The following is a 115,343-nucleotide window of genomic DNA, read 5'->3' as shown; positions in this document are numbered from 1 at the left end:
ATCTCGGTGAGGATATCGGGCATACCGCCATCGGGGATATCCAACTTCAGATTGTCAAAAACATCGGGGAAAAGCTTATAAGCATAAAGCAGATGTGCCGCCGCCACTGCCCCCGCAGTAACGTATCTGCCATAATCTCCCGCATCATGCCAGCCGCCCGAAACATCAAGCGAGATACTGCTATCTTCATACAAAGATGCTGCCGAACAATGGCATGGCTTGTGATGGTATGCGCCCGCATATTCTGGTTCAAGTTCGCATCCGCATCGCAGATAATAATAGGCTTTGGATGTATCATATAACAGCTTGTCATAAACATCGCCGCCTATGCGGAAAAGCGCAGAAGTCCTGCCACCCGCGTGTACACGGTAGCTGCCCTCGGCTTTAAGTTCGGAAAAATCAGCAGTACGCACAGTATCCCCCGAATCCTCATCATAGCCGAAATATGCGGTCTTGCCTGAGAATACGGTATCGCCATTCGCGTCACACACCGTAAAATCCTCGGTTTCAAAGGGCATCACAGCTATCTTTCTGCGTTCGGGAGTATATCCCGCCTGATCTACAAATATGCCAAAAGGCGTATATTTTATCTTAGCGGCAGAGCTGTCAAAATATTCCTTATCCATAGCATCTCTCCTTTCAATAAAAGTTACTTTTTTCCATTATATCATCTTATTTGAAAATGTCAATCGAATAAAACATAAAAAAATAGTACAAAGCTATAATTTTACACGAAAGTCCACAGTAACGGAATTAAAATATCACCATTCTGCACCATTTTGCATTATTAATGTGATTCCTCTCGAAAATTTTTCCTATCTATATTGATTTTTTGGATAATATATGATATAATAAAGTATACACAACAAATTATTGGCATATTCTTCCTGTTTATATTTTCTTTAGTAACGCTGTACAAATGTAAGAAGGTGATCTGCTATGAGAAATACCGAAACTACCTCATCAAAACTTACTAAAACACGTCTTTCGGTTTCTATCCGATTACCATTCCTGATCATCACCAGCTTTCTTCTGATAATCATTACAGTCATAGTACTTGTCTACTTCAGGTTTGAAAGACGAACAGTCGAAGAATATACTGCCATGGGAAAAAGCGCCACACAGCTTATGGCGAATACCTTTGATGCGGATAAGATACCTCTGTACCTTGAAAAGAATTTTGAGCTTGAAGAATACAACGATATACGCGAAGACCTCATACGGCTGAAAGAGAACTACCCCGATGTGATGTATATGTATGTATATCACTTCATACCCGAGGGCGGCGAGGTAATATTCGATCTCGACAGCGATTACAGCCTTGATGCCGACCCGCCGGGAACGCTGTACGATCCTGACCCCGCTGTGATGGAGTACATGGACGACCTCTGTGCAGGCAGGGAGATACCCGTACTGACAGGTGATACCGAAGACGGATATATGCTTACCTATATGCGCCCAGTTTTCAACAGCAAAGGCGAGTACTGCTGCCATGTATGCGTGGATTTTTCAATGGAAGATCTTCACAAGCAGGATATACTCTTTGTGCTGGGTCTGTTTATTGCCCTTGTTGTCATCATGATACTCATCGCCATACTTGATATATGGTATATGCGTAAGAATATCACAGGTCCCATAGACCGTATGAAGACTGCTACTGATAAGTTCTCCTACGAAAAAGAATCCGATCATCAGGAAAACATCAAGATCATGGAAAATCTCAATATCCATACCGGCGATGAAATTGAGGTAATATATCAGCTGTTCATAGCATTCATGAAGAACAACCTGAAATATATGCACAATCTCAGCCAGGCCGAAGACGATATCAGGACAAAGGATGCCCAGATAGGTCAGATAAGCGAGGAAGCTTACCGTGATACTCTCACAGGTGTAGGCAGCAAGGCCGCTTACAACAAGAAAGTCAAAGAGATCAACGAGGCTATACTTGACGGTCAGTGTGATTTTGCCATCGTTATGGTGGATATGAACGACCTGAAGAGGATAAACGATGTATACGGTCACAAGGCGGGAGATATGTACATCAAAGGCTGCTGCCACCTGATATGCGAGACTTTCAAGCACTCCCCTGTTTACCGCATTGGCGGCGATGAATTCGTGGCGATACTGCAGGGACAAGACCTTGAAAACAGGCAAAGCCTTGTGGAAGGACTTAAAGCCTCCCTGAACAAATCCTATGAAAATGAAGACCCGGACCCCTGGCTGCGCTATTCTGCCGCTGTCGGCATAGCGGATTACGCCTCTGACGACAACACATTTGAGCTTGTGTTCAAACGCGCCGATCAGGCGATGTACGAGGATAAAAAGAGATTCAAAGAACAGCACGGCAGCTACCGCTGATACAAATAAGAAAAGGCAAAGCACTTCTGTCACCACATTGACAGAAGTGCATTTTTATGCATAAAAAAGAGACTGCCGAAGCAGTCTCTCTTAATTTATATAGAACAGGAAATTTATACCTAATTATATCTTATATAGAATAGAAATGGTTCATGCTGCCGTCGCCCCAGAAACCGAGATAACCGTGGTTGAAATCCTCGGGGTGTTCAAGGTACATATCAACAGCTGCCATAACGCTGGGTGTTACCTGATAGGAATAAGTACCAAGGTAAAGTGTCCACTCAAGACCAGAGAACTGGTAGGGCTGAGTAAGTACGCCCCATATTGTGTTAGGGAATCTGGGGTCGTTAACGCGGTTCATAACTACCTCAACGACCTTAGCCTTTTCGTACTCGCTTATCCAGTTAGCACCGTACTCATGACCAACAACATTGCACAGCCAGATGTATTCTTCATCTGTTACCTGTATCTTTCTGCCGTTGTCCTGCTGCTCCTCTTCCTGAGTTTCCTCAGCGGGTGCAGGCTCTTCAGAAGAAGTCTCTTCAGCGGGCAGTTCCTCATAAACAGGCTCGCTCTCAACGTACTCGGGCTCCTCATATACGGGAGTTTCCTCGTAAACGGGCTCTTCGTAATACTGCTCAGTAACTGTCTCGGGAACTTCCTCAACAACGGGAACTGTAGTAACTGCGGGTGCAGATGCTGCCTTCTTTTCTACCTTCTTCTCTTCAGCAGAGGTCTTGGTAGTTTTCTTGGAAGTCTTCTCGGTCTTCTTTTCAGCCTTCTTAGTGGTAACTGCTGTTGTCACAACAGTGATATCTTCCTCAGCTGTTGTTTCATCAGAAGTAGTCTCTTCATCGGTCACAGTCTCATCGGAGGTAGTCTCGCCGTCGGTGGTATCCTCGTCATCTGTGGTCAGCTCGGAGAATGTCTTAACAGTTACATTTTCATCTGCGCTGCCATTATTGTTTGCCGCCTGATATGTAAATCCTGCGAAAGCTCCTGTGGCTACCATACAAACGATAACAGCTGCGATCTTCAGTTTAGTCATATTATAATCCTTTCTCATTTATCTGTGGTTATTAATCTCTCTCTTTTGTTCACGATGACTATAATAACACATTTCACCAAAGATTACAATAAGGTTACATCGGTTTTCCATTTTGTAAACACTTCAAAGCTATGATTAACCTGAAATTTTGTAGGCTATGCACAACAAAATCGCCGTATTTTCGGATATTTCTTGTACTTGATTATATATTTTAACTATTATTTAAAAGAAAAAATGCCCGAAAAATCAGCATTTTCGACCTTTTACGAGCCGATTTTTTACCATCTTTTCCGCGGTAAAAAGGCGGCATTTTGACACCCCTTTTGTAATAATATACAACCGCACTTCAATGACATTTCAGTAACCCGATAGCCCTCTTAACAAAGCCTGATAAGGCTCTGCCACCATGCAAGGAAGAGAAATTCTCCCGCGTGACTTTACTTTTGTTCTCGGATATGCTATAATATTTATATATATGTCTTTTCAAAGGAATGGCGGTGAGCTTATGGTCAACAAAAAGATATGGTTCAAGACCCCCGCAGAGGACTGGAATGTTGCTCTGCCTGTGGGCAACGGCAGGATAGGCGGTATGTGCTTCGGCAAGCCTGTTTGCGAGACTATACAGCTCAACGAGGACTCAATATGGTCGGGAGGATACCGCAAGCGCGATAACGCCTCCGCTCTCCCGAATCTCGAAAAGGTGAGACAGCTTCTCCGTGAAGACAGGATAGCAGAAGCCGAAAAGATAGTTGACGAAGCTTTCTGCGGCACACCCGAAAGCCAGCGGCACTATATGCCCCTTGGCGACCTCACTATATACCATTATAAAGAGGGCACCTGTGAATACATCAGCCGCTCCCTCGACCTCGAAAATGCTGTCTGCGAGACACGCTATTCCCTAAACGGCACGAATTTCACAAGGCGCGTTATATGCTCAGAACCTGCGCAGGTCATGGCGGTGTGCATCGAAGCCGACAAGCCTGCCTCTGTATCGGTAAAAGTCGGCATAGACGGGCGGGATGACTATTTCGATGACAACACCCCTGTGAACGACACGGATATCCTCTATTACGGCGGAAGTGGTTCTGAGGACGGCATACGTTTTGCCGCTTATGTACGTGTTAAAGGCGATGGCGGCACAGTCCGCAGATGGGGCAACAGTATCGTCACCGAGGATTGCGACCGCGTGACAATACTACTCGGCGCACAGACCAATTTCCGTGTGACCGACTACAAAAAGGCAGCCGAGCTTGATGTTATCACCGCTGCAGAAAAGACATTCGATGAACTTCTGAAAGAACACACCGAGGATTACCGAAGTTTCTTTGACAGAGCTTCAGTGTCCTTTGAAGATACTGCCGACAGCACTCTGCCTACCGATGAAAGGCTTGCCGCTGTAAAGGCAGGCAAGGTGGATAACGGTCTAATTACGCTGTATTTCGATTTCGGCAGATACCTGATGATATCGGGCAGCCGCGAGGGCACGCTCCCACTGAACCTGCAAGGTATATGGAACAAGGATATGTGGCCTGCATGGGGCAGCAAGTTCACGGTGAATATCAACACCGAAATGAATTACTGGTGCGCTGAACCCTGCGGTCTCGGGGAACTTCATATGCCCCTGTTCGACCATATCGAGCGTATGCGGCCCCATGGCAGGGAAACCGCCCGCGAGATGTACGGCTGCGACGGATTCGTCTGCCACCACAACACCGATATCTGGGGCGATACTGCACCACAAGACCGCTGGATACCAGGTACTCAGTGGGTGACAGGAGCCGCATGGCTGTGTACACATATATGGGAGCACTGGCTTTTCACGCGGGATAAGGACTTCCTTGCACAGAAATACGATACCATGAAAGAAGCCGCAAAGTTCTTTGTGGATTTCCTGATAGACGACGGCAGCGGCAGACTTGTCACCGCGCCCTCGGTATCTCCCGAAAACACCTATATCACCGCAAGCGGCGCTAAAGGCTCGGTATGTATAGGTCCATCAATGGACAGCCAGATAATCTGTCAGCTTTTCACCGCAGTTATCGAAGCGGGTAAAATTCTTGATACAGACAAAGATTTCGGTGAAATGCTGTGCAAAATGCGGGATAAACTTCCCAAGCCCGAGATAGGCAAGTACGGGCAGATAATGGAATGGGCGGTAGACTACGATGAAGCCGAGCCGGGGCATAGGCATATCAGCCAGCTTTACGCCCTGTATCCTGCGGATATCATATCCGTAAGACATACCCCCGAACTTGCAAAAGCCGCAAGGGCGACCATCGTGCGCAGGCTTTCCCACGGCGGCGGACACACAGGCTGGTCAAGGGCATGGATAATCAACCACTGGGCCAGACTCCGCGACGGCGAAAAGGTCAAGAAGAATATCGCGGCTCTGCTGGCGAATTCAACTTCGGACAACCTGTTCGATATGCACCCGCCTTTCCAGATAGACGGAAATTTCGGTGCGGCGGCTGGTATTACCGAAGCGCTTCTGCAAAGCCATAACGGCGAGATACAGCTTCTTCCCGCACTCAGCCCCGACTGGAAAAACGGCTGTTTCAGGGGACTTCGCGCAAGGGGCGGATATACGGTGGACTGCGAATGGCAGAACTCCCGTCCCACCAGATGCACCGTGACCCCGATACAGGACGGCAAATGCACCATAGTCCTCCCCGAGGGCTGCAAACCTTTGTCCGTCAGCGCAGACTTTGAATACTGCGATGACTGCATTGTTGTAAGTACAAAGGCGGACAGAAGTTTTGAGATAGTGTTCGGATAAAAATATAAAAGAGGTGAATGACGATGTCGGTGTCGATATATTACGAGGCCAGAAGAGACCACGGGCTGAACGATGAAGAAAAGGCAGAGGTCAGTGCGATAGTTGACAGATACTGCACACAGTATCCCTTTGAGGAAAAGTACGAGGATTTTTGCCTGTATGAAGGAAATTTCAGCTCAGAGGATACAGTGCTGCAAGGCTCAACAGCCCTGCCCGCAGGCAGCGACATCGTTTATGATATACTATGTTACTGGCTCGAATGTCTGACAGAGCTGACAAGATATCTTCAGGGCTGCCGATGGCACGTAAACCTTGATGATATGGACCTGACCTGGGATGAGGACAGCGGATGGCTGCCCGATATCTGAATGTAGCAAGAGAGGAAAGTAAACAGTAAAATGAAGATGAGATTTTTATCAGCCGTTATCGCGGCAGTGCTGATGTCAGGCTGCTTAGCGGCGTGCGGCAACGAGATTCAGGATAACAAGGACGTCACCGCGGACCTTGACCTGCTGACGGCGGACGAGGATATCACAGATGAGGAGACCACCGAGGAAGAGGTAGTCACCCCAGTGCCTGAAGAGGAAGAGACCAAAGATGAAGTCAAAAGCTTCAAGGAAGTCAAGATAAAGGCGGCGGAGCTTAAATACAAGAAGTCCGAAAAGACCTATCAGGCGGAAAAAGGCAAACTGAGCGGTACTGCCGCAGAAGCTTCAAAGCGCAAGGGCTATGAGGGCAGCGGCTATGTTTCGGGCATTTCTCAGGAAGGCGACTGGGAGCTTGAATTTGATGTCCCCACAGACCAGTTCTATAATATAGTACTGACAGTGGGCTCCGACGAAGCTGCAAGCGGCGGATTCAGCCTTGACGGCAGCAAGTACAGCGAATTCACCGTTGTAAACGAGGACAACGAGGGCAGATTCGAGAACATCTCCTTCAAGAACGTCAAGCTGAAAAAAGGCAAGCACAAGGTGGCGTTCATACCCGAGACAGGTTTAGTCGATATCGACCAAGTAAAGGTCATCGCCAGCGACGAGATAAGCAAACTGAGCCTAAATGCCACAGGGGCTGTGCTTTCAGATAAGGAAGCCGAGTACAACGCAAAGGCTCTGTACAGACTTATCTGCAATAACTACGGCACAAGAGTGCTCCTCGCCCAGAATGATACCGCAGGCACAAATTACGAAAGCGAACTGATACATAGCGTTACAGGCAAATACCCCGCTATCCGCCTTGGTGACATGATGTACGTCACCAGCACCAAGTACGCCGATCAGTCCGCCGCAGAGATATCAGAAGCCCTCACATGGCACAAGGACGGCGGTCTTGTGGGATATATGTGGAACTGGACTTCCCCTAACAAGCCCGATGACAGCGAAAGCGTATATGCCGAGAATGCAAAATTCGATATAACCAAGGCAGTCACTGACGAAAGCATAGCCCTGCTTGACCCCGATACCCTGGCAGAAATGGCTGAGGAAGGCACTATCTCAGATGAATGTCTCAAAATAATCAACGATATAGATAAGGTATCCGAACAGCTGATAAAACTCCGTGACGACGGCGTGCCAGTGCTGTGGCGACCCTTGCAGGAAGCTTCAAACGGTATGTACTGGTGGGGCAAGGATGCAGATTCCTATATATGGCTCTGGCAGACGATGTACGCCCGCATGACAGGCTACCACGGTCTGCATAATCTGGTATGGGTATGGTCGGCGCAGAACGTCAACTGGTACGTTGGCGGAGATTACTGCGATGTCCTCTCAGCGGACGTATACGGCAGCGATAAGAGCGGTCAGGTGAATGCACTGCTATATCTTCAGAACGTAGCCGGCGGCAAGCCAATAGCTATGAGCGAATGCGATCGTATGCCACTTATACAAAATCTTGCCGATGAACACGCTATGTGGGCGTATATCGGACAATGGGGCGGAAGCTGTATGGTAAACGAGGAAGGCGGACTTTCGGAAGAATTCAACACCGAAAAAGACCTTATCACCATGTATAACAACGATCTCACCATAACCCGTGAAAAACTCCCCGACCTTATGACAATGGCGACGGAGATCAAGAAAGAGGAAGAAAAAGCCGCAAAGAATAAGTCAAAGAAAGCTAAGGAAAAAGAAAAGTCTGAGGACTAAACACGATCTTGCGCAAACTGCCAAGGAGGGGAGCTTTGGATCAAGCCTTTCGCGAAAGGCTTGCGGAGAGCTCGAGAGGCAGAGCCTCTCGGTCAAGGCGCCAAAGCGATGCGGCAACAACGCAATAAATAGCACAACAAACTCACGCCCCAAATAAGGCGCGGCAATAACAACAATATGAGCGTGGACAATCAAACGTCCACGCTCTTTCTATTAGCGTAAATTATTGCCGCGCCCGAAATCAACGGCGATAGCTCGTTGATTTCTCGCCCCGAGGAACGAGGGGCGAAAACTCGCAAACAAGCGAATACCCAAAGTATGCGCTGACATTCCAAACGATGCGACCGTATGCATACGTACAAACTATCCACCCACAGCAATCATCCATCCCAACAATACCCGATGTAAATTAACAACGCCCCGAAGCGACCAGCAATCCACTTCGGGGCTAAAATTATTCAATACTATCCGGACAAAATAAAAAAGCCCGCATATGCGGACTTTTAAAATTCCGGAAATTACTCCTCGGTCTTAGCCTCGATGAACTTAACGATGTCGCCAACAGTCTTGATGTTCTCAACTTCCTCATCGGGGATCTCAAGATCAAAGCTCTCTTCAATATTCATGACCAGATCAACAACGTCCAGAGAGTCAGCACCCAGATCTTCAGTGATAGAAGCGTCTGTTGTTACCTTATCCTCGTCAACGTCGAGCTGCTCAACAATGATCTCACGAATCTTGTCAAATACCATGTTCATTTCCCTCCATTCTATACATTACTGGAATTCTCAGCAAAGCATTCGCCCTGCGTCGTATCAGAATGCGGAAACTCTTCAAAGTCTCCGACAACCCTAAACTTATTATAGCGACTATTTATCATTTCGTCAAGCCCTTTTTGAAATTTTCTTTGTAAATTTTGAAGACTTTCTGAAATAAAAGCCGAAATGTTTTCCGCGGTCTGAGTAGGGTCATTGTGAGCCCCTCCGTCAGCCTCGGGAATGATGTGATCGCACACCTTTAATCTTACTAGATCCTCTGCAGTTATCTTCATGATATCGCAGGCTTCACGCTCGCGGGAAGCGTCTTTCCAGAGGATACTTGCAAAGCCCTTGGGGGATATTACAGAGTACAAAGCGTTCTCCAGCATAGCCAGTTCATCGCATACTGCCAGCGCCAATGCACCGCCCGAACCGCCTTCACCCAGTATTATGGATATAACAGGGGTCTTCAGGGTCATGAACTCCATTATGTTGCGGGCTATAGCCTCGCCCTGACCTCTCTTTTCAGCCTCAACACCGGGGTAAGCACCGGGAGTGTCAACAAGGCATATAACAGGTCTGTGGAATTTTTCAGCCTGACGTGCCAGCCTTAAAGCCTTGCGGTATCCCTCGGGATGGGGCATACCGAAGTTGCACTCCTGATTTTCTTCAAGGTCGCGACCCTTGACCTCGGCTATGACAGTTACAGGTGTGCCCCCGAAAGAAGCTACACCGCCGATTATAGCCCTGTCATCGCCGCACAGCCTGTCGCCGTGCATCTCAAAGAACTCGTCGAATATCATAGGTATGTAATCGAGGGCGGTAGGTCTGCCCTTGTGCCTGATTATATCAAGCCTGCGGCTTGCCGAAAGCTGTTCATTCATTTTCAGCGACCTCCTTTACCTCGGGAGTTTTGTGAAGCTTTATCAGATGAGCGAGAACTCTCCTCATCTTGGTGCGTTCAACTATCATATCAACAAAGCCGTTATCCAGCATGAATTCCGCCGACTGGAAATCATCGGGGAGCTTCTGCTTGATAGTGCCCTCAATGACACGTCTGCCCGCAAAGCCGATAAGCACCTTGGGCTCAGCGATTATGATATCGCCCAGCGAAGCAAAGCTTGCGGTAACACCGCCTGTGGTGGGGTCGGTCATAACGGAGATATACAGCCCGCCTGCCTCATTGTGCCTTGCCACAGCGCCGGATGTCTTAGCCATCTGCATAAGGGATACTATACCCTCCTGCATTCTTGCACCGCCGGAAGCCGTAAAAGCTATTACAGGCAGCTTGTGAGCAGTAGCGTACTCAATGGCGCGGGTTATCCTCTCGCCGACAACACTGCCCATGGAAGCCATCATGTAGTTTGAATCCATAACAATGATGACTATGTCCTCACCGCGTATCTTAGCCCTGCCCGTAAGCACAGCATCGGTAAGCCCTGTCTTTTCGCGGAGCTCCTTCTGCTTGTTGTCATACCCAGGGAAGTTTATCGGGTTTTTCGATATCATCTTTCTGTCAAACTCACGGAAGCTTCCGTCGTCAACAGTTATTTTCAGCCTTTCCTTGGCTGTCAGCCTAGAATGATAATTGCAGTTGGGGCATACCTTGCCGTTCTGATTGAATTCCTCAATAAACGTCACGTTCCTGCATCTGGGACACTTAAAAAGCAGTCCTGTGGGGATATCGGTCTTTTTCCTTGAAGAACTGTCCTCGCCCTTGTCACTGCCGAGACGTTCTCTTACAACTGCGAAAAAGTCCTCAAACTGCATCAGCCTTCACCTCTTTCATCGGCTAAGATGTCTGTGCGGTTAAGAAAACCGTTGTCATAATCGCCCGCGATGAATTCGGGGCGGCGTATAAGTTTCAGCTGGAAATCCACGTTGGTGGAAACACCGTCAACTATGAACTCTGCAAGAGCCCAGTTCATCTTTGCGATAGCTTCTTCTCTGTCCTTGCCGTGGACTATCAGCTTGCCTATCATAGAATCGTAATAAGGCGGTATCTCGTAGCCCACATATGCCGCTGTATCCACTCTCACACCAAATCCGCCGGGGATGAACATGGAGTTTATCTTTCCGGGGGAAGGTCTGAAATCCTTGGTGGGGTCTTCGGCATTTATACGGCACTCGATAGCGTGACCTGTGAGCTTTACGTCCTCCTGCTTGATGGAAAGTCTTTCGCCCGAAGCAATCAGCAGCTGCTGCTTAACAAGGTCGATGCCTGTAACAGCCTCAGTGATGGGGTGCTCCACCTGTATACGGGTATTCATCTCCATAAAGTAGAAATTGCCGTCCTTGTCCACCAGAAATTCGATAGTACCCGCATTTCTGTAACCGCATACTCTAGCCGCGGTAACAGCCGCCTTGCCCATCTTCTCGCGGAGCTCCTGTGTCATGAAAGGCGCAGGTGAGGGCGCTTCTTCCAGCACTTTCTGGTTTCTTCTCTGCATCGAGCAGTCTCTCTCGCCGAGATATATCACATCGCCGTAATCGTCAGCCAGTATCTGTATCTCGATATGCTTGGGGTTCTCGATGAACTTCTCTATGTATACCTCGTCATTTCCGAAGCAGGCAAGAGCTTCCTGCCTTGCGGCTTTCATCTGAGGTTCAAGTTCTTCCTCACTGCGGACTATTCTTATTCCGCGTCCGCCGCCGCCAGCCGATGCTTTTACAAGCACGGGGTAGCCCAAATCGCGTGAAAGGGTCTTTGCAGCATGGATATTTGATATCGCGCCGTCACTGCCCATTATTACGGGAACGTCGTTCTCTTTCATCGTTTCCTTAGCCTGAGCCTTGTCGCCCAGCATCTCGATGGAAGTGGCACGAGGTCCGATGAATACTATGCCGCACTTTTCACACATACGTGCAAATGCCGCATTTTCGGACAAAAATCCGAAGCCGGGGTGTATAGCCTCAGCCCCTGTTATCTCGCAGGCGGAGATTATAGCCCGTACATTAAGATAGCTGTCCTTGCTCTGGGGACCGCCTATACATACAGCCTCGTCAGCCAGCATAGCGTGCAGAGCATTTTTATCCGCGGTAGAATAGACTGCAACAGTCTTTATGCCCAGTTCGCGGGCAGCACGAATAACGCGCACCGCAATCTCGCCGCGGTTGGCAATTAGGATCTTTTTAAACATAGCTTGCTCCTGATCTACTTTATTGCAAAGGTTATCTCACATGAAACAGCCTTCTTGCCACCCACGGTAGCCAGCGCCTTGCCCACGCCGATAGGTCCCTTGACCTTGATTATCTCAACTTCGATCTCCAGCGTATCTCCGGGTACTACCTGCTGACGGAACTTGCAGTCATTGATACCGCCGAAGAATCCGATCTTGCCCTTGTTCTCGGGAAGTGCCAGCAGAGCCACCGCACCCGCCTGAGCGCACATCTCTACCATCAGCACGCCGGGAGTTACAGGGTACTCGGGGAAATGACCCTTGAACCAGAAATCATCTGCCTTTATGTACTTTGTAGCCTTTACCCTCTTGCCGATCTCCAGCTCATTTATCTCATCGATGAGCAGGAAAGGATCGCGGTGAGGGATAATTTCCATTATCTGTTCTTTGTTCATAAGAACTGCCATATCTATTCCTCCGTTGTATTATGTTTTACAGCACTGCTGTCGAAAAGAGTATTCAGATCTATGATCTCCATATTCTGTTTGAAGGGCTGTAGTGTTCTATTGCCGCGGTGCGCCTCATCTTGGAAAACAGACGGTATACTGCCGAGAGAATCGTAAGGCTGTTTTACCACGTCCTTTTTTATCGTGCCGTGAGGCATAGAGAGCTTTCCTTTACTTGCCTTTTTAAGGTCGTCAGTAAAATTTCTTACTTCTTTTTTGTTTCTGATCTCTGCTTCTTTTTCGCGGTCCGATTCAAGGTTTTTGATCAGTCTTTCCAGCAGAAAGACAGCTATGCCCAAATATCCTATATGAAATACATATGGTATCATCCATGCGTACGCTTCGTCAATAAGCATATCGATCAAGGCAAAAAACCACTCATACTCAAAATAATGGTGATCACTGCTGAATAAATTCATCTTAAAGTTTTCGCTTATAGTCCGCGCTGCAAAGCTACCTATCAAGAGACCGCCGATATACGAGCCATATATCTCTTTGGCGTTGTGTTTCTTATAATCCATACGCTTTATGATCGGTGAAAAGATACTGTACATCATAAATCCTGCTATCACGCCGAACAGACAATGTACAAACAGCCCGTTTATAGAAGCGTGCATCTGTATAACAAAACAATATAGTATCAGTTCACCCAACGTATTTGCCAGCGCAGAGAAAAGAAGAAGTATCGCAAATTTTTTCATTCCCTGTCACCACTTACATCAGTTCTTTGCTCATAAGAACTGCCATTCAATTATCCTCCGTTATATGTGTTCCTGTTTTCAGTGTAATAATCGTACATATCTTTCATACTTGCCTTTTTGACCGATATTGCTATCATTCGTCCGAGCTTGAAAAGTGGTGTCACGAAAATAAAACTCAGTGAGCATACTATGATATATATCACATATGGTTCTTCAACAGAAGTATGATCCGTAAGCTCGTATACATAAACAGAGTCAAGAATGTTATAAATTATATAGCTTACGGGGAAAACAAATGCCAGCCATATGCCTATCTCCTTGAAATGCTTGCCCACCGCTCTGTCGTTTCCGCACGTGAAACTATCATAGAGTATCAGATAGCTTACAGGCATCAGCATCAGTGGCACCCCGAGTATATAAATGATCAGCGGCAGATCCCCGGGCAGCTCAGTATCAAGTTTGCCGAATAATATGGGGATCATAGCTCCCACGATATGTACGCTGAAACAGAAAAACATGAAATTGCGCCTTGGGTGAAGTTCATTCTGATGCATAACGTCACCTCCGACTATCACAAAGCCTGTCCCTTTCAGGAAACCTGCATTACTCCAGTATCATCACAGTCTGGCCGAATTCCACAGCATCGCCGTTGTTTACGCAGATCTCTTTTACTACGCCGTCGAATTCGCTGGGCACTTCGCTCATGACCTTCATAGATTCGATAATGAATATCACATCACCCTTCTTTATCCTGTCGCCAACCTTTACGAAAGGCTTGCTGTCCGGTGAAGGTGCAGCATAGAATGTACCAACGATAGGTGCAGTTACCTTTGTACCGCTTACTGCCGCAGCAGGAGCGGGAGCTTCACCGCCCATCGGTGCAGGCGCACCCACAGGAGGCATACCCATGGGGGGCATCATCGGCATGGGGGCAGGTGCAGGGATATTCCTCTTGCCCTTGATCGTTATAGTCTTGTCGCCGTCGGTTATAGTCAGCTCGGAAAGCTCCTTGGCATTTATTATATCAGCGAGTTTTTCAATAGTTTCAAGGTCAAACTGACCGTATATCTTTTCACTCATAGGTGAATTCTCCTCCTGTAATCAATCGCATTTCTTTATGCAGATGGTAGCGTTGTGTCCGCCGAAGCCCAGCGAGTTTGAAAGCGCTGCTTTCACGGTCATCTCGCGGTTGCCCTCTGTAACATAATCAAGGTCGCACTCGGGGTCTGGTGTGGTGTAGCCAACTGTCTTGTGAACGAAGTCGTTCTTTACCGACAGCGCTGTGATTATAGCCTCAACGCCGCCTGCCGCACCCAGCAGATGTCCTATCATGGACTTTGTAGAGTTTATAACAGTCTTTCTTGCAGCATCCTCACCCAGCGCCAGCTTTACTGCCTTGGTCTCGTACTTGTCGTTAAGACCTGTGGAAGTGCCGTGAGCGTTGATGTAAGAAACGTCCTCGGGAGCAAGACCTGCTTCTGTGTATGCCATCTTCATTGCGTGAGCCGCCGCATCACCCTCGGGAGAGGGGCTTGTCATGTGGTAAGCATCGCCCGAAGCGCCGTAGCCAGCTATCTCCGCGATTATATTGGCACCTCTTGCCTTTGCGTGCTCATATTCCTCCAGCACCAGCATACCTGCGCCCTCGCCGAGAACGAAGCCCTGTCTGTTGGCATCAAAAGGTGTTGAAGCCTTATCAAGCTCGGTAGCCTGAGAAAGCGCCTTCATGTTGTTGAAACCGCTCAGTGCGAAACGTGAGATACAAGCCTCGGAACCGCCGCAGATGCAAGCATCCAGATAGCCGTCCTTTATCTTGCGGAAAGCTTCACCGATAGCGTGTGTAGCAGATGCACAGGCTGTGGTGGTGCAGTAGTTGTCACCCTTGAAGCCTGTCTTCATAGCAACAGTACCTGCCGCCATATTGCCTATCATCATAGGTATGAAGAATACCGATACCTTGTCGGGCTTCTCGTTGAACTTTGTTACCTCAGCCTCGGTCATGTTAAGTCCGCCGATGCCTACGCCGATGATAACGCCCACACGGTAAGGATCAATATCCTTCAGGTCGGAACCCGCATTTTCCAGCGCCTGCTTTGAAGCATACAGCGCGAACTGTGTGAATCTGTCCATTCTGCGTGCTTCTTTCTTGTCTATGTAAGCCGATGGGTCAAAATCCTTTACCGCACCAACTATCTTAACGGGAAAATCACTAGCGTCGAACTGGTCTACATAGCTGAGACCTACCTTGTTCGCCTTAATATTCTCCCAGAATTCATCTACATTCTTGCCGAGAGGGTTTACAGTACCCATACCCGTTATAACTACTCTTCTGCTCAATTGAAACACTCCTCGCTATATGTCCTTACATCATTATGCCGCCGCTTATCTCGATGACCTGACCCGTAACATAAGCCGCATCCTTGGAAGCCAGGAAAGATACCACGCCTGCGATATCCTCAACCTCGCCGAAACGCTTCATAGCTATCTGTCCGAGCATAGCATTCTTCTGGTCATCAGTCAGCTTGTCTGTCATAGGTGTCTTTATAAATCCGGGAGCTACCGCATTGCAGGTTATGCCGCGGGAACCAAGCTCCTTGGCAACAGTCTTAGTCATGCCGATGATAGCCGCCTTTGTAGCCGAATAGTTTATCTGTCCGGGATTTCCGTAAACGCCTGCCACGGAAGCCAGATTGATTATCCTGCCCGACTTCTGTCTCATCATCACGTTACCCACGAACTTAGACATATTGAATACGCTCTTCTGGTTTACAGCAACGACCATATCGTACTGCTCCTCGCTCATTCTTGCCATCAGACCATCACGGGTTATACCTGCGTTGTTTACCAGAACATCTATGGTCCCGAATTCAGCCTTGATAGCCTTTACAGTCTCCTCAGCCTGAGCGTAGTTTGATACATCGCATATGAACTTCTGTACCTTAACGCCCTCAGCCGCTATCTTTTCCATTATGTCGTTGTCCTCAAACATAGCCTCGCTGATATCATTGAGAGCTATATCAAATCCGTCCTTTGCAAGTCTCAGCGCGATAGCCGCACCGATACCTCTTGCCGAACCGGTTATAAATGCTGTTGCCATTTTATTTTCCTCCGTTTTTATAGTTTCAAGATCGGGTCATCTTATAGTAAACGACATTAGAAATTGCACTTTGAGAACGAGTAAAAGTACGGTTTATGCTTTTGCGAAGTTCGCAATGTAGCAATTTCAATGTCATATACTATAATACATCAAACTCTGCAAATATCTTATTGCAGTTTTTGCAGTATTTTGCGGGTGCAGGGTATTTATCTCCGGCATCGAGATAACAATATTTGTCTGCACGCGCAGGTATCAGTCTTGATAAAAATTTCTTATTGCGGTGACTCATGATAGTCTTTTTGGAATACCACCGTATTTCCGCAGTTTCCCGAAGCAATAATTTCGTTGGTCCGAAATTCGCGTACTTTTTGTCTGTCGGAACAGATATGCGCCCGCTTATGAGTTTCCCTCCGCACCGCGGACATATCGTAAAAGAACGCTTTTCTATGTATTCTTTATCTGCCATATTATTTGCTCAGTATTTCTTCTGCCTGTGCAAACATTTCCTCGATTATATCCTTTGCAGGCTTGACTTCATTTACCATGCCCGCAATAGCGCCGCACAGGAACGAACCCTCATCCAGATTGCCGTCCTGAACTGCCTTTCTCAGCGCACCGAGGGTTATCTTCTCGAACTCGTCGGGGTCGATACCGCCCTCCATCTCGCGCTTAGCCAGCTGCTTTAAGAACTTGGTCTTTACGTTTCTGCATGGGTGACCCGTAGTACGTCCTGTAACTACGCTGTCAGTGTCCTTTGCCTTGATGACCAGTTCCTTGTAAGTCGGGTGTATCTGACACTCCTCAGCCGCCAGAAAACGTGTGCCGACCTGTACGCCCTCAGCACCCAGCATAAAGCCTGCGCAGATTCCTCTGCCGTCAGCTATGCCGCCTGCCGCGATAACAGGTATCTCAACCGCATCGACTACCTGAGGCACCAGGCACATGGTGGTGTTCTCGCCAATGTGTCCGCCTGATTCGGTACCCTCAGCGATAACTGCGTCCGCACCGCTTCTCTCCATTCTCTTTGCAAGGGCAACGCTGGGTACAACAGGTATTACCTTTATGCCTGCGTTTTTCCAGCCCTCCATGAACTTTCCGGGATTGCCCGCACCTGTTGTAACAAAGGGCACGCCCTCTTCGATGACAAGCTTTGCAAGGTCTTCCGCGTTAGGGCTCATCAGCATGATGTTCACACCGAAGGGCTTGTCGCCGACAGCTTCCTTTGTAAGCCTGATCTGCTCACGCAGATAGTCTATCGGTGCAGAACCGCCCGCGATTATTCCCGCGCCGCCTGCGTTTGTCACAGCACTGGCAAGAGTATGCTCAGCTATCCATGCCATGCCGCCCTGAAGTATGGGGTACTTTACACCGAGAAGCTCGGTTATCCTTGTTTTTGTGGTAGTCATTGTGCTTACCTCTCTTTTTATTTGATTTCGGGTCAGTTCGCGCTGCCCGACTGATATTCAAAAAATTCCTTTGCCTTGTCCCTCACGGCGATTTCGGCATTTTCGTTATTGATAACGCTTTCGAGTACGGAGAGCAGCTCGCTTTTGTCCTTTGCCCCGTTTATGCACCTGTTGAGCATCCAAACCGTATGCAAAGACGGCGCACGCTTTACCGAAGCTATCAGCAGCGGAAGAAATTCGGGATAAAAACGCTCTATAAAATGAACCATAGCCCCCGGCATACCAAAATCATCCAGCGGATGCCGTTCCATGATACCCAGCAGAGCATCTATTGTCTCAAAGCCCGCTCCCTCTGCTTCCATCTCGGATATTATATCTTCCGATTCATACTCAAAATCGTCCGAACCCACAAGGCTCTCAAGTTTTTCAAGCAAAGTATCCATAATATCTTTCCCTGCTTTATAGTAAAGTCTTAACGACCTCGGGGAGCTTTCTTATATCATCAAGCACCGCGGCACAGCTGTCAGCTTTGCCGAAGCCGTAAGCCGCGTGTATAAAGGGGATACCCGCTTCCTTTGCGGCATTTGCGTCACCCTGAGTATCGCCTACATACACACATTCGTCTATGCCCTGTCTTTCCATCACAAGGCGGATATTCCTGCCCTTTGAAAGACCTGTGTTGCCCTCGCATTCGATATCCGCAAAACATTCCGCAAAACCTATCTGCGAAAGGTATACCTCGATATACCCTGACTGACAGTTGCTTACTATGCCAAGGGTATAATCCTTTGCAAGTTCCTTGATTATCTCACATTCATCGGGATAAAGGGTTGGCAGACCATCTGTAAGACTGTTCAGATAATCAAGTTCGTCTTCGGAACACATCTTCAGTATCCGCAATCTTTCGGCTTCCTCCACATCGGGGAATATGAGCGCCGCTATCTCGGGCAGTGTCTTTCCCATGCACTGCGACCGCATGAACTCGGATGTTATCTGTTCGCTTCTGCCTGCCTTTTCGCGTATGCACTTGTTCCATGAACGCACTACCTGCTCGGAAGAATCCCACAGTGTACCGTCAAGGTCAAAGAGTATGCCTTTCTTCATTAAGCCGCTCTCCTTATTTTTTATCCGAATAATGGTTCTCTATCGCCATTTCGTATTTGTCATATACGTGACCTCTGCCATTCAGTATGGCTTCAAGCTCTTTAATACAGAGTTCAGCGCTTTTATCAACAAAACCTCGTACTATATCCATGCTGAAATGTCGAAGCGTACCCTCGATATGCATATCCATATCCGCATACAGATCGTTTATCAGGTTTTCGGGTTCAAAGCCGTAATCCTTGTAAAGCCTTGTTTCCCTGAGCCTTTCGGGTACCACGATATCTTTCTTCAATCCGAAACCCGCTGTTATCTGCGGATTCAGCAGATTGTAGTCATTGTAAAACTCCTCAAACAGACTTTTCTCGCCGCGGCGCGTTATCAGCCCCATATCGATGTAAAATATCTGCCTGAAAATATTGTCCGATATCAGATGAAAGTAGTAACCCAGATAAACTGCATCGTTCAGCACTTCATCAGCATACTTTTCATAAAAAGCCAGGCTGTCGAACCACTTGTACTTTCCATCATCAAATATCGTTATAAAATGGGAATTCCTTTCCTGCTTCACCTTTGCAGGCAAAGCGTCGGGAAGTATGCTCCCTATTATAAGACCGTCTCTGTCTTTGATATCCAGCCTGTCAGCAAGAGTTTTGCCTAAGGCTAAATGCATAAGTCTTGAACCCATCAGTACTCAAATATTATACCTGCGTAGGTCAGACCTCCGCCGAAGCCCACAAAGCATATCTTATCGCCGCGCTTGATGCGTCCCTCGGCTACCGCATCGCAGAAAGCTATCGGTATAGATGCCGAAGATGTGTTGCCATAGCGGTCTATGTATACCACCATCTTGTCCATAGATACACCGAGATTCTTAGCGGCAGTCTCTATTATGCGCACATTTGCCTGATGAGGTACTATCGCGTCAAGCTCTTCCGGAGTGATGCCCGCCTTTTCGCAAGCCTTGGATACTGCCATCGGCAGAGCCTTTGTTGCAAACTTGTATACTTCCTTGCCATCCTGGGTAAAGTAGTGAAGCTTTGTCTCAGGCATACCCATATCGAACTCTTCCTTGTTCTTGCGGAATACGTTCTCGGACTTCATAGCCCTTGATACCAGGAACTTAGCACCGTTACCGTCAGCACCGAGGAAAGAAGACCACAGAGTATCGGGCTTTCTCTCCAGCACGAAAGCCGCAGCGCCGTCACCGAAGAGTATGCAGCTGGACCTGTCGGTATAATCGGTAAACTTTGAAAGTTCCTCAGCCGATACAAGAAGGACTCTGTTCACATCGTCCTCAGCCACAAGATATCTTCTCGCCATATCCAGACCGTAGTCAAAGCCTGTGCAGGCACAGTTGATATCCATTGCCATACAGCCGATAGCACCAAGCTCGCGCTGTATAAGGCAGGCGGTAGAGGGAGTATAATAATCGGGAGTAACAGTACAGCAGATTATAAGATCAATGTCCTCCGCTTTAAGACCTGCGTCCTCCAGAGCCTTTTCTGCCGCTCTTGCGCCTATCCAGTAGGTAGGCTCACCGTTTGTGATGTGGCGTGTCTTTATGCCCGTGCGCTGAGTTATCCACTCATCGCTGGTGTCCACTATCTTAGCGAAATCCTCATTATCTGCTATCATCTCGGGCACATACTTGCCTATGCCCAGTACCTTTACTCCCGTTACCTTTTTCATTTGTGACAATGTAATATCCTCCTTGAAAAAACTATATCTGTCTGTATCATGTATGATCCCGCATCGGCACCACGGACATATTTACCCAAAAGCCCGTAGATACGCCATATGCGGATATCTGTATCTTATTTTACGTTATGTACGTTACGGATAATATCCACTCTTCGCTATGTCTGAAACAACTCATCCCGAAGCATCATTTTGAATATTCCGTTACCGTACTGAAAAAACATACAAAAGCCTTGCAATATCGCTGAAACTGTGTTATAATTATATTTCAGTACTGCCGTGAGGGCATGATGCCCCTATAACGCAGCTTACCTATCAATTATAAACCTTTTTTGCTGCCAATTCAATTAACAAACAATGAACAACTGTGTTGTTTTCTGAAAATTCAAGGAATTTTTCATAGAATCTCGGGGGTTAGTTAATATTTTGTGACCGTTTTTGAAATTTATTTGCAAAAATTATTTCATTTAATCAAAGTCACTTCATACAAGTTAACCTTACGTAAATTATACGCAGTGAACATATACCAAAATGAATGACAGTACATCATACAAACATATAATATACAGGAGGAACATTATGGCAAAGAACGTATTTTTATTCTCGGGACAGGGCTCCCAGTACACAGGCATGGCTAAGGAGCTTTGCGAGAAGTATCCCGCTGCAAAGGCAGTATTCGATAAGGCGAATGAAGTCCTCGGCTACGATATAGCTGATATCGCATTCAACGGTCCCGACGAGGAACTCAACAAGACTATCAATTCCCAGCCCGCAATAATGGCTTGCTCTCTTGCAGCCTTTGAAGCCGCAAAAGCCGAAGGTATCACCTTTGACGGTGTTGCAGGCCACTCTCTGGGTGAGTATGCAGCAATGGTAGCAGCAGGTGTTGTTTCCATCGAGGACGGCTTCAAGCTCATAAAGGCTAGAGCTTCCGCTATGCAGAAAGCAGCCGAGAGCGCAAGCGGCGCAATGTACGCTATAATCGGTCTTGAAGCTGCCGAAGTAGAGAAGATATGCGAGGAGACCGAGGGCTATGTAGTACCCGTAAACTATAACTCCTCGGTACAGACAGTTATCGCTGGCGATACCGCAGCCTGCGAAGCCGCAGCAGCAAAGTTCGCCGAGATGAAGAAAAAAGCCATCAAGCTGAACGTTGCCAGCGCATTCCACTCCAAGCTGATGCAGCCCGCAGCCGATGAATTCATCACCGCCGCTAAGGAGATAACTTTCAAGCCCGCCGAAAAGGAATTCTATTCCAACGTCCTGGGCACCAAGCTCACCGATTTCTCAAATATGCCCGAACTGCTTGCAAAGCACATAGTTTCCCCCGTTAAGTTCACATCTGAGCTTGCTGAGATGGAAAATGCAGGCTACGAGAATTTCATCGAGCTGGGACCCAACAAGGTTCTTACAGGTCTTGTTAAGAAGACACTCAAAGGTAAAAACGCTGTAAATATCGAGAACGAAGCTACTCTTGCCAAGGCACTTGAAAGCCTGAACGGTTAAGATGTTAATTCCCCTCGTTTACGGCGAGGGGATTTTTATACACCAACTAATGACCAACGGTCATAATATTTAAGATAAGATAGGGGAATAATATGGAAAAGTTCAACGCGATAATAAGCGATATAGACGGCTACGTCTGGGGTATACCGCTTATCGTCATGATAATGTTCTGCGGACTTCTGCTGACTGTCCGCATAGGTCTGCTGCAAATACGTAAACTGGGTCTTGCACTGAAATATATGTTCAAGGACGAAGAAAACGGCAGCGGTGAAGTTTCGGGATTTCAGGCGCTGTGTACCGCGCTTTCCGCAACGGTGGGCACAGGAAATATCGTAGGTGTGGCAACAGCCCTGTGCGCAGGCGGTCCGGGTGCGCTGTTATGGATGGAGATAGCCGCATTCCTCGGCATGGCTACAAAGTACGCTGAGGGTCTGCTTGCCATAAAGTACCGCCGCAAGGATAAAAACGGCAGTATGCTTGGCGGACCTTTCTACTACATAGAAAGCGGCATGGGCACAAAATGGAAATGGCTTGCGAAACTCTTCGCCCTGTTCGGTGTCCTCGCAGGACTTATGGGCATAGGCACCATAACCCAGATAAACGGCATAACCTCTGCCGCCAACGGTTTCTTCGATCCCAATAGCAATCATACCGTAAATATCTTCGGCACCGATTACACATATACCACCATCATCGCGGGTATAATAATAACAGTATTCGCCGCCCTGATAATCATCGGCGGCATCAAGAGGATAGCCACCGTTTCCGAAGTCGTAGTTCCCGCAATGATACTGATATACGTGGGCAGCTGCCTGCTGATAATCTTCACTCATCTGTCTGATATCCCCGATGCAGTATCCCAGATAGTCAAGGGCGCATTCGGCTTACGACCCCTTGCAGGAGGACTTTCTGGCTTTGCACTCATGAAAGCTTCCATGCGCAGCGGTGTTTCAAGAGGTATATTCTCCAACGAAGCAGGACTGGGTTCAGCACCTATCGCCGCAGCCGCCGCAAGAACCAGCGAACCCGTCCGTCAGGGACTTGTGACCATGACAGGCACATTCATCGATACTATCCTCGTCTGCACCATGACAGGACTTTCCATCGTTATAGCAGGCAGCCATGAAAAAGATCTTAAAGGCGTAGCCGTAACCACAGATGCTTTCCGCCACGGTCTGCCTTTTCCCGAAAAAGTCTCCTCATTCATGCTGATGTGCTGTCTGGCAGTTTTCGCATTCACAACCATACTCGGCTGGAATTACTATTCCGAGCGCTGTCTTTCCTACCTCACAGGTTCAAAAAAATCCGTAACAGCTATCTATAAATGGGTGTACATAGCTTTCGTTTTCATAGGACCCTACCTCACAGTTGAAGCCGTATGGAATCTGGCAGATATCTTCAACGGACTAATGGCACTCCCGAATATAATAGCCATTGTATTCCTATCAGGCACAGTAAGCAGAGAAACCAAAGACTACTTCAAACGCCTGAAACAAAACCACTCCGCCTGACGTTCTGTCCTACGAACTGCGGGAATTACTGGGGAAAACCTTTCTGAAGAAAGGTTATTCCCCAGACCCCTTTCCAAAGACTTCTATTTCTTTTTGGCAGGGGGCAGCTATTTCTATAAAGTGCAGTTAGTGACCGTACTAGGTGCGCTTTATAAAGATGCCTGCCCCCTGCCAAAAAGAGTTAAAAGTTTTCGGGGAGGAGTTTGAGGAGGACCCTTTTTCAAAAGGGTCTTCCTCAATAAGCCCCGCAGTCCGTAAGATAAAACGACAACCGCCGCGGTCGAAGATTACCCGACAGCGGCGATCACGATATTATGAAAGGATAGAGTAAAGGCGACCAGATCAATAGATTTCTTATTAGTATATTAACATACGTTTAATATTTTCGCATCATCATAAAGTGTAAGAAAAATCACACAAAAACCAGCATATTACTTTGTCAGGTTCTCACAATTTCCGATTTATATTACATACATCGGCTTAAAACAGCGGAATTTTCGCGATTAATCCGCAGTACAGACTTGATCTTGTGACCTTAATTTGATGACTTTCACGAAAAACTGTTCTTATTTTTGTTGAAATATCATCTTGAAAATAATTTCTTAATAATTTATAATTAGTATATAAACAATTGACAATTAATTATACAAATATTACGAAAGGGGTGCAGCTATTTGAGAAAAAGCAAGAGATCAGGCATAAACATCATGCGCTTCGATAATCTGAACGAACACACTGTCTACGCCATTGGCGGGGTATCACTGCTTGTGTCACACATAGCGTACCTGGCTATTTTCTCGATATTGTCCGTAAAGCCGATGATATACTATAATATATTCAGCGTGACTTTTTATATAGGAATGCTCGTACTGCTTTACAAAAGGCCATACCGCAAGCGCCTTGTGCTGGCGACGCTGGTGGAAGTAATGATACATTCCTGCCTGGGCTGTTATACTATGGGCTGGGATATGGGCTTTGGTACTATGCTGCTTTTCCTGATACCGATACCATTTTATCTGCCGCTGAGAAGACTGATGACCCCGTATCTGTTCTCACTGGTGCCATTTGCGCTGTATGTCGCCATAGCCGCGCGGGTGAAGTTCAGAGCCACCTCGGCTGAACTCTACACTTTCAGAGACCCGACGATAAACAATATCGTATACTTTATAAACATCTCCTTTGCAGCGCTGATACTGCTTTATATTTCATCGATATATATGTTCAGCCGTGAACTCATGCAGTTCAAGCTTTCCAACAAAAACGAAAGCCTGAAAAAGCTGGCAACCATCGACCCCCTGACACAGCTTTTCAACCGCCGTGCCATGAACGAGTACCTCAAACTCGTTCAGCATAACTGCGAACGTTCGGGCAAAGGCTATGCAGTCTGTATCGGTGATATCGACGATTTCAAAAAGGTCAACGATAAACACGGTCATTCTGTGGGCGATGATGTCCTGAAGCAGGTCGCTTCTGTCATAGCTCATACCGTTCCCGCCGAAGGCTACGCCGCAAGATGGGGCGGAGAAGAGTTCCTGTTCATTATCCCAAACGCCGACGCTTCATGCGGCGCTGAACTTTCCGAAAAGATTCGGGAAGATATCTACAAAAAGAATTTTAAATCCGATAACGGAAACTTCCGCGTTACAATGACAGTAGGCATCTGCCGCGGCAACCCCGGGGATGATATCGAAAAAATCATATCCCTAGCCGATCAGCGCCTCTACCAGGGCAAACAAACAGGCAAAAACAAAACCGTGGTCTGACCCCGCTAACGTCAGGCTATTCAGAGGAAAATATCATATCGCACGAACTACGGGATTCACTGAGGGAAACCTTTCTGAAGAAAGGTTGTCCCTAAGCATCACGAAGTCATGCTGGACTCCTTTCCAAAAACTTTTAACTCTTTTTGGCAGGGGGCAGACATTCTTATAAAGTATTGCATAGCACGTTCATTTAGCGTATTATATAAGGATAGCTGCCCCCTGCCAAAAAGAAATAGAAGTTTTAGGAAAGGGGGTTTTCCCCCAATAAGCCCCGCAGTCCGTGCGATAATATTTTTCCCTGCACAGCCTGACGTCAGTGTGATGATGAAAAGTATGTGAAAATTAGCACTCTCCTATTGACAGTGCTAAAATTAGTGGTATAATATAGTCAGAACAAAGGAACAGAACAGACCGCCATGGAGGTCTGAACTATCCGTCCCGTTGCTCATGGTATAAACATTCGGCAAAAGGTCATAATATGTTTGTATGATGAAAAGGAGGACTGACCTATGTTACTGCCTAGTATTTTTGGAAATGACGTGTTCGATGATATGATGAGTTTTCCGAGGTTTGACGACTTCGGAGATATTGACCGCAAGCTTTACGGCAAGCACGCCGACAGAGTTATGAAGACTGATGTCCGCGAGCACGATGACAGCTTTGAGGTAGATATTGATCTGCCGGGCTTCACCAAGGATGAGATCGAGATCGGTCTGCGTTCGGGATATTTGTCCGTAAGTGCCGCAAAGGGGCTCGATAAGGACAACAAAGATCCGCAGGGCAAGCTGATAAGGCAGGAGCGCTACGCGGGCGCAATGCAAAGGAGCTACTACGTAGGCAAGGAGCTCACCGAGAATGATATAAAGGCGAAATTCGAGAACGGTGTCCTCAGCCTGTATGTTCCCAAGAAAGAGCCGCAGAAAGCTATCCCCGAGACCAAGCGCATAGCTATCGAATAAATAATTCAGGCACTTCTGTCACGATGACAGGAGTGCCTTTTTGCAGATCAAAACAGCAGTACCCCAAGCGGATACTGCTGTTTGTCTTTAGTATTCAAACTTCTGGAAGCTTACTTCAAAAGTGCCCTTGTCGGTATACATAACGTCAATATCCTCAACATCGAAAATATCATTAAAATAGATGTGGAAAACAATACTGCCGTCACGCATTATCGTAATGCAGATGATAGGCATCGACTCAAGGAAAAGCTCTTTCGACATAGGCATCCTCTGTTTTTCGCTCATCACCAAGCCCGAGTCGTCCGCGAATTTCTCCAGTGCCACCATCTTGACCTGATAGTCGATATCAGCCTTGTGCTCCATGATATACATAAACTTTTCAAGCCCGCGTGTGATATCGTCAACGCCGTCCACATCACATTCTATCGTTATGTCGCAGGGGTCATCGATGTCATCATACCAGTCTACCATTCCCTCGTATTCAAACTTATTGTACTTTATGCCGTTAAAGTACAAAGGTCCCCACGGAGTATCTACATGAGGGTCAACAGGTTTTTCGGGCTTTTCTTTATTGCCGAACAGTTTTCCAAATAATGACATATTTCCTCGCTCCTATCGTTCAGATATCACTTGCAGAAACACTCGATATATCTTTCGATACAGCTGTCTATGGTCTTTACAGCCTCATCCACGTTCTTGACATCATCGATAACGGTATCCTTGTTTTCAAGGGCTTTGTACACGGTGAAGAAATGCTTCATCTCGTCAAAAATGTGGTTGGGAAGTTCGCTGATATCCTTGTATACGTTGTAGGTCGGGTCATTGAAAGGTATGCAGATTATCTTTTCATCAGCCGCACCGTTATCCATCATCATTATCATGCCGATGGGATAGCAGTCCACCAGTGAAAGTGGCTGAAGCGTTTCGGAACACAGCACCAGAACGTCCAGCGGGTCGCCGTCTTCGGCGTAGGTGCGGGGGATAAAACCGTAATTTGCGGGATAGTGGGTAGATGTATACAGTATCCTGTCCATCTTCAGCAGTCCCGTAGCCTTGTCCAGCTCGTACTTTACCTTTGAACCCTTAGGTATCTCCACAACGGCTGTGAATTTGGTCTTTGATATCGCCTTGGGTGATATGTCGTGCCAGATATTCATATCTTTACCTCCCTGTTATTATTTCTATGATCTTACAGGATCTTTCCGCCTTACATCATTGTTCTGCCAGATACATTCCGACTTCTTCCAGTGCTTCGGGTATATCGAATACTGTTTCGCCTTCCAGTTCAACAGCTGAAAGACTTCCCTGCTGTTCATCTGTGAAAGTATTCCACATTGAGCATGGGTCATCTGTCTTCGCTATGCCAAGCTTTTCAAGAAGCTTTTCAGCCTTCGCCTTTTTCGGGGTATACAGCATGAACTCCTGATAGTCCATGAAGTACAGTTCTTCCTCGGTCTTGTTCGACCCGAAGCCGAATCGGCTGAGACCGTCCTGCACCAGAAGTTCGCCGTAGCGTTTCATTATTGCTCTTGCCACGGCTTTTGTGCAGTTATCGAGATAGTAAACATCGTACTCCTCGCTGTCCTCGCGGGGCAGTTCAAGCAGGAAGAATACAGGCTCGTCCGCCACCAGTTCGATGAAGCCCTCGGCAAGCTCTGCCATAAGCTCCGCGCTGATTATACCCGTAAAGCTCCCGTCTTTAAATGTGTATCCGCTTTCAAGATCCTTAGCGGCGGGTGCGCTTACTCCCTGACAAAATTGAAAAGCCATTGGTATCCCTCCTTTTGGGGTTATTGGTATGCGGTCGGATACGGTGGTATGCGGTCGCATCCATCCTCATCCGTTCGCTGATCTAAAACAAACGTTCCACGTGGAACATTTCTGTTTGTGGGGGCAAGGGTCGCCCCTCGTTCCTCGGGTCGAGTCATCGGAGTCGCTAACGCTGTCCGATGACGGGCGCGGCAATATTTTTACGAACTAAGTATGTGCGTGGTCGTTTGATAGCTCACGCTCATGAACTATGATATTGCCGCGCCTATTTGGTCGGTAGTTTGCTGTTCTATTAACAGCATTAATGCCGCGTCGCTTTTGCGCCTTGACCGAGAGGCTCTGCCTCTCGAGCTCTCCGCAAGCCTGCTAGCGCGAGGCTTGACCGCGCGCTTTGCCTATTTGGCAGCACCCGATGGTTTTGCGTTTTCGCTTACTTTCCTCTTGCGGCGATTATCTTCATCATTTCGCCTACGTTATTCATGCCCGATACTTCGCCCATTTTGAACTTCATACCGAACTCGTCCTCAACAGCACCTATCAGTGTGATATGCTCGATGGAATCCCAGTCCTCGATATCGTCTGCTGTGGTATCGGCTGTTATAACTATGCTATCGTCATCAAATACATCTCTGAAAACTTCTGTCAGTCTTTTTCTAAGTTCTTTAGCGTCCATTTATTGTTCCTCCGTATTGACATTTATTGCTGTATTCTTGCTTTCGGTATGTGCTGAAACGTCCATCTTCCAGACGGTATTGCCGTCATTGTCAGCGCTCTGCTTTTCAAAGCCCAGCTCTCCGAAAAGTTCTGCAACCATCTTATTTTTCGCAGTGGGGTAATAGTACCCGAATATCTCAGCTATGCCTTTTGCCTTGCAGGCTTTCACCAGTTCGTCCAGCATAGCGTATTCCATGCCCCTTTTAAGGACACGGCAACTCATGAGCCACAGTTCAAGGTCCAGCTTATTGCCGTTCACCTTGCCTATGACTTCGGACACCACACCGTTATCGCCGTACTTATCCACAAGCTTGCCGTACAGGGTGATATACTCATCGCTGTTCATACGCTCTTCCATTTCGGTGACGGTATACCTGCGGGTGGTCACGTTGAACTGATTGCTCTTGCCCGCAAGCTGGGCAATGCGCTGTACATACATTGGTTTGAATGGTGCTATCTCCGCGAACATTTCAAGGCTCCTGAGATAGTCATCGTAGTCCGCGAACTTTGACTGCTCCTGCTTTCTCTGCATATTAGCCGCGTACATCTCGGTACGCTTCAGGTCATCGGCCGAAAGGCTGACCACCTCGAAGAATCCCGAGCGGTCGATATTGCGGATATAATCAGCCACGTTATCCATATCCGGGGCGGAAAATCCGCTGCCTTGTACGATCGCTCTTTCGGCGGGATTATCGTCTGCAAGCACTATAGCATCAGGCAGGATATCCAGCTCTTTCGCGGTATTTATGAGGTTCTCGCTCTTGGGTTCCCAGTTGGCTTTTATCAGCGTGAAGTCTGCGGGCTTCAATGCGCCCTCGGGGTGTTCAAGTCCTGCAAGAGCATTTTCTTCTTCGTTTTTTGAACAAACTGTCAGAAGCACGCCTATGTCTTTGAGCGACTTGACATATTCCTGCCACTGATAGTAAGCCATAGCTTCAGCAGTTTCCTGCCCTATGGTGAGGTTCTCGGCGCCGTCATCGCCTACGATACCGCCCCAGAGGGTATTATCCAGGTCAAGCGCCAGCACCTTTTTATTTCTTCCGCAAATAGCCTTTATGACCTTTGCGGCTTCAAAGCAGAGGTCGGGTATAAAGCGGATATTAAGGCTGTATTTATAGAGATACCAGTACTGTGGGTCGCTCCAGACATCAAGTCCGCATACTGCCGACAGATAGTTGATATCGTTGAGATAAACTCCGCTTGCGGCGTTTATTTCATCTGCCAGTCTGAGATTAAGCCTTGTAACGTAATTCACAAGACCTCTCTTATCACTGCCGTCGCTGTTGCCCAGCAGGCGGAAGGAAGGCAGTTCAAAATTGTTCTGCACTATGGCACAGCCGAAGTTTGATTTCAGGCTTTCCCACATCTGCTTATAGCCTGATATCTCGTTTTCAAGACCCTCGTTTATCTCAGCTTCGGACATTTTGGGGTTCGGCTTGAATGTGAGGTTGCGAAGTCCTGTATGCAGGAAGACTATCTCGGGCTTGAAAGCCAGAAGTTCTTCCGATGGGAACAGGGCTTCCTGTCTGTACTGGGCATACTCGCACTCGTAGAACTCTGCCTTTATGCCGTAGTTCAGCAGGAAAAGATCCAGCACCGATACTATATCCGAGGTGGTAGACCCGCCCAGAACGGCTATGTGATTTGTCAGCACGGGTGTTGTCTCTTCGGTAAGCCGCCTTTTCAGCGACTTTTTCTTTTTCATTATATACCCGCTGTCAAAGGGGTATTCAAGTTCTTTCATAATCAATCCTCATAGCCGTCGTCGGCATTATCGGTATTATCATCTTTTTCGGAAGTGCTGTCGGCATTTCCGTCATCGGGCTTCGACTCGTTCTCTTCTGGCTTTTCCTCAGGCTGGCTCTCCTCGGGTTCTTCCGACTGGATCTCCAGCGGTACTGCGGAATCCTGCACACGGTTATTGTTTATGGCAGTGATATGCATTTCCGTCGAGCATGAAGTTATAGAGATAGAGAACAGCAGGTCAGTACAGCCTACCGCACGGCAGAACTCTATAGCGTTTTCGTCGAAGTATCTGAAATCACACACGTATATCTTCTCGAAGCTGTGTGTCAGGAAAGGTACCAGTGCGTTACCGAAGCTGTCCTTGAAGATGACCAGTGTTCTGCCGTTATCGGCATCGGTGGTCACCTCGGTTATCTCTTCATCCTGTCCAAGTATTGCGGAGTAGCAGTTTACGCCCTCAGCAAAATCGAAGAACATACTGCCTACTTCACCATTGGTGAAATCAGTATTATAGTATGTCGTTGTATACTCGTTATCAGGCTTGTAGTAGATGAACGTATCGGGATTTGCTTCCAGCTCGCTGTCATAGTTGCTGTAAGCGTACATAGTACCAAGGAAGCCGTCTATCTTGCACTTCTCGTAGGTCTTCAGGTCAGCGTACTTAACGCCTGCCTTTTCAGCAAATACCTTGCCTGCGTAGTAAGCGCCAAGGGGCTGCCAGTGGTGGTCGGTACGTGAATAGATATATTCATCGGTATGAGCGCCTATTGCGTCATAAACATCAACATTGATGATGCCGCTGAGTTCGGAAGCAATATTGTCGATATTATCCTTCTGGTCGGAAACTGTGTCCTTGAAGTTCTTGGGCATATAGTAAGCCGCAGAGGTGGGGATGGTCATGTTATATACGTTGATCTCAGGCATTTCTTCCTTGTACTTGTTGATGGTCTTGGCATAGAGGGCACCTGTCTCGAACATACCGTAGTAGCCTGCAACAGCGCGGACATCCTTGCCCTTGCCGAATACTATGACATCGCCTTCAAGAACGCCGTCGTCAAGTATCTCGGGGAGTTTTACTACCTCTTCCTTTTTGGTGGTAGTCTTCTTGCCGTCCTTATCCTTAGCCTTTGTGGTGGTGATAGCCTTGGGATCGGTATTAGCGGTAACTGTGGTAACAGCTGCGCGCTTTTCTTCATCGAGAGTTTCCTTTTCGGCTGTCTTGTGAGTACCGCTTACCTTAGCACCGCCCAGGACGATACCTTTCATGCGGTCGTAAGCTGCGCCGAACTTTTTCAGTTCTTCTCTGCCTGGGATAGTATCGGTGAAATAATCATCTATCGCCTTGGTATACTTTCCAGAAAAATAATCCTTTATACTGAAAGAGGGGAACTCTGCAAGGTTTCTGTTTTCGGAATTTATAAAGCCGCTCTCCCTTTCCATGAAAAGCAGGGAGAAGAATATAGCAAATACCATGCCCACGCACATGATGCAGTTTATAAAGCGGAATTCCAGCTCATGGTTCTTGGTCTTCTGGCGCTTTGATGCTGACTTCTTCTTGGATTCAGAACTGCGGCGGGCAGATTTCTCGGCGGTATCGCCGGGTCTGTCCTTTTTATTGCTGCGTACCTTGTGTATCATATCCGCAAAATCGTAGAGTTCTTCGCTGTTTGTAGACTTTTCAGCTGTATCCTCTGCGGGTACAGTCTTTTTGCGTACAGGCGCAGTTGCGGACACTTCGGGTGCGGGTGACTTTACTGCAGGTTTTACGTTCTCAGGCTGCTTTGGCTCAGCAGAAGTCTCTGCTGAGGGTCTTGCCGATACCGCGGGCTTTACGGCTGCCGCAGAAAACTTCTCCGTTTCGGGCTTTTCAGCCTTTGCGCCTGCTATGCTGAATTCCGCCGTTTTATCCGTAAATTTTGGACTTTCGGCGGGCTGTATCTTTTCGGTCACTGCGGAAGTTTCAGCCTTTTTAGGTGCTTCGGGCTTTTTCTCGGGAACAGGGTCACGCAGGTCATCGAGGTTCATTTTTGATATGGGCATTTTCAGCGATACTGTGCGCTTGTTGGGAGAATCTGCTGCTTTCAGCCTGCCTGCCCTGTGGGATACCTCACGTACTCTTGCATCGCCGTGAGAGTCTACGTTCATGACCAGCTCCTGCTTGTGGGTAACGCCCATAGCTGCGCCTACTACCTCGCCGAAATCGGGGACGGGTGCGGGCTTGGGGGGCTGGGTCATCACAGGAAGAGGAGCAACGAAATCAGGGGGCAGCTGTCTTTTCACGGGAGCCTGCTGCTGTACTGTAGGTACAGGCTGGGCAGGAGTGCCGTAAACAGGCTGGGTGACAGGTGTCTGCTGTGTCTCTTCGGGTTCGTCTTCTCCGTCTATCCAGACGCTCTTTTTGGGTTTCAGCAGAGGACTGTCCGTCCAGATGCTGTGACTGCGCTTGCGGCGGTCTTCCCTTATCTTATCAACTATCTTGTCATGCTCAGCAGCACCCTCGCTGGCGGGGGTGAAATCCTCGGGCACGAAGCTTTTCAGTTCGCCTACGGGCTTGGTGTTCCTTGCTGTCCTTCTTGATTCGGGGGTGGGGATATCCTTGCCCCCCAGTGTAACATCGTTCAGCGAACGCTCATATGCTTTTGTCAGCGCCTCCAGGTCAAAAGCGGGAGAGTGCTTGTTATTTTTATTATCCATCATTTAGCTCACCTGCTCAGAATCTGAAATAAAGGAACGGATTGTTTGTGTTGTTCAGCAGCAGCAGACTGCTTGCCAGAAGCATCAGCGCATTGCAGATAACGCCTGCTGACTGGAAGATATAGGCACTTCCCGGCTTTTTGAATGCCATTTCACGCAGCTTGGGTATAACGGGCATTGAGAAGAATATGGCTGCGATGAACAGGAAGATATTGCCCATGAAGATATTCGCGGTATAAGCATCGCAAAAAGCGTTGCCGTTAAGTCCTATAAGTCCCTTGAAGAACTTACAGAGCTTGGGCAGGCTTTCGAAATAGAAGATGCCGAAGCCCAGGAAGATTATTGTCTTGGTATAGATATGTGCCACAGGTACGGGCATTTTCTTCATTTTCTTCTTGCCTATCATCATTTCCATCATGATGAACAGACCGTAGTAAAGTCCCCAGAAAACGAAGTTCCAGCTTGCGCCGTGCCACAGACCTGTCAGGAACCATACCAGGAAAAGTCCGCCGTATTTGCGCCTTTTGCCGAATATTGGGATATAAAGCACATAATCGCGGAAGAACGAACTCAGGGAGATGTGCCATCTCTGCCAGAATTCGGAGATAGTCTTGCATATAAAAGGATACTTGAAGTTTTCATCGAAGTGGAATCCGAATATCCTGCCGAGACCGATAGCTATATCGGAATAGCCAGAGAAATCGAAGTAATACCAGAGACCTACCAGTATAGCGCCGTACCATGTGCCAAGCACGGACAGGGAATCTATGGCAGAATACTTATTATCGGCATCGCCGAAAAGCGAGGTAACGACTGTGCTAAGGCTGTTGGCGATGAGCACCTTTTTGCCCAGACCCAGTATTATACGCGAAAAGCCCTCGGATATATCGTTGATGGTGGTCTTTCTGTCCTCAATCTCCTCAGCTATAACGGAGTATCTTACGATAGGACCTGCCACAAGCTGCGGGAAGAGAGATACGTACATCAGGAATTTCAGGAAACTCTTCTGCGGCTTAACCTTGCCCCAGTAGCAGTCTATGGTATAGGATATGGTCTGGAATGTATAGAAAGATATGCCTATAGGCAGTCTTATGTGGGGCACGGGCAGTCCGAGTCCAGTGGCGTTGTTCAGGTTTTCCACAAAGAATCCCGTGTACTTGAAGCCGAACAATAGTCCCAGATTGAATATCAGCGACCATGCCAGTGCAAGCTTAGCCTGCCAGCCCTCGGGGTGCTTTTCGATGACTCGTCCGTTGCAATAGTCCACCAGTGCGGATACACAGAGTATGCTTACCCACACAGGTTCGCCCCATGCGTAGAATATCATTGAAAAAACTATAAGCACGATATTTCTTATGGTTGCGTTGCGTGTGATGAAATAACAAATCAGGCACACAGGCAAGAAGAAATACAGAAAAAACAGATCTGCAAAAACCACGTTATATTACTCCCAATCCAATAAATTTCCAAAATTTTCACTGAAAAACAGCGAAAATTGCCGATTTCGGTCATATACAGTTATTATACCACTTATTTCGCCCTAGGTCAACCTTTTTTTAAACAAAAAGTGAAAAATTTCGGACTTATTTTCTCTTTATATTTGTGCATTGCTTCAAAGGGCGCACTGCACCGCGGAATGGAGATTTTATCGGGAGAATGCTTTCATAAAGTTGTACTTTTGCGCTCCAAAACCCGCTAAACTGTGCCGTGGCACCATATAATAAAGCCGCAATTAGTGACGCAAAATGGCGCTTGAAGCATTTCATAAAAGTATCTTAAATATTTCTTAGTGTGGTGATATTTCTATTGATTTTTAGTTACAATTGTGCTATAATCATAATCAGAGAAGATGATAAATATTTAACAAAATATCCCCATCGGATTGTGTATGTCAGGATCAGGAGGAAAAAACAGTTTATGACAGGTATCTATGACTGCTTTGGATACGGGGCAGGATATGATGTGCCCTTCCGTGAAAGATACAGACTTATCAGAGCGGCAGGCTTTGGCTGTGTAATGCTTTGGTGGAGCGATAAATTCGGGCGCGGAGAGGGTTTTGAGCAGGATGCCTTTCTTGCTGGGCAGGCAGGGCTTATTCTTGAAAATATGCACGCACCTGTTCATGAACAGGATGATCTTTCCGAGGATAATTTATCGGGCGACCATGTACTGCATGATTACCTGAAATGCGTTGAGGATTGTGACAAGTACCATATCCCGACGGTGGTGATACATCTGCCCGATGACAGTCACCCGCTTAACGCTTTGGGGAACAGCAGAATCGACCGTATCATCGACAGGGCGGGAGAACTGGGTGTTCAGATAGCTTTTGAAAATCTCAGAAACATACGCAATCTTGAATCAACGCTGGAACGTGTAACTTTTACGCACGTGGGGTTTTGCTATGACAGCTGTCATCATATAAACTATGCTTCAGGCAAGGACCTGCTCAAAGCTTATGGTGACAGGCTGAAAGCACTGCATCTACACGATAACGGCGGGATACGTGGTCAGCATCAGCTGCCCTTTGACGGAAAAATCGACTTGGCGATGGTCATGGAGAACCTAAGAAACATAGGGTACAAGGGTGCGGTAACTCTTGAACCCATGAACTGGGACTATGGTCATATTGATATCAGGAGTTTTCTGGGACTTGCACACGAAAGGGCGGAGAGACTGGAACAAATGCTGTAAAAATACGGAGCACGATACATATCATAATTCAAAAAACAATAATAGGAGAAGAGAGGATCAAAATGAAGATCAGATGGAATCGCATAAACCGCGGGTTGGTGCTTGGTGCAGTACTGGCGGCGGGTACGGCAGTATATGTTATAGCACAGAACGTGGCTTTCAAAAAGAATATCCCCGAGATATCCGACAAGGCTAACGAGATATGCAAGGGGATAGCTGAGGCTAACGTCGGCGACAACAGAGAAGGCGTACAGCGCAAGCTTACAGCCTGTCTGCAGGATAATTTTATCAGCAGTGACAGCAAGATGACCCTTGAGGAAGCCTACTATGGCTGTGAAAACAAGTCAACTATGTTATTTCAGGTAGAAAACATGGAGCTTGATACAACGGGTAATGACAGGATATATTCAGCGGAGTTTAAAGCCATAAGCACTTCGGTGACAAAATGGGGCGTTGACGGCGCGAATGTTCAGATAGACTTCATGATGACATTTGACTGCGACGGTACACCTGAGACGCTTACTCCCATCGGAGTGTACAGCACAAGCCTGGATGTACGCCATGGCGCTGACAAGGAGATCAGGAAGACTGTAAAGCTCAAAGACTCGATGAATATGTACCTTCTACGCGACGGTGATACATGGAAGGTCTCGACCATATCCTTCAATGATCCCTTTAATGTAGACATAGAATATCCCGATTCGACCGAAGGGGGTGAAGCTGATGGATAAGAAGAATATCGCACTGAGCATAAAGGGGCTCAGCAAGACCATCGGCAAAAAGGAGATACTCCATGATATAAACATGGAGTGCTATGCAGGTGAGGTGTTCGGTTTTCTGGGACCTAACGGCGCGGGCAAGACTACTACCATCAAGACGGTGGTGGGACTTCTTCTGCTGGACGAGGGCGAGATACAGGTCTGCGGGCATGATATTATAAAGGAATTTGAAGACGCCATGAGCAACGTTGGGGGCATAGTTGAGAACCCCGAAATATACAAGTTCATGTCAGGCAGGGACAACCTCAAGCAATATGCACGAATGAGGGGTCTGGATTTTAGCGAGATAGACAAAGCAGTGGAGATGGTAAAGCTTACAAACCGCATAGATGACAAGGTATCGAAGTACTCGCTGGGTATGAGACAGAGACTGGGTGTGGCTCAGGCACTTATGCACAAACCCAAACTTCTGATACTGGACGAACCTACCAACGGTCTTGACCCACAGGGTATAAAGGAGCTTAGAGATATCCTGAAAGACCTTGCCCACACGGACGGGGTATGCGTGGTGGTATCGTCCCATCTGATGAGTGAGATGGAACTCATGTGCGACCGCGTGGGGATAATCGCCAAGGGCAAAATGATAGGCACTTACACAATGGAAGAGATAGCTTCTCTTTCCAACGATAAATACACGGAATACATTATCGAGACAGATGACGCTGTAAAAGCGGCGGAGATACTTGACGGTGGGGAGAACATCAGCGCACAGGAAAAAATGCTTTACCTTAAACTTGAGACCGAGAATGCACAGCAGGATATCGCGAAGGCTATAAAGCTTCTGGCGAAGAATGATATAAACATCTACTCCGTACACCCCAAGGAAAGCAAAAAGCTGGAAGAGGTATTTATCGAGCTTACAGGAGCGGAAGGAGATGGACAGGTTGGGTAAGTTTTTTGAGCTTGTGAAAAACGAGTATATCAAGATATATAAAAAGAAGTCAACAAGGATACTGCTGGTAATATTCCTGGCGGTATGTATATGCTTTGCACCGATGGCAAAGTTTATAAATAATATTGGCATGAAAGAGTTCGGCGCTGCTGAGTTTGATGAAATAGCGTACAGAACAGAAGCTCTACAAGACAGAAAAAGAGAGATCGAGAACAGCCCCGATATGCCCCTGCGTGAAGAAAAGCTGGCACTTATCGAAGCTGTAGATGTTGATTCTGACTGGGAGTTTTCGGCATACTTGAACGGTATGTATGACGATGCAAATAAGCAAGACATACAGACCTATACTCTGCTTTGCAAAACAAACGACTGGAGAGGTTTCTGCAGCTACAACAGCAAGAAAATCGATTGTTCAAACCGCGACAAATGGGTCTACAAATATAAGCTGGAGCATGACATCGGTTACGGCGAGGAATTTGAGGAAAAGAACGCTCTCATATTCAAAATAGCCAATGCTATGGACGGATCAACTGAAGACACAGATTCCCCAGAGGAATCCATAGCGAAATACAGATATCAGCTGGAAAACGAGCTTTATGATGAGACATCAAAAAAAGATGTATCGATTCTGGAAGCAAATTACTCGGAAAAGTTCGGTTTCTGGGACGTAATGATAAAGATACCCTATGTTGAAAGCTTTATCGGCATAATAATGCTGATGATAGCAGGCGGTATCGTGGCAAGTGAATTCAGTCAGGGAACGATAAAATTCCTGCTGATAAGCCCCGCAAAGCGCGGCGAGATACTTATGGCGAAGTATGTCACGGTGATATCCATGGGATTTCTGCTGATGCTGCTGATGTTCCTTGTAAACATACCCATGGTCGGAATGTTATTCGGGTTTGACGGTATATCAGCGCCTTATCTGGCACTGAAAGAGGGCGAGGTAGTGGCACAGAATACTTTCATCTACCTTATCAAGAACTTTATGCTGAAAAGCGTTCAGGTGCTGATAACAACTTCGCTGGCATTTATGATATCCTCACTGATGAGAAGCACTTCACTGGCGATAGTGACAGGATTTATCGTAAATTCCATAGGAACTCCCGTTATTGCTGTGATGTCAGGATACAAAATGGACTGGGGCAGATATCTGATATTTGCCAACACAGACCTGCTTACCATATACAAAGGCGGAGCGTCCTTCCCACAGCAAACGGTGGGATTTGCTATAATCGTTGTGGTAGCTCATCTGGCGGTGTTCCTGCTTACTGCATGGGATGGGTTCACAAGGCGGTCGGTATGATCAAGTTTATATGATATAAAAACACGGGAGATATCCGAAAAGATATCTCCCGTATATTTATTTCGATAAAACAGCAAAGCAATAATTCCTGTCAATAATTATGAATTGTGAATTAATAAGCCTTGCCCCAGAGTACCATTTTCTTTGCAGGCTTGCCGCAGCATACGCATACGTCGCTGATATTATCCTGCTCGAAGGGGATACATCTTGAACCAACGCCTGTCAGTTCCTTTACCTTATCCTCGCACTCTTCTTCGCCACACCACATAGCCTTTACGAAGCCATCGCCTTTCTCTTCGAGAGCCTTGATGATATCATCGGTGGTTTTGCAGGCATAGGTACGTCTCTCGCGGTTTTCAAGAGCCTTCTTGAATATGCCGTCACGTACAGCTTCAAGCTTAGCGTTTACTGTCTCGACCAGCTCGGTGAGAGGTGTGAAGGTCTTCTCTCTGTCGTGTCTGGTAACTATTACGCACTGACCGTTCTCGATATCCTTGGGTCCCAGCTCGATACGAACAGGCACGCCCTTCATCTCGTACTCAGCGAACTTCCATCCGGGGGACTGGTCGGTATCATCCAGCTTTACGCGGATACCAGCTGCTTTCAGCTGCTCGTATACCTCGTTTGCCTTTTCAAGAACGCCTTCCTTGAACTGCTGTATAGGAACGATAACTGCCTGTACAGGTGCAACTGCAGGGGGCAGTACAAGACCGTTGTCATCGCCGTGGGTCATGATGATAGCACCGATAAGACGTGTGGTCACGCCCCATGAAGTCTGGTGGGGGAATGCCAGCTTATTATCTCTGCCTGTGAACTGGATGCCGAAAGCCTTGGCAAAGCCATCACCGAAATAGTGGGAAGTACCTGCCTGAAGAGCCTTACCATCGTGCATGAGTGCTTCGATAGCGTAGGTAGCCTCAGCGCCTGCGAACTTATCGCTGTCGGTCTTTCTGCCCTTTACTACGGGCATAGCAAGCTCTTTCTCGCAGAAATCAGCGTAGCAGTTCAGCATACGCTCTGTCTCTTCGATAGCCTCATCTGCTGTTTCGTGTATGGTATGACCCTCCTGCCACAGGAATTCTCTGGAACGGAGGAAAGGACGGGTGGTCTTTTCCCATCTTACAACGCTTACCCACTGGTTATACAGCTTGGGAAGGTCGCGGTAGCTGTGAACGATATTAGCGTAGTGCTCGCAGAACAGTGTCTCGGAGGTAGGTCTTACGCAGAGTCTGTCTTCAAGCTTCTCGCTTCCGCCGTGAGTTACCCATGCAACTTCGGGAGCGAAGCCCTCAACGTGATCCTTTTCCTTCTGGAGAAGGCTCTCGGGGATAAACATAGGCATACAAACATTCTCGTGACCCAGTTCCTTGAAACGGGTATCGAGCAGACGCTGGATATTTTCCCAGATAGCGTAGCCGTAAGGTCTTATAACCATACAGCCCTTGACGCTTGTATACGCGATGAGCTCTGCCTTAGTGCAGATATCGGTATACCATTTTGCGAAATCCTCGTCCATTGAGGTTATCGCATCGACCATTTTCTTATTCTTTGCCATATTTTTTTCAACTCCTAATTATATGTACGGCGAAATCACTCCGCCCCTGTTTTACTTTTTTATGATTCGAGGATAAGATCAACAGCTGATAACAAGCGCTTTTCATTAGTCTTTATTGCTTGCTTCTCCCTGTTTATCCTCGGCTTTCTTTTTCTTGCCGAAATTGAAAGCGTAGATATCCTGGTTGTATATCTTATAATTGGGGTCGAAGTCCTCTTCCTTTGAAGCTTCAAAGGCGCTGTGGACTTCGTAGTTTTCCTGGGGAGAATGTCCCGTGGCAGAATCCTCCACCCTTTCGGGAGCGGCAAGACCCTTGCGTTCGATCTTGTCTGCCAGCTGAGGATTTTTCTTCTGTATCCATTTCGCCATTCTCGGCGTTACCAGACAAGCCAGCACTATCAGCACCATTATGATGCCGCATTTCAATGCCAGCGAACCCAGCAGGTTCAGTAATTCGTGATTCATTTACATTCCTCTGTTTCATCGGGGTAATCCCAGAATTTTCCTTTATGGAAATTCGGGTTGCCCAAAGGCTTTGCTGTCAGTCTGAACATAACACAGCCGTCGGGACAGACTATGGTCTTGGTATACTTGCTGTCACCGCCGAGATTTTCAAGGTCGCCGCCGCTGCGGACAGCTTCCATCAGCGGATACAGCATCATCATTGTTTTGGAGCATATGCCCTGACCGTCCTTGTTTACGGGACAGCCGTAGGTGCAGGTGTAGGTATCGCCGGGTTCTTCGCCGTTGCGGCAGTATCTCTCGGTACTGTTTCCGTGGAGAAATCCTGTTACCTCAACTGTGAACTCATATTCTTCGTCATACCATTTTTTCATGGTGTTCCTCCGTCAGAATTTGCATTTATCGGGGCATTTTTCTTTAAGCAAGGCTTCAAGCTCGGCGGGAGTGCCTTTTGTAAAGCAGTCATCATATAATAACATCGAATTTTTCAGTTTGATATTGAATAGACCTTTTTTGTGCGTCACCCGCTTGATCATGCTATACGGGACCTCTGTATGATTATTGACATTATCATAAGAATAGTCATTAATGATCTTTTCGTCATCAAATATAAGTGTGCTTTTGTAATTTGGTAAGCGCTTTTGTACTCTTCGTAGCCTTAAAGGCGGCAAAACCAAAATAATCAATATAAGTGGAACCACACAAGAAGCAAACAAATTTACAGTGATAATCCAAAATGTAGATTTCGTAAACAGCGTCGTCAGACTGCCATTTTTGATATGGTTAGACACCACCGTGAAGTAGTTAAAATCTTTTGCACCGGACACTGAATATATCACCCCGCCAATAAAGATCACCAATACAAGCAACCAACCCAGCGGGTCATTTTTCATATCATACCACAGTGACCTCGAATCTAATTTCAATTCAACTTCTATCATGCTGTCCTCCTAGAACCTGAAATACAAAAACGGGTTGAAGGAGTTGCCTGCCAGATATGCCACCGATACTATGAACAGCAGGGTACATTCTGCGGGGACGATGACCGTTTCGTACATTGAGGGCTTATGCTTTGCCATGAATCCGCCTGCTTTTTTGATAAGCGGGGTGGAGCATACAATCGCCAGCATGAACAGAACTATGTTCTGTGTGAGCCAGAAAGCTGTCTGTCCGTTCCAGAGGGGAAGTCCGCCGAAGCCGAACATATTTTTCAGATTCTGCAAGAGCGCCGAGGTATCTTCGTAGGCGAAAATTCCCCAGCCAATAACTATCAGCAGAAGTGCATAGATATGCTGGATTATCTTTGGTGATTTTTTCAGGAGTTTCAGCAGGAAGTTTTTCTCCAGCAGGAGTATCACGCCGAAGTAAACGCCCCACATCATGAAATTCCAGTTAGCGCCGTGCCAGAAGCCTGTCAGGAACCACACCACCATGATATTTACGCACTGTCTTGCCTTGCCCTTGCGGTTTCCGCCCAGGGGGATATAGACATAATCCCTGAACCAGCTTGACAGTGAGATATGCCATCTGCGCCAGAATTCGGTGATGGAATCGGATATGTAGGGGTAGTTGAAGTTTTCAAGGAAATCAAACCCGAACATCTTGCCGAGACCTATCGCCATATCGGAATAGCCCGAGAAATCGAAGTATATCTGGAAGGTATATGCGATTATGCCTATCCAGCTTGCGGCTATGCTGAGTTCGCTCTGGGGGGAGTTGGATATGCTGTCAAAAAGTTCACCCACCGCATTGGCGATGATGACTTTCTTGCCCAGACCGATACAGAAGCGCTTTACGCCCTCTGCAAACTTTTCGATGCTCTCATCCCTGTGGACCAGCTGTTCGGCGACATCTATGTATCTTACGATAGGTCCTGCGATAAGCTGGGGGAACAGTGCCACGTAAGTGCCAAGATGGAGTATATTCTTCTGGCACTTTACGTTGCCTTTATATACGTCGATAACATAGGACAAAGTCTGGAAGCTGTAGAAGCTTATGCCTATTGGCAGTGCCAGACCTGTGGGCTTTAACTGTGTGCCTGCAGCGGAGTTTATGGTGTTGATAAAGAAATCCGTATACTTGAAAAACAGCAGCAGTCCCAGATTCCAGACCACCGCTGTCATCATCGCAGCAAAAGGACCTTTGCTGTCCTTTTTATTCTCGGGCAGGCGGGTCTTATCCGCAAGTATGCCCGTGATGTATGCGACTGTTATGGACAGACACATCAGAAATATATATATTGGTTCGCCCCATGCGTAGAACACAAGACTGAACAGGAACAGCACTGCGTTCTGGGCTGTTCTTGCGTGCTTTCTGAACAGTACGGGCATCAGGAAATACATCAGCAGTACTGCGGGCAGGAAGCCAAAAAGGAAGGTCGTACTTGAAAAAAGCATTAACCGATTATCTCCTTAGCCTTTGCACTGTCGCCTGATACGCTGAAGAACACGTAATCGCCCTTTACAACAAGCACAGCGTCATCCAGCTTTGGAGCCTGCTCGGGCTTATAATCGGTGAAAGTAGACTTCTGGTTAGCAAGTCTTATGGTAAGGCTTCCCTCGATGGATTCAGCCATATCCTTGTTTGCTTCAAAGCAGGCGATCTCCTCGGGGGTAGCGCCTGTGGAGCTTACATATACCTTTGCGGTCTTGTAAGCATCGGGTGAAACGCCCAGTATCTTATTGATCTTGTCAGCATCAAATTCAACGAGGCTGTCCTCGTAGGAAATATCGCTCTTCAGCTTATCCGCAATCGCTGCAACGTCCATGGTCTCAACAGCGGTCTTGGCGGAGTTATCGCCGCCCTTATCGTCGTCCTTTTTGCCGCAGGAAGCGCAGGCGCAGGTAACTGTCATAGCTGCAAGAATGATACATAATGTTTTTTTGATATTCATTTTACTCACCTTATCCTTTTAATCTTTATTGTCATACCGTCAGGTATTGTCTATTATGAAATTCTGCCAGTAGAGGCAATAGTCGGCTGTCATGTGTATGCCGTCGGGAGAAGCTTCCTCGGGGAGGTAGCCGTTTTCGTCCGCAACAGCAGCTGAGCAGTCAAGATAATGCAGACCCAGTTCGCCTGCCACCTTTTCTATCGAAGCGGTGAAAGTGCGGGCGTTCTCGTTATTAACAGCGTCGCCGTCCTGATCCTGGGATTCTGCCAGAGGAAGTATGCCTATGAGATATATCTCGGCATTGGGCTGATAGCTCTGGATAGTTTTTACCATCTCGGTATAGTGCTCCTCAAATGTATCCACATAAGGCCAGCCCATCTCGTTGGTTCCGAAGCTTATGAATACTCTGCCGAACTGACGGGAACTGAGTGCCTGCTGGAGAGTACCCACTGAACCGTCGCCCTGTGCTATCTCGGTGGAGGTCAGCACGGTGTCGATATTAAGTCCCACTGCGCACAGGAAAGTTGCCTGGGGCTTATCGGTACTGTTCATCATACCGACTGTACGGCTGTCACCGATAAACACTGCATCGCCAAGATTATCGGCTGTATCCTTGGGTACAGCGTAGGGATGTTCACCCTCTGTAAAATCAGGTGCGTAGGAACTTGTTTCCTCTGTCACGGAGCTTTCAGGCTCTGCTTCGGAAGATTCAGTATCCTCCTGTTTCGCTTCATGCGAGGTTATTTCAATTTTAGGCGCAGTTTTTTCAGCCTTGGTGTCAACTGCGGGTTTATGTGCATCTTTAACGGCGGCAAACACCGACCAGCACACAGTAAACAGCATACACCCCAGACACAAGGCAGTGATCATATTCTGCTGCGCTTTTACGCGCCTTTTTCTGATAACCGAATTACTTTCCATCTTTCATTTCCTCTGAACACAACTAGATAAGTATATCATACCATATTTCCAAGATATTTGCAAGTACATTCTATTAATTTATCATAGGAGTATTCTGCTTTTTAGACATACAAAAGGCAGACATATAATTATTATGCCTGCCTTTGCCCTTGTTAATCTAACATTTCATGCAGCTTGCCGGCAAGCTTGGATACGGGCAGTCCAACAACGTTGAAGAAATCGCCCTCTATCTTATCCACGAGAAGCGTTCCCTCGCCCTGTATGCCGTAAGCGCCAGCCTTATCCATCGGTTCGCCCGTATTGATATAATCCTCTATCTCCTCATCGGTAAGATCTTTGAACCAGACCTTTGTTGTTTCGGTAAAGGTATCGGTATGACCTTTATAGCTGATGGATACTCCTGTATCCACGGTATGCATCCTTCCTGACAGAAGCTTCAGCATACGCGCTGCATCCGCTTTGTCCTTGGGTTTTCCGAGTATCTCGCCGTCGGCGGTGGTAACTACCGTATCACAGCCGATAACGACTGCTTTCTGGTAAACGTCGGCAATGCACTTGCACTTCTGGAATGACAGAAAACCGGGAACGTCGCCTGCACTCAGTGCCTCGGGGACTGCTTCTCCGCAGTCGGCGGGGATCACCCTGAATGACGGACATATAAGCTGCATAAGCTCTTTTCTTCTCGGTGATGCTGATGCGAGTATCACATCATATTCCATCAGCAGATTTTTGATAGTCAAACTTAGTACCCTCCATTTTGCTCATACGACCAGCCTGTGCTGTTATCGTAGTAGCTTCCGTTATCATAACCGCCGTTATCGTAGGTGGTATCAGATGTATAGGTCGTATCCGAAGACCACTGATCATCGGAAGCGGAATAATCCGACCACTGCGATGTGGTATCGCTGTAACCGTAATCGGTCTGCGGTGCGGTATAACCTGTATTGTCATCAGCTGCGGTATTTGTAGTTGAAGTTGAGGTATCGCTGCTGCTTTCCTCAGGCGGTTCCTCCGAGCCTTCTGCGGGCTTGGAAAGTTCAAGCTTTGCATCGACGTAATAGTGGGTCAGTATCTGGTCGTATGTCCAGCCGTTTTCAGCGTAGTAATGTGCGCCCCACTGTGACATACCTACGCCGTGTCCCCAGCCGCAGGAGGTGAATGTGAATTCGCCGTCCTTGTACTTTATGGTGATGGCGTTGGATTTAAGACCCATCATATTACAGAGCTGGTTGCCTGTGAGCTTGCAGTTATCTCTGCCGTCAATGGTGACGGTATCGATATAAACAACGCTGTATGCTCTGTCGATAGTGAACCACTTGGTCTGGTCATCAGAGAGGGTGATGCCGAAGCGTCCCTCAAGCATGGACTTGACCTGTGATTTGGTATATGTTTTTTCGATGCCCCAGTTTACATCCTGGCTGTCGAATTCGCTTTCAACGCATTTAAGGTAGGGATAATCCATACTCCAGATATCGCCTGCGGTAGTGGTATAACCCGCACTTGATGCTGAATATACCGCATTGATTATCTCGCCGTCATAGTGCATAGCCTGACCTTCAACGGATTCAACTATGCTCTCAAGCTTGGAGGAATAGCCGTATCTAAGACCTATGGTAGGTGTCAGACCGTGCTCCTGATTGAATCTCAGGTGAGAATATGCAGCGACTATCTGCGCTTTGATCGCATCGTCGTCCCATGTATCACCTATCTCGTTATTGACCATCAGGCAGAGAAGTTCATGACCGTTCATAACAACGGTAGAGCCTGAGTTTTCATCATGCACCCTGAAATACTCGCCTGCCACGCTTCTTGTAGCGGTAAGCTTCTGGGGAGCTGCCTTTTCGGGATAATAGATAAGAGTATCCTGCTCGGGGAAAGGCACTGTGAAATCGTCGGGGTCGGTGATAGCGGGGCTGTTGACCTTGAATCCCTTGCACTTTGTTTCAGCAGCGGACATATCATAATCGCTTATGGCTGCTTTTTTATACTTGGGGAAAGTCATCTTTTTCACAGTAGGCTCGGCTTCAGCCTTTTTAGGTTCCTGCTTTGGCTCAGCCACCGGAGCTGTCTTTTTCTCCACGGCAGGCTTAGGGGCAGGCTTTTCTGCTTTCTGTGTTACGGCAGATCTTACGGTCTCTTTTGCTTCTACCCTTTTGGCGGGGTTGAAAGCGCTGTCAGTCAGCATCAGCAGTCCGCAGCCGCCGGTGACGGCAACGCCTGTTACAAGCATCCTGATATGTGCCGCAATCTGTCTTCTGACAGATGCCTTGCTGTTATTTTCGTCTTTAGTCTTGCTCATCACAAAATTACCTCAAACGTTTAAGATTCAGTGTTTAGGGCAAAAAGCCCACACTGTATAGTTTACCAAATAAAGAGAAAAAGTCAAGACAAAACTTATGTCTGCCCTGACTTTTCGTATGTCTTACCAAATGCTGCACAAAAACTGTTCAGAGCCGTTATGCACTTTACCAGTTCTTGAAATACCTCTGACCATCCACTTCGAGGCAGAACTGCAGGGTCTCAAACCATGCTGAGATAGCACCGCCGCAATATCTTGGAGCGTAGTAGTAAGTTGCGCCGTTGGTGTTATCTTCACCCTGGAGCGCCCTTAACGCGCAGTCTCTTGTGTTCTGCGTGGGTACTGTAGTTCCGTTGTAGTAGCCGTAGATAGCATCAAACTGTTCGGGAGCTGTGAGCACTGCCGAGATAGAGTCCGGGAACTGGCTCGATTTTACCCTGTTGATGATAACATTAGCAACTGCGATCTTGCTCGCTTCGGAACAATTGCCTACTTCGCCCTGAAGTACGTAGCACAGCATCTCGAATTCATCATTGGTATAGCTGATGACGCTGTTTGTGCTGTCCTTGTCTTCAAGCTTGATAACGGTCTTGTCCTCTTTTTCTTCGGACTCATCGTCCTTCTTTTCCTCGGTCTTTTTGCTGTCGGGGGTCTTACCTGTAAAGTACTCAGCCATCGCATAGCCCTTTATCTCGCCATGTCTTACCGAATACCACACACCGTCATCGGTGCATCCGTCAACAACGACCCTTGTGTCTGTGTCGAGTACTTCAAGTGCTTCCGCGCTTTTGCTGGGTTCTGCCCTGAGATTTACGGGCGACTCAACATAAAGGAAGGTCTTGGAAATACTTTTGACCTTGTTTTTGGTTTTCTGTTCGGTCTCAGCCTTGACCGTCTCTTTGCTTGTCTTTTTCTCCTTAGCTGAAGTTGTCGTCTCAGTTGCGGAGGAGCTTGTCTTTTTGCCTGCTTCCGTTACCGAAGTGGTCTCGGGAGCTGAAACTTCTCCGAACTCATACTCGTTGATACTCGCCTTTCTCCATGTGACGGTATCCAGTGCGGTATACGCACCCTCATCTCTCGCTGTGTCGGTGGTGTTTACATTCGCAGCCTTTGTTTCTCTGCCGATCTCTGCTTCTGCTCCTGCATTTCTGCCAAGCAGTCCGCATACGCTAATTGTACCTACAGTGAGTACGCACAGTGCGCTGCTTCCAAGCAAAGTTCCGACCTTTCTCACGGACGGCTTCGCGGAATTCCGTTTAGCAGCCCTTGATCTTTTCTGCTTCATTTCTATCACATTACCTTTCCGGGAGCCCCTTGCGAGACTTCCTGTCCGCAGCCGTGAGAGATGCTGCGGAGCTTTATATTTTATACACCGGCGAATCCGATGTAATAAGCATAAAGCAAGTGATGACCTACGTCATCAGTATTCCCAGCCTTTATAGACTGTTTTGTTCCCGTAGATATCTTTCCATATCTTCGGAAAGTAGATATCTTTGTCCGCTCTTTCCTTATAGGAAGCTGTTATAGCGTCGATATCATCATCGGGTGTAAGCTTCTTTGCAACTATTACCCATCTTACGCCTTCTTCAACCAGCTTTGAGCAGGTGGAGAGGGTTATATACTTATCGTCTTCGGTACACTTTATATCGCTTGAGTACCATGACCTCCTTGTGATCTCATTATACCATTCATCGAACCTGTACTGTTCGTCGTTGAAATCTCTGTAGCCTATGTATTCCCAGAGATCGCCGTTATCGTCTTTTGCGTCTGTATTTATCATAAAGCAGCTGACGACAGCGTATTTGCACTTGCTCTCGTATATCGAATTGAACTCGATTATCGCGTGCTTCTTCAGGAAGTCTGCGCCCTGTTCGTATTCGGACAGGTGAGTGAAGCTTGTGCCCAGCCAGCCCATATGGTGGCCGAATATCGTGATATTATCCGACTGGCGCTCCTCACTGATGATACTCCATGTGTCAGCAAAAATACTGCCCGACTCATAGTAGTTACCATCAAGATCTTTGTAAAGATACTCGTCATTGTTCTCGCCCTGAAGAACAGGGAAGCTCATATACTGGTCTCCATCGGAGTCCTTGAATCCGGGTATCTTTATCCAGCCCACAACATCATCATTGCGGTCTAATAGTTTTTTATCCTTGACCCACTTCTGTATCTCACGCTTTTTGTAAGATTCATCGGAGTCTGCGATATCTATATCATCGCTGCCTGTATTTGCCTCATAATCCACATTTTCATCGAACTTGGGCTCATACTGTTCAACGAGACCGTGCATACGTGATCTCTCTCCGTTTGTGGCATCGAGATAGCTTTTCAGCTGACCGAGCGATACACAGAAGAGTCCCACCGAAGCTATGAAAACTATCTTGCGGACTACTTCGCTGCTTTTGTCGCCCTTCCAGGGGATAAAGTATCTTATCAGGCCACCGGAATTATTTGATCCTTCGTTATCGTTAATATTTGCTGATCCTCTTGCCATTGCCATTTATCATTACTCCTCGACTTTCAGGGTCATACCCTTTGTCAAGTCTTTTTTGCTGATATGTTGTTAGTTGTTGTTTAGTATTCCCAGCCCTGGTAGACCCTTTTGCTTCCGTAATGGTCGCGCCAGCTCTTGGGGAAATATATCTCCTTTTCGGGTCTGTTCTTATAGGAACTTACGATATGATCGATATTGTCCTCTGCAGTCAGTTTCTTCGCGATTATAACCCATCTGAATTCTTTCAGCAGCTTGGAACAGGTCGACAGAGTTATATACTTATCGTCAGCGGTACACTTGATATCATTGGAATACCATGATCTCTTGCTTACCTGATCGTACCAGTCTTCAAATTTATTGTCATCATCATTGAAGTCTCGGCAGCCCACATATTCCCATACATCACCGCCGTCGTCCTTTGGCTCGGTATTTATCGCGAAGCAGCTTATTATCGCATACTTGCGTCCGCTTTCGTATATGGAATTGAACTCGATTATCGGGTACTTTTTCAGGAAGTCCACACCCTGTTCGTATTCCGACAGATGTGTGAAGCTTGTGCCTACATAACCCATATGGTGACCAAACACCGTAATGTTATCGGTCTGACCGTTCTCATCCATCACGCTGGCGGCATCGATAAATATGCTGCCCGATTCGTAATACTCCTTATCAAGGTTTTTGTCGAGATAGTAGTCGTTATCTTCGCCCCTCAAAACAGGGAAGTTTATATACTCCTCACCGCTGTAATCGGTGAATCCCGGTATCTTTATCCAGCCGATAACGTCCTTATTGCGTTTCAGCAGGGGCTTTGCCCAGTCCTGAAGCTTCAGCTTCTGTGCAGCTGCCTCAGGGTTCGATGCATCGTAATCATCGCCGCCGTTATTGGCATCGTAGTTGACATTATCATCGAACTTGGGTTCGTATTCAACTACAACTTTCTGTATATAGGACTTCTGTTCCTCGCGGCTGGCGCCCAGATAATCACTCAGTTCGTTCAGCGACATCGAGAACAGCACTATCGACGCACAAAACGCCACCTTGCGGACTATCTCGTTAGCCTTATCACCTTTCCAGGGGATAAAGTATTTTACAAACCGCAGAAAGAAATTTGATTCATCTCTCTCTCGCAGATTTGCCGTCTCATTAAACATTGCCATCGTTATGATCTCCTTGACTTATCTGTATGCCGCAAAGCTCGCATATCATCTGCATAGTTTTCAGCACAGTTAACCTTCTTATTGATCCTCTGTCAAGTTTTTCATACTCTTCATATAACTTCAGCACCCGCGACAATTCCTTGTCCTTGTACCTCACCGAAACGTATACCGTTCCGACAGGTTTTTCTTTGGTGCCGCCCGAGGGCCCGGCAAGACCCGTTATGCCCACCGCGCAGTCAGTACCGAAAAGCTCCATGGCACCTCTGCTCATCTCACTTGCAACCTCGGAAGAATAGACTGTAAATCCACCCAGCGTTTCTTTCTTAACGCCCAGAACTTTCATCTTTATATCCTCGGTATAGGTGCAGACGCCGCCTTTGAACATTGCAGACGCCCCCGACACTGCGGTGATACATTCAGCCACCATTCCGCCTGTACAGCTTTCGGCTGTTGACATAGTGACCGAATTCTTTATCATATATTTTACTACACCCGCTGTAACAATGTCAATAGTTTCTGTTACCACTTTGTAGTCTTCCGCAAAATTCATCAACATCCTCCCGCCTTTTACTGACACATCACACAAAAAATCAGCCTCATTTTTGAACTTCATGTAAATTTAGTGAACATATCTTACTAAAAAATCAGGGGTTTTTCGACCGTTTTTGTTACGCTTCTGTTACACACTTACGACATAAGTGTTTGATTTTTCGGACATTTAACACATTAAAAACTTCGGAAAATCGGGATATGACCATACTTTATCACCAATTTTTCACAATAGAAAAGTACCGAAATTTGTACGTAAAAATTAAAATTCGGAAACATTGTAACCGTTGTGTAACCAAATTTACCAATTGTAACATCGTACAAATTGAGATATTTTCTGTACAGTTACCGACATCCGTCGTATACAAAAATATGAAACAAAACAGTGTCAGTCATCCGCATCTGACCCTTATCTGTTTTTGATAAGGGTAATGCTGGTGTTCTCGACTGCTTTCTGTATATAAGGCTCAAAATCGAAGCTTGCCTGCGCCTTTTCAACCTCAGCAAGAGAAGGTCTTGTCTTAGGGTGCTTGGGTGTAAATACAGTACAGCAGTCCTCGTATGGAAGGATGGAAGTCTCGAAAGTACCTATCTTGCGTGCGATCTCAACTATCTCAGATTTATCCATACCTATGCAGGGTCTGAACACAGGCATACGGCAGGCCGCATCGGTGCAGACCATAGCGTACATTGTCTGGCTTGCCACCTGACCAAGGCTCTCGCCTGTTACCAGCGCCTGGATATCGCCGTCATTCTCGCAGATGCGCTGTGCGATCTCCATCATCAGTCGGCGCATGAGAATGGTGAAAAGCTCCTCGGGGCAGTTGTCTCTCAGCAGTTCCTGGATTTCGGTGAAAGGTACACAGAAGAACTTGACGTCACCGCAGTAAGCTGTCATGAGCTTCGCAAGGGTCTCGACTTTCATTCTCGCTCTGTCAGAGGTGTAGGGCGGAGCTTCAAAGTGAATAGCTTCCACAACCGCGCCGCGGCGAGCCATCATGTAGCCCGCAACAGGTGAATCGATACCGCCTGAGAGCAGGAGCATTGCACGTCCGCTGGAACCTACGGGGATTCCGCCCGCACCATCAACGGGATCAGAATGAACATAGGCATAATCCTCGCGGACTTCCACCGTTACTGTAACCTCGGGGTCGTGAACATCGACTTCGAGGTGCGGGAACTTATCAAGTATAGCGCCGCCCAGCTCGGAGCATATCTCAGGGGACTTGTAGGGGAACTTTTTATCGGCACGTCTTGCGTTTACCTTGAAAGTTCTTGCGCCTTCCAGCACTTCAGACAGATATTCGGGAGCCTTTTCGCATATCGCTTTGAGGTCTTTTTCGATAGCGCCGCTTCTGCAAAGCTTGACTATGCCGAATACCTTGGAAAGTCTGGTCTCGAACTCGTCAACATCGGGGTTCTCTCCCAGAGGTTCAACGTACAGAGTTGACTGCGATTTAGTTACTCTGAACTCACCTGCGCTAGCCAGTCTGCGCTTTATCGTTTTGACCATCATGCTCTCAAAAGTGCTTTTGTTAAGACCCTTGAGGGCTATCTCGCCATACTTGCAAAGAATTATTTCCTTCATTATAACTGCTCCTCCGTTGATTTTTTGTCGGTAACTGTCGGCTGAGTACAATAATTTATCGACCTGTTCCGACATTCTCTTTATATATTAATATGGTATAAAACGTCCGTTCACTTTACTTCAGCCTTGCCAGTTCGTTTTGGGCGGCTGAGATACCCTCCATCAGACCGCGGAGGTCTTCCTCGGTGGTATCGGGTGAAAAGCTGATGCGCAGAGTGGTATCCATAACTTGTACAGGTATTCTGAACTCGGCGAGAACTCCGCTTTTTTTGCCCTTCGAGCAAGCCGAACCACTGGAAACGAATATCCCGCGCTTTTCCAGATAGTGCAGAAGCACCTCGGATTTAAGACCATCCACCGTTATGCTTGTAACGTAGGGTGATTTTTCTCCGCGGAAATTCACACCTATTCCGCCGTTCTTTTCGCAGAGCTCAAACAGCAGAGCTTCCAGTTTTTTTGCGGATTCAAGCCTTTCGGCGATGTTTTGGGAGTAGTGTTTTACCGCTTCACCAAAACCGCATATCAGCGGAACGGATTCCGTACCCGAGCGCATATTTTTCTCCTGACCGCCGCCCATCAGCAGCGATGGAAGGTGCAGACCCTTGCGGATAAACAGTGCACCTGTGCCTTTTGGACCGCAAATTTTGTGGGCACTCAGAGAAATAAGATCAGCACCGAGAGTTTTGGTCTTTATCGGCAGTTTCATATATCCCTGAACGCAGTCGCAGTGGGTGATGACCTTTGGGAAACGCCTGTGTATCGCGTTGAAAGCCTTGCTCACGGGGAGTATCGCGCCTGTTTCGTTGTTGACCAGCATCATACTTACAAGGAATGTATCCTCGTTGACTGCATCGGCAACGGCTTCGGCGGAGATCACTCCGTTTTCATCGGGAGATATGCGTATTACCTCGCATCCAAGGCGTTCCAGCTCATCTATTGGGCGCGCGGTGGCAGGGTGTTCTATGGTTGTGGTAACGACCCTGTGCTTGCGCTTACCTTGTGATTTATATGCACCAAAAATTGCGGTGTTGCTGCTCTCGGTAGCCCCGGATGTGAAGAAAATCTCTTCGGCAAGGCAGCCAAGACTTTCGGCAATCGCTGTCCTGGCATCTGTCACCAGAAGTTCGGCATCAAGTCCGCAGCGGTGCAGAGACGACGGGTTCCCGAAAACCTCCAGACCTTTCATTACCCCTGCTTTTGCGGCTTCGCAGGGCTTTGTGGTAGCGGCATTATCTAGATATATCAAAGCGCTCAGTCCTTTCTGATTTGATAGCATAAATTATATTATAACATATCCGATCACAAATTTCAACCTGATAGTGTGAACAGATCGTCTTTGGTACGTACCCGAAACGTTCACTTTCGTGTGATTTTCGCTTTAAAAACTATTGACAGCTTATCATACAAATGTTATAATGATATTGGTTGGGCGCCTATATGGCGAAATAAATAGATCTTGGGGTGTATATAATGGAAAACAAGGAACTTTTGGAGCGCGCCATCGAAGCTGCGCAGAATTCCTACTGCACGTATTCGGGTTTCTCGGTAGGTGCGGCGCTCCTCACTGAGGACGGCAGGATATTTACAGGCTGCAACGTGGAAAACAGCTCCTTTTCACTGACTATCTGTGCTGAGCGCACAGCGATATTCAAGGCAGTGTCCGAGGGCTGCAGGAAATTCAAAGCAATAGCCATCGTCGGCGGTGCGGAGGGCAATTACAGCCACCCATGCTGTCCATGCGGTGCTTGCCTGCAGGTGATGAGCGAATTCTGTGACGATGATTTTTCGATCATTCTTACAAACGGCGAATTCACGCTGGGCGAATTTCTGCCTATGCGCTTTGAACTTAACTGAATCGGTATAAGATATCTACAGGGCTTTGCCGCGCGCGAAGTCCTGTTTCTTTTTTGTTAAAAACGGACGGAAAGCAGTATTTTATCATAGGAGAAAATGTTTTTATTTATGTTTTGGTTTTATCTTCCGCTTAACGAATAGTGAATATCGGGCAGAGAATGATGAACAATATAAATATTGGCACGTCGGGATATTACGAAATTACGCAACGCAAAGGCACTTCTGTCAGATGTATGACAAAAGTGCCTGAATGTTTATTATTTATCCCGCGGGAGTACCCTTTGAATTAGTACATTCCGCCCATTCCGCCTGCGCTTGCTGCGGCTGCTGCCATAGCTGCGTCAGCTGCGGGATCCTTCTTGTCAGCTACAAGGCTCTCGGTAGTCAGTACCATTGCTGCTACGGAAGCTGCGTTCTGGAGTGCGCTTCTTGTAACCTTGGTAGGATCAACGATACCTGCGGGTATCATATCAACATACTCAGCGGAGTATGCGTTGTAGCCATAGCCTACCTTGCCAGAACGAACAATGTTATCGATGATAACGCTTCCCTCTTCGCCTGCGTTTGCAGCGATCTGTCTCAGAGGCTCCTCAAGTGCCTTGTATACGATCTGAGCGCCAGTCTTCTCGTCGCCTTCAAGGCCATCAACAAGCTCCTTTACCTTAGGCATAGCGTTGATGAGTGCTGTGCCGCCGCCTGCTACGATACCCTCTTCAACAGCTGCCTTTGTAGCTGCCAGAGCGTCTTCGATACGCATCTTCTTTTCCTTCATCTCGACCTCGGTAGCAGCACCTACCTTGATAACTGCAACACCGCCGGAGAGCTTAGCCAGTCTTTCCTGGAGCTTTTCTCTGTCGAAATCGGAAGTTGTGGTCTCGATCTGACCCTTGATCTGCTGGATGCGAGCCTTGATAGCTTCGCTTTCGCCAGCGCCGCCAACGATGATTGTGTTCTCCTTCTGAACAACGATCTGTCTAGCAGAACCCAGCTGTTCAAGAGTAGCTTCGCTCAGCTCCATACCAAGCTCGGTGGAGATAACTTCGCCGCCTGTCAGGATAGCGATATCCTGGAGCATTTCCTTTCTTCTGTCGCCAAAACCGGGAGCCTTGACGGCAACACAAGTGAAGATTCCTCTCAGCTTGTTGAGTATCAGGGAGCTCAGAGCCTCGCCCTCAACGTCCTCAGCGATGATGAGGAGCTTTTTGCCCATCTTTACGATCTGCTCCAGCAGGGGGAGTATATCCTGCATATTGCCGATCTTCTTATCGGTGATAAGAACCAGAGCGTCATCGAGAACTGCTTCCATCTTATCGGTATCTGTTACCATGTAGGGGCTGAGGTAGCCTCTGTCGAACTGCATACCCTCAACTACTTCGCTGTAAGTCTCAGCGGTCTTGGACTCTTCAAGAGTGATAACGCCGTCAGCAGTTACCTTCTCCATAGCCTCAGCGATCAGCTGACCGATGGTATCATCCGCAGCGGAAACTGCGCCGACTCTTGCGATATCCTTGCTGCCCTCGATCTTCTTGGAATTAGCAACGATAGCCTCAACAGCGGTCTCAACAGCCTTAGCCATACCCTTCTTCAGGATCATGGGGTTAGCACCTGCAGCGATGTTCTTCATGCCCTCGCGAACCAGTGCCTGTGCCAGCAGAGTAGCTGTGGTAGTACCGTCGCCTGCTGCGTCATTGGTCTTTGTAGCAACTTCCTTTACCAGCTGAGCACCCATGTTCTGGAAAGCGTCTTCCAGCTCGATCTCCTTAGCGATGGTAACGCCGTCGTTAGTGATGAGGGGAGCGCCGTACTTCTTATCGAGAACTACGTTTCTGCCCTTAGGTCCCAGTGTTATCTTAACGGTATCAGCCAGCTGGTCGATACCTGCCTGCAGTGCTTTTCTGGCTTCTTCGCCGTATATGATCTGCTTTGCCATTGTAAATTACCTCCGATTTTTCAATTCATAATTCATGATTCATAATTCATAATTTTGGCGGTAGACTAATGCTTCCTGTTAGCTATGAAGAATGATGTGAACTATGGTAATTATAATATTTATCTATGCCTGATGTACCTATGCAGTTATTCAACTACTGCAAGTACGTCTTCCATTTTAAGAATGGTATATTCCTGTCCGTCTACCTTGACATCTGTGCCGCTGTACTTGCTTACCAGTACCTTGTCACCGACCTTGACATTCATTTCTACGTCCTTCTTGCCGGGGCCAACTGCTACTACCTCAGCTACCTGGGGCTTTTCCTTAGCGGAGCCTGCGAGAATGATACCGCTTGCTGTGGTCTCCTCAGCTTCGGTCATCTTTATAACGACTCTGTCCATAAGGGGTTTGATATTCATTTTAATTTCCTCCTCGTATATGTGAAATTATGTGTTGCAAAATGTTGTTTTAGCACTCTTGATATCCGAGTGCTAAGTATATTGTACCACGATTTTTATAAATTGCAATACGTCTATCTGATTTTTGTAGATTTGCACAAATAGGTGTTTGCAAACACCATGAAAATTGTGTTAGTATGTGTCTGTTATTTTATGAAGTTTTATGTTATAATTACTATAATTAGTAATGTGATAAAAATCATCTGTTGTTGACTTTGTGATTATTCTTTGAATATTTTTAAACTCGCTCTATTGAATTTATAGAATGTTCACAAAAAATTAGCTTCAAGTTCACAAAAGTTGATTGTAAATTTGTTATACTGTAATTACTAATTATTATTTAAATTATATTGTTGTCCCTTTAAAGGACGGCATAAAATTAATAGCTTGCAGTCCGGGTAAGTGGCTGAGGCGACGAAAGGAAGATGAATATGTCACTGGGAAGAGTCTTGGTAGTTGATGATGATAAGAATATCTGTGAGCTGCTGCGTCTTTATCTGGAAAAGGACGGATATGGCGTTATCCTGGCTCACGACGGTGAGGAAGCAGTCGTAAAATTCAATGCGCTGAAGCCCGATATCATTCTGCTTGATATCATGCTGCCCGGCATCGACGGCTGGCAGGTATGTCGTGAGATCAGAAAGAAGTCAAACGTTCCGATCATCATGATAACAGCTAAGGTAGAGACCTTTGATAAGGTACTGGGTCTTGAGCTCGGTGCTGACGATTATATCGTCAAGCCCTTTGATACCAAAGAGGTTATCGCGAGAATCAAGGCAGTTTACAGAAGAGTTGGTCAGTCCTCTGCAGAGAGCGAGATCAAGGAAGTCAAGTATGACAAGCTTTCTGTAAATATGACAAGATATGAGCTGAGAGTAAACGGTCAGGTAATGGATACTCCCCCGAAGGAGCTGGAACTACTGTTCCATCTGGCATCAAACCCCAACAGAGTTTATACCAGAGATCAGCTTCTTGACGAAGTATGGGGCTTTGAGTACTATGGTGACTCGAGAACTATCGACGTTCATGTAAAGAGACTTCGTGAAAAGCTTGAGGGCGTTTCCGACAAGTGGGCACTGAAAACTGTTTGGGGCGTAGGCTACAAGTTTGAAGTTTCCGAAAACAACAATGAATAACGGCAAAAGTATATTTACAAGGTACTTTGCGATTTGCTCAGCAGTAATACTGATAAGCTTTTGTTGCTTAGGAACAGTATTACTGCTTGTTTCTTCAAGGTACTTCTTAGATGAAAAAAAGAGCCTTATGCTGAAAGATGCCAGGGCTCTTGCTTCATATACACAGGAAAAAATGCTTGAGCAGCCTGACAGATGGCGCGAAGATGTGGCAGCAGAGATGAAGACCTATGCCATAGGCAGCAACTCCGATTATCTGCTGTGCAGCGACGATGGCTATGTGGTGGTGGCTACAGGCGGTGACGAGGTCGAAAGTATCGACCCAAATCTGCTGACAAAATTCAACGGCACCACGACATACTCCTATGAAGACCTTAACGGCGTGCTGGATGAAGTCTGCCATATAACGGGCGATTCCTTCTCAGCCAACGGTCCGAAGTATTATGTGCTGGCATTCTCTCCGAAATCGGAGCAGGACAACTACACCAAGAACATCATGGAGATATTCATGGTAAGTGCCATTGCCGTACTGCTGGTTGTAATGTTCCTGGTATATTTCGCTACGCTGAAGCTGACAGAGCCTATCACCGAAGTTGCGGAGATAGCTAAAAAGCTGGGTAACGGCGATTTCTCGGTGACGCTGCCGGAGTATACCACCAAGGAGTTCAATGAGCTTTCCATCGCTTTCAATGAGATGGCTGCCAACCTGAAAAGCTACGACACCATGCGCAACAGCTTTCTGGCAAACGTTTCTCACGAGCTTAGAACACCTATGACTTCCATAGGCGGCTTCGTGGACGGCATACTTGACGGTACTATCCCGAAAGCACAGCATAATTACTATATGAGGATAATATCCTCTGAGGTAGGAAGACTTACCCGTCTTGTAAAGAGTATGCTGAACCTTGCCAAAATAGAAGCAGGCGAGCTTGAACCCAACAAGACTTCTTTCCCTGTGACCGAGCCGATACTCGATACACTGCTGACCTTTGAGCCTAAGATAGATGAGAAAAACATCGATATCCGCGGGCTTGATGTGCAGAGGATAAATATGTATGCCGATATCGACCTTATACATCAGGTAATGTACAACCTTATCGAAAATGCCATAAAGTTTGTGGATAAGGGCGGCTATATCGAATTTTCCTTTGAGGACGGAGAGGATACGACTTCCGTTTCCATAAGAAACAGCGGTGAGGGTCTGGCCGAGGACGAGCTGCCACTGGTTTTCGACAGATTCTATAAGACTGATAAATCCCGAGGCATACACGCTCAGGGTCTGGGGCTGGGACTTAATATCGCACGCTCCATAGTCGAGATACACGGCGGAAAAATAATGGTAAAGAGCCTTAAGGGTGAGTACACCGAATTCACCTTTACCATACCAAAAGCCGAGAAAAACGAGGAATGATGAACGTCAGAGGACTGCTGTTCGCGGCAGTCCCCTTTTTACAGTTATATGAGAGGTGATACCCTGATGGATTTTGAGAAAGACCTCACCGAGAACACCCAAGGTGAGACCGCCGAAGAGGACATTACCGATGCTGCTGAAAAGCTGGCAAAGAACGCATCGGACAGCTGGGATTACAGCAGAAAATACTTCACGATGCCCAAAGGTGCGGTGGAAAATGATGAGATAGTTGACGGCGATTTCTGGAAAGGCATCACCCTGCCTGATGTTGATGAAAAGCCCCGCGGCAAAAACGTTGCAAGGCGCATCATTCTGAACACTCTGTTCGCTGTGGTATTTCTCGGCACAGGTTTTCTCATCGCCTGCGTAAGCGCAAGGGGAAAGGGCGTGGTATCTAACCTCGTCACCGGCGGCAAACATATGACTTTCAATATGAAACTTGCCGACCGACCCGAAGCCGCTGATGAACTGAAAGATGAATCGGGCAAATATACTGCACAGGGCATAGCAGAAGTCTGCGGTCCCTCTGTCGTATCCCTGGATATATTCACCGAGCAGAGCACCATAATGCCCTCAGGTAAAGGCAGCGGTATAATCATCAGCACCGACGGATACATAGTATCCAATGCCCACGTTATCGACAAAGCAAAAAACGGCATCAAAGCCGTGCTGAGCGACGGCAGGGAGTATGCGGCTGAAGTAATAGGCTCAGACCCGAGAACTGATATCGCCGTGATAAAGATACCTGCCACCGATCTTCAGCCTGCGGAATTCGGAAATTCCGATCAGGTAAAGCTTGGCGAAGACGTTGTGTGCATAGGCACCCCCGCGGGTTACAGACATTCGATAACCAAAGGCGTGGTATCGGGCACCGACAGAAGAGTTATCCCCGAAAATTCCACACTGGGCGTAAGCTGCCTGCAGGTCGATGCGGCTATCAACCCCGGAAACTCGGGCGGCGCAATGTTCAATATGTGGGGACAGGTCATAGGTATAACCTCATCGAAGCTCGCTTCCATCGACTACGAGGGCATAGGCTTCGCCATAACCACCAACGAGGCTAAATCTGTGATAGAAGACCTTATGGAAACAGGCACTGTAAAGGGCAAAGCACGTATGGGTATCGTGTTTGTGCAGATAACCGAAGCAACAGCCGAGCTGACGAATTCAACTCCCGGTCTCTGCGTGCAGAGCATAGCTCCCGAATGTGATGTTGCCAACACCGACCTTCAGCTGGGCGACCTTATCACCCACATCAACGGCACAAGTGTGAACGATATCGAAGATGTTCCTGCTTATGTAAGAAAGATGGAGCCGGGTGACGAAGTGACCTGCCATGTCATCAGAAAGACCGACGACAATGAGAAAGAGTTTGATATAACGTTCAAGCTGATGGACGACAGGAACACACTGGTAGAGGATACGGAAGAATAAAAACACTTCGCGGCAACAAACCATCGCACCAAACAAACTAAGCCGCGAATCAAAGCGCGCGGTTTATGCGACTGCGTCGGCATATGCCTCGCGCTAGCAGGCTTGCGGGAGTTTGAGGGCAGAGCCCTCAACTCAAGGCACCATGCTATAGTGCATAGCAAACTATAAAAGAACAGCTAACTCCCGACTAAATAGGGCGCGGCAATATCAAAATCATGAGCGTGGACAAATCTTGTGTTCACGCTCAAACTTTGTCCGTAAATTATTGCCGCGCCTGAAATCAACGGCGTTAGCTCGTTGATTTCTCGACCCGAGGGACGAGGGGCGAAAACCGGCTCACTATCTACTGAAGCAATTTATCGGCTATACCAACAAAGCCCGATTTTGTTGGTGGGGTGATATCTTTTTTCTGACAGATATCCGATTTAAACACTACAGAGTGCGGGTTGCTTATACATACGCACTGCGGCGGACAGCTAATTTGCTTTCACTAAAGCCTCAGTCAAGGTATTGACTTTTTCGGACGTTTAGTGTATAATATAATAGTCTATTTATATCAATAAAAGAAGGTTTCTTTACTGTACAATAAAAAGGTGGCTAGATAAATGGGATTACTTGACAAATTGTTCGGCAACTACTCCAAAAAGGAGCTTGCCAAGATCGAACCTATCAAAAATAAGGTGCTGGAGCTTGAGGAAAAGTATGCGGCTATGTCCGATACCGAACTGGGCGAACAGACCGCTGTTCTGAGAAAACAGGTCGAGGATGCTTCTGACCTGGACAAAGTTCTGCCTGACGCTCTCGCTGTATGCCGTGAAGCTGCATGGAGAGTACTGGGCAAAAAGCCCTATCCCGTTCAGATAATCGGTGCTATCGTTCTCCATCAGGGACGTATCGCCGAGATGAAAACAGGTGAAGGTAAAACTCTGGTCGCTTGTCTTGCAGCGTACTCCAACTCGCTGTCGGGCAAGGGCGTACACGTTGTAACCGTTAACGACTATCTGGCTAAATTCCAGTCGGAGGAAATGGGTAAGGTATTCAATTTCCTGAATACTTCCATCGGCTGTGTACTGTCAGGTATGGATAAGTCTGCAAAGAGAGTGGCTTACAACTGCGATATCACATACGGTACCAACTCCGAGCTGGGCTTCGATTACCTGCGTGACAACATGGTTATATACAAGAAGGATAAGGTGCAGAGAGAGCACGCTTTCGCTATCGTGGACGAGGTTGACTCCATACTGATAGACGAAGCAAGAACTCCTCTTATCATATCCGGTCAGGGCGATAAGTCCACCGAGCTTTACAATCTGGCTGACAGATTCGCAAAGACCCTGAAGCCCGTTACCGTTATCGAAATGGATGACAAGATAGATAACGACCAGCTGGACGGCGATTACATCATCGACGAGAAGGCTAAGACTGCCACCATCACCAAGAGCGGTGTTAAGAAGGCTGAGAAGGTATTCAATGTTGAAAACCTTATGGATGCCGAGAATATGACTCTGGCACACCACATCAATCAGGCGCTGAAAGCTAACGGCGTTATGAAAGAGGGCGTTGACTACATCGTTCGTGACGGCGAGGTACTTATCGTTGACGAGTTCACAGGCCGTGTTATGGACGGCAGACGTTTCAACGACGGTCTGCACCAGGCTATCGAGGCTAAGGAAGGCGTTGAAGTCAAGAGAGAATCCAAGACTATCGCTACCATCACATATCAGAACTATTTCAGACTTTACAATAAGCTGTCGGGTATGACAGGTACAGCTCTTACCGAAGAGGACGAGTTCAGAGAGATCTACAAGCTGGACGTTATCGAGATACCCACCAACAAGCCCGTAATAAGAAAAGACCACCCCGATGTTGTATACAAGACCGAGGCAGGCAAGTTCGACGCTGTTATCGACCAGATCGTTGAGTGTCACGAAAAAGGACAGCCTGTACTGGTCGGTACTGTATCCATCGAGAAGTCCGAGCATCTTTCCAAGCTGCTGAAGAAGAAGGGCGTTCCTCATAACGTACTGAACGCTAAGTATCACGACAAGGAAGCTATGATCGTTGCTCAGGCAGGTAAGTTCGGTGCAGTTACCATCGCCACCAACATGGCTGGTCGTGGTACAGATATCACTCTGGGCGGTAACGCTGAGTATCTTTCCCTTGCAGCACTCCAGAAAGAGGGCTATACCGAGGAGCAGGCTGTTGAAGCAGCAAGCTACTCCAACACAAACGATGAGGAGATCCTCACCGCAAGAAAGAAGTACAGAGAGCTTTACAAGAAGTTCGATGACGAGGTAAAGGAAAAGGCTGAGAAGGTAAGAGAGGCTGGCGGTCTCTATATCATCGGTACAGAAAGACACGAGTCCAGACGTATCGACAACCAGCTGAGAGGACGTTCCGGACGTCAGGGCGACCCCGGCGAGAGCACATTCTTCCTCTCCCTTGAAGATGACCTGATGAGAATTTTCGGCGGCGACCGTATCACAGGCATGATGGATACCCTCAACGTTGACGAGCATACTCCTATACAGTCGAAGATGCTTTCCAGCGTTATCGAGTCTTCACAGAAGAAGATCGAGGGCAGAAACTTCAATATCAGAAAGAACGTCCTCAACTACGACGACGTTATGAATACCCAGCGTGAGATCATCTACAGCCAGAGACAGCAGGTACTGGACGGCGAAGATCTGCATGATTCCATCGAGAAGATGATACATGACTTCGTTGACGACTCCGTCAATATGTATGTTCAGGGCGATATCGCTGATGACTGGAACCTTGTTGGTCTGAAGGAAAGACTCAACGGTCTGTTCACCACCGAGGACGACTTCAACTATACACCTGAGGAACTGGACGAAGTATCCCGCGAGGATATCGTAAATACTCTCCAGGAGAGAGCTCAGAAGCTCTACGATGAGAGAGAGGAAGAACTGGGCGAAGAACTTCTCCACGAGATCGAGAGAGTTTGTCTGCTGAAGGTAGTTGATACCAAGTGGATGGATCATATCGACGATATGGAAGAGCTCAAGAGAGGTATCAGCCTGAGAAGCTACGGTCAGAAGAACCCTGTTGTTGAGTACCGTATGGAAGGTATGGATATGTTCGATGCAATGATCGAATCCATCCGTGAGGATACTGTCAGAATGCTGTTCACCATCAAGGTAAGACAGCAGATAGCTCCCCAGAGACAGGAAGTTCTCAGACCTATGGAGCATCACAATATGACTATCCGCAACAAGAACAAAGTCGGCAGGAACGATCCCTGTCCCTGCGGAAGCGGCAAGAAGTACAAGGACTGCTGCGGAGCTAACGACTGATAAATAAGAATAATGATGAACAGGACGGCTGATGACCGTCCTGTTTTCGGATAACAATGAATATTGACGGAGCGTGAATAATATATGTCAACAGCATTCAAAGGGGCGGATATACTTCTGCCCAAGGATACGGATATGAATAAATGGGCAGTAGTTGCCTGCGACCAGTATACATCTGAGCCCGAGTACTGGGACAGAGTTGAAAAGTATGTAGGCGATAACAAAAGCGCCTATAATCTGATCCTGCCCGAGGTCTATCTCGAACAGCCCGGCGTTGATTACAGGATAGACAAGATACACCGCACCATGAAGGAGTATCTTGAAAAGGGCGTATTTGAAGAGTACAAAGATGCTATGATATATATTGAGCGCACTCAGTCCGACGGCAGAGTAAGGGCAGGTATCATCGGCGGTATCGACCTTGAACAGTACGAGTACTACAAAGGCTCGGAATCTCAGGTTAGAGCGACTGAGGCTACTGTCATCGAGCGTATCCCTCCCCGCATAAAGATACGCAAGGGCGCTCCCGTGGAGCTCCCCCACATCATGATACTCATCGACGACGCAAAAAAGCGCATCATCGAGCCCCTCGCCGATAAGAAGGACGAATTCAGAAAGCTCTACGATTTCGACCTGATGGAAGGCGGCGGACACATCACAGGCTGGCTTCTCGACAAGGAGACTGAGGAGATAGTTGTGAGCCATCTGGAGCAGTTCTCAAAGCAGGAAGCATTTGAACGCCGCTACGGCATCACAGGCAGACAGCCCCTCACCTACGCTATGGGTGACGGCAACCACTCCCTTGCCACAGCAAAGGAATTCTACGAGACCCTCAAACGCGCAGAACCCTCTGCCGATCTTTCCAACCACCCCGCAAGATACGCGCTGGTTGAGCTGGTAAATCTCCACTCACCTGCCCTTGAATTTGAAGCTATCCACCGTATAGTTACCGAGGTCAGCGAAGATGACCTGGTAAAGGCACTGACAGAAAAGCTGGAACTCTCCGATGAGGAAAGCGAGCAGAGCTTCATCATTGTACAGAACGGCGAGGAGAAAAAGGTATTCGTACATGCGCCAAGCTCAAAGCTGACAGTTGGTTCGTTGCAGAATTTCCTTGACAACTACACCAAAGAATTCGGCGGAAAGACCGACTATATCCACGGCGCAGAGGTAGTAAGGGAGCTCTCCAAAAAGAAGAACTCCATCGGTTTCCTCCTCCCCGATATGGGCAAGGATGAGCTTTTCCCCACCGTCATCGAGGACGGCGCACTCCCCAGAAAGACATTCTCCATGGGACATGCCGCAGACAAGCGCTTCTATGTTGAAGCCCGCAGGATAATCAAGTAAGTAAAAAAACAACAGGCAGTCCGTTTTGGAACTGCCTGTTTTCATGTTATAAAGGCTTGTTAGAGAACGAGATATACAATTATCCGAGCAGTATACCATACAGTACATAAAAAGTCAATCATCATCCAGACTTATATCTTCTGCCAATTGACTTTTTCAAATATTTTTAGTATAATAAAAAAAGTGTGTTAATATAAGATGATACTGAAATTGGGGGTGAGGTCATGGAGAATGGTACGGATAAAAAAAGGACAGCCATTGCTGTTGCAGCAGGTGCGGCGGTGCTTGGGCTTATTGCAGCTGCCGTATTTATTCTGACCCCGAAAACTCTGGTCATAAGCGAGATTTGCGCCGAAAATGACGGCAGTTACGAGGAAGCTTCTCTGCGGGACAGTGAGGGCAAACTTTGCGACTGGGTGGAGATATACAACCCTAACGTCAAAGCGATAGACCTGAAAGATTACACCCTCTGCCGCGATGGCAAATCCGACCAAGCCATTAGCGGAGGTACCGTACCCGCCCGCGGCTATGCGCTGGTATACTGCACCAAAAACGGCTTCGATGACCCCGATGTCATCACGGCGGATATCAAGATACCAAAGGACGAGGAGTGTACCATATCGCTGAAAAGCGGCGGTATCCCCGTTGACAGCATAACCGCCAAGCCTGCCCCCAAGGGCTATACGGTCTGTTCGGACAAGAAAGGGTCATACATCACCACGCCCACCCCATGCGCTGAAAACTCCAAAGTCAGGTGTGCTTCGCAGGTGAAACTTTCGCGGGAGAGCGGATTCTATCCCGATGCTTTCTCCCTTGAAATGACCGCAACAGATTCTGCAGGGATATACTACACTACCGACGGTACCGACCCCAGAACTTCGGACACAGCTGAGATATATACCGAACCCATCGATATCAAAGACAGGGCGGGGGACAAAAATGTGCTTGCCGCTATGGACCCCATGAAGATACAGCTGGAATACCGTACAGGCAAGGTGGAAGCCCCGAAAGATGAGGACGTTGACAAGGGCACGGTGATACGCGCCTGTGCTAAATCTTCTGACGGCGAATGGGGCTTGGTCAGCACGGCATCTTACTTTGTAGGACTCTCCCCCGCCGACCACAGCAATATGCCTGTCATATCCATGGTGACAGATCCCGACTCCCTATATGACCACGAAACAGGCATATATGTCCGCGGAAAGGTGTACGAGGACTACTACCCCACCGACCCCGACCACCTCTATAACGGCTCTATCCCTGCGAATTACAACCAGAAAGGCAGAGATTGGGAGCGTCAGTGCACCTTGCAGTTCTTTGAGAGCGACGGAAGCCTTGTATTTACACAGGATTCAGGTGTGCGCATACAGGGCGGCTGGTCAAGGGCTGATTATCAGAAATCCTTCAGATTCTACGCCCGCTCCGAATACGGCAACAACCGCTTCGATTACCGCTTTTGGCAGGGGCTGGATACTGCCGAGGGTCAGGACGATGACAGCTTCTCCACCTTTGTGCTGAGAAACGGCGGCAATGATTCAAACTATCTGAAATTCAAAGACCTGATGATACAGGATATGGCAGATGATGATTCCTTTGCCACCCAGACAGGCAGACCATGCGTCCTTTTCATCGACGGCGAATACTGGGGACTTTACGTTCTCCAGGAGGATTACTCTCCGGAGTATTTTGCCCGCCACTACGGCGTAAAAAAGAATTCCGTAGCCATATACAAGAACAACGAACTGGACGAGGGACTTGCCGAAGATGAGACCAGCTTCAACGATATGCTGAACTTCGTACTGGGCAAAGATATGAGCGATGAGGATAACTACCGCCATGCCTGCGAGCTTCTTGATATGGATGGATTTATCAACTACTGCGCCGTTGAGATGTATATATTCAACGACGACTGGCCGCAGAACAACTACGGCTGCTGGCGCTCAACGGACGGCAATGAATACGGCGACGGAAAATGGCGGTTCTTCATGTTCGATACTGAATCCTGCGCCTGCCACTACAATATGACAGGTGCTGAAAAGAATCTTTTTGAATATCTGGAGGAGAAGAAGCACAAACCCATTGCCAAGATGATACTCCACCTGCTGAAGAATGAAGAATTCCGCACAAAGCTGATAACAAGGCTGATGGATATGGGCAACTGCACATTCACGCCTGAGCGCCTGGAAAGCTTCATAAACACCTACAGCGATGCTTATCTTTCCGAAATGCCCGCATACTATCTCCGATTTCCTACCAACCGCACGGTAGAGCGTTCATCTATGCCGATGATATCCCGTATGACAAAATTCTTTTCAAACAGGCAGGAAAAGCTTATCGAATACCTGAGCGCTGAATATGACCTGGGCGATGCCAGAACAATAACCGTGGCCTCCGAAAGCGCCAACATTACTCTTAACGGCTGTGATATCGAAAAAAGCTGCGATTGCAGGTACTTCGACAACTCACAGATCACTCTGACCGCTGACCGTAAAGTCACATGGGAGATCACACAAAAGGGCAAAAAGACCGAAGAGATCACCGACCAGACTCTGACCATCAATGTTACCGATGATATCACGATAAAAGCAAGATCTTAATTGGATTCACACCATTCTAAATGACCTTTTGACGAACAAAATCAATAGTTGGCAGTATTCTTCCCCCGCCTACGACGAGGGAAGAATATATCTTAATGACATACAAAAAAGACTCTGTACCACGTGGGTGCAGAGTCTTTTAGTATACTTATCACATTCTGTATCCGCAGTTTGAGCAGAACAGCTCGTCATCGCCTACAAGCTCGCCGCACTTGGGACAAAGCTTTACTGAGGGGCGCTTAGGCCTCATATCAGAGGTATCAACCGATGCTGCGGGAGCTTCGGGCTGGTAGAAAGTCTCAGTATTTACAGGAGCCTCATTGTAGGTAGCAGGCTTTGTCTCACCTGTAAGACCCTGTACAGCCTGAGTATTTTCACCAAATCCGAAAGCGCTTTCCTGTTCATTGTTTTCGGGTTCAGCCACGGTGTTGTTTACAGGGGCGGGCTGAGCTTTTTCTTTCTTGCCGCCGCGTGGAACTTCTGCTGCGAAATCCTCACCGCCTACACGGGCAACGACTATGATACCCGAAAGTAGAAGCAGCAGACCTGCAACAATTGGCAAGCCTATCTTTCCGAGAGAAACAGCGCCTGCGAACTTATCGCTGTCGTAATTGGTCTTGAAATACTTATCAAAGAAATCCGTACCCAGCAGACGGTAAAGATTAACAGCAGGAGAAATGCACAGTGCAAGGCTCATGAATATATTCACCCAGCCGAACTCTCTGCCCATGCGCTTTGCCTTAGCCGCGCTGAATGCCCAGAACATCATCACCAGTGCGAAGACAGCCATGGCGATGTTCGCACTGCCGTCATAAACAAAGTCGATCGGATCAGGGGTCATATCATAGATCTGCCTTGAAAAGAACTGAGTATACAGCAGTCCCGCAAGGATATCGCCCGCTGCGGCACAAAGTGCGAACAGTGCAGCTATACAGGTCATAAAGCAGACCCCGCCGCCACTGTTGGTCAGTTTTTTCTTGTAGTTGTTTTTAGCCATCGTTACCATCACCTTCATCGGAATTATTGATCATATTATTATCATAACCTATTTGCGCCGTTTTGTCAACAGTATTTTCTGTCTTAGCGTCGTCAGAAATGTCATTATCGGCTATCTCTATCATCATAGGTTCGGGAACTTCCGCACCGCTGTATTTCGGTTCGGGCAGAGATACCTCCTCGGGTTCTTTATTAGCCGAATGTTCAAACAGCTTACGCAGATACTTTCCGTTCTTGATATCCGCCAGCGCCACCACCGCAAGGAGTATCACACCAAATATGGATATAACCAGCGATAGCCGCCAGTAGTTTGGCGAGAACTTCATTTTCACCGTATTTTCGCCCTCTTCAAGGGGTATCGCGATAAGACTGTCGTCCACCGCTTTCTGTGGCTTCACGGATTTTCCGTTTACCTCTATGGTCCAGCCCTCTTCGTATGGGATAGTCGTGAACAGCAGCTGACCGTCCTTTTCTGCGTTGACTTTGCCTGTAAGCTCAGTATCCGCAAACTCGGTGACTTCAAACACACTGTCCTGCATTTTCTCTACTGCCTTTGCAAAGCCGTCATAGTCGAAGCTGTAGAACAGCTTGTCCCGCCAGTAAGCTTCATTATCATCGTTGGCGATGGTTATGCGGATACGTATCTCCTGGTCTTCCAGGAACCTGCCTATCTTCATGATGGAGTAATTGTCCCCCACGAAGAACTGACCTACATATTCCATGTTGTATTCGTCATCAACATAGTCGTCTTCGGGCTGATACCAGATATTGCAGCTGCGCTCGTACTTTGTGGGCAGGTACATATACAGGTCGCTGTCCCTATCCATGCGCACCACGTAATCAACGTGACATTCCTTGTTGCGCTCATCCAGCGGATAGTACTTTATATGCCCGTCAGTAGTGTTTACGGTCTGTACGTTCTCAATGTCGCTGTTGATTATATCCACAGGCTTGAAGAAGTCGTACTCCTCGCCTGCCAGCGCATTGAACAAAATGTTCTGATTCTCAAAGGGGTCATCGTCACCCAATTCAACTTCGGAAAGGTCGCCCTTTGCAGCCACACCGAGACCAAGGGTATTCGGGTTCTTATAGAACTTGAAAGTCGTCGGGACAGTTTTCTTTTCGCCGTCCACCACTTTTTCATGATCTATGCTTATCTCGGTCTTGATCTTGTACTCAGGCGGCACTTTGTACCTGCTGCTGACGTACATATCATTACCCTTTTTGTCCATTATATACTTAATATCAAATATAGCATCGGTCATGGGGGTAGCACCGTCATATTTGGTGTAATGTCCGCCGTAGGCAAAGCCCAGTCTGTGCAGCATCAGCAGTGCAGGAGCGTTCATGGTCGAACTTGAATGTGAAAGGCTCTTGTAGCCTGTGCCTATGGCATCGTTAACGGTACGGTGGAAAGTAGCCTCCATACGGTAGAAAGGCTCTGGGTCATATTTCTCGATCATGTCCACAGCCTGCTTCAGGTCTGACATATAGGGCTCGTAGGAGCTGTATTTCGAGTATGAAACGTCGATATCTATCTTCTTGATAGTATCGATATTCACAGCAAAAAGCTCAGCTGTCAGCACAAGAGTCAGGGAGAATGCCACCCCGCGGGAACCAGGATATTTCCGTATAAGATACAGCAGAACAAAATAAACAGTAAGTGCTATCATGCTGACCCATATGCCCTGTATCACGTTGTATGGATCGCCATTGGGATTCTTGCGGGTGACAAACAGCTTGAAGTGGGAGTAGTTCTCTCTTTCGCACCAGAAAAGGAAGACCATCAGCCCGAAGAAAACTCCGCCGATATTCTTTGCGGTCACGCCGTCAAGATTCTCAAATGCCTTGAATGCCATGCACACCAGCATGAATGAGAATATGAAAGAATACCTGTAAGGCAGCCAGTTAGGCACCTGAAAACCGTGCATAGCCATATCCCAGGGCTTTATATACATCAGCACCGTGAGTATCACCGTGAGTACGGCATCGGCGGTCTTTTCCTTTACGTTTATCTTCTCGTTCATGAAATACAGTGGCACCAGCAGAAGTACCGCTGTTCCGCAATATATCATAGGCATACCCTCGGGATATACCGTATCATAGGTCATGGGGAAAAGCTTGGTGATGAAGGTGAGAAAATCAAACTGTGTCGCCAGTGAGAAATCAGGGTCTGTGAACTCGAATTTTCCCAGCTTCAGCGAGTTGTACACAGGGATCAGCACCCAAGCCGAACACATCAGCGCCACAACTGTTCCCGCGCCGAAAGCCAGACACCTCAGTATGAACTTCTTAGGCAGTGCCCTTTCGGGGTCCGAAAGGCATACATAGCAGAAATAGAAAAACGTGAATATACCCACCATATAGCCGATATAGAAATGCGCTATGAACATCAGCGCCAGCGGTATAATGTAGGGCAGAAGCCTGCCCTCATACACCAGCCTGCGCACACCGTGGCATATCAGCGGCAGATAGATAAGACCGTCCAGCCACATGGGGTCCATAAGCTGTACCACCATAAATGCCATCAGTGCGTACATCAGTGGGAATATCACCAGCGAGACTGTCTTGGGCTGGTGCTTTGCTGTCTTTTTCAGGAAAAAACAGCAGGTCACCGCCGAGGAGCCCACCTTTGCCAGCTGCATTATCAGTATCGCCGTCAGCATCATGTGCCGCGGGAGCAGGGCTATTATTATCATAAACGGGCTCGCCAGATAGTAGGCAAATATGCCGAACATCTCACCGCTCAAATTTCGTGACCAGTTGTATATCCAACTCTCCCGCCCCCAGAATGCTTCACGGTAATGCTCATAATAATAGACGTACTGTCCGTTAAGGTCAAGCACCAGCACGGAGCTGTCGCCTATTGGGTGTATCCTGAAAAAGGCATAGGAGCCGTACATTATGGCGGCAGAAAGGAAAAACACTGCCAGATAAAGCCTTCTGTCGATGCAGAAGCCGCCTATGCCCTCCACAAATCTTCTCAAAAAGCTGCCCCTCTTGTCATCAGGGGGGCTCAACTTCTTTATTTTATCCATTCTTATCTTTATCCTCTCTGAGGCTGACTATATCCCTTATTATATATCTAGGTCTCTGCTTTATCTCCTCGTATATCTTGGCGATGTAATAACCTATCACACCAAGGCTGAACATTATTATGCTTGAAGTAAGCAGCTGAAGGATTATGACCGTCGGGAAGCCTGCCTCGGAATTCCCGAAAAATTTGTTGTACAGCGTGTTAACGCCAAGTATCAGCGATACAACGAAAGTTATAACGCCGAATATGGTAACTAACTGCAAAGGTGCAGATGTGAAAGATGTTATGTTGTTCACCGCGAATTTTATCAGCTGGCTGGTTTTCCATTTTGACTGCCCTATCTCGCGGTCGGCCACTTCAAACAGCACTCTTTCGGTGCGGAAGCCCACCCAGCCCGACATTGCCCTGAAAAACGTCAGTCTTTCGGGCATACGGTTCAAAGCATCGATAACGCACCTGTCCATCAGCTTGAAATCGGAAGCATCCTGCATATCAAGTCTGCTGGTACTGCTTATCAGCCTGTAAAACAGCAGTGAGAAGCCCTTGTACATCAGGCTTTCTCTGCCCCTGTCCTTTTTGCGCCCCTCAACGATATCCACGCCGCCCTTTTCCCATATGCGGTACATCTCAACAATGGTATCCACAGGGAACTGCATATCGCAGTCGAATATAACGGCGCAGTCGCCCTTTGCAGTTTCAAGCGCCGCAAAAATAGCGCTCTCCTTGCCGAAATTGCGCGAAAAATTCACGGCGGTGATATGGCTGTCAGCCTTTGCGAGAGCTGTCATTTTCTCCCATGTCTTATCAGCCGAACCGTCGTTGACGAATACTATCTCATAATCTATATTATTTTTATCCATGGTACTGCCCACAGCGGCGGCAGTGCGTTCAACATTGCCTTCTTCGTTGTAGGCAGGTATCAGTACAGATATCAAATCATTCACTCCCGATTATCAGTCTTCCTCGGTAACTTCCAGATATTCTCCGTTTTTTCTAATAATGCCCTGTCTTACGGAATATGCCCTTACAGCAAAGACTATGACCATGATGTATGCGGTCAGCTTGCTCATAACAGCCAGCAGTCCCGCCGCATCCTGTATCACCTGAATGCCCGCAAGACGGTTTAGTATATCGCTCACAAGCCCCACTACAATACAAAGCGCGGTCTTGTTCCCGATATCTTTAAGGCGCAGTATATCCGTGCGGTTGTCAGTCAGAAGAAGCTTTCTGCTTTTTACAATACTGCCGTCCTTATCATCTGCCGCCATTAGCAGATCGTTAGCATCAAAAAACGCCACCGCACCGAACACCATTCTCAGCGCCAGAGCGGTAACAACCAACCCCAGCACGCAAGCAGTGATATTCCCCGCAAATCCTCTGCCTTTGACGATGAATTCAAACAAAGCCGCCAAGCCCGCGCTTAATGCCGCCGCAGCCACTCCGAAAACAGCATTTCTTTCCAACAGCAAAGCAGCCGCTTCACGCTGTGCCTGAAACGGTGAGCTTTTATCTTCCATAGTGCTGCGCACATTTTTACAAAGCGCGATACCCCCAAGCCCGCTAATGCGGACAGGGGGTCGCTCTTCATCTTTTCTTTTTAATGCGTCGTACTGTCTGACGCACAGTTCTCCAAGCTCTCTCGTTCCCGCCATACACAGGGCGAAACCGATAGCTTTCAGCACATATCCCGCTGTCCAGTCAAGGGGCAGCTGAATTAGAAGTGCTGTCATTCCCAAAAAGATCAGGTACATTCACTCAGCTCTTTTTCTTGAAAGTGGATTTTATCAGCAGAGCCGCGCCTGCAAATATCATTCCGAACATCAGAACGTATACATAAAGGGTATTGCCGTATTTCGCATGGAAATTCAGCGAAGACAGCAGAGATATAACTATCACCAGCAGTCCCAGTGCCGCAACGGAATAACCGATAAAACGCTTCTTGCCGTCAAGGAAAAATATCAGACCTATGCCCACCAGCAGAGGTATCAGCATAACGCCGCCCGAGATGTGCATACCGAACAGGCTGTACATTCCACCGAAGCCGCCTATTCCCGATGTAACGGTAAAGGAGTTCAGCAGCCAGTAAAGACCGCCGCCCAGCAGCAGGAATCCCATAAAGAACTGCAAAGTCTCATTGCCCGCAGAACCGTTCCTGTTAGTGTCCTCAAAGTAATCCATAGAAGGTTTTTTCTTACCGTTCATTATTGCCTCAACTTCCTTAGCTTCTTTTCTATTTCTCTTGGCAAAAGCTCTTGCGCTTTTTTCCGCTCTTTTCATTTCCTTGTCAAAAAACGAAGTCTTTCCGAACATAAATCACACCTCCGTTTTAATGATCCATTATATCTGGGATATTCTCTCTTCCCATGCTTTAATTATAAGCTATTTTCCCCGAAATGTCAATACTTCCGCGATTGCACTTATGTTAATATCGGTTGCGTTTTTGAGAGAATGATGCTGACATCAAAAACACGCGGACAGCTTTTTACTGCCCGCGTAACGTTTACTTTTGTTCTATAGTTTTTTTGTCTGTTATCTCTTGACTATCTTGTAGGTATCTCCGCCGCAATAGCTCCCTTTTACCAGCCCATTTCAATAAGCCACGAATTCAGTGCCTTTTCACGCTCATGCACAGAAGCTTTCTTGTCGGGGGAAAACTCGCCCTTGATGTTTCCGTCAACTATGTACAGCACACGGCTGCATTTAGCGGCTACCTTTGCATCGTGGGTCACCAGCATTACTGTCGTGCCCTCGCTGTTGAGCTTTGTCAGCTCCTCCATAACCTCTTCGGAAGATGTGCGGTTCAGAGCACCTGTTGGCTCATCGGCGAATATCATCTTCGGTGAGTTTATCATGCTTCGACAAATGCAGGCTCTTTGCAGCTGACCGCCCGATACCTCGTTGATATCGTTGTCCGCGGTATCGATTATGCCCAGCTTGCGCATGAGGTCCTGACCGCGCTTGATGGTCTCTTTCCTGCTTTCGTGAGTCCTCTTTGATTTCACGGCGGGGAGTATGATGTTATCCAGCACCGAGAGGTTCTTCATCATATACATCTGCTGAAAGATGAATCCCATGTCGTCCAGACGCATCTCGGCAAGCTCACCCTCGCTGAGCCCCGCCATGTCCTTTCCACAGAACTTCACCGAACCTGCGGTCATCTTATCCATGCCCGATACGGTGTACAGCAGTGTGGATTTTCCCGAACCGGACGGACCCATCACTGCTACCATCTCGCCCTCGTTTACCGTAAGGTCAAGCCCGTTCAGTACGGTGGTCTTTCTCTTGTTTACTTCGTAGCTTTTGCAGAGGTCTTTGACTTCAAGTATCTTATTCATATTCGTTTCTCCTTTCCGTGTCTACGGTCTGTTGTCCTTTTCTGTAACAGAGTATAGCATGAAAATTCTTAAATAGTCCTTAAATAAATTCAGCCATAACCACCGTCAAACTATGCTATTTCGGGAAATACTCCGTAGAAACGCGGATATGTTATGTCGTTCAGGGAAATTAGTCGTTAATTGTATGGTCAATATAACGATAATGTTAATCGTAATTAACCGTATCATAAACATAAGATACAAAAAATATTTGTGATTTAACAGCAAATGACAATTTTTGACTTGTATAAAAATGGGAGAAGTGTTAAAATGAAACTGACAAAATTCGCACATTCAGACTGCCGAAAAGCGGCTTGATACCGATGCTTACTGTTCTACACTCTATCTATATACCTTAATATATTTCATATCAGGCATCATATATCACTGCTTGCACGTGACGGCAGCTGCAAACAGTGCGGGAAAGAGAGGTAATACCCGAATGAGAAACAATTTCAAGTTAAGGTTCATGGCGGGACTTGCGGCTGTGATGTGCCTTGCGGGTGTGCTGGGCGGATGCGGTTCGTCGGGCGGGGACAGTTCCTCGAAGAAAGCTTCTGACAGCTCAAAGTCCGACAGCGGGCAGTCACAGGACGGTAAGGTATTCACCGAGAATACCACAGGAAATTATGACGGCTACAGCTATGAACTCTGGAAAGACAACGGCGATACCGAAATGACCATCACCGAGGGCGGCACGTTCTCCTGCAAGTGGTCGAACATCAACAACGCCCTGTTCCGCAGAGGACAGAAATTCGACTGCACCAAGACCTACAAGGATCTGGGAAACATCACTATCAAATACGGTGTTGATTATCAGCCCGACGGAAACTCCTATATGTGCGTTTACGGCTGGACAAGAGACCCTCTGGTGGAGTATTATATCGTCGAAACATGGGGTTCCTGGAGACCGCCCGGAGCACCCGAGGCACTGGGCACTGTCACCGTTGACGGTGCGACATACGATGTCTACAAGACCACCAGATACGAACAGCCCTCCATTGACGGCACAAAGACCTTCGATCAGTACTGGAGCGTAAGGCAGGTAAAACCCGAAGCTGACGGCACAAAGATCGAGGGTACCATATCCGTATCCAAACACTTTGATGCCTGGGAACAGCTGGGTCTGGAGCTTGGCAATATGTACGAAGTTGCACTGAATATCGAAGGCTATCAGTCTCAGGGTCAGGCGACTATCTATCAGAACGAGCTGACCATAGACAGCAACTACTCCGCTGACCCCGCACCCGAAGTTACCAAAAACGAGGACGGAAACGGCGGTGCACCCGAAGCACCCGCAGGCGGTGCAGGCTTCTTCACCAGTGATTTTGAATCCGATGAGGGCGGCTGGATGCAGAGAGGTTCTTCCACCGTTGCACAGACCACCGATGAAGCCTCCGAAGGAAGCGGTTCACTGTTTGTAAGCGGCAGAACAGATAACTGGAACGGCGCGGCTATCATGCTTGACAGTGAGGTATACAAGAAGGGCGGCACATACACCTTCAAGACTGATGCTATGCAGAAAAGCGGCGAGGATGCTACTCTGAAATTCACCATGCAGTACACAGGCAGTGACGGCGACCACTACGACCAGATAGCCCAGCAGACCGCCCCCAGCGGAGAATGGGTGACTTTGCAGGGCGATTATACCATCCCCGATGATGCAACAAACCTTGTTCTTTACGTTGAATCTCCCGACAGCCTGACAGATTTCTATATCGACAATGCTTCGGGAATAGGTGACGGCAGTGAGCCCGCCGCATCAACATCAGATAAAAAGGACGATGCCGAATACACATTCAGCGACCCCGTTGCCATCACCAATACAGCGGATATATCATGGATAGACAAGGACAAGCCCATGGTGGCTATATCCTTTGATGACGGCGCCAGCGCCACCAAGAAGACCGACCCCGCCTACCGTATAATCGATACTATGTCGGATAACGGCTTCCACGCTACATTCTTCTATGTGGGCAACTGGATAAAGACCGAGGAACAGGTGAAGTACGCCCACGAAAAGGGCATGGAGATAGCAAACCACACCACGACCCACCCCTACCTCTCCAAGCTGAAACCTCAGGAGATACGCGACGAATACGAAAAGTGCCGTGAAAAGCTGAAAGGCATAATAGGCGAAGAACCCTCAGCTGTACTGAGACTTCCTTACCTCGACGGCGGCGGAGATACCACCAAAACTCTCAACGATGTGGCGCTCATCTCCTGCGCAGTGGATACCAAGGACTGGAACAACGCAACTGCCGATAGTATAGTTTCTACAATAAGGAAAGCCAAGGAGAACGGTTCTCTTGACGGCGCCATAGTTCTCTGCCACGAGAATTACGAAGCCACCGCAGAAGCTATGGAAACAGTAGTCCCCTGGCTGAAAGAAGAGGGCTGGCAGGTAGTCACCGTATCCGAGCTTTTTGCCGCCAACGGCAAGGAACTCATGGGCGGAAAGGTCTACACCAAGCTTTCGTGATAAAAATTCAGGCACTTCTGTCAGGATATGACAGAAGTGCCTTTATCTCGTATACCCGCAAATATATAAAAACAAACCCCCGTGAATGAACACGGGGGTAATGTAAGCAAAAAGATGAAATTACTTCAGCTCTACAGTTGCGCCAGCAGCTTCCAGCTTAGCCTTGATGTCCTCAGCCTCAGCCTTAGGAGCAGCCTCCTTAACAGCCTTAGGAGCTTCCTCAACCAGAGCCTTAGCCTCCTTCAGGCCCAGACCTGTGATCTCCTTAACAGCCTTGATAACTGCCATCTTGTTGTCGCCGAAAGCAGCGAGGATAACGTCGAACTCAGTCTTCTCAGCCTCAGCTGCTGCGCCGCCTGCTGCGGGGCCTGCTGCTGCTACAACTGCAGTTACACCGAACTCCTCCTGGATAGCGTCAACGAGCTCTTTCAGCTCAAGAACAGACATAGTCTTGATTTCTTCTACAAAATTCATAATCTTCTCAGAAGCCATGATTAAAATCTCCTTTATAAAATATTTTAGATATGCGGAACTTTAAGCTGTCCGCGTTAGCTTTAAGCTGCACAGATTATGCAGCGTCGCCGCCTTCCTTGTCGGCAAGAGCCTGAAGGGTTGCAGCCAGCTTCTGCATCGGACCCTGGAGGGAGCCGACCAGCATAGCGAGCAGAGTATCTCTGGAAGGTATCTTGGACAGAGCGGTAACGCCAGCCTCGTCGTATACCTCAGTACCGATATAACCTGCTTTCAGCTTGAACTTCTCGTTCTTGGTGTCCTCGACGAACTTACCGAGGATTCTTGCGGGAGCAGTCTGATCGTCGTTGGAAATTGCGATAGCAGTAGTACCCTCGAGTACGTTTGTGATATCGTCCAGACCTGCGTTCTTGAATGCAAATCTCAGCATTGTGTTCTTCTCAACGAAGTACTTGACGCCAGCCTCTCTCATTTCCTTTCTGAGCTTTGTATCCTCCTCAACGGTGATACCCTCGTAGCTTACCAGAACGCCTGCTGCGGAGTTCTTGATCAGCTCGGTCAGCTCATTGACCTTTTCCTGCTTAGCAAGTAAAGTCTTCTCACTTGGCATGTTTTAAATTCACCTCTTTGCAGTTTTCTCGCAAAGCGTAATCTAAAAGAAAAAATCCCCTTTATCCAAAGACAAAGAGAATACATAGTCATTATTGACGATGCTTTCTTTTCCTCGGTCGGTCTTACCTTTGTGCCGACTGTCTTTAGAATACGAATGCTTATATATTATAGCAGACCCCCGACATTTCGTCAAGAGGGTCTGAGAACTATTTATGTAAACTTTTTGTAAACTATGCGTGTTTTACGATTTTCGCAGTTTAACGGCAGTATTATTAATGATGAAGTTGCAGCCCACATCATAGTCCGTAACGTGACCGCCCGTCCGGCGTCAGGACTCATGCCGATACCGCCGCCCTGAATTTCAGCGATATCTTATCCGTTATCAGCGCGATGAACTCGCTGTTGGTGGGCTTGCCCTTGCCGGTGTTTATGGTGTAACCAAAAAAGCTGTTCAAGGTGTCGATATCACCCCTGTCCCATGCTATCTCTATTGCATGGCGTATCGCCCTCTCCACCCGCGATGCAGTGGTCGCAAATTTCTTCGCAACCGACGGATACAACAGCTTCGTCACGCTTTCCAGCATTTCTTTGTCATTCACCGAGCATATTATAGCCTCCCGCAGATAGTGATAACCCTTGATATGTGCAGGCACTCCTATCTGGTGGATTATATCCGTGACGATTATCTCCAGATTTGCAGGGCTCTGCCTTGCGGCACTTATCCTGTGCTCCGAGGATATATCGGTATCGATATCCAGCATAGCCTTGATACGCTCCCCCAGCACTTTCACATCAAAGGGCTTCAGCATAAAGTAGGATGCTCCCGCATTCATCACCTGATTTTCGATGAAGCTGTTCTCGTAAGCGCTGGTAACTATGTAAAGGGGCTTTTTATCAAGCTTTTCAGATCTTCGTATAAGCTCGATGGCATCTATCCCCGGCATCACCGCATCAACGATGACAACATCGGGCAGTTCATTCTTCACCGCATCGAATATCACCATGCCGTCTTTCTGGCGGGTTATCACAAAGAATCCCGAATTTCTCAGGTTTGCGGCACAAAACACACCGTACTGCGCAGAATCGTCACCTATAAGTATCTTGATCTTGTTGTTCATAAAATAATACCTCCGTAGCTGAAAAAGTATGCTTTGACGTTCCCGGGCAGTCAATTTTCGTTTGCATAAATATCTTAACACAAGTAAACTTAAAATGCAATAGCTTTTTATTAAAATCGTCAAGAATTTTCCGATAGAATTAGACAGTATGCACTAAAATTCACATCAAAATATTGCTATTCTGAATATTTTCGAGCCTTTCGGCACAGAAAAACACACCTCGCATCACTTCGTCAGATAACGCGCCGCAACGGCAGAAAAAAGCCACCGACCGCATCAAAACGACCCCATCTCCCGAATTTCGTTCAGTCAGGCACATTGCAAACACAGCACAATGGTTTATGTCACAGAATCCTGCATCGTGTGAAGACCTGCCCCACAGCGCAAGGGCTTTACTTTTATATCGGAATATGATATAATTAATCGGTCATAAAAATCTGAAAGGTATGATAAAATGGAGAACACACAAAAGAAAGATATCTTCGACCGCATAATGGGCTGGGGCTTCCTCAAGACCTTTGAACCATTTTATAAAAAGAACAAGGAAGTTCTTCTTTACCTGTTCTTCGGCGTGATGACAACGGTCGTCAGCTTCATCACTGCGGGCATAGCCAAATTCCTGCTTGAAAAAATGGGTGCAGGTGAAAGCGCCGTCGTCAATGTCAGCACGGTTTTTTCATGGATATGCTCCGTAACCTTTGCGTATATCACCAACAGGATATGGGTGTTCGCCTCCACTGCCCACAGCAGAGCGGATGTCATAAAAGAGGGCACATCGTTCTACGGCGGCAGACTGTTCACAATGTTTGTCGAGATGCTGATAATGAATATCGGTGTAAAGCTTATCGGTGCAAACTATTGGGTGACAAAGATAATCGCAAATATTATAATCATCATACTCAACTACATCATCAGCAAACTGTTCGTTTTCAAAAAGAATAAATAGCTTTACACACAGCCCGTGAACAAATTTCGCAGGCTGTGTTATTTTTTTATCTCCATTCTGCGTTATGTGAGAAAACAGTGTCAAAAAGTCGAGTTTATGGTAAAAAGCCTTGATTTTAACACGGTGATATGCTATAATATGGTAGCGTAATTATAGTTAAAATTGAAAAACATAATAATAAGATAAAAGGAGAACAATATATGACCAAAAAGATAATAGCATCTCTGCTTGCACTGACAATGTGCGCTAGTCTCGCGGGCTGCGGAAATAAAAGCGATAAAAAGGACAGCAGTACCTCTAAAGCGAGCGCGAACACCTCAGCAGCCGATACCGATGCTGCCGATGAGGAGAATACTGCCGACAGCAAAGCAGACGAGGGCAGTACGACTGTCCCCGTAGAACTGAACAAGGATAATATTATAATCAGCGGCATTTCAGGCGATTGCGAAGAGACCCCCACCAGCGATGAGCTTCTCGCTTTCGCTGAGCTGACTGTCAAACAATACAATGCCATACAGTCGAATGACAAAGAAAATATCAAGCAGACCCTTGCTTTTGACAAGATCATTGACCCGTTCTGCGAACTTGCTCAGAACTCCGATATAGATGTAACCGGTCTGTATCTCGGTGATGTTGATGACGATGATATGTCATTAAAAGAAAAAGAGATGATAACCTGGGGTATGATGCTTTCCATGTGTTCCGATCTTGATGAAGCAGATACCGATAAGGCAGATGAATACGATGCCTTGGGAGACGATCTTAACAAGAGACTGAACTTTGTCAATGACAACCTGGATATCGATGAATTCTCCGGTCTTTTCTGGAACAGCGGAGAAAACTTTGATCCCATGGGCGAACTGAACGGTGATACCATAATAGTTTTCGAGCTTAACGGATTTGAGCGCGACGGCGATGATATGTTCACTAACTTTGATATGGTAATACTCAACGGAAATGATATGTTCAGGCTCTTTAATGTAAATGCATGGTATATGGATAATACTTCGGGCATAATGATAAACCACGCAGAACGCAGTGATAACAGATACGCCGACATGACAATTGACGAGATAAAACAGATGGTCGAGGAAAAAGGTGCTCAAAATTAAGCAAAACAGCTGTGGGTGAGTATTGCGCAGACCCTGAAACACGCGGCGAAGCTTTCAAGAAAAAGCTTGAAAGCTGACCATTCATAAGGAGTATATAATTTATGGCAAAGAAAATACTGGCAGCAATGCTTGCGCTGACGATGTGCGCAAGTCTCGCAGGCTGCAAAAATGATAACGAGAAAAACGCCAAAGAGGAAGCGAACACCTCAGCAGTCGATACATATACTACCAATGATGAGACTGCCGGCAGAAAACCCAATAAGAACGATACGCCTTTCTCCGGCGAGCTGAACAAGGATAATATTTTCATCAATGACGTTTATGTCAATAGTACAGACACACCTACTAATGACGAGCTTCTCACTTTCGCTATGCTGGCTGTTGAACAGTACAGCGCTGCTCAGGCGAATGACAGCGAGAAATATACGCAAATGTTCTCTTTCGACAAGGTGGTCGAACCCTTCACTGAAATGATCGCCAAAAGGCATATCAATCCCGAAAAGGATAAGATGTCTGTTAAAGATATGGCAATGTACCGTTGGGGCTATATGCTTTATTTCTGGTCTGATGCTGATCCCTCATATAATGATGAAGGGGAAGAAGAATATAAAAAGAAATCGTATCAAGCCCTTGACACTTTCAATATCGATAACACCCCCATCTGGCAAGACAGGGAAACCTTATTCTCCATGGGCGAACTGAACGATGATACCGTAGCATATATCGATCTTCAGCAATTCGTGCTCGAAGGAGAAGATATGTACATCAACTTCGATATGACAGTACTAAACGGAAATGATATGTTCAAGTTAGGAAGTATCGAAGCGTGGTATATAGACGGTTCATCAGGCGTAATGATATTTTCCGCAGAACACGGCGACAACGAATACGCAGGTATGACCGTTGACGAAATAAAACAGAAGATCATGGAAAATAAGGCTCTGAATGAAGTAAGAGAAGCCGCTTACTTTGTGTACATTATCATGGCTGAGTACTGCGCAGACCTGAATGAAGCGGGCGAAAATATCAAGAAAAAGCTTGAAAGTGATTTCCCAATGTGTTCATCAAGCGAAGGTCTTGACATTGCAGGCGATGAACCTAAGGCTAAGGGCGATAAATATGTGTATGACCAAATGCACGAATACGGCTACCCCGACGGCATAGTATTGATCTCAGGCTATGACAAGGGCTTGGATTTTATCGAAAAGGCAGGATATACTTCGGCAGACGGAGTTTCGGGAGATTATCCCGTAGAAGAATAGCTGATAGCTAACCACTGATAAGGAGGAAATGTTTTATGGCAAAGAAAATAATGGCGGCAATGCTGGCACTGGTGATGTGCGCAGGTCTGGCTGCCTGCGGCGACAAAAAGGAAGATAAGGACAGCTCTTCAAAGGCTTCCGATTCTGCTAAGGCTGATGATCAGACCACTTCTGACAAGCAGACAACTTCCGATGAGACCACCACCGATGAGGGCAAGACTGATAACAGCACAACTGACGATGATAAGTCAAAGGACGGCGATGATGATTCATCTGCGGCTGAGGTACTGGTGAATGACGATACTACTTTCCAGACATCTGACGTTACCTTAAAGCTGATAAACAATAATATCATCTATATAGATGAGAACAACCTGGAGACCAGACCCACCGATGAAGAGGTACAGGCTACCCTCGATGCAATCTTAAAGCAGTATAAAGCCGCTGAGGATAAGGATACACAGGCTTTCCTCGACACCTTCAATTTCGGTATCCTCAATGAGCCTGTAGCTGAGCTGTGCGATCTTCTGTTTGAGTATGACAACGATCATTCCAACGAAGAATTCCAGCAGAAGCTCACAGACACAAACCAGAATACAAAGTATGCAGTTGTCGATGATATCATCGGTATGCTTGAACAGCTGGGCGATGCCGATGTGAACGATCAGCTCAACGATGCTATGGAAGCTAAGGACAGCGCAAAGCTCAGAGAGCTCATCACCAAGCTGACCGACAGCGTTAAACCCGATGCGGAAGCTGTAAAAACAAACCTCAATGATGCAACTATCTTCAACAGCGAGGAAGATATACAGAAGATGGACATCGGTGATGATGTTACCTACGGTTTCTTCCTGGAATACTGCGGCAAATATGAAGATCAGCTGTATATGCGCCTGACATTCTCGGTACTTTCAGGCGAAAAGGAGTATGACCTGGGCGGCGTTGAGACCTGGAGCGTAGGCGACGATATCGGCGTATACATCACAAGCGAAGCTTACGAACTTGATATGGAAGACGATATGAAGGGCATGGATACAAAGCAGATATTCGAAGCCCTGAAAGTTCAGATGACAGCACCAATAACAGAGTGATAATAAACGGGTGAAGAATATGAAAAGACAGGATTATCTCAGCTGGGACGAGTACTTCATGGGCATAGCGCATCTTTCTGCCAGAAGAAGCAAAGACCCCAGCACACAGGTGGGTGCCTGTATAGTATCAGAAGAAAATAAGATACTGTCGGTGGGCTATAACGGTATGCCGACAGGTTGCAGCGATGATGATATGCCATGGGACAGGGAGGGCGACTTCCTTGACACGAAGTACCCCTTTGTGTGCCATGCAGAGCTGAACGCCATACTCAACCGTTCGACGGGGAGCCTTAAAAATGCGAAGATATATGTATCTTTGTTCCCTTGTAACGAATGTGCAAAAGCGATAATCCAGAGCGGTATAACAGAAGTAGTATACGGCGATGACAAGTATGCCGACACTGACGGAGTGAGGGCATCGAAGAAGATGTTCAACATGGCAGGAGTAAAACTGCGTAAGTATGAGAACACGAATAGGGTCATCAAAATAGAGCTGTAAAGAACTATAAGGCGCGGCAGCAAACTTGCGCATATAACAATCTATGCCGCGAATCAAAGCGCGCGGTTTATGCGACTGCGTCGGCATATGCCTCGCGCTAGCAGGCTTGCGGGAGTTTGAGGGCAGAGCCCTCAACTCAAGGCACAAAAGCGACGCGACAAGAGTGCTGTAAATAGAACAACAAACTTCCAACCAAAAGGCGCGGCAATATCGAAATCATGAGCGTGAGCAAAACTAATGCACACGCACAAACTATACGCGTAAAATATTGCCGCGCCCGAAATCAACGGCGTCAGCTCGTTGATTTCTCGACCCGAGGAACGAGGGGCGACCTTGCCAACGCATGAACGAACAAACAAAATGTTCCACGTGGAACATTTGTTCAAAATTAGCGGACGTATGCGACCGCAACCGACCGCATCCCACCGCAAAAACAATAATCCCAAAAGGAGCAAGACCAATGGAAAGAAAATACGCTATACTCGGCGAAAGCCTGAAACATACAATGTCACCGCCGATACATAAAAGGCTGTTTGAACTCAAAAACAGAGAGTTCACCTATGAGATAATCGAACTGCCGACCGAGGAGCTGGCTCCCCATGCGGAGTACCTGAAAAGTCTGGCAGGATTCAATATCACCATACCCCATAAGATTGGCATAATCTCCCACTGCGATAAGCTGGCGGATTCTGCTAAGAGATATAATTCGGTGAACTGCGTTGATAACAAAAACGGCACTCACACAGGCTATAATACCGACTGCGACGGTTTCCTTGCAACTATAAACGCTATGGGTGCTGACCTGGGCGGCAAGGTGCTGCTGATAGGCTGCGGCGGTGTCGGCAGAATGATGGCTATCGAAGCCGCTCTTGCAGGGGCTGACCTCGTCATAGCTGTACTCGAAAGCGATATTCCTCTGGCTGAACAGGCTAAAAAGGAAATAACTGCCATGAAGTCAGATGCTAAGGTATCTATCGTGAAAAACACCGATATAGATACCTCTGTAAGCTATGACCTGCTGATGAATGCCTGCCCTGTGGGTATGTATCCGAAGATAAACGGCTGTCCCGTCAGCGATGATGTGATAGACGCAAGCAAGGCTGTTTTCGATGTTATCTACAACCCCCGCGAAACCGTGCTCATCAAAAAGGCAAGGGCACAGGGCAAAAAAGCCGCCGGAGGTATGGCTATGCTGGTATGGCAGGCAGTTAAAGCCCATGAGATATGGGACAATGATATCTATTCCGACGAAGAGGTGCAGAGCATCATAACCGAGATGGAACTTCAGGTGGAAAAGGATTTCCCGACAGCATAATAATTTTCTGTCCCGATGTTCCTATGGGTACATCGGGACTATTTTTTACCCGCTAAAATTTTTCTAAAAATGATAACGTTTACAATAGTAAACAATTTGTTATCCCCTTGAAATCGGCATTTTTATGTTGTATAATTAGGGCAAAAGATATTTAATATATTGCTATATGTGTATCTTTAACAAAATATGGTTATGGTTTTTAGGGAAAATGAAGGAGCGGATATCATGCTGATAAACGAGGTAAAAAAAGAACTGGAAGAGCATATCATACCATTCTGGAACAAACTGCGCGATGACGAGAACGGCGGTTTCTACGGATACCTCAGCTATGGGCTGGAACTGGATAAAAAGGCGGATAAGGGTGTTATACTGCAATCAAGGATACTTTGGTTCTATTCTAACGCATATATGACCCTCGGCGGTGATGAACTTCTCTGCAATGCCAAGCACGCTTATGAGTTCATCAAGAACAACTGCATCGATTACGAATTCGGCGGTATCTACTGGATGATGGACTATTCGGGCAAGCCCGCTGATACCATGAAGCATACCTATAATATCGCCTTTGCTATATACGCACTTTCAAGCTATTACAGGGCAAGCGGCGATAAGGAAGCCCTGGCGCTGGCTTACAGGCTTTTCGAGGATATCGAGAAAAATACCCTTGATGAGTACGGCTACCGCGAAGCTTTTGACAGGGAATGGAACCTCGTGGATAACGAAGCACTCAGCGAAAACGGACTTAAAGCCGACAAGACCATGAATGCAATACTCCACCTTATTGAAGCCTATACCGAGCTTTACAAGGCTGACGGCAATGAGAAGGTGGCGCAAAGGCTGAGATTTCAGCTGGAGCAGATGAGGGATATAGTTTATACCCCCGAGACCAATGCGCTGAAAGTTTTCTTTGATACCAAGTTTAATCTGGTGGGAGATATCCATTCCTACGGACATGATATCGAAGCCACTTGGCTTATGGACAGAGCCTGCGATGTTCTCGGGGACGAAGAGCTCAGAAAAGAGTTCGCCGAGATGGGGCTTAAAATATCGCATAATATACAGGATATCGCTCTTGAGGACGGCGCACTCAACAACGAGCGCGACAAGAACGAAATAAACAAGACCCGCGTGTGGTGGGTTCAGGCTGAGGCTGTTGTGGGCTTTATAAATGCCTATCAGCACAGCGGTGTTAAAAAGTTCCTTGACTCCGCAAAGAGCATCTGGGAGAATATCAAGAAATACATCATCGACCCCAGAAAGGGCGGCGAATGGTATGCCGAGGTCACCTTTGACCATGTGCCCCGTGACTGTAAGGAAACAGTGGGACCATGGAAGTGCCCCTACCACAACGGCAGAATGTGCATGGAGGTGATAGCCCGCGGCTTGGATTTCTGACATATTATCTCTGAAAGGAGGGCATATGTACAAAGCTGTAAAGCTTATACACCGCATACTTATCTTTGCTTGCATAGCCATTACAGCAGGCAGTCTGGTGTACTACCTGACAAAATGGGGCAGTCTGCCCGATGAACCGGGGATACATTTCGGTTCCGATCGGAATTTTGATGTGTATGCATCTAAGGTATACGGCTTTTATCCCCACCTGATAAGCGGTATAACCATAGGGATAGCGGCTTTTTCGGGGTGGCTCATCGGCAGAAAAAGCACAGGGCTGAATATCACCGAAAAGGGCGAGAAACTGTTCAAGGCTGAGATAATGCTCACGATAGATGTCATAGCTTTGCTGATAACGCTGACCTTCCTTGAATGGACAATGGCGGTTTCTCATCAGAGGGCGCTGGGCAATATCACTCTCGTGCTTATAGGCGCGGCGTTCATAGTGGGCGGTATCGGGATGATCGCTGAGATCATCACCGTTATGGCAAACAAGGACAAGAAAGCTCTCAAAAAGAATTCGGACGCTTTTCACCGTTCGTGCAGAACAGCTTCATGGCTGCTGACGGCGCTGTATCTTCCTCTGCTGGCTTTCTGCTGGGAAAGGCTGCCAAGTGATGACGTTATAGACCAGTATCACGGGCTTGCGTATTTTGCCAACTTTGACGCATATCTGGCAAAATGGCTGTTGCTTGTGCCGTCGGCGGTTGTGATAATTATACTGGCGGTGCTGGAAGTCATAGGTAGCAAGGCGAAAAAGCTCGGTAATGAAGCCTTGGTGAGATTCACCGACAGGCTGAAGCTGATAAACGGTGTGTTCTTTTTCTGGTGGGATCTCGCGCTTATTTGTGAAGCTCCGCTGGGTATCATATCGGCGGGGATATACGCGGCGCTGTGCGTGGTGTGCGCAGTGCTTTATCTCAGGAAAAGGAACAGGTCTGACAAGGGGTAAATATTGCATACAGAAAGGCAAGTAAAGTTAAAATGTACAAGTACGAAACACATCTACACACGGCTGAAACTTCTGCCTGCGCATCGGCAACAGGTGCAGAACAGGCAAGGCGCTACAAGGCAGAGGGCTATGACGGCATATTCGTCACCGACCACTTTTTCAATTCAAACACCACAGTTCCCAGAGATATATCATGGGATGAGAAAGTTATGCTTTACTGCAAGGGCTATGAAAATGCCAGGGCAGAGGGCGACAAGATAGGGCTGAAAGTATTTTTCGGGATAGAGTATACCTATCAGGGGGCTGATATACTGGTGTATGGTCTTAACAAGCAGTGGCTGTTTGCTCACCCCAACTGCGACAGGGATTTTTATCAGTTTTACTACGATGCAAAAGCCGAGGGCGCACTGCTGATACACGCTCATCCTTTCCGCGAGGCGGACTATCTGCGGGAGATAAAGCTTCTGCCAAAGTGGGTGGACGGTGTGGAAGTCTACAACAGCGGCAACGGCAAAGAAGTGTACAACGAGCGTGCCGAGTGGTATGCAAAGCAGTTCGGTTTCCGCACTACGGCGGGTTCGGATAATCATCATCTGTCGGTAAGGAGCGAGCGTCTTGCAGGAGTGGTCAGCGAGGTTGAGTTTGATAGACCCGAGGACTATGCGGCGGCATTTTTCGCAGACAAGATACGACCGCTGTATCCCGCCGAAAGGCTGTGAGCCGAAATGAGGATAAGACCTTACGAACCGGATAGAGATTTTACGAAAATATCCCACTGGGTAAATGACGAGAGGACCCATGCTTTGTGGTGCGCGGGGCGTTTTCCCTATCCTTTGGAGAGTGACAGCTTTCATGCTGTGCTTTCCGATATGAGAAGAAATTCGGGGGACAAGCCTTTTACCGCCGTGGACGAAAACGGCAGGGCAGTGGGATTTTTCTGCTGTTGGATTGACCGTGAAAACAGTAATGCCATGCTGAAATTCGTGGTTGTAGACAGTTCGGCAAGGGGCAGGGGATACGGCAGAGAGATGATAACTCTCGCTGCGAGGTATGCCTTTGATGCTGAAAAGGTCGATACCGTAACGCTGAACGTTTTCAGCGTGAATGAACCTGCACGGAAGTGTTACAGCAGTGCGGGATTCAAGGAGATATCCGTGACGGACAACGCATTCAGCTTCGGCGGAGAAAGCTGGGGCAGATGCTTTATGAGAATGGAAAACAAGTTGAAGGAGGATATTCTATGAAACTTAAAAAGATAGCAGCCCTGCTGACTGCGGCAGTTATGAGCGTGGGTGTGATGGCTTCATGCAATGGCAGCGACAAGGAAGAAGACAAGTCAAAAGCAGACAGCAAGACACAGTCCGCGACAGAAACAAGCGAAGCTGAGGGCGGCGATGGCGGCTCTGAGATACCCGTTTCGGAGACCCATACCAACGACCCCATGACAGTGACCCCTGCCAAGGACTTGGTGGCCAAGATGACCAACGGCTGGAATCTGGGCAATACCATGGACGCAACAAGCGAGGGTCTTGAAGCTGAGACAAGCTGGCTTCCCACAAAGACAGTAACCAACCAGTTCATGATAGATATGCTTCCCGAAGCAGGCTTCAACGTACTGCGTGTACCTGTGACCTGGGGCACTCATCTTATTGACGACAAATATACCATCGACCCTGCGTGGATGGACAGAGTTCAGGAAATAGTCAACTACGGAATAGATGACGGTATGTACGTTATACTCAACACACATCACGAGGAGTGGTATATGCCCAAGGCAAGCGAAAAAGACGGCGATATCGAGGAAATAAAGGCGATATGGGCGCAGATAGCAGAACGTTTCAAGGGCTATGACGAGCACCTTATCTTCGAGGGCCTGAATGAACCCAGACTCCGCGGCGAGGGCGCTGAGTGGACAGGCACTTCGGAAGCGAGAGAGATAATCAACGAGTACGAAAAGGCATTCGTTGAAACAGTAAGAGCATCAGGCGGAAACAACGCTGACAGATGCCTGATGATAACAGGCTATGCGGCTTCTTCGGGATACAATAACCTTTCGGCTATAGAACTTCCCGAGGACAGCGACAAGCTGATAATCTCGGTACACGCATACCTGCCTTACTCTTTCGCACTTGATACCAAGGGTACTGACAAGTACGACCCCGAGGATAATGCTATCCCCACATTTTTCGATACCCTCAACGAACTTTTCATCAGCAACGGCATACCTGTTATCGTAGGCGAATTCGGTTCGATGAACAAGGATAACATCGATGACCGTGTAAAATGCCTTGACGATTATCTCGGTAATGCGGCTAAGTACGATATCCCATGTGTATGGTGGGATAACTATGCACGCATCGGCAACGGCGAGAACTTCGGACTTCTCAACAGGCAGGAGTACGACTGGTACTTCCCCAAGCTGATGGACGTATTCAAGACCTACGCCGAAAGCGACCCTTCATCGGCGGCAGCATAACAGCGTAAACAAGCGGGAGGTCACAGCCTTTTACCCAAAGGGGTGCTGTGACCACCGCTTTTTCGGCTTTAAATCCTTGTACAATATGCCCAATCAAAGAGGGAATACGACCACTTGATTGTACGATTCAGAGAAACACTATTTAACCTATTGACATACTAGGATTAATATGATATACTTTGAACACAGAAACGGGAAAGACCCGAGTTTCGGATTAACTATATATAAGTGAAAGGAAGATATATAATGGCAAATATCTACAAAAACATTGGTGAACTTGTTGGCAAAACTCCTCTGCTGGAGGCAGACAGATTTTCAAAGGCAGTTGGCGCAGAGGGAAAGATCCTCGCTAAGCTGGAATACTTCAACCCCGCAGGAAGCGTTAAGGACAGAGTTGCACTGAACCTCATCGAGGACGCAGAGAAGAACGGCACCCTGAAAGAGGGTTCTACCATCATCGAGCCTACATCGGGCAACACAGGTATCGGTCTGGCAGCAGTAGGCGTATCAAAGGGCTACAAGGTTATACTGACAATGCCTGAGACCATGAGCGTTGAGAGAAGAAACCTGCTGAAGGCTTACGGTGCTGAGATCGTACTCACCGAGGGTTCAAAGGGCATGACAGGTGCTATCAAGAAGGCTGAGGAACTCAACAAGGAGATCGATAACTCCGTTATACTGGGTCAGTTCGTAAATCCTGCTAACCCCGCTGTACATCTGGCTACCACAGGTCCTGAGATCTGGGATGACACCGACGGAAAGGTGGATATCTTCATCGCAGGCGTTGGCACAGGCGGAACTGTTACAGGCGTTGGTCAGTATCTGAAATCACAGAACCCCAATGTTAAGGTAGTTGCAGTTGAACCTGCTTCTTCCCCCGTACTTTCTCAGGGCAAGTCAGGCGCACACAAGATACAGGGTATCGGTGCCGGCTTCGTTCCCGATGTACTTGATACAAAGGTATATGATGAAGTATTCGCAGTTGAGAACAACGACGCTTTCGCAGCAGGCAACCGCTTCGCTAAGACCGAGGGTATCCTGGTAGGTATCTCTTCGGGTGCAGCACTTTTCGCAGCTGCTGAGCTTTCAAAGCGTCCCGAGAACAAGGGCAAGACCATTGTTGCACTTCTTCCCGATACAGGTGAGAGATATCTTTCTACCGCACTGTTTGACTAATATATAATACGTACCCCCATAGATCAAAGAGGACAGATGTACAAAATATGCATCTGTCCTCTGTTTGTTTTTACTAAATTTCTGCCGTATCCGATACATCGGGGAACTTGTCTTCGTCATCGGGACGTATGACAAGGTCTGGGGTTATCACGAAACAGGGATTTCCATCAAGCAGGAATGTACCGCTGATAAATCTGGGATTGACCACATCGTTCACATCCGGGGGCGGCTGGATATCCTCCTGCCCTTTCTCCACAAATCCTGTGATATTATCGCACAGCAGACCAAGGCTTTTCTTGCTGTCGCAGATGATTATACATTCGCGGTCTGTTTTCATATGTTTCGGGTAGCCGAACCTTTTTCTTAGGTCGATGACCGTGATGGTAACGCCCTCGTTGACGATAGTGCCCTCAACATAATCAGGCAGGTCGGGAACTTTGCTTGCAGACTGCGCAGGCACTATCAGCCGCACATCAGCGAACCCCATAGCAAAGGTCTTGTCATCAACGGTAAAAATCAGATATTTATTAAAACTCTCCTCCAAAGCTGCCACCTCCAAAAGTGCGCTATTGCTTGTATTATGCGTCGTTTAATGTAAGTCTGCCTATTATGTGAGCCGCTATCTCATCAAGGGGCAGGCTGATATTTGCCGCACCGTTCTCTGCCGCGACTTTCGGCATACCGTACACCACCGCCGTCTTTTCGGATTCAGCGATATTGTAAGCCCCCAGCTTGCGCATATCAAGCATACCCTTAGCGCCGTCACTGCCCATGCCTGTAAGTATGACGCCTATGGCATTCTTTTTAGCAGCATAAGCCGCCGAATCAAACAGAACGTCCACCGAGGGACAGTGACCATTGACCTTTACGCCCTCTTCACTGGTGACAAAATAACCCTTTTTATCACGGAATATCCTGAGGTGCTTTCCGCCCGCCGCGATTATCACCATGCCGCGTTTAAGGTATGTTCCAGATACAGCCTCGCTGACTTTCAGCGGAAGTGCCGAGTTGAGCTGGGCTGCATAAAGCTTGGTATATCCCACAGGCATATGCAGAACACACACCACAGGCGGGCAGTCCGCAGGCAGACCTTTCAGCACCACTGGCAGAGCATTCGTGCTGCCTGTTGAGCCGCCTATGACTATTATATTATCGCTGTCGCTTATCTTCTGGGGATAAAACCGCGGCTTGATAATGCTTATACTGCTTATTATGCTCGTGCTGACACGCTGGAGAAGCTTTTCATCAGCCGCTTCACCGCTTTGGTGAAGTATTATATCTATTGCCCCCGCTGAGATCAGTGATGACTGAGGGCTTTTGTTTGCGGTAACAACGATTATGGGTATCGAATATCTCGGACAGAGTTCCTTTATGTAAGCGGCGGCATCAAACTGCTCGCCTGCATCTATATCCAGCACGATGACAGTGGGTCTACGGTGGGTTATCATCATCTTTGCTTTACTGAGCGGGAAAGCAGCTATCACAGTACCCCCCGGCAGAAGTTCTTTCAATCCGCCTGCAAGCAGCTCAGAAATATTATGGTTATCAGATATCAAATAAACTATCATATGCTGCTCACCTCCGTTTTCTTACGGTAGACAGCAGGCTTCTCCCTGACGTAGGGCATATCAAAGGGCGCAGATTCAGCGTGCCCTATATAAAGATATCCGCCCTCTTCCGTGGCGTTGTAGAAACGTCTGCACAGATCGGATTTCGTTTCATCATCAAAATATATCATAACGTTTCGGCATACGATAAGATCAAAGCTTTTTTTGAAATTTATCTCTTCCATAAGATTATGATATTTGAATACAACGTTTTTGCGTATACGTTCCTTGACCTGATAAAGACTGTGGGATTTCTTGTCAAAGAACTTTTCGCGCCATTCCTCGGGAAGATTTTCAAGGGACTTTTCGGTGTATACACCCTTTGCAGCCTGCCTAAGTGCGTTGAATGAAATGTCTGTCGCCAGTATCTTCAAGTCCCATTTCGAGCGGTTGAAGCCGAAATACTCATCAAGGCACATAGCCAGATTATAGGGCTCATTGCCGTAGGAACAGCCCGCTGACCATATCCTGAGATCGTGGTCATGCACGGCTTTTTCAGCCTGTGGCAGGAAGACCTCGCGGAAGTGATCGAAATGTTCGGATTCACGCATGAAATAGGTGTGATTGGTAGTCAGCTTGTTTATAAGGTTAGCTACTTCTCTGCCCGATGCGTCATCGAACACTGCATCAAGGTACTCGCTGAAACTGCTGAAACCGCAGTCGGCAATATAGTTCGCAAGCCGCGACTGCACAAGGAACTGCTTGCCTTCAAGGTCGATGCCGTAGCCTTTTTTGACAAAATGTACAAGTTTATTGAAATCAAGTTCATTGATGCCTGTATCGACATTTGATATCACAGCCGCGACCCCCTTTCAGCATGAAAACAATTATGCTTTGTACAGTTGATTATACCATATTTTTATGCATTTTTCAAGTGGTTTTGTATTTTTCGTACAATAATTATTATAACGTCATATTGATTTTGCCATTCTGAGGGCTCGAAAGTACCTGCATTCTATGAAAAATTAGATAATTTTTGAAAGTTTTTATATATAACGCACAATGCAAATTCCGAAAGCTCCGCTGTGATTGTGCAGTTCAATAAAGTGTATGCAAGATTATATAATGTCATTGACAAGTTATTAAAACAGTGCTATAATGATATCAGTTTCAAGAGTACATGAAAGGAGTGAGCCGATGAATAAAAGCGTGTACAGTCTGGTGCTGGCGGACGAAGTGGTGGAAGCCATCGACCGCATGGCGTATTCCATGAATACCAGCCGATCAAACCTGATAAACCAGATACTCGCCGAGAGGGTGAGCCTTATGACCCCCGAGATGCGTATGCGGCAGATATTCAGCGAGATAGAACAGCTGATGGACCCGCGTTTCCTGTTCATCGATCAGCCCTCCGACAGCATGATAGCCATAAAAAGCCCCGTGAGGTACAAGTACAAGCCCACCCTGAGGTACAGTCTTGAACTTAGCCGAGATATGCAGGGCAAGGTGGGGCGGCTGAAAGTATCGTTCCGTACCAAAAGCGAACAGCTCACCGCCGCCGCAAACGGCTTCTTCGAGCTTTGGCTGAAACTTGAAAACAAGTATCTGCGGAAAGTTTTTCCCGATGGCGTACCCGCACAGACGGAAAACGGCAGGTATACCAGAGACCTCTACTCCCCCATAGCCGAGCATCTTTCCGATAAGGAGATAGCAGGGGCGGTGGCAGGATATATCCGTCTTATGGACAGCTGTATACAGACCTATTTTGACGGTCTGACCGAGGGGCGTGACCGTTCCGACGAGATAGGCGCGGCTTATGCGGCTTATGTGCGGACGGTCACGGCGGTGATATAGGGCGGTGACCGCATGAGCAGAACAAAAAACATCATAAGGAACACTCTTGCTGTTGTAGGGGCTGTAACACTTATACTGCTTATATGTGGGATAGTGTATATATTTGCAAATACCACAAAGGCAGAGCGGAAATTCGGGGTGACTATACCCAAAGAATCGACACATGAGGTGATGGGCTTCGTATATGATGTGCGAAGCGACTTTATAATAAATATTCCCGAGGATTATATCAACGAACTCAGCAAAAGCAGACCCACCTACGAGGAAGTTGTAAAAAAGCTCGGCGAGCCCAGCGGACAATATGGTTTTGGGATATGCAGGGCGTACTGGCGCATAGGTGAAAGAAAATATGCGGAATATGTTTTCATGGGCGATGCGCCGTTTCTTGAGATTCACGAATACTGACAAGACCGCAGGAGAAAGATAACGTTTGTGGTGATACGATAAATCGGGATTTATCGGAGTGTATATATGAAAACGAAATCAGATAGCTATATTTGTAAAGACTATGACGGAAATATCTTTATATCATTTGAGCAACTTGATGAAATTGTACTGTCTAAAGATCCATTATTAACACATTGTCTTGCTGTTGTAAAAATAGGAGATGATTACCTTTTGGGCTGGAATAAATGGAGAAACAGATATGAGATATTCGGAGGTTGTATCGAAAAAGGAGAAACTGCAAGAGATTGTATTATCAGAGAGTGCAATGAAGAATTAGGACTTGTTTCTTTTGATGTTATATATCTTGGTGCGATGAAATTTTTAATGAAACCGGATTATTTCTCACCGAATGAACGAATAGAGCTTGGTGGTTTATATGGAATCAGATTATATGACATAAATATTGATAATATCTATGAAATTATAAAAGATAAAGAAGAAATCACTAAACTTGCACTATACAGTCAGGTGAGAAATAAAGAGCCAATTGCGTTGATTGATGAAAAACTGTTGGAGTATTTTGTATAAATGCTAATTTACCGCAGGGACATTTTTGAAAAATGGAGTTAAATAATACTTTGATATATAAAGGAGGACACAATAATGAATATGCAGAAATTTACCGAGAAATCGGTGCAGGCTGTACAGGATGCGCAGAATATCGCGGCAAGGCAGTCAAATCAGGCGATAGGACAGGAACATCTGCTGAGTGCGCTGTGCCTTGATGATAACGGTCTTATCCCCCAGCTGCTGACACAGATGAGCACGGATATCAACGCTTTCCGCGGCGCACTGGACAGGGCTGTTGATAAGATACCGAAAGTCACTGTGGGCGGACGCGCTCAGGGTCAGGTGTATATTTCAAACGAACTTGACCGCGCACTTGCCGAGGCAGAAGCTCAGGCAAAGCAGATGGGTGATGAGTTCGTATCTGTTGAGCATATCTTCATGGGAATAATGGAGTGTGCAAACAGCGAAATCGCAGAGATACTGCGTACCTTTGGCATAAACAAGACAGGCTTCCTTGCAGCACTCAAGCAGGTGAGAGGAAGCGCAAAGGTCACAAGCCAGAACCCCGAGGAAACTTATGACGTTCTGAAAAAGTACGGTCAGGAGCTGGTAGGTCTTGCAAGACAGAACAAGCTTGACCCAGTTATCGGCAGAGATTCCGAAATAAGAAACGTTATCCGCATACTCTCCCGTAAGACCAAGAACAACCCTGTGCTTATAGGCGAACCCGGCGTAGGTAAGACAGCCGTTGCCGAGGGTCTTGCACAGCGTATCGTCAGCGGTGACGTGCCCGACAGCCTGAAAGACAGACAGATATTCTCACTGGATATGGGCTCACTTATCGCAGGCGCAAAGTTCCGCGGCGAGTTTGAAGAAAGATTCAAAGCCGTTGTAAGCGAGATAAAGAAATCCGAGGGCAGGATAATACTGTTCATCGATGAACTGCATACCATCGTGGGCGCAGGCAAATCCGACGGCGCTATGGACGCAGGCAACCTGCTGAAGCCTATGCTGGCAAGAGGTGAACTGCACTGCATCGGCGCTACCACCCTAAATGAGTACAGACAGTACATCGAAAAGGATAAAGCCCTTGAAAGACGTTTCCAGCCCGTTATGGTAGACGAGCCCAGTGTTGAGGATACCATATCCATTCTCCGCGGCATCAAGGAGAGATATGAGGTATTCCACGGCGTTAAGATACAGGATCAGGCACTGATAACAGCCGCTGTGCTTTCTGACAGATACCTCACCGACAGATTCCTGCCTGATAAGGCTATCGACCTTGTGGACGAAGCCTGCGCACTTATCCGTACCGAGATGGACTCCATGCCCACCGAGCTTGATGACCTGAGAAGAAAGATACTCCAGCACGAGATAGAAGAAACTGTCCTCAAAAAGGAAAGCGACAAACTTGCCGAGGAGCACCTTGCAGAAGTTCAGAAAGAACTGGCAGACATGAGAGCACAATACGACGAGATGCGTGCTAAATGGGAAAACGAAAAGAATGCTATATCCAAGGTTCAGAAGATACGTGAGGAGATAGATGCTGTAAACGGCGAGATAAAACAGGCAGAGCGAGACTATGACCTCTCGAAACTGGCAGAGCTGAAATACGGCAAGCTGGAAAATCTGCAAAAGGAACTGGCAGAGGAAGAAAAGAAAGCAGAGCAGTCTTCAAAGAGCAATACCCTGCTGAGAGATAAAGTCACCGATGACGAGATAGCAAGGATAATCTGCCGCTGGACAGGCATACCCGTTGCAAAGCTGATGGAGGGCGAGCGCGACAAGCTGTTAAGACTTGAAAGCATTCTCCACGAAAGAGTTATCGGTCAGAATGAGGCTGTACAGAAGGTCAGCGAAGCTATACTCCGTTCAAGGGCAGGCATCGCAAATCCCAATCAGCCCATCGGTTCGTTCCTCTTCCTGGGACCTACGGGTGTCGGTAAGACCGAGCTTGCAAAGACCCTTGCTCAGGCACTTTTCGATGACGAGAACAATATCGTCCGTATCGATATGTCGGAGTATATGGAGAAATTCAGCGTATCCCGCCTGATCGGAGCGCCTCCCGGATACGTGGGCTACGAAGAGGGCGGTCAGCTTACCGAGGCGGTAAGAAGAAAGCCTTACTCAGTTGTACTGCTTGACGAAGTCGAAAAAGCTCACCCCGATGTGTTCAATATACTGCTTCAGGTGCTGGATGACGGCAGAGTTACCGACTCTCAGGGCAGGACAATAGATTTCAAGAACACCGTTATCATACTGACTTCAAACCTGGGCTCACCTTTTATACTCGAAGGCATCGATGATGAAACAGGCGATATCAGCGATGACGCAAGAGAAAAGGTCAACGAGATGCTAAGATCCCATTTCCGCCCCGAATTCCTCAACCGTCTTGACGAGATAGTAATGTATAAACCTCTGCTGAAGAGCGAGATATACAACATCTGCGGACTTATGCTGAAGAGCCTTGAAAAGAGACTTGCAGATAAGCGCCTGAAAATGGAGCTTACGGAATCCGCTAAAGCAGCAATAGTCGATCAGGGCTATAATATGGCATTCGGCGCAAGACCTCTGAGAAGATTTATCCAGAGCCACGTAGAAACTCTGCTGGCAAAAGCAATAATCAGGGACGACCCCGCTGCTGACAGCCTGATGAAAGTAGATTATGACGGCAACGATTTCTCTGTTGAGACTATCGCACCGGCAACAGCTGAATGATAATAATATGCAAAGGACAGCTTTTTGGGGCTGTCCTTGCTTTTTGCGGAGAATGCCGAATAGGGGAGCTTTTGGTCAAGCCTTTCGCGAAAGGCTTGCGGGGAGCCACAGTCAGCAAAGCTGACTGTTAAGGGCAGAGCCTCTCGGTCAAGGCACAAAAGCGATGCGGCAACAAAGCTATAAATAGAAAAGCAAACTCACGACCAAAAAGGCGCGGCACGCGGTCGACGCAGTCACCGCTAACAAAATTTCAGAGCGTATGCAAAACCAATGCATACGCTCAAACTATGTCCGTAAATTATTGTCGCGCCTGAAATCAACGGCGTTAGCTCGTTGATTTCTCGACCCGAGGGACGAGGGGCGAAAATTCCCCACGCATACTATCTGTGTAGATCCGATGATCCGAAGAACGAGGGGCGACCCCCATCAAACTACCATCCAAACAAAATACAAACCTGCTCCAACAAATCCCGAATACAAACAAATTGCCCCATAGCACATTAAATGCTTTGGGGCAAAACTTGTAAATATGTAATTGGGGAAATTATCATTCTTTACAAAGGGGTCAATGTTATAGTGTACAAAGTACTTTACTGATCACTCGTAACGGAGTGCATCAATAGGATTGAGGTTTGCAGCCTTGATGCTGGGTATAAGTCCGAAGACGATACCGACTACCATCGAGAATGCAACAGATACGACTATCGCAGGTGTGGATATGGATACAGGCACTTCCGCAATGTTCGCTATCACCTTTGATAAGCCTATGCCTATCAGTACGCCCAGTATACCGCCTATGGTGGTAAGTACCGAAGCTTCTGTAAGGAACTGCGCGAGTATACGCTTCTTTCTTGCGCCAAGAGCCTTTTTAAGACCTATCTCACGGGTACGCTCCGTAACGGATACCAGCATTATGTTCATAACACCGATACCGCCTACCAGCAGGGATATGCCCGCTATCCAGATAAGCATCTGGTTAGTTGATTTTGAAAGGTCCTGAAGCTTCTTAGCCTGCTCCAGCAGACTTTCGCTCTTGTATTCAAGGTTATTCGCAATGCCCTCAGCTGACTGCTGCTCGGAACCCCCGGACTGCTTACGGATATTCTCATTGAGTATATCAGCTGTCTTCTTGCCAGCGCCTGTCATACTGTCAGTATCCTTTGCGCGTACAACACAGTTCTGAGGCTCGTCATAGCGGAAAATTATGCTCCAGTCATTGGTGGGTATGAATATCAGTCCGCTGGAAGAACTGTTGTAGGTGAAATAGTCTTCAACACTGTTGATAACAGGCTCAAAACCTGTACGCTTGCAGGCAACGCCTATTATCCTGAAAGGCTCACCGTTGATATCAAGTATCTTGCCGATGGGGTTCTCACCCTCAAAGAGACCTCTCTGCATATTTGTGTCGATTATAGCTACCTTGGAGAAATCCGTGTACTGCTTCTCAGTGAAGCCCATACCCTCGGCTATCTCATAGCCCATTGTGGAAAAATAATCGCTGTCGATACCGTTGACTATGGCAGATTCTATCTTCTGGTTGAGATAGAACATATTCTCAACATAATCTCTTGAGCGGTAAAGTGTGCAGCTCTCTACCTCTTTAAGGTCAAGTATCCTCTTCTTGCTGTCCTCGGATACCACCCTGATATTATCAGGTACACCTGACCAGGTGAAATCCGCTTCAGCGTCACCCTGCATCAGCGTTATCTTTACAGTATTGTTTCCCGCGCCGATAAGGTTGTTCTTTATCTGTTCGTTCGTACCCTCGATGGTGGATACTATGGCGATTATAGCCGCAATACCGATGATGATACCCAGCATAGTCAGGAACGAACGTATCTTGTGGCTCAGTATTCCCTGAAGGGAGAGCCTAACATTTTCTATCATAGCTTACCTCCTCAGAAGAAATCCATGTTATCGGGCATAAGTATCTCGGTGCTCTCACGGGTCTTTGTGCCCTCCTTGACCTCTTTGCCGTAAGGGAAGCATATCTTGTCCTTGTAGCTGAGACCGCCCTTGATCTCTATAAAATAGCCGTACATTATCTGTCCGACCTTTACGTACTGCTTTTTCAGCTTACCGTTCTCGTCGGCTTTCATTATGTAATAATCGCCGCCCTCCTGCCTTACATAGTGTATCGGCAGGTATACCGAGTTTGAAGAATCCGTATTGTCAGATTCCATTTTATCCGCAGTCAGCTCTACCCAGTCATCGTAAGAGAAATTGTCTTCGCCCTCGATCAGCTTTGCGTGTATCTGGTATGAAGAATTGTTAGGATTCTCGCCCCAGTTATATGAACTATAACTTACAGGCTCGTCGTCTATCTTGGTTATCTCAGCCACACCTGTACCGTCAGAGTTCCACGAAGTTATTGTAAAGGTATCGCCTATGCTGTATTTCGGAAGATTCAGCTCGCTTACCTCGCATACTACCTCGGTGCCGCCCTCGCCCTGAATAACTGCAAATGCGCGGTCATCGGCATTGGGCTCCTCGTAGATATCTTCATCTTCTTCCTCTTCGCTTTCAGCTTCCTCATCGCCCGAAGCTTTGCCTATCTTCTTCACGACACCGTCCAGTTCGGCATAAAGCTTGCCGTCGACCTTGCGCTTCTTGGCTGCCTGAAGTTCAAAGTTCGCCTTTTTGAGATCAAGCTCCAACTGCTTTATGGATTCCTCTTTTTCAGCTATCATCTTCTTAATCTCATCGCGGGAGTATACATAATCTGTGCCCTCGGGATCGATATAAAACTCATCGGGTTCGTAGCTGTCATAGTAATCATCAGGCTCTTCCTCGGGGATCTCGGGCATGGAGCTGTCATCCTCGGGTACTGATGAATCGTCCTTCTTCTGAGTTGTAGGATGAGTAAAGCTCAGCTTGCCGTAGTGCTTTACATCGGTATCTATCGAAGCACTGCCGTCCTCGTCGATGGTTATGCCGTCGGATACCTTCCAGCTTCCAAGCTCCTCGGGAGTAGTACCCTCAACAGGAACAATTATCCACTTGAAAAGATAGTTGTAGCTCTCGTCGTATACGCATATCTCAGCACACTTCTTCTCGCTTGCCATCCTTATCATGAACTCCTTGGAGACCTCAGCCTCCTGAGTGCAGTTGATGATGTAAGGCATCTCCACAGTGCCCACACCCTCAGCAGGTGTGAATGCAGGCTTGACTACATCGGTAACAAGCTGTTCGGGAGGTCCGTCGGGTACATCGGGGTCGATGTCATCGGGAATGCTGTTGTCAGGTATACTGTCATCGGGGATATCATCGGGAAAGTCGGGATAATCGGGCTCAACAGGCTGAGGAGCATCCTCGGAAGGCTTGTAGTACCTTATCTTTTCAAGCTCCTTCTTTGCCATCTTGATATCCTGCTCTACTATCTTTACAGCGTTTTCCTTCTGGGCAAGTTCAAGCTCTACAACGGTCATATCGTATTCAAGTATGGCGTCGCCCTTTTTAACGTTCTGGCCTTCTTCAACATATACCTTCTTTACCAGCTTCTCAGTGTCGATATACACCCTCTGGGTATTGGAAGACTGTATACGTCCGTCCATTCCGCCGTAGTAGTAAGAGAAATAATCGCTGTCCTGCATCATAAGGCTTACAGGCACAACATCAACGACCACCTTTTCCTGCTTGCTGTTTTTGTACTTTTTCATGCCGAAATATCCGCCGCCGCCCAGTACTGCCACACAGAGAAGAAATATTATCAGTTTTTTCATTCGCTCTCCTCCTCCTTCTTGGCACGGCTGTTGAATGCGCCGCTGTGCAGTTCGCCGTCACGTATGTACATCACACGCTTGGCATGGTCTGCTATCTCGGGTTCGTGGGTTATCATTACTATAGTCACGCCGTCCTTGTTCAGCTCTTCAAAAAGCTCCATTACGTCATCGCCCGACTTCGTATCCAGCGCACCTGTAGGTTCGTCCGCCAGCAGCAGCTTGGGCTTGTTTACTATCGCCCTTGCTATGGCAACTCTCTGCTTCTGTCCGCCTGAAAGCTGTGTGGGATTGAAGTTCATTCTGTCCTCAAGCCCTACCTTGCGAAGTGCTTCCTTAGCCAGCTCGCGGCGCTTTTTTCTGGAAAGTCCCGCGTACAGCAGAGGCAGTTCAACGTTTTCCAGTGCCGACTGTCTCGGCAGCAGATTGAAGTTCTGGAAAACAAAGCCTATCTTGGTATTGCGTATATCCGAAAGCTGCTTGTCGCTGCATTTCATTATATCCGAACCATCGAATATGAAGCTGCCCTTTGTCTGCTTGTCAAGGCAGCCGATAATGTTCATCAGGGTGGATTTGCCAGAACCCGAAGGTCCCATTATCGCAACATACTCGCCGTCGTCAACGCTCAGCGATATGTCTTTCAGTACGGGGACGGGTTCTTTGCCCTGCATATAATCCTTGAAGATATTGTTCAGTTCAAATACCATGTTGTCCGCCTTTCTCAGCTGTAATGCTTTTTAAGGAACTCGTCCTTTTCATCGGTGGACATAGCATTGAACTCGGCTTCAGATATACCGTAAAGGTCTTCAAAAGTAACATCGGGCTCTTCGCTGTCAACAGCTTCTGCTGTTGCATCCGAAGCCTTGCCCTTGCCGTTATCAACGTCAACAGCAGCTTCGCCGGAATAATCGAAGGTGTAATTGCCCTCATCATCCATGCTGCCTCGTATGAAGTTGCCCTCGCTGTCAACCTCTGCAACACCGCCGTCAGGTGAAGTTATGATAGCAGAACCGTCAGCAGCACCCTCAATAATATTGCCGTTCTCATCGGTCATGGTAAAGCTTCCGTCGTCATTCATAACGAAGTCATCAGGCATACCGCCCATGTCGCCCTCGTCCATCATGCCTTCGTCCATCATACCCTCATCCATCATGTCGCCGTCCATCATTTCTCCGTCTTCACCGCCAAGCTCGTTCTCGGGGATATCCTTGTCGGAGGAATTGGTAGTAGTAGCAAGACCTTCCTTGATGTAGTCAGCAGGATAAGCTATGTAGTCATCGGTGGAAAGACCTTCAAGTATCTCGCAGTCGCCGTACTCGGTATCTTCCTTGCCTATCTTTATGTATCTCTTCTCGATAACATCCTTGTCAGACTTCTTAGCCCATACATAGGACTTGTTGCCGTCTTTCAGGATAAAGTTGGAATAAAGCCAGATGCCTGTCTTCTCAACATCGCTGCCTCTGTCAGTGTCGATGAGGATATGCTGTCCCAGCTTGAAGCCCTCCAGTGATTCGGGCTCAACATAGAAAGCATATTTTGAAGATGTAGTCTGTTCATCACTTTCGCCGTAGCCGTACATATCGTCGTTGTTTTCCTGAGGTGTTGTGTCTATCTCTGATACTACGCCGTTAACGCTGGTGTCATCTGTCCTGCTGCGGAGTATGACCTCAGCATCCTTGTAGATGGCATCGCTGTTCTGCTCGTTGAATACGCCCTTTACACGGAAATCGCCCTCAGCCGTGAGCTTCATTATAACGTCCTCGGCTGTATCGTAACGGCTGTATCTGTAATCATCTTCTCCGCCGCCTGATGAGGGGTCTTTCAGATCCTTTACAGTACCGTCTATGGGTGCTATTACATAGGCATTCTTCTTGGAGTTCTCCAGCTTGGTTATCTCCACGTTCTTTGCCTTTATATCGTATTCTGTTCTGGCGTTCTCGCTCTGCAGCTGGAGTATCTGGTTAGTGTAGGATACTACCTGATCCTCACTGGCATTCTTCTTTTCTTCCTCATACTGCTTTATCTGCTGATTGTTGGTCTCTATCTCGTTCTGAGATCTCTCAACTTCCAGCTTTGCAGTATCGATCTCGATCTGTATCGCCTCGGTATCATAGGTAAGCAGCTTATCGCCCTTCTTTACGGCATCGCCCTCAGCCACAAGTATATCCTTGATGGTCTTGGTGCTGTCGTATTGAACGTCCACCGATTTCTGTGCAACTACCACGCCGGGGAAACTGTTTGCAAACAGATCCGAACCCGTGACAGTGTTCACATTCGATACCTTTTGTACGTACACTTTGTCGCTGCTGTTAGCCGCGGAACTGCCGTAATTCTTATACAGCTTCCACCCGCCGAAGCCTACTCCGCCGATTATCAGCAGAGTCACAACAGCTTTTCCGACAGAACTTGCTTTTGACATATCCATATCCTCCTGTTGATGAATCTGTAAGACAAAAAAAGTCTGCATAAGCATACTGCCCACTTAACGGTGCGTGCAGATTATCAGCTATATACAGACGTACAATATACTATTTGTCATCTGTTGTCTTTTTTGTCTACAATGGTTTTTATGTTTTTCTATCTGCATTTTATTATAGTACAAAAAAAAACTCCTGTCAATGAAAGTAAGGTGAAATTAAGAAAATCTTTCGATAATTAACAGGTTATATAAATAATCAAGTTAACTTACTTTAAACTTCATTGATATTAACTCATATCCACCAAAAATCCCCATATCCCATAATATATCGGCTATTCCACCCAAGGAATAAGCCACCTGTAAATTTTGTTAGAACATTACATAAAAAATTACAACATCTTTTAATTTATTGAATATATTATTTATAAAAATATTGACAAAAGTAAGATGGTGTGGTATACTTTTGTTATATACACTTTGACCTGCGTCATTGCTGTACGGGTATTACTTTTATAATACGAGTTTCAGAGGGTGAAGAATAATGACCGAGCTAGAAAAGATGGAGTTGGCGGAATGCTACATAAACAGATATTTCGAGATCGCTGACGGTGTTGAAATCAGCAAGGAGAACAAGGAATATCTGAAAATATATATAAGAGATGTTTCAGAGGCAGAAAGAGAATTTGATTTTAACGGAAAGCGCAATAAATCAATGTTATATGTTCTCGGCGGTGCGCTGGTATTTGCACTGCTGCTGCTGATAGCCTTCCATTCGGGACTTTATTTTATAGTTCCCGTACTCGGCTTCCTTACAATAGCTGTTTCGGGCTATATGATAATCAATAAGTACTACACCCAGAGACTTGTTGAAGTCAAGGATCACCAGAAGGAAGTAAATGAGGGTATCACCGAACAGATCGAGATACTTCAGGGAAGAATAAAGCAGCTTGAAAAGCAGCGCGACGATTATCTTACCGCCCTGAGAAAGAAGATCGATTTCATGGAGCTTGATATGGACTACATGAACAATATCGGTCAGATCAAGGAATTCATGGTAAACGGCGAAGCTGAGACCTGTGAAGAAGCTGTTCAGATATTTGAATCCAATCTGCTTATGCAGCAGATGTCAGGCATCATGTCCGCAAGTGTACATGACAAGACCATGGATATCGAAAAGAACAAGGAACGCTTCGGCGATCCTACCAAGGATTTCGGAAAGAAAACCGCCAAAAAAAGTCTGTTCGGCAAAAAATAATAACGATTACATTGACACTTCCGACAGAGACCGTCGGAGGTGTTTTTCTATAACCAAGGAGGATAATTATGTATACAGTCGGAGATATTTACACATTCATCGAGGAGATCGCACCTTTCCGTTTGCAGGAAAGCTACGATAACAGCGGGCTCTGCATCGGCAATAAGGGCAGGAGCGCGGGTAAGATACTTCTGTCACTGGACTGCACCATAGATGTTGCAAAAGAAGCCGCAGAAGTTGGCGCTGACCTTATCGTGACCCACCACCCCGTGATTTTCCGCGGTATAAAAAGGCTGGACCCCGACAGCGTGGTTGGTGTGCTTGCAAGGAACGATATCAGTGTTATCTCAGCCCACACAAATTTCGACAGCGCCGTGATGAACGATATCCTCTGCAAAAAGCTGGGTCTTGACCCTGTCGACTGCATCGCCGAGGAAAACTGCGCAAAAATGGGCTGTATCTGCGAACATGATGGCATCACAGCCGAAGCACTTGCAGATATCTGCAAAGAAAAGCTGGGCTGTCCCGTGGTGAGATTTGATAAAGCAAATGACGGTCTGCTGAAAAGGATAGCGGTATGTTCGGGCAGCGGCGGAAGCTTTCTGGGAGAAGTCCTCGCCAAGGGCTGTGATGGATATATCACGGGAGATGTCAAGCACGATATCTTCGTTGATGCCTACAACGCAGGTCTTGTGGTGTTCGATGCAGGTCATTTCTACACCGAGGATATTTTCTGCGAACATATGCAGAAAATGCTCAAAGAAAGATTCCCCGATGCGGAAGTCAGCATAGCCAAAAACTCCCGCGATGTGGTAGCATGGCACTGAGTTTTTTTCCTCAGTGCTGACAACAGGCAATATCATTAGCAGGCGGTATCCTTTCCCCCGCCTGCGGCGGGGGAAAGGATACATTCCAATAAATGTTCATCATTTGGTTTGGTAAACAGATATAACGGAGGATATGAAAATGGAATTCAAGGTACCGGAAGAAAAAAAACTCATCACCCCCACCGACAAGCTGACCTACATGGGCAGGATAGACCACAGTCAGCCAGATGCGCCAGTATTCATCTGGGCAGGCTCAAATGTCCGCATGAGATTCCGCGGCACAAACGTGGGTGCAGTGATATTCAACAGGCGATTTTTCAACAAAATGTCTGTCGGCTATGTTATCGACGGCAAGGTGTGCAGTGCCGATTTCGGCGAAGAAAGCGATTGGGAGAAAGAATATTATATCCCCCTTGCCAAGGATCTTGAAGACACCGACCACGAGATAATTCTTTTCAAGCGTCAGGACGCATCTCACTATTTCAAGTTTTTGGGCTTTGTCATCGATGGCGAAATTCTTGAAGCCCCTGTACTTCCTGCCAGAAAGATAGAAGTTTTCGGCGATTCCGTATCAGCGGGCGCAGTAGTTGAAGCCCGTGATTTTGAGGGAAAGAGTGATCCCGACGGACACGAAGGCATCTACGACAATGCGTGGTACAGCTATGCCGCCATAACAGCCAGAAATCTCGGCGCACAGCTGAACTGCACCGCACAGGGCGGTATATCCGTATTTGACAACACAGGCTGGTTCCACTGCCCTGATTTCATCGGCATGGAGACCGCCTACGACAAGCTTTGCTATTATCCCGAGGGTGAAAAAGGCTACACTCCATGGGATTTCAGCCGCTACGTCCCCAACGTGGTATTTTTCGCCGTAGGTCAGAACGATCATCACAACGAAGCTGACGGCGACCCCGATATAACGGACGAAGCTTTCCGCACCCGCTGGAAAGAGGGCTACAAGGGCATAATCAAAGATCTCCGCGCCAAATATCCCAACGCATATTTTGTACTTCTCCTGACAGTACTCTGTCACGACCCCGAATGGGACAAAGCCGTTTCCGAGATAGCAGCTGAGCTTTCAGACAGCAGGATAAAGCATTTCATGTTCACAAGGACAGGCAAAGCGACTCCGGGTCATCCCAGGATATCCGAGCAATACGAAATGGCAGAAGAGCTTACTGCTTATCTTTCGGGCCTTGGTGAAGATATCTGGAAGTAGGTTTTAGTTGGATTTTTAGTCGAGGAAGTGCGGTATCAGGTCGCCCCTCGTTCCTCGGGTCGAGAAATCAACTAACAGCAACTGCGTCGGCTGTGGCTATCGCAGTCCGATGACGAGCGCGGCAATATTTTTACGCAGATAGTTTGAGCGTATGCATTAGATTTGCATACGCTCGTATTTTTGTAGCGGTGACTGCGTCGCTTTTATGCCTTGACTGTGTGCTCATCCGCAGGCTTTTCGCGAAAAGCTAATCAAGAGCTCTCTTACTTGGCATTTACGCGAATGTCCTTGGCGAAAGCCACAAATATATCGTTGCTAGATAGTGCAGATATAACAGTGCTTCTGAAACAAGTACTTAATATCTATGTAATATAATGTAAAGAAATAATAGGGTAATACTTGAAAATAAACTGTTAATATGCTATAATAAAGAAAATCAATAATTGGGGGTGGAGAACAGATATGATCCTTGAATATCTCCAGAGCAGCTATATGACGCTGATGCTGCTGACGGGACTGTTCATCATACTCGTTGTCAACCGCAAGACGAAGATAGAGGGGACGCAAACTGCGGGGGCTATGCTTTTGCTGGTGCTTTTTCTGACGGTATGCGACTTTCTGGAGCCCTGGTGTGTTGAGTACGAAAAGCCCCTGTGGATACTCTACCTTAAAGCTACGCTGGAATACTGGATACACCCTTTGCTGGTGATAATGGAGCTTCATCTGGTGGCGCCCATAAAGCGGAAGTGGCTACACGCCCTGGTGCTGGTGCCCTATACTGTTGATTTTATAGCGGTATTCATAAATATGTTCCACCATGGGATAATATGTACCTATAACGAGAATTACGGATTTGAAGCGGGAAGCCTGCATTTTCTGCCTGCGGTCACGGTGATATTCTATATCGCTATGCTGGGACTGTATTCCATAGGAATAATGGCTAAGGGCGATCTTTCAAAATCTGTCATAGTGATATTCATGGTCATCTCCACAAGTATCACGGTATATCTGGAGTATTCGGGTAAGATAGTTGGGCACGTCAACGAAGTTGCGGCTTTTGATATAATCATATACTATTACTATCTTTCGGCGATATACCATGGCGAAGTCCAGCAGAACCTTAATGACTCAAAGCTAGAGCTCATGCACCGAAACAACGAACTTCTGATGGCGCAGATACAGCCGCATTTTATAAATAATTCGCTGATGGCGATACAGGCGAGGTGCATAGATTATCCCGAGATATACGAGAGCCTGAAAAACTTCTCGCGGTATCTGAGATCACATTTTGACCAGATAGGCAACCCGAAGCCTATAACATTTGAGCAGGAGCTTAAAAACATCAAGGCATATCTTGCTTTGGAAAAGATGAATTTCGGGGACAGGCTGGAAGTTGAATATGACATAGAGTCGGAAGATTTTCTTTTACCGTCCCTGACGGTGGAGCCCCTGGTGGAGAACGCAGTGCGCCATGCTATCGCGGCCAGGGAATTCGGCGGTATGGTAAGGATAATACAGCGTGACGAGGAATACGGTGTTATAATAGAAGTTCATGATATCGGCAAGGGAGAGCTAAACCTTACCGACAAGCAGAAAAAGCGCCGCGGCATCGGTGTGAAGAACGTCCGCGCAAGGCTGGCGGTGGACGGCAAGGGTATGCTTGAACTGATACCCGAAGAAAACGGCATATGTGCCCGTGTGACCCTCATCGATGTGGAGTATGAAGAAGGGAGCGAAAATATATGACTACTATATTTGCTGATGACAGCGGTGCTGCTCTGGTAATGATGGATCTTTTTCTGAAAAAGATAGACCCCGAGGGCACCCATCTTTCCGCAGGGTCGGTGACGGACGCTATGGCTCTGCTGGAGGAAAATGAGGCAGATGTACTGTTCCTTGATATAGAAATGCCTGGTATCAACGGTATAGTCGGGGCGCACTATCTTGAAGCTTCATACCCCAAGCTGAATATAATATTCGTGACGGGGCATCCCGAATACGCGCTGGATGCGCTGAAAGTATACCCCAGCGGGTTCATCGAGAAACCCTTTGATGAGGACGATGTCCGCGAAGCTCTCAGGCACCTCAGATATCCCATAGAACAGGCTGTTAAGAAGCCTTTGAAGATATCCTGCGGGGAGAGATTCACGGTAATGCTGAATGACAGCGAGTTCGCATTTGAGCATAAACTGACCATGGAACTGTTTGCGTATCTGGTATACAAGAACGGTGAGGTGTCCTCAAATGCCGAGCTTATTGATGTTCTGTACGAGGGGGATTTCGACAAGGAAGAAGAACTGAGGGCGCTGTTCAAGGATATGCGTGGCTGTTTTGAAAACGCAGGTGTCAACAATATAATCGTGAAGCGCCACGGCTGTACAACACTGAATAGTGCTTTATACGATATCGAGGGCGAGCTTTCCGATATTGCGGTGCAGTATGACTGGAGTGCGGAGATACTTTCGCGGAATGAATAGATAAATGGATATTTTGGATCTTACAGCTGCTTCGGCAGCTGTATTTTTTTGCCAAAAATGGGAAGTCGGGAGCAATTTTTGGGTAGACTTTGGCGGTACAGCATGATAAAATCATAGTAACGCAAATCAACAGGAAGTAAAGAATAAACTCGGAGGTACATGATGGAAAACAGGAAATACCGCAACGCTTTTTCAGAGATAGGCAAGACAGATGCTGAGATATCGGCAAGGCTTAACAGTATCGTACAGGAATTTTTCTACGGTGAGGACAGCTTTTATCACGAGAACGGCGATACAGGTTACTTTGAGGATACCGGAAATCACGATGCCAGAACAGAGGGAATGTCCTACGGCATGATGATGGCTGTTCAGCTGGATAAAAAGGATATATTCGATAAGATATGGAAATGGTCGAAGAAGTATATGTACCTGACAGAGGGTGAGAACGAGGGCTATTTCAGGTGGTCCTGCGGTGTGGACGGCAAAAGTTTTGCTGAGGGTCCTGCGCCCGATGGTGAGGAATTCTACGCAATGGCGCTGTTTTTCGCTTCCCACAGATGGGGCGACGGCGAGGGGATATTCAACTATTCTCACGAGGCAAAAGAGATACTCCGTGCCTGCGTACACAAGGGCGAAAACGGCAGGGCAGGTGCGCCCATGTGGAACAGGGATAACAAGCTGATACTATTTATTCCCGGTTCTGATTTTTCTGACGCTTCCTATCATCTGCCCCATTTTTACGAGCTTTTTGCAAAGTGGGCTTACGAGGAAGACAGAGATTTCTTTGCACAGGCGGCTGAGGCAAGCCGCGATTATATTGCGAAGTCCTGCCACCCTGTTACAGGCATGAACCCCGAGTACGGCGAGTTTGACGGTTCTCCCATGTCGCGCCCCCTGCCGTGGGCTAAGGAAAGACATGACTGGTTCTACAGCGATGCTTACCGAACTGCCGCTAATATCGGGCTTGACAGGTCTTGGGGCGGAAGAGATGAACGTCTGGTGGACGCGGTTAAGCGTTTACAGTACACTCTCGGCGTAACTAACAAGAAGTCGCCTTTTATGACTTATGAGGTGGATGGTACTCCCCTTAATGAACCCGCAAGACACCCTGTAGGTCTGCTTGCGACAACTGCACAGGCATCTCTGGCGATCGATGCGCCACTTTCAAAGGATTCGCAGGACGATGCAGTCCGCCTTGCCGCTGACTGGGTAGAAAGATTCTGGAACGAACCCCTCCGCAAAGGCGACAGGCGCTATTACGATAACTGTTTGTATCTCTTCGCTTTCCTCGCACTCAGCGGTAATTATAAGATATGGTAAAAATTTGAGGACGGTGTTTATGCCGTCCTCGTTTTTTATAGTATACAAAAACAGCGGACAGAATGTGTATCTGTCCGCCATTGGAATTATTCAACGGTAACGCTCTTTGCAAGGTTTCTGGGCTTATCTACGTCCAGACCCTTAGCAACTGAGATATAGTATCCGAGAAGCTGGAGGGGGACAACTGCAAGGCTTGCCGCGAAGAGGGGGTCGGTCTTGGGGACGTAGGCTGTGAAATCAGCTGTATCCTCAACGCTGTAATTTCCGTAGGAAGTCAGACCCATGATATAGGCACCTCTGGACTTGCATTCCACCATGTTTGAAACGGTCTTTTCAAACAGCGCCTGCTGAGAGAGCACGCTGATAACGAGAGTGCCGTTTTCGATAAGGCTGATAGGACCGTGCTTGAGCTCGCCTGCTGCGTAAGCCTCCGAATGGATATAGCTTATCTCCTTCATTTTCAGCGAACCTTCAAGGCTTACTGCGTAGTCGATACCTCTGCCGATGAAGAAAGCATCGCGGATATTTGCAAACTTGGAAGCGAACCACTGGATCCTTTCCTTATCTTCAAGTATCTTAGCCACCTTATCGGGGATAGTCTGTATCTCTTCAAGAAGTTCAGCAAGTCTTTCATCGGATATCTCACCGCGTACTTTAGCAAACTTCATAGCTAGCAGATATGTTGCGATAAGCTGAGTGCTGTATGCCTTGGTTGTGGCAACGGATATCTCGGGACCTGCCAGGGTATAGAACACGCTGTCAGCTTCACGCGCGATGTTCGAGCCAACAACATTAACGATACCCAGTGTCTTGATGCCGTTTTCCTTAGCCAGAGTAAGTGCGGCACGGCTGTCGGCAGTTTCGCCCGACTGGCTTATTATAATAACAAGGCTGTTCTTGTTGAAAGGAGTCTTTCTGTATCTGAACTCGCTGGCGAGCTCAACTCTCACGGGGATAGAGGTAAGTTCCTCGATGACATACTGAGCTGCAACACCTACATGGTAAGCGGAGCCGCAGGCAACAATGTATATCTGGCTGAGCGCCTGCACTTCCTCATCGGTAAGACCGAATTCGGAAAGCACGATATCGCCGTCCTTAACAACGGAGTTTATGGTATCCTTAATAACCTTGGGCTGCTCGTGTATCTCCTTGAGCATGAAGTGCTCATAGCCGCCTTTTTCAGCTGCTTCGGCATTCCACTTTATCTCGGTGATCTCCTTGGTGATCTCCTCGCGCTCGATATTGAAGAAAGTAACATTACCCTTTTCTAGCTTTGCGATCTCGTGGTTGCCGATATAGTATACGTTTCTTGTATATTTCAGTATAGCGGGAACGTCAGAAGCCACATAGGTCTCGCCGTTAGCGATACCGATTATCATGGGGCTGTCCTTACGTGCGGTATAAATCTCCTGAGGATAATCCTTGAACATAACGCAGAGAGCATAGCTTCCGCGGATACGTATCATTGCTCTTGCGATGGAATCAACAGGACCCTCGCCGTACTTGCGGTAGTAATAGTCGATAAGCTTTACAGCAACTTCGGTATCGGTAGCAGACTTGAATGTATAGCCCGCCTTTACCAGCTTGTCGCGGAGTTCCTGATAATTCTCGATGATGCCGTTATGCACAGCGATGACATTTTCATCATCGGTAGCATGAGGGTGGGCATTAAGTGCGGAGGGTTCGCCGTGGGTAGCCCATCTGGTATGACCTATACCGCAGCAGCCTTTAACTGCCTTGCCGCCATCTGTCATATTAACAAGGACTTCCAGCTTGCCTTTTTCCTTAATTATCTCGGTATCGCTATCGCCGTCGCGTACAGCTATACCTGCCGAATCGTAGCCTCTGTATTCAAGCTTGGAAAGTCCGTCAAGCAGCACGGGAGCAGCCTGATGGTCTCCTGTAAAACCAACTATACCACACATTATATATTACCTCCTCAAAATATCTTGTAAAATCTCGTAAATACTCGCGAAATCTCAGTATTTCATAAAGTTATGTTCAAGAAATGAACCAAGTTATGGATGATCCAAAGCATTGAATGCCGGATTTAACGTTATCAGGGTATAGCAAACAAAACGTCTTGAGAGATCTGTTTTGACAGCCTTGATGCGACCCATATCCGTTACGGCAGCAAACCTCCTCTGTCCAACGGGATCATTCGTCACGTGAAGTCCCAACTTCCTTCGTTCTGCCTATCCATAACAGGGCGTCGGCGCAGCTCCATTGCGAGGTCATGCCCCTTGGTAATAATTCCTGCCGA

Annotated in this window: 101 protein-coding genes (1 of these 101 running past the window's edge); 42 read left to right on the top strand and 59 right to left on the bottom strand. The window is 47.3% G+C overall.

The annotated features are described in order from the left end of the window. A protein-coding gene (locus BM265_RS07085) for a glycoside hydrolase family 9 protein (RefSeq protein WP_074960846.1) crosses the window boundary here: on the bottom strand, positions 1 to 626 show its start. It extends 1,015 nt beyond the left edge of the window; the window shows 626 of its 1,641 coding nt (coding positions 1-626); it begins with the start codon at positions 624 to 626; its stop codon lies off the left edge, out of view. Between the two features lie 313 nt (positions 627 to 939). Here BM265_RS07085 and BM265_RS07080 point away from each other — a divergent pair, with 313 nt between their 5' ends. After that, on the top strand, positions 940 to 2,361 hold the full coding sequence (locus BM265_RS07080; protein ID WP_074960845.1) for a sensor domain-containing diguanylate cyclase: 1,422 nt from the start codon (positions 940 to 942) through the stop codon (positions 2,359 to 2,361). A 130-nt stretch (positions 2,362 to 2,491) separates the two neighbouring features. Here BM265_RS07080 and BM265_RS07075 read toward each other — a convergent pair whose 3' ends face one another. Then, positions 2,492 to 3,427: a cell wall hydrolase gene (locus tag BM265_RS07075; protein WP_242940793.1), complete on the bottom strand. Its 936-nt coding sequence runs from the start codon at positions 3,425 to 3,427 to the stop codon at positions 2,492 to 2,494. A gap of 487 nt (positions 3,428 to 3,914) precedes the next feature. On the opposite strand from BM265_RS07075, the gene BM265_RS07070 reads away from it, so the two are divergent. Genes BM265_RS07070 through BM265_RS07060 form a run of 3 tightly spaced genes read left to right on the top strand, consistent with a single transcriptional unit; the run spans position 3,915 to position 8,326 of the window. After that, positions 3,915 to 6,185, top strand: a complete 2,271-nt coding sequence (locus tag BM265_RS07070) for a glycoside hydrolase family 95 protein (protein ID WP_074960844.1) — start codon at positions 3,915 to 3,917, stop codon at positions 6,183 to 6,185. Between the two features lie 23 nt (positions 6,186 to 6,208). Further along, positions 6,209 to 6,553 carry a hypothetical protein gene (locus BM265_RS07065; protein ID WP_074960843.1) on the top strand — a complete coding sequence of 115 codons (345 nt, stop codon included), beginning with the start codon at positions 6,209 to 6,211 and terminating at the stop codon, positions 6,551 to 6,553. 36 nt (positions 6,554 to 6,589) lie between these two features. After that, positions 6,590 to 8,326 carry a glycosyl hydrolase gene (locus tag BM265_RS07060; protein WP_242940792.1) on the top strand — a complete coding sequence of 579 codons (1,737 nt, stop codon included), beginning with the start codon at positions 6,590 to 6,592 and terminating at the stop codon, positions 8,324 to 8,326. Positions 8,327 to 8,844: 518 nt separating this feature from the next. On the opposite strand, the gene acpP is transcribed toward BM265_RS07060, so the two are convergent. The 16 genes from acpP to BM265_RS06980 all read right to left on the bottom strand — a co-directional run bounded on the left by acpP (position 8,845) and on the right by BM265_RS06980 (position 20,706). Continuing rightward, positions 8,845 to 9,078 carry an acyl carrier protein gene (acpP, locus tag BM265_RS07055; protein WP_013499722.1) on the bottom strand — a complete coding sequence of 78 codons (234 nt, stop codon included), beginning with the start codon at positions 9,076 to 9,078 and terminating at the stop codon, positions 8,845 to 8,847. 17 nt (positions 9,079 to 9,095) lie between these two features. Continuing rightward, complete coding sequence (locus tag BM265_RS07050) at positions 9,096 to 9,968, bottom strand: acetyl-CoA carboxylase carboxyltransferase subunit alpha (protein ID WP_074960841.1); 873 nt, start codon at positions 9,966 to 9,968, stop codon at positions 9,096 to 9,098. Further along, complete coding sequence (gene accD / locus BM265_RS07045; protein WP_074960840.1) at positions 9,961 to 10,854, bottom strand: acetyl-CoA carboxylase, carboxyltransferase subunit beta; 894 nt, start codon at positions 10,852 to 10,854, stop codon at positions 9,961 to 9,963. The genes BM265_RS07050 and accD overlap by 8 nt, the downstream gene beginning before the upstream one ends. Further along, a complete protein-coding gene (locus BM265_RS07040; RefSeq protein ID WP_074830862.1) occupies positions 10,854 to 12,224 on the bottom strand; it encodes an acetyl-CoA carboxylase biotin carboxylase subunit in 1,371 nt (456 codons plus the stop codon). The genes accD and BM265_RS07040 overlap by 1 nt, the downstream gene beginning before the upstream one ends. A 14-nt stretch (positions 12,225 to 12,238) precedes the next feature. Further along, positions 12,239 to 12,670 carry a 3-hydroxyacyl-ACP dehydratase FabZ gene (gene fabZ, locus BM265_RS07035; RefSeq protein WP_024858031.1) on the bottom strand — a complete coding sequence of 144 codons (432 nt, stop codon included), beginning with the start codon at positions 12,668 to 12,670 and terminating at the stop codon, positions 12,239 to 12,241. Positions 12,671 to 12,672: 2 nt separating this feature from the next. Then, the gene (locus BM265_RS07030; RefSeq protein ID WP_074960839.1) at positions 12,673 to 13,410 is read right to left on the bottom strand and encodes a hypothetical protein; all 738 of its coding nucleotides are present in this window, start codon (positions 13,408 to 13,410) and stop codon (positions 12,673 to 12,675) included. 50 nt (positions 13,411 to 13,460) lie between these two features. Continuing rightward, entirely contained in the window at positions 13,461 to 13,964 is a 504-nt protein-coding gene (locus BM265_RS07025) for a hypothetical protein (RefSeq protein WP_074960838.1), read from the bottom strand. A gap of 49 nt (positions 13,965 to 14,013) precedes the next feature. Continuing rightward, entirely contained in the window at positions 14,014 to 14,490 is a 477-nt protein-coding gene (gene accB, locus BM265_RS07020) for an acetyl-CoA carboxylase biotin carboxyl carrier protein (protein WP_074960837.1), read from the bottom strand. Positions 14,491 to 14,511: 21 nt separating this feature from the next. Then, positions 14,512 to 15,747, bottom strand: coding sequence for a beta-ketoacyl-ACP synthase II (gene fabF, locus BM265_RS07015; RefSeq protein WP_074960836.1), 1,236 nt, complete (start codon positions 15,745 to 15,747; stop codon positions 14,512 to 14,514). Between the two features lie 25 nt (positions 15,748 to 15,772). Then, on the bottom strand, positions 15,773 to 16,507 hold the full coding sequence (gene fabG / locus BM265_RS07010) for a 3-oxoacyl-[acyl-carrier-protein] reductase (RefSeq protein ID WP_074960835.1): 735 nt from the start codon (positions 16,505 to 16,507) through the stop codon (positions 15,773 to 15,775). Positions 16,508 to 16,646: 139 nt separating this feature from the next. Continuing rightward, positions 16,647 to 16,973, bottom strand: a complete 327-nt coding sequence (locus BM265_RS20375; protein WP_074960834.1) for a PF20097 family protein — start codon at positions 16,971 to 16,973, stop codon at positions 16,647 to 16,649. 1 nt (position 16,974) lies between these two features. Next, positions 16,975 to 17,913, bottom strand: a complete 939-nt coding sequence (gene fabK / locus BM265_RS07000) for an enoyl-[acyl-carrier-protein] reductase FabK (protein WP_074960833.1) — start codon at positions 17,911 to 17,913, stop codon at positions 16,975 to 16,977. Positions 17,914 to 17,945: 32 nt separating this feature from the next. Next, positions 17,946 to 18,356 carry a hypothetical protein gene (locus tag BM265_RS06995; protein WP_074960832.1) on the bottom strand — a complete coding sequence of 137 codons (411 nt, stop codon included), beginning with the start codon at positions 18,354 to 18,356 and terminating at the stop codon, positions 17,946 to 17,948. Positions 18,357 to 18,372: 16 nt separating this feature from the next. Next, on the bottom strand, positions 18,373 to 19,017 hold the full coding sequence (locus BM265_RS06990; RefSeq protein ID WP_074960831.1) for an HAD family hydrolase: 645 nt from the start codon (positions 19,015 to 19,017) through the stop codon (positions 18,373 to 18,375). A gap of 13 nt (positions 19,018 to 19,030) precedes the next feature. Beyond that, on the bottom strand, positions 19,031 to 19,687 hold the full coding sequence (locus BM265_RS06985; RefSeq protein ID WP_074960859.1) for a hypothetical protein: 657 nt from the start codon (positions 19,685 to 19,687) through the stop codon (positions 19,031 to 19,033). Between the two features lie 14 nt (positions 19,688 to 19,701). Continuing rightward, a complete protein-coding gene (locus BM265_RS06980; protein WP_074830892.1) occupies positions 19,702 to 20,706 on the bottom strand; it encodes a 3-oxoacyl-ACP synthase III family protein in 1,005 nt (334 codons plus the stop codon). 588 nt (positions 20,707 to 21,294) lie between these two features. On the opposite strand from BM265_RS06980, the gene fabD reads away from it, so the two are divergent. The 4 genes from fabD to BM265_RS06960 all read left to right on the top strand — a co-directional run bounded on the left by fabD (position 21,295) and on the right by BM265_RS06960 (position 26,454). Next, entirely contained in the window at positions 21,295 to 22,221 is a 927-nt protein-coding gene (gene fabD / locus BM265_RS06975) for an ACP S-malonyltransferase (protein ID WP_074960830.1), read from the top strand. A gap of 92 nt (positions 22,222 to 22,313) precedes the next feature. Further along, complete coding sequence (locus tag BM265_RS06970; protein ID WP_074960829.1) at positions 22,314 to 23,732, top strand: alanine/glycine:cation symporter family protein; 1,419 nt, start codon at positions 22,314 to 22,316, stop codon at positions 23,730 to 23,732. A gap of 674 nt (positions 23,733 to 24,406) precedes the next feature. Beyond that, positions 24,407 to 25,495: a GGDEF domain-containing protein gene (locus BM265_RS06965; protein WP_074960828.1), complete on the top strand. Its 1,089-nt coding sequence runs from the start codon at positions 24,407 to 24,409 to the stop codon at positions 25,493 to 25,495. Positions 25,496 to 26,004: 509 nt separating this feature from the next. Beyond that, positions 26,005 to 26,454 (top strand): Hsp20/alpha crystallin family protein, encoded by a 450-nt coding sequence (locus tag BM265_RS06960; protein ID WP_074960827.1) that lies wholly within the window; start codon positions 26,005 to 26,007, stop codon positions 26,452 to 26,454. Positions 26,455 to 26,541: 87 nt separating this feature from the next. On the opposite strand, the gene BM265_RS06955 is transcribed toward BM265_RS06960, so the two are convergent. From BM265_RS06955 to BM265_RS06925, 7 genes are all read right to left on the bottom strand, one after another. Continuing rightward, on the bottom strand, positions 26,542 to 27,054 hold the full coding sequence (locus tag BM265_RS06955; protein ID WP_074960826.1) for a DUF2262 domain-containing protein: 513 nt from the start codon (positions 27,052 to 27,054) through the stop codon (positions 26,542 to 26,544). A gap of 26 nt (positions 27,055 to 27,080) precedes the next feature. Then, on the bottom strand, positions 27,081 to 27,611 hold the full coding sequence (locus BM265_RS06950) for an inorganic diphosphatase (protein ID WP_074960825.1): 531 nt from the start codon (positions 27,609 to 27,611) through the stop codon (positions 27,081 to 27,083). Positions 27,612 to 27,666: 55 nt separating this feature from the next. Next, positions 27,667 to 28,224, bottom strand: coding sequence for a hypothetical protein (locus BM265_RS06945; RefSeq protein WP_074960824.1), 558 nt, complete (start codon positions 28,222 to 28,224; stop codon positions 27,667 to 27,669). 430 nt (positions 28,225 to 28,654) lie between these two features. Next, complete coding sequence (locus BM265_RS06940) at positions 28,655 to 28,897, bottom strand: acyl carrier protein (protein ID WP_074960823.1); 243 nt, start codon at positions 28,895 to 28,897, stop codon at positions 28,655 to 28,657. Next, positions 28,898 to 30,682, bottom strand: a complete 1,785-nt coding sequence (locus BM265_RS06935) for an HAD-IIIC family phosphatase (protein WP_074960822.1) — start codon at positions 30,680 to 30,682, stop codon at positions 28,898 to 28,900. Positions 30,683 to 30,684: 2 nt separating this feature from the next. After that, the gene (locus BM265_RS06930; RefSeq protein ID WP_242940791.1) at positions 30,685 to 33,378 is read right to left on the bottom strand and encodes a DHHW family protein; all 2,694 of its coding nucleotides are present in this window, start codon (positions 33,376 to 33,378) and stop codon (positions 30,685 to 30,687) included. A 16-nt stretch (positions 33,379 to 33,394) separates the two neighbouring features. After that, positions 33,395 to 34,723 (bottom strand): MBOAT family O-acyltransferase, encoded by a 1,329-nt coding sequence (locus BM265_RS06925; RefSeq protein ID WP_278287612.1) that lies wholly within the window; start codon positions 34,721 to 34,723, stop codon positions 33,395 to 33,397. Positions 34,724 to 35,295: 572 nt separating this feature from the next. Here BM265_RS06925 and BM265_RS06920 point away from each other — a divergent pair. From BM265_RS06920 to BM265_RS06905, 4 genes are all read left to right on the top strand, one after another. Further along, positions 35,296 to 36,072, top strand: coding sequence for a sugar phosphate isomerase/epimerase family protein (locus tag BM265_RS06920; RefSeq protein WP_074960819.1), 777 nt, complete (start codon positions 35,296 to 35,298; stop codon positions 36,070 to 36,072). 62 nt (positions 36,073 to 36,134) lie between these two features. Then, a complete protein-coding gene (locus tag BM265_RS06915) occupies positions 36,135 to 36,803 on the top strand; it encodes a hypothetical protein (protein WP_074960818.1) in 669 nt (222 codons plus the stop codon). Continuing rightward, positions 36,796 to 37,743 (top strand): ABC transporter ATP-binding protein, encoded by a 948-nt coding sequence (locus BM265_RS06910; RefSeq protein ID WP_074960817.1) that lies wholly within the window; start codon positions 36,796 to 36,798, stop codon positions 37,741 to 37,743. The genes BM265_RS06915 and BM265_RS06910 overlap by 8 nt, the downstream gene beginning before the upstream one ends. Further along, positions 37,727 to 39,049, top strand: a complete 1,323-nt coding sequence (locus BM265_RS06905) for an ABC transporter permease (protein WP_081358383.1) — start codon at positions 37,727 to 37,729, stop codon at positions 39,047 to 39,049. The genes BM265_RS06910 and BM265_RS06905 overlap by 17 nt, the downstream gene beginning before the upstream one ends. A 112-nt stretch (positions 39,050 to 39,161) precedes the next feature. Here BM265_RS06905 and proS read toward each other — a convergent pair whose 3' ends face one another. The 15 genes from proS to BM265_RS06830 form a co-directional block, all read right to left on the bottom strand. Beyond that, positions 39,162 to 40,604, bottom strand: a complete 1,443-nt coding sequence (gene proS, locus BM265_RS06900) for a proline--tRNA ligase (RefSeq protein WP_074960815.1) — start codon at positions 40,602 to 40,604, stop codon at positions 39,162 to 39,164. Between the two features lie 105 nt (positions 40,605 to 40,709). Then, the gene (locus BM265_RS06895) at positions 40,710 to 41,069 is read right to left on the bottom strand and encodes a hypothetical protein (protein ID WP_074960814.1); all 360 of its coding nucleotides are present in this window, start codon (positions 41,067 to 41,069) and stop codon (positions 40,710 to 40,712) included. Further along, positions 41,066 to 41,440, bottom strand: a complete 375-nt coding sequence (locus BM265_RS06890) for a TIGR04076 family protein (RefSeq protein WP_074960813.1) — start codon at positions 41,438 to 41,440, stop codon at positions 41,066 to 41,068. Before BM265_RS06890 ends, BM265_RS06895 begins: the two co-directional genes overlap by 4 nt. Before the next feature lie 12 nt (positions 41,441 to 41,452). Continuing rightward, on the bottom strand, positions 41,453 to 42,007 hold the full coding sequence (locus BM265_RS06885; protein WP_074960812.1) for a YcxB family protein: 555 nt from the start codon (positions 42,005 to 42,007) through the stop codon (positions 41,453 to 41,455). Between the two features lie 9 nt (positions 42,008 to 42,016). Beyond that, positions 42,017 to 43,462: an MBOAT family O-acyltransferase gene (locus BM265_RS06880; RefSeq protein ID WP_074960811.1), complete on the bottom strand. Its 1,446-nt coding sequence runs from the start codon at positions 43,460 to 43,462 to the stop codon at positions 42,017 to 42,019. Then, complete coding sequence (locus BM265_RS06875) at positions 43,462 to 43,959, bottom strand: DUF4358 domain-containing protein (RefSeq protein ID WP_074960810.1); 498 nt, start codon at positions 43,957 to 43,959, stop codon at positions 43,462 to 43,464. Before BM265_RS06875 ends, BM265_RS06880 begins: the two co-directional genes overlap by 1 nt. 39 nt (positions 43,960 to 43,998) lie before the next feature. Then, positions 43,999 to 44,880 (bottom strand): SGNH/GDSL hydrolase family protein, encoded by an 882-nt coding sequence (locus tag BM265_RS06870; RefSeq protein ID WP_074960809.1) that lies wholly within the window; start codon positions 44,878 to 44,880, stop codon positions 43,999 to 44,001. A 152-nt stretch (positions 44,881 to 45,032) separates the two neighbouring features. After that, positions 45,033 to 45,620, bottom strand: a complete 588-nt coding sequence (locus BM265_RS06865; RefSeq protein WP_207646962.1) for a Maf family protein — start codon at positions 45,618 to 45,620, stop codon at positions 45,033 to 45,035. A 2-nt stretch (positions 45,621 to 45,622) separates the two neighbouring features. Then, positions 45,623 to 47,179: a SpoIID/LytB domain-containing protein gene (locus BM265_RS06860; RefSeq protein WP_074960808.1), complete on the bottom strand. Its 1,557-nt coding sequence runs from the start codon at positions 47,177 to 47,179 to the stop codon at positions 45,623 to 45,625. Positions 47,180 to 47,345: 166 nt separating this feature from the next. Next, positions 47,346 to 48,464 carry a cell wall hydrolase gene (locus BM265_RS06855; protein WP_074960856.1) on the bottom strand — a complete coding sequence of 373 codons (1,119 nt, stop codon included), beginning with the start codon at positions 48,462 to 48,464 and terminating at the stop codon, positions 47,346 to 47,348. A gap of 135 nt (positions 48,465 to 48,599) precedes the next feature. Further along, positions 48,600 to 49,682, bottom strand: coding sequence for a class B sortase (locus BM265_RS06850; protein ID WP_074960807.1), 1,083 nt, complete (start codon positions 49,680 to 49,682; stop codon positions 48,600 to 48,602). Between the two features lie 74 nt (positions 49,683 to 49,756). Continuing rightward, entirely contained in the window at positions 49,757 to 50,833 is a 1,077-nt protein-coding gene (locus BM265_RS06845) for a class B sortase (protein ID WP_074960806.1), read from the bottom strand. Next, entirely contained in the window at positions 50,820 to 51,383 is a 564-nt protein-coding gene (locus BM265_RS06840) for a CinA family protein (RefSeq protein WP_074960805.1), read from the bottom strand. The genes BM265_RS06845 and BM265_RS06840 overlap by 14 nt, the downstream gene beginning before the upstream one ends. Before the next feature lie 408 nt (positions 51,384 to 51,791). Beyond that, the gene (gene thiI / locus BM265_RS06835) at positions 51,792 to 52,970 is read right to left on the bottom strand and encodes a tRNA uracil 4-sulfurtransferase ThiI (protein WP_074960804.1); all 1,179 of its coding nucleotides are present in this window, start codon (positions 52,968 to 52,970) and stop codon (positions 51,792 to 51,794) included. Positions 52,971 to 53,085: 115 nt separating this feature from the next. Then, positions 53,086 to 54,216, bottom strand: a complete 1,131-nt coding sequence (locus BM265_RS06830) for a cysteine desulfurase family protein (RefSeq protein WP_242940790.1) — start codon at positions 54,214 to 54,216, stop codon at positions 53,086 to 53,088. A gap of 224 nt (positions 54,217 to 54,440) precedes the next feature. Here BM265_RS06830 and BM265_RS06825 point away from each other — a divergent pair, with 224 nt between their 5' ends. Continuing rightward, positions 54,441 to 54,824 carry a cytidine deaminase gene (locus BM265_RS06825; RefSeq protein WP_074960802.1) on the top strand — a complete coding sequence of 128 codons (384 nt, stop codon included), beginning with the start codon at positions 54,441 to 54,443 and terminating at the stop codon, positions 54,822 to 54,824. Positions 54,825 to 55,110: 286 nt separating this feature from the next. On the opposite strand, the gene groL is transcribed toward BM265_RS06825, so the two are convergent. Together groL and BM265_RS06815 are read right to left on the bottom strand one after the other, a co-directional pair. Further along, positions 55,111 to 56,754 (bottom strand): chaperonin GroEL, encoded by a 1,644-nt coding sequence (gene groL, locus BM265_RS06820; RefSeq protein WP_074960801.1) that lies wholly within the window; start codon positions 56,752 to 56,754, stop codon positions 55,111 to 55,113. 146 nt (positions 56,755 to 56,900) lie between these two features. After that, positions 56,901 to 57,173, bottom strand: coding sequence for a co-chaperone GroES (locus tag BM265_RS06815; protein ID WP_074960800.1), 273 nt, complete (start codon positions 57,171 to 57,173; stop codon positions 56,901 to 56,903). A gap of 470 nt (positions 57,174 to 57,643) precedes the next feature. On the opposite strand from BM265_RS06815, the gene BM265_RS06810 reads away from it, so the two are divergent. The 6 genes from BM265_RS06810 to BM265_RS06785 all read left to right on the top strand — a co-directional run bounded on the left by BM265_RS06810 (position 57,644) and on the right by BM265_RS06785 (position 68,451). Continuing rightward, complete coding sequence (locus BM265_RS06810) at positions 57,644 to 58,348, top strand: response regulator transcription factor (RefSeq protein WP_013496874.1); 705 nt, start codon at positions 57,644 to 57,646, stop codon at positions 58,346 to 58,348. Further along, the gene (locus tag BM265_RS06805) at positions 58,341 to 59,756 is read left to right on the top strand and encodes a HAMP domain-containing sensor histidine kinase (protein ID WP_074960799.1); all 1,416 of its coding nucleotides are present in this window, start codon (positions 58,341 to 58,343) and stop codon (positions 59,754 to 59,756) included. Before BM265_RS06810 ends, BM265_RS06805 begins: the two co-directional genes overlap by 8 nt. A 66-nt stretch (positions 59,757 to 59,822) precedes the next feature. Next, positions 59,823 to 61,190: a S1C family serine protease gene (locus BM265_RS06800; RefSeq protein WP_074960798.1), complete on the top strand. Its 1,368-nt coding sequence runs from the start codon at positions 59,823 to 59,825 to the stop codon at positions 61,188 to 61,190. Between the two features lie 605 nt (positions 61,191 to 61,795). Next, the gene (gene secA / locus BM265_RS06795) at positions 61,796 to 64,507 is read left to right on the top strand and encodes a preprotein translocase subunit SecA (RefSeq protein ID WP_074960797.1); all 2,712 of its coding nucleotides are present in this window, start codon (positions 61,796 to 61,798) and stop codon (positions 64,505 to 64,507) included. Positions 64,508 to 64,591: 84 nt separating this feature from the next. Further along, positions 64,592 to 65,854 (top strand): DUF1015 domain-containing protein, encoded by a 1,263-nt coding sequence (locus BM265_RS06790; RefSeq protein WP_074960796.1) that lies wholly within the window; start codon positions 64,592 to 64,594, stop codon positions 65,852 to 65,854. A 224-nt stretch (positions 65,855 to 66,078) separates the two neighbouring features. Then, on the top strand, positions 66,079 to 68,451 hold the full coding sequence (locus BM265_RS06785) for a CotH kinase family protein (protein ID WP_074960795.1): 2,373 nt from the start codon (positions 66,079 to 66,081) through the stop codon (positions 68,449 to 68,451). A 151-nt stretch (positions 68,452 to 68,602) separates the two neighbouring features. Here the strand turns inward: BM265_RS06785 and BM265_RS06780 are convergent, their stop codons facing one another. From BM265_RS06780 to BM265_RS06755, 6 genes are all read right to left on the bottom strand, one after another. Then, the gene (locus BM265_RS06780) at positions 68,603 to 69,448 is read right to left on the bottom strand and encodes a zinc ribbon domain-containing protein (RefSeq protein ID WP_074960794.1); all 846 of its coding nucleotides are present in this window, start codon (positions 69,446 to 69,448) and stop codon (positions 68,603 to 68,605) included. After that, positions 69,441 to 72,485 (bottom strand): YfhO family protein, encoded by a 3,045-nt coding sequence (locus tag BM265_RS06775; RefSeq protein ID WP_074960793.1) that lies wholly within the window; start codon positions 72,483 to 72,485, stop codon positions 69,441 to 69,443. Before BM265_RS06775 ends, BM265_RS06780 begins: the two co-directional genes overlap by 8 nt. Then, positions 72,478 to 73,428 (bottom strand): glycosyltransferase family 2 protein, encoded by a 951-nt coding sequence (locus tag BM265_RS06770; RefSeq protein ID WP_431767986.1) that lies wholly within the window; start codon positions 73,426 to 73,428, stop codon positions 72,478 to 72,480. The genes BM265_RS06775 and BM265_RS06770 overlap by 8 nt, the downstream gene beginning before the upstream one ends. A 9-nt stretch (positions 73,429 to 73,437) precedes the next feature. Beyond that, positions 73,438 to 74,214 (bottom strand): hypothetical protein, encoded by a 777-nt coding sequence (locus BM265_RS06765; RefSeq protein ID WP_207646961.1) that lies wholly within the window; start codon positions 74,212 to 74,214, stop codon positions 73,438 to 73,440. A 25-nt stretch (positions 74,215 to 74,239) separates the two neighbouring features. After that, complete coding sequence (locus tag BM265_RS06760) at positions 74,240 to 74,794, bottom strand: hypothetical protein (protein ID WP_074960790.1); 555 nt, start codon at positions 74,792 to 74,794, stop codon at positions 74,240 to 74,242. Positions 74,795 to 75,060: 266 nt separating this feature from the next. Beyond that, positions 75,061 to 75,819 (bottom strand): ABC transporter ATP-binding protein, encoded by a 759-nt coding sequence (locus BM265_RS06755; RefSeq protein ID WP_074960789.1) that lies wholly within the window; start codon positions 75,817 to 75,819, stop codon positions 75,061 to 75,063. A 481-nt stretch (positions 75,820 to 76,300) separates the two neighbouring features. Here BM265_RS06755 and BM265_RS06750 point away from each other — a divergent pair, with 481 nt between their 5' ends. Beyond that, complete coding sequence (locus BM265_RS06750; RefSeq protein WP_074960788.1) at positions 76,301 to 78,340, top strand: glycoside hydrolase family 11 protein; 2,040 nt, start codon at positions 76,301 to 76,303, stop codon at positions 78,338 to 78,340. Positions 78,341 to 78,460: 120 nt separating this feature from the next. Here BM265_RS06750 and rplL read toward each other — a convergent pair whose 3' ends face one another. The 3 genes from rplL to spo0A all read right to left on the bottom strand — a co-directional run bounded on the left by rplL (position 78,461) and on the right by spo0A (position 80,541). After that, entirely contained in the window at positions 78,461 to 78,832 is a 372-nt protein-coding gene (rplL, locus tag BM265_RS06745) for a 50S ribosomal protein L7/L12 (RefSeq protein ID WP_074960787.1), read from the bottom strand. 76 nt (positions 78,833 to 78,908) lie between these two features. Then, positions 78,909 to 79,421 (bottom strand): 50S ribosomal protein L10, encoded by a 513-nt coding sequence (gene rplJ / locus BM265_RS06740; RefSeq protein ID WP_074831009.1) that lies wholly within the window; start codon positions 79,419 to 79,421, stop codon positions 78,909 to 78,911. Positions 79,422 to 79,758: 337 nt separating this feature from the next. Further along, complete coding sequence (gene spo0A, locus BM265_RS06735) at positions 79,759 to 80,541, bottom strand: sporulation transcription factor Spo0A (protein WP_074831012.1); 783 nt, start codon at positions 80,539 to 80,541, stop codon at positions 79,759 to 79,761. Positions 80,542 to 80,995: 454 nt separating this feature from the next. Between spo0A and BM265_RS06730 the strand changes: the two genes are divergently transcribed. The 12 genes from BM265_RS06730 (at position 80,996) to cysK (ending at position 92,765) form a co-directional block, all read left to right on the top strand. Then, positions 80,996 to 81,487, top strand: coding sequence for a GtrA family protein (locus BM265_RS06730; protein WP_074960786.1), 492 nt, complete (start codon positions 80,996 to 80,998; stop codon positions 81,485 to 81,487). A 200-nt stretch (positions 81,488 to 81,687) separates the two neighbouring features. Then, on the top strand, positions 81,688 to 82,599 hold the full coding sequence (locus tag BM265_RS06725) for an LptM family lipoprotein (protein WP_074960785.1): 912 nt from the start codon (positions 81,688 to 81,690) through the stop codon (positions 82,597 to 82,599). A 101-nt stretch (positions 82,600 to 82,700) separates the two neighbouring features. Continuing rightward, positions 82,701 to 83,861, top strand: a complete 1,161-nt coding sequence (locus tag BM265_RS06720; RefSeq protein ID WP_074960784.1) for a hypothetical protein — start codon at positions 82,701 to 82,703, stop codon at positions 83,859 to 83,861. A gap of 35 nt (positions 83,862 to 83,896) precedes the next feature. After that, positions 83,897 to 84,952, top strand: coding sequence for a hypothetical protein (locus BM265_RS06715; RefSeq protein ID WP_074960783.1), 1,056 nt, complete (start codon positions 83,897 to 83,899; stop codon positions 84,950 to 84,952). A 19-nt stretch (positions 84,953 to 84,971) separates the two neighbouring features. Continuing rightward, on the top strand, positions 84,972 to 85,451 hold the full coding sequence (locus tag BM265_RS06710) for a deoxycytidylate deaminase (protein WP_074960782.1): 480 nt from the start codon (positions 84,972 to 84,974) through the stop codon (positions 85,449 to 85,451). A gap of 460 nt (positions 85,452 to 85,911) precedes the next feature. Beyond that, complete coding sequence (locus BM265_RS06705) at positions 85,912 to 86,766, top strand: shikimate dehydrogenase family protein (RefSeq protein ID WP_074960781.1); 855 nt, start codon at positions 85,912 to 85,914, stop codon at positions 86,764 to 86,766. A gap of 225 nt (positions 86,767 to 86,991) precedes the next feature. Continuing rightward, the gene (locus BM265_RS06700) at positions 86,992 to 88,161 is read left to right on the top strand and encodes an AGE family epimerase/isomerase (RefSeq protein WP_074960780.1); all 1,170 of its coding nucleotides are present in this window, start codon (positions 86,992 to 86,994) and stop codon (positions 88,159 to 88,161) included. Between the two features lie 25 nt (positions 88,162 to 88,186). Next, positions 88,187 to 89,113 carry a hypothetical protein gene (locus BM265_RS06695; protein WP_074960779.1) on the top strand — a complete coding sequence of 309 codons (927 nt, stop codon included), beginning with the start codon at positions 88,187 to 88,189 and terminating at the stop codon, positions 89,111 to 89,113. Positions 89,114 to 89,145: 32 nt separating this feature from the next. Next, the gene (locus BM265_RS06690) at positions 89,146 to 89,832 is read left to right on the top strand and encodes a PHP domain-containing protein (RefSeq protein WP_074960778.1); all 687 of its coding nucleotides are present in this window, start codon (positions 89,146 to 89,148) and stop codon (positions 89,830 to 89,832) included. Between the two features lie 6 nt (positions 89,833 to 89,838). Continuing rightward, entirely contained in the window at positions 89,839 to 90,357 is a 519-nt protein-coding gene (locus tag BM265_RS06685) for a GNAT family N-acetyltransferase (protein WP_074960777.1), read from the top strand. Then, positions 90,354 to 91,589 carry a glycoside hydrolase family 5 protein gene (locus tag BM265_RS06680; protein ID WP_074960776.1) on the top strand — a complete coding sequence of 412 codons (1,236 nt, stop codon included), beginning with the start codon at positions 90,354 to 90,356 and terminating at the stop codon, positions 91,587 to 91,589. The genes BM265_RS06685 and BM265_RS06680 overlap by 4 nt, the downstream gene beginning before the upstream one ends. A gap of 246 nt (positions 91,590 to 91,835) precedes the next feature. Then, complete coding sequence (cysK, locus tag BM265_RS06675) at positions 91,836 to 92,765, top strand: cysteine synthase A (protein WP_074831048.1); 930 nt, start codon at positions 91,836 to 91,838, stop codon at positions 92,763 to 92,765. A 73-nt stretch (positions 92,766 to 92,838) separates the two neighbouring features. Here the strand turns inward: cysK and BM265_RS06670 are convergent, their stop codons facing one another. Genes BM265_RS06670 through BM265_RS06660 form a run of 3 tightly spaced genes read right to left on the bottom strand, consistent with a single transcriptional unit; the run spans position 92,839 to position 95,169 of the window. Further along, entirely contained in the window at positions 92,839 to 93,309 is a 471-nt protein-coding gene (locus BM265_RS06670; RefSeq protein WP_074960775.1) for a chemotaxis protein CheW, read from the bottom strand. A 34-nt stretch (positions 93,310 to 93,343) separates the two neighbouring features. Next, a complete protein-coding gene (locus BM265_RS06665) occupies positions 93,344 to 94,333 on the bottom strand; it encodes a chemotaxis protein CheB (RefSeq protein ID WP_074960774.1) in 990 nt (329 codons plus the stop codon). Further along, on the bottom strand, positions 94,330 to 95,169 hold the full coding sequence (locus tag BM265_RS06660; protein ID WP_143098687.1) for a CheR family methyltransferase: 840 nt from the start codon (positions 95,167 to 95,169) through the stop codon (positions 94,330 to 94,332). Before BM265_RS06660 ends, BM265_RS06665 begins: the two co-directional genes overlap by 4 nt. Before the next feature lie 340 nt (positions 95,170 to 95,509). Here BM265_RS06660 and BM265_RS06655 point away from each other — a divergent pair, with 340 nt between their 5' ends. From BM265_RS06655 to clpB, 4 genes are all read left to right on the top strand, one after another. Then, positions 95,510 to 96,166, top strand: a complete 657-nt coding sequence (locus tag BM265_RS06655) for a hypothetical protein (RefSeq protein ID WP_074960773.1) — start codon at positions 95,510 to 95,512, stop codon at positions 96,164 to 96,166. 12 nt (positions 96,167 to 96,178) lie between these two features. Further along, positions 96,179 to 96,571, top strand: coding sequence for a hypothetical protein (locus tag BM265_RS06650; RefSeq protein ID WP_074960772.1), 393 nt, complete (start codon positions 96,179 to 96,181; stop codon positions 96,569 to 96,571). 66 nt (positions 96,572 to 96,637) lie between these two features. Continuing rightward, positions 96,638 to 97,141, top strand: coding sequence for an NUDIX domain-containing protein (locus tag BM265_RS06645; RefSeq protein ID WP_074960771.1), 504 nt, complete (start codon positions 96,638 to 96,640; stop codon positions 97,139 to 97,141). Between the two features lie 75 nt (positions 97,142 to 97,216). Next, entirely contained in the window at positions 97,217 to 99,841 is a 2,625-nt protein-coding gene (clpB, locus tag BM265_RS06640; protein ID WP_143098686.1) for an ATP-dependent chaperone ClpB, read from the top strand. A 597-nt stretch (positions 99,842 to 100,438) separates the two neighbouring features. Here clpB and BM265_RS06635 read toward each other — a convergent pair. Genes BM265_RS06635 through BM265_RS06620 form a run of 4 tightly spaced genes read right to left on the bottom strand, consistent with a single transcriptional unit; the run spans position 100,439 to position 105,979 of the window. Further along, positions 100,439 to 101,728 (bottom strand): ABC transporter permease, encoded by a 1,290-nt coding sequence (locus tag BM265_RS06635; protein WP_074960769.1) that lies wholly within the window; start codon positions 101,726 to 101,728, stop codon positions 100,439 to 100,441. Positions 101,729 to 101,739: 11 nt separating this feature from the next. Further along, entirely contained in the window at positions 101,740 to 103,563 is a 1,824-nt protein-coding gene (locus BM265_RS06630; RefSeq protein ID WP_074960768.1) for an efflux RND transporter periplasmic adaptor subunit, read from the bottom strand. Continuing rightward, entirely contained in the window at positions 103,560 to 104,267 is a 708-nt protein-coding gene (locus BM265_RS06625) for an ABC transporter ATP-binding protein (RefSeq protein WP_074960767.1), read from the bottom strand. The genes BM265_RS06630 and BM265_RS06625 overlap by 4 nt, the downstream gene beginning before the upstream one ends. Before the next feature lie 14 nt (positions 104,268 to 104,281). After that, on the bottom strand, positions 104,282 to 105,979 hold the full coding sequence (locus BM265_RS06620; protein WP_074960766.1) for an efflux RND transporter periplasmic adaptor subunit: 1,698 nt from the start codon (positions 105,977 to 105,979) through the stop codon (positions 104,282 to 104,284). Between the two features lie 541 nt (positions 105,980 to 106,520). Between BM265_RS06620 and BM265_RS06615 the strand changes: the two genes are divergently transcribed. The 6 genes from BM265_RS06615 to BM265_RS06590 all read left to right on the top strand — a co-directional run bounded on the left by BM265_RS06615 (position 106,521) and on the right by BM265_RS06590 (position 113,080). Further along, positions 106,521 to 107,234 (top strand): hypothetical protein, encoded by a 714-nt coding sequence (locus BM265_RS06615; RefSeq protein ID WP_074960765.1) that lies wholly within the window; start codon positions 106,521 to 106,523, stop codon positions 107,232 to 107,234. Between the two features lie 68 nt (positions 107,235 to 107,302). Beyond that, positions 107,303 to 108,061, top strand: a complete 759-nt coding sequence (locus tag BM265_RS06610) for a Nif3-like dinuclear metal center hexameric protein (RefSeq protein ID WP_074960764.1) — start codon at positions 107,303 to 107,305, stop codon at positions 108,059 to 108,061. Between the two features lie 139 nt (positions 108,062 to 108,200). Then, positions 108,201 to 109,283, top strand: a complete 1,083-nt coding sequence (locus tag BM265_RS06605) for an SGNH/GDSL hydrolase family protein (RefSeq protein WP_074960763.1) — start codon at positions 108,201 to 108,203, stop codon at positions 109,281 to 109,283. Positions 109,284 to 109,745: 462 nt separating this feature from the next. Continuing rightward, entirely contained in the window at positions 109,746 to 111,029 is a 1,284-nt protein-coding gene (locus BM265_RS06600; protein WP_074960762.1) for a sensor histidine kinase, read from the top strand. Continuing rightward, positions 111,026 to 111,760: a LytR/AlgR family response regulator transcription factor gene (locus tag BM265_RS06595; RefSeq protein ID WP_074960761.1), complete on the top strand. Its 735-nt coding sequence runs from the start codon at positions 111,026 to 111,028 to the stop codon at positions 111,758 to 111,760. The genes BM265_RS06600 and BM265_RS06595 overlap by 4 nt, the downstream gene beginning before the upstream one ends. 162 nt (positions 111,761 to 111,922) lie before the next feature. Continuing rightward, on the top strand, positions 111,923 to 113,080 hold the full coding sequence (locus BM265_RS06590) for a family 8 glycosyl hydrolase (RefSeq protein ID WP_074960760.1): 1,158 nt from the start codon (positions 111,923 to 111,925) through the stop codon (positions 113,078 to 113,080). An 86-nt stretch (positions 113,081 to 113,166) separates the two neighbouring features. On the opposite strand, the gene glmS is transcribed toward BM265_RS06590, so the two are convergent. Further along, complete coding sequence (glmS, locus tag BM265_RS06585) at positions 113,167 to 115,005, bottom strand: glutamine--fructose-6-phosphate transaminase (isomerizing) (RefSeq protein ID WP_074960759.1); 1,839 nt, start codon at positions 115,003 to 115,005, stop codon at positions 113,167 to 113,169. Positions 115,006 to 115,343 lie beyond the last annotated feature (338 nt).

The sequence above is a fragment of the Hominimerdicola alba genome (genome assembly GCF_900112155.1).
In the GTDB taxonomy this organism is placed as follows: domain Bacteria; phylum Bacillota; class Clostridia; order Oscillospirales; family Ruminococcaceae; genus Hominimerdicola; species Hominimerdicola alba_D.
The sequence above is the reverse complement of the archived record's forward strand: the minus strand, read 5'-3'. Positions and strand labels throughout refer to the sequence as shown.

Excerpts from the sequence above, each read along its gene's own strand:
- BM265_RS07080 (WP_074960845.1), top strand. The coding sequence starts at position 940 with ATGAGAAATACCGAAACTACCTCATCAAAACTTACTAAAACACGTCTT.
- BM265_RS07075 (WP_242940793.1), bottom strand. The coding sequence starts at position 3,427 with ATGAGAAAGGATTATAATATGACTAAACTGAAGATCGCAGCTGTTATC.
- BM265_RS07070 (WP_074960844.1), top strand. The coding sequence starts at position 3,915 with ATGGTCAACAAAAAGATATGGTTCAAGACCCCCGCAGAGGACTGGAAT.
- BM265_RS07065 (WP_074960843.1), top strand. The coding sequence starts at position 6,209 with ATGTCGGTGTCGATATATTACGAGGCCAGAAGAGACCACGGGCTGAAC.
- BM265_RS07060 (WP_242940792.1), top strand. The coding sequence starts at position 6,590 with ATGAGATTTTTATCAGCCGTTATCGCGGCAGTGCTGATGTCAGGCTGC.
- acpP (WP_013499722.1), bottom strand. The coding sequence starts at position 9,078 with ATGGTATTTGACAAGATTCGTGAGATCATTGTTGAGCAGCTCGACGTT.
- BM265_RS07050 (WP_074960841.1), bottom strand. The coding sequence starts at position 9,968 with ATGAATGAACAGCTTTCGGCAAGCCGCAGGCTTGATATAATCAGGCAC.
- accD (WP_074960840.1), bottom strand. The coding sequence starts at position 10,854 with ATGCAGTTTGAGGACTTTTTCGCAGTTGTAAGAGAACGTCTCGGCAGT.
- BM265_RS07040 (WP_074830862.1), bottom strand. The coding sequence starts at position 12,224 with ATGTTTAAAAAGATCCTAATTGCCAACCGCGGCGAGATTGCGGTGCGC.
- fabZ (WP_024858031.1), bottom strand. The coding sequence starts at position 12,670 with ATGGCAGTTCTTATGAACAAAGAACAGATAATGGAAATTATCCCTCAC.
- BM265_RS07030 (WP_074960839.1), bottom strand. The coding sequence starts at position 13,410 with ATGAAAAAATTTGCGATACTTCTTCTTTTCTCTGCGCTGGCAAATACG.
- BM265_RS07025 (WP_074960838.1), bottom strand. The coding sequence starts at position 13,964 with ATGCATCAGAATGAACTTCACCCAAGGCGCAATTTCATGTTTTTCTGT.
- accB (WP_074960837.1), bottom strand. The coding sequence starts at position 14,490 with ATGAGTGAAAAGATATACGGTCAGTTTGACCTTGAAACTATTGAAAAA.
- fabG (WP_074960835.1), bottom strand. The coding sequence starts at position 16,507 with ATGGCAACAGCATTTATAACCGGTTCGGCAAGAGGTATCGGTGCGGCT.
- BM265_RS20375 (WP_074960834.1), bottom strand. The coding sequence starts at position 16,973 with ATGGCAGATAAAGAATACATAGAAAAGCGTTCTTTTACGATATGTCCG.
- fabK (WP_074960833.1), bottom strand. The coding sequence starts at position 17,913 with ATGACTACCACAAAAACAAGGATAACCGAGCTTCTCGGTGTAAAGTAC.
- BM265_RS06995 (WP_074960832.1), bottom strand. The coding sequence starts at position 18,356 with ATGGATACTTTGCTTGAAAAACTTGAGAGCCTTGTGGGTTCGGACGAT.
- BM265_RS06990 (WP_074960831.1), bottom strand. The coding sequence starts at position 19,017 with ATGAAGAAAGGCATACTCTTTGACCTTGACGGTACACTGTGGGATTCT.
- BM265_RS06985 (WP_074960859.1), bottom strand. The coding sequence starts at position 19,687 with ATGCATTTAGCCTTAGGCAAAACTCTTGCTGACAGGCTGGATATCAAA.
- BM265_RS06980 (WP_074830892.1), bottom strand. The coding sequence starts at position 20,706 with ATGAAAAAGGTAACGGGAGTAAAGGTACTGGGCATAGGCAAGTATGTG.
- fabD (WP_074960830.1), top strand. The coding sequence starts at position 21,295 with ATGGCAAAGAACGTATTTTTATTCTCGGGACAGGGCTCCCAGTACACA.
- BM265_RS06970 (WP_074960829.1), top strand. The coding sequence starts at position 22,314 with ATGGAAAAGTTCAACGCGATAATAAGCGATATAGACGGCTACGTCTGG.
- BM265_RS06960 (WP_074960827.1), top strand. The coding sequence starts at position 26,005 with ATGTTACTGCCTAGTATTTTTGGAAATGACGTGTTCGATGATATGATG.
- BM265_RS06955 (WP_074960826.1), bottom strand. The coding sequence starts at position 27,054 with ATGTCATTATTTGGAAAACTGTTCGGCAATAAAGAAAAGCCCGAAAAA.
- BM265_RS06950 (WP_074960825.1), bottom strand. The coding sequence starts at position 27,611 with ATGAATATCTGGCACGACATATCACCCAAGGCGATATCAAAGACCAAA.
- BM265_RS06945 (WP_074960824.1), bottom strand. The coding sequence starts at position 28,224 with ATGGCTTTTCAATTTTGTCAGGGAGTAAGCGCACCCGCCGCTAAGGAT.
- BM265_RS06940 (WP_074960823.1), bottom strand. The coding sequence starts at position 28,897 with ATGGACGCTAAAGAACTTAGAAAAAGACTGACAGAAGTTTTCAGAGAT.
- BM265_RS06935 (WP_074960822.1), bottom strand. The coding sequence starts at position 30,682 with ATGAAAGAACTTGAATACCCCTTTGACAGCGGGTATATAATGAAAAAG.
- BM265_RS06930 (WP_242940791.1), bottom strand. The coding sequence starts at position 33,378 with ATGGATAATAAAAATAACAAGCACTCTCCCGCTTTTGACCTGGAGGCG.
- BM265_RS06920 (WP_074960819.1), top strand. The coding sequence starts at position 35,296 with ATGACAGGTATCTATGACTGCTTTGGATACGGGGCAGGATATGATGTG.
- BM265_RS06915 (WP_074960818.1), top strand. The coding sequence starts at position 36,135 with ATGAAGATCAGATGGAATCGCATAAACCGCGGGTTGGTGCTTGGTGCA.
- BM265_RS06910 (WP_074960817.1), top strand. The coding sequence starts at position 36,796 with ATGGATAAGAAGAATATCGCACTGAGCATAAAGGGGCTCAGCAAGACC.
- BM265_RS06905 (WP_081358383.1), top strand. The coding sequence starts at position 37,727 with ATGGACAGGTTGGGTAAGTTTTTTGAGCTTGTGAAAAACGAGTATATC.
- proS (WP_074960815.1), bottom strand. The coding sequence starts at position 40,604 with ATGGCAAAGAATAAGAAAATGGTCGATGCGATAACCTCAATGGACGAG.
- BM265_RS06895 (WP_074960814.1), bottom strand. The coding sequence starts at position 41,069 with ATGAATCACGAATTACTGAACCTGCTGGGTTCGCTGGCATTGAAATGC.
- BM265_RS06890 (WP_074960813.1), bottom strand. The coding sequence starts at position 41,440 with ATGAAAAAATGGTATGACGAAGAATATGAGTTCACAGTTGAGGTAACA.
- BM265_RS06885 (WP_074960812.1), bottom strand. The coding sequence starts at position 42,007 with ATGATAGAAGTTGAATTGAAATTAGATTCGAGGTCACTGTGGTATGAT.
- BM265_RS06880 (WP_074960811.1), bottom strand. The coding sequence starts at position 43,462 with ATGCTTTTTTCAAGTACGACCTTCCTTTTTGGCTTCCTGCCCGCAGTA.
- BM265_RS06875 (WP_074960810.1), bottom strand. The coding sequence starts at position 43,959 with ATGAATATCAAAAAAACATTATGTATCATTCTTGCAGCTATGACAGTT.
- BM265_RS06870 (WP_074960809.1), bottom strand. The coding sequence starts at position 44,880 with ATGGAAAGTAATTCGGTTATCAGAAAAAGGCGCGTAAAAGCGCAGCAG.
- BM265_RS06860 (WP_074960808.1), bottom strand. The coding sequence starts at position 47,179 with ATGAGCAAGACTAAAGACGAAAATAACAGCAAGGCATCTGTCAGAAGA.
- BM265_RS06855 (WP_074960856.1), bottom strand. The coding sequence starts at position 48,464 with ATGAAGCAGAAAAGATCAAGGGCTGCTAAACGGAATTCCGCGAAGCCG.
- BM265_RS06850 (WP_074960807.1), bottom strand. The coding sequence starts at position 49,682 with ATGGCAATGGCAAGAGGATCAGCAAATATTAACGATAACGAAGGATCA.
- BM265_RS06845 (WP_074960806.1), bottom strand. The coding sequence starts at position 50,833 with ATGGCAATGTTTAATGAGACGGCAAATCTGCGAGAGAGAGATGAATCA.
- BM265_RS06840 (WP_074960805.1), bottom strand. The coding sequence starts at position 51,383 with ATGAATTTTGCGGAAGACTACAAAGTGGTAACAGAAACTATTGACATT.
- thiI (WP_074960804.1), bottom strand. The coding sequence starts at position 52,970 with ATGAAGGAAATAATTCTTTGCAAGTATGGCGAGATAGCCCTCAAGGGT.
- BM265_RS06825 (WP_074960802.1), top strand. The coding sequence starts at position 54,441 with ATGGAAAACAAGGAACTTTTGGAGCGCGCCATCGAAGCTGCGCAGAAT.
- groL (WP_074960801.1), bottom strand. The coding sequence starts at position 56,754 with ATGGCAAAGCAGATCATATACGGCGAAGAAGCCAGAAAAGCACTGCAG.
- BM265_RS06815 (WP_074960800.1), bottom strand. The coding sequence starts at position 57,173 with ATGAATATCAAACCCCTTATGGACAGAGTCGTTATAAAGATGACCGAA.
- BM265_RS06810 (WP_013496874.1), top strand. The coding sequence starts at position 57,644 with ATGTCACTGGGAAGAGTCTTGGTAGTTGATGATGATAAGAATATCTGT.
- BM265_RS06805 (WP_074960799.1), top strand. The coding sequence starts at position 58,341 with ATGAATAACGGCAAAAGTATATTTACAAGGTACTTTGCGATTTGCTCA.
- BM265_RS06800 (WP_074960798.1), top strand. The coding sequence starts at position 59,823 with ATGGATTTTGAGAAAGACCTCACCGAGAACACCCAAGGTGAGACCGCC.
- secA (WP_074960797.1), top strand. The coding sequence starts at position 61,796 with ATGGGATTACTTGACAAATTGTTCGGCAACTACTCCAAAAAGGAGCTT.
- BM265_RS06790 (WP_074960796.1), top strand. The coding sequence starts at position 64,592 with ATGTCAACAGCATTCAAAGGGGCGGATATACTTCTGCCCAAGGATACG.
- BM265_RS06785 (WP_074960795.1), top strand. The coding sequence starts at position 66,079 with ATGGAGAATGGTACGGATAAAAAAAGGACAGCCATTGCTGTTGCAGCA.
- BM265_RS06780 (WP_074960794.1), bottom strand. The coding sequence starts at position 69,448 with ATGGCTAAAAACAACTACAAGAAAAAACTGACCAACAGTGGCGGCGGG.
- BM265_RS06775 (WP_074960793.1), bottom strand. The coding sequence starts at position 72,485 with ATGGATAAAATAAAGAAGTTGAGCCCCCCTGATGACAAGAGGGGCAGC.
- BM265_RS06765 (WP_207646961.1), bottom strand. The coding sequence starts at position 74,214 with ATGACAGCACTTCTAATTCAGCTGCCCCTTGACTGGACAGCGGGATAT.
- BM265_RS06760 (WP_074960790.1), bottom strand. The coding sequence starts at position 74,794 with ATGTTCGGAAAGACTTCGTTTTTTGACAAGGAAATGAAAAGAGCGGAA.
- BM265_RS06755 (WP_074960789.1), bottom strand. The coding sequence starts at position 75,819 with ATGAATAAGATACTTGAAGTCAAAGACCTCTGCAAAAGCTACGAAGTA.
- BM265_RS06750 (WP_074960788.1), top strand. The coding sequence starts at position 76,301 with ATGAGAAACAATTTCAAGTTAAGGTTCATGGCGGGACTTGCGGCTGTG.
- rplL (WP_074960787.1), bottom strand. The coding sequence starts at position 78,832 with ATGGCTTCTGAGAAGATTATGAATTTTGTAGAAGAAATCAAGACTATG.
- rplJ (WP_074831009.1), bottom strand. The coding sequence starts at position 79,421 with ATGCCAAGTGAGAAGACTTTACTTGCTAAGCAGGAAAAGGTCAATGAG.
- spo0A (WP_074831012.1), bottom strand. The coding sequence starts at position 80,541 with ATGAACAACAAGATCAAGATACTTATAGGTGACGATTCTGCGCAGTAC.
- BM265_RS06730 (WP_074960786.1), top strand. The coding sequence starts at position 80,996 with ATGGAGAACACACAAAAGAAAGATATCTTCGACCGCATAATGGGCTGG.
- BM265_RS06725 (WP_074960785.1), top strand. The coding sequence starts at position 81,688 with ATGACCAAAAAGATAATAGCATCTCTGCTTGCACTGACAATGTGCGCT.
- BM265_RS06720 (WP_074960784.1), top strand. The coding sequence starts at position 82,701 with ATGGCAAAGAAAATACTGGCAGCAATGCTTGCGCTGACGATGTGCGCA.
- BM265_RS06715 (WP_074960783.1), top strand. The coding sequence starts at position 83,897 with ATGGCAAAGAAAATAATGGCGGCAATGCTGGCACTGGTGATGTGCGCA.
- BM265_RS06710 (WP_074960782.1), top strand. The coding sequence starts at position 84,972 with ATGAAAAGACAGGATTATCTCAGCTGGGACGAGTACTTCATGGGCATA.
- BM265_RS06705 (WP_074960781.1), top strand. The coding sequence starts at position 85,912 with ATGGAAAGAAAATACGCTATACTCGGCGAAAGCCTGAAACATACAATG.
- BM265_RS06700 (WP_074960780.1), top strand. The coding sequence starts at position 86,992 with ATGCTGATAAACGAGGTAAAAAAAGAACTGGAAGAGCATATCATACCA.
- BM265_RS06695 (WP_074960779.1), top strand. The coding sequence starts at position 88,187 with ATGTACAAAGCTGTAAAGCTTATACACCGCATACTTATCTTTGCTTGC.
- BM265_RS06690 (WP_074960778.1), top strand. The coding sequence starts at position 89,146 with ATGTACAAGTACGAAACACATCTACACACGGCTGAAACTTCTGCCTGC.
- BM265_RS06685 (WP_074960777.1), top strand. The coding sequence starts at position 89,839 with ATGAGGATAAGACCTTACGAACCGGATAGAGATTTTACGAAAATATCC.
- BM265_RS06680 (WP_074960776.1), top strand. The coding sequence starts at position 90,354 with ATGAAACTTAAAAAGATAGCAGCCCTGCTGACTGCGGCAGTTATGAGC.
- cysK (WP_074831048.1), top strand. The coding sequence starts at position 91,836 with ATGGCAAATATCTACAAAAACATTGGTGAACTTGTTGGCAAAACTCCT.
- BM265_RS06665 (WP_074960774.1), bottom strand. The coding sequence starts at position 94,333 with ATGATAGTTTATTTGATATCTGATAACCATAATATTTCTGAGCTGCTT.
- BM265_RS06655 (WP_074960773.1), top strand. The coding sequence starts at position 95,510 with ATGAATAAAAGCGTGTACAGTCTGGTGCTGGCGGACGAAGTGGTGGAA.
- BM265_RS06650 (WP_074960772.1), top strand. The coding sequence starts at position 96,179 with ATGAGCAGAACAAAAAACATCATAAGGAACACTCTTGCTGTTGTAGGG.
- BM265_RS06645 (WP_074960771.1), top strand. The coding sequence starts at position 96,638 with ATGAAAACGAAATCAGATAGCTATATTTGTAAAGACTATGACGGAAAT.
- clpB (WP_143098686.1), top strand. The coding sequence starts at position 97,217 with ATGAATATGCAGAAATTTACCGAGAAATCGGTGCAGGCTGTACAGGAT.
- BM265_RS06635 (WP_074960769.1), bottom strand. The coding sequence starts at position 101,728 with ATGATAGAAAATGTTAGGCTCTCCCTTCAGGGAATACTGAGCCACAAG.
- BM265_RS06630 (WP_074960768.1), bottom strand. The coding sequence starts at position 103,563 with ATGAAAAAACTGATAATATTTCTTCTCTGTGTGGCAGTACTGGGCGGC.
- BM265_RS06625 (WP_074960767.1), bottom strand. The coding sequence starts at position 104,267 with ATGGTATTTGAACTGAACAATATCTTCAAGGATTATATGCAGGGCAAA.
- BM265_RS06620 (WP_074960766.1), bottom strand. The coding sequence starts at position 105,979 with ATGTCAAAAGCAAGTTCTGTCGGAAAAGCTGTTGTGACTCTGCTGATA.
- BM265_RS06615 (WP_074960765.1), top strand. The coding sequence starts at position 106,521 with ATGACCGAGCTAGAAAAGATGGAGTTGGCGGAATGCTACATAAACAGA.
- BM265_RS06610 (WP_074960764.1), top strand. The coding sequence starts at position 107,303 with ATGTATACAGTCGGAGATATTTACACATTCATCGAGGAGATCGCACCT.
- BM265_RS06605 (WP_074960763.1), top strand. The coding sequence starts at position 108,201 with ATGGAATTCAAGGTACCGGAAGAAAAAAAACTCATCACCCCCACCGAC.
- BM265_RS06600 (WP_074960762.1), top strand. The coding sequence starts at position 109,746 with ATGATCCTTGAATATCTCCAGAGCAGCTATATGACGCTGATGCTGCTG.
- BM265_RS06595 (WP_074960761.1), top strand. The coding sequence starts at position 111,026 with ATGACTACTATATTTGCTGATGACAGCGGTGCTGCTCTGGTAATGATG.
- BM265_RS06590 (WP_074960760.1), top strand. The coding sequence starts at position 111,923 with ATGGAAAACAGGAAATACCGCAACGCTTTTTCAGAGATAGGCAAGACA.
- glmS (WP_074960759.1), bottom strand. The coding sequence starts at position 115,005 with ATGTGTGGTATAGTTGGTTTTACAGGAGACCATCAGGCTGCTCCCGTG.